We start from the raw sequence: 115,343 nt of genomic DNA on the forward strand, positions 1-115,343 counted from the left end.
AAGTGTTAAAATCAGGAAAAAAGCCCACCAAAAGCGGAAGAATAATCGCTGTAAAAAACGATACATTTATTCAAATAAGACAAAAATAGGGCGGGGTGATTGGTAACAGGCAAAAGGGGTTTTGGTGTACGGTTTTTGTCTGTCATCTCTCATCTGTTATCTTAAAGTCGCCCTAAACTACAATTCATCCTTGTTTTTCTACAATTCGGTAATTCGTATTTTAAACGGACGGAAATTGTTTGCATCTTTGCTTCATCAAAATGTAACAACCATAAAATCTGACAATTATGATACGTATTATTACCACCGCATTCCTGTTTATATGCAGCCTGCTTACCGCCCAAACCCAGTACGAAACCGGTATGAAAAAGGCCTTTACCCTTTGGGGCGAGGGCAAGTCTGCCGAGGCTTCGGCCTTGTTTGAGCGCATAGCCTCAGCCGAGAAAGACAACTGGTTGCCAGGGTATTACGTGGCTTTGGTAAACACTACAGAGGCGTTTAAAACCAAGGATAAAGACAAAATCAGCGCCCTGCTGGCCAAGGCACAAACGGCTCAGGATGCGGCTACCGCACTGTCTGCAAACAACCCTGAGTTGCTGGTTATGCAAGCCATGATTTACACCGCCTGGCTCGTGTACGACCCTATGACAAACGGCATGAAATACGGCCCTAAGATTAATGAGATTTACGCCAAGGCTATGGTCTTAGCCCCTAATAACCCGAGGGTTGTGTTCTCTAAAGCTGAGTACGACCTGGGGTCTGCCAAGTACTTTGGCAACGATACCAAACCTATTTGCGCAGAGGTAGAGCGTTCGCTGGGATTATTTGATAACTTTAAGCCCGAAACGCCGTTTCATCCTAACTGGGGTAAAGACCGCGCTGTGGCGGCACAGGCGCAGTGTGCGGCTAAAAAGTAAACGCTAAGTTTTTGTAATATAACGTGTTATGAGATTATTTGTAAAAGAGCTTATTCGGTCTACGGTACTGGGTATTATAATATTTATTGTCCTGATACTCATGAGTATGGCTCAGGGCTACCGCCTGTCTCCCGACCGTTATTTGCTTATCAGGTTCTTTTACATAATGCTCTATACGTATGCGCTACATTTCACTAATTCAGGTATTTACGTGCTTATGGACCGCTGGTTCGATGGGTCGCGCACCTCGGCAAAACGCCTTATAACCGGGTTTGTGCTTTCGTTCTCTGCCTCTATGGTGGTTTTAGTACTGCTGCGCATGTTTGAGGAGGTGCTCATAGCACGCAAGTCTGTAACGGAATATTTTGAACAAGAGCGTATTGAGAACTTTTATGTGGCCACAGTTATACTGCTTGTGGTTACGTTTTCGCTGCACGCGTTTTACTTTTACAAGCAGTACCAGGAGAACCGTGTAAAGCAACAGAAAATCATAGCGGGTACGGCCTCGGCAAAGTTTGAAACCCTTAAAAACCAGATAGATCCGCACTTTTTGTTTAACAGCCTTAACGTGCTCAGCTCGCTCATAGAGGAGAACCCCGACAGCGCGCAGCGGTTTACAACATCGCTCAGTAAAGTGTACCGTTATGTACTGGAACAGAAGGATAAAGAGCTGGTTAGCGTGGCCGAGGAACTGGCGTTTGCCAAAACCTACATGAACCTGCTTAAGATGCGTTTTGAAAACAGTTTGTTTTACGAACTGCCTGATAACCTGGTGAATGCCGATGCCATGGTGGTTCCGTTGTCGCTGCAGTTGCTGCTGGAAAATACAGTAAAGCACAACGTGGTAAGCCAGCAGAAGCCCCTGCATATCAGGATATTTGAAAGGGACGGCTACCTTGTAGTACAAAACGATTTGCAGAAAAAAGAGGTACTACAAGACCGCCGGGGCGTTGGTCTTCAGAACATTATAAGCCGCTACGCCATTATAAGCCGCCGCCAGGTGGTTATAGAACAGGACGACAAAAATTTTACCGTTAAGTTACCCATGCTTACTAAACAAGTTACTATTATGGAACCCGTATACACCGGCGATCAGTATCGCTACAATAAAGCCCTGAAACACGTAGAAAACATTAAAGGTTTTTATGGCCACCTTTTTTCTTATGTTATTATCATCAGCAGCTTAGCCGTTCTTAACCTGATTACTAGTCCGCAGTACCTTTGGTTCTTTTGGCCGGCGTTTGGCTGGGGCTTGGGGCTTGGGACACATGCGCTTACCGTGTTCAATATTATGCCTTTTATGGGCAAAGACTGGGAAGAGCGTAAAATACGTGAGCTCGTAGAACGCGAGCGTAACAATAAGTGGCAGTAGCTAAACTGAAGAGTTAAAGGAGTTCAATCATCAATCAAATCATAGGGCTTAGGTATAATGCAAGTCCTTAAAAATAAATCTGTTATGAATATATATAATGAACAGGAGGCCTACGTTAGGGCCAGGAAACAAGTTAGGGAATTAAGAGGCTTTTACATTGGCCTGGCTGCATATTGCGTGGTAATTCCTATACTCATTATTGTTAATGTTACTTTTTCGCCGGAATTCCACTGGTTTTGGTTCTCGTTGTTAGGTTGGGGTACCGCACTGGTTATAAAGGGGCTAAAGGTATTTAATCTTATTCCTTTTATGGGTAGAGACTGGGAAGAACGTAAAATGCGCGAGTACATAGCCCGGGAAGAAAAGAATACTGTAAAGTAACCCGGGGGAAGTTCAATCATCAAATCAAATCACAGGTTAAATAATGCTATGCACCTTGCTGCGTATGCGTTTCAACCTAAAAAATATTATATTATGAATGAGTATTTTAACGAACAGGATGCCTATTTCAGGGCAAAAAAGAAAGTAAAGGAAATAAGAGGCTTTTACTATAACCTAACCTGCTATTGTATAGTAATTACAGGCCTTTTTATTTTGAATCTTGCTACATCACGCGAGCATCTTTGGTTCCTGTATCCGGCACTGGGCTGGGGTATAGGGCTTGCGTTTCACGGCATGAGTGCTTTCGGGCTTACTTTTATGCTGGGCAAAGACTGGGAAGAGCGCAAAATGCGTGAGTATATGGAGACCGAACAACAATTTGATAATCAACTGAAAAATAAAATTGGCAACCATGAAAACTGAACCGATGTCTGGTACCGGAAGGGCCTATAACAGGTTACAAAGTGTTAAGAGTTTTTATACCCATCTTATCGCCTGGATTACGGTTAACGCACTTCTCTTTGTAGGCAGCCGTAACTGGCACTATGTGCACCCTGATTTTTGGAACACCAGTTTTGCTGTGGTCTTTGTTTTGGGCGGGCTGGCACTTTTAGGGCACTTTGTGGGTGTATTTGGCTATCGGCTGTTTTTTACCGAGAAGAGAGAACAACAAGCATTGAAAAGGGCATACAGAAATACAGGAATAAACGTTAATAATACTAACAATACTATGCAAAATATAACATCTACAGAGCAACTCAGGGAAGAGCGTGCGCGCCGTAAAGTAAAGGCATTAAAGGGCTTTTATAAGCACCTGGCAATATATATTGTGGTAAATTCAGCACTGTTGGTTATGTCCTTTTACAAAGGCGAATACCTGCATAAGGAACAACAGGAGTTTTGGTCGTTCCAAACATTTAGCACAGCCATATTTTGGGGCATAGGGGTATTGTGCCATGCGTTTAATACTTTCGGGATGGGGGTTATTTTTGGGAATGACTGGGAAGAGCGTAAAATCAAGGAGTACCTTGATGCGCAGGACAGAAACAACGGTACTACCACGAAGTGGGAGTAGCCTTTACAGTTTAGCCAGCTTAGCCCTGGTTTTGCTCAGGAACTCTGCCGATATGCCAAGGTACGACGCTATATAGTGCTGTGCCACACGCTGGGGCAGGGTAGGGTACAGTTCTAAGAACTCCAGGTATTTATCCAGTGCTGTTTTGCTTATGGTGTTAATAAGGCGGTTTTGGGTAACGGCAAGGTGGCGCTGTACCAGTATACGGAAAGCCCGTTCAAAACGGGGAGCCAACTCAAACAGTTGTTCCTTTGTTTCGGGGTTAAACATAAGGAACTCGCAGTCTTCCAGGGTTTCGATATACAGCTTGCTGGGTTTTTGGTCAAACGCGCTGCTCGATATATCGCCCACCCACGCATCTTCTATGGCAAATTGCAGTATTACCTCAAAACCGTTGCTGTCTATATAATACTTACGCACACAGCCCTTTAGTACAAACGCTTCAAACGTACAAATGTCGCCCTCATGAAGCATTATGGTTTTCTTTGGTACTTTCTTGTATTCTAAAAGCGAATTAAAAATATCCAGTTCTTCATCAGAAAAGTTTACGTACCGGCTTATGTTCTTGTTTATCTGGGTGAAAGGATCCATGTGTGCGAAAGGTTTTACACAAAAATAAGAAGTTAGCCACGAATTTTACCACTTACATCAATACGATTTGATGATATGGGTGAAATTCATGGCTGTATTAATGGGTAAACCTACTCAGCAGCGGGTTCCCAAAGCTCTACCTTATTGCCTTCCGGGTCGTATATCCAGGCGAATTTACCATACGATTCTTCCATACGGTTTTCGTCTACACGTACGCCATCGGCTTTTAGTTGTTCAATCAGCTCATCAAGCCCTTCTACACGAAAGTTCATCATAAACTGTTGGTTATCGTTACCGAAGTACCCTGTGTCTTGCTTAAAGGGTGCAAATACTGTGGGGCCGGCTTCCTGTTGCCAAGCCATGCCGTTGATGCCTAAGTGTTTATTGTACCATTCTGCCAATGCTTTATGGTCTTTAGAACGGAAGAAAAGCCCTCCAAAGCCTGTTACTTTTCCCATATTTTGTTTTTGTTGAATTACTGTCTTTCGGCTAAAAATGCCGCACGTTCATCCGTTTCGGGATTTGGTTTTTTCTTTAAGATTAGGGCAGCCAAAAGCGACACGATAATACCTACCGGTAATATCTCAGTGTAGGTAACTGCCGCGTTTATAAGCGGATTTTTGTACATCTCGGCGAACTTTTTCATCTCAGCTGCCTGTTTTTGTATTTCCACTGGGCTTTTACCTTCCTTAGCCATTGCAGACAATGTGGCCTGGGCGTATTTCTCTATAAAATCAGGACTAAAATACGTAAAGTAAATAAGCCATGCCACCACATATACGGTAGAGGTAACCAAGGCTATAAGCAGGCCGTTTTTAAACGCGGTGCCAAAACTGATTACACCTCCGTTTTGCTTATCCCGATAGTTTTTAATGGCAACAAATATAAGTGAGAACGCGGCCAGCATAGACGCGTAGCCCACCATCATGCTTATATCGTTATGTGAGTTGCCGTTGTACAATTCCATAAAGAAGAAGCCCAGTATACTTATACATCCGCCTATAAGCCCGTGAATAATGATACTTTTTTTCATGATAAAATGTGTTTTGTTTTTTAGGATTAAAGGGCAAAATTGCAGACTTTTTACAATGTTTTCCTCATACTAAAGTATGATTTTTAGTACTAGTACCAAAGTATGACTAATGTTTAGTTTATGATAGCCAGCTGTTTGGCTTTTTCTACCGCTTGCGTTCGCCGCTTTACATCGAGCTTTTCATAAATTTTAGACGAATGCGTTTTTACCGTGTTTAGCGACACAAAAAGCCGTTCGGCAATCTCAGCATTGCTATGCCCGGCAGCCATAAGTTGCAACACTTCCAGTTCGCGTTTGCTAAGGTCGTGGTTGTCTGATAAGGTTTGTGGAGCAGCTGAGTGCAACTCTCTTTCTATTATTATGGTTTCTTTTTTAGGTTTGGCAAGTTTTAGCGTTACCCAAATGCCCAGCCCCATAAATAGCAGTGCAATAAACCCTGTGTACAGATCCTGCGTATTGCTTATAATTACAAAACGGTATTCTGCCCAGCGCATAGCCAGTAACAGCAGCGCGAGTGCTGTGCCGTACAGTAATGTAGCTTTATGTTTTTGCAATAGTTTTAGCATGCCGTTGCTTTTAAACAAAGGTAGAATTATTTTACGAAGAGGATTGCCGTTGTAAAAAACAGCCCATAAAAAAAGCCACTCCGTAGAGTGGCTGTGTATAGTATTTATAATTCTTTTAGTCCCAGTTCTCTGCGGATAACCTGTTCAAAGGTTTTATCGCTTGGGCGGGGCATATCGGCATTTACTATTTTACCTTCTTTATCTATTAAAATAAAACGGGGTATGCCTTGTATATCATAGTCGTTGCTAAATGTTTTATCGTCTGCAGCATGGAGCTGTAAAACGCTTGAAGACTTTAATTTGGCTTCAAAATACCATTTGTCTATTTGATGGTCGGTACTAATGCCCACAAACTGTATATTTTCGCCCTTGTACTTAATGGCAAGTTTTTCAAAATAAGGCGACTCCTGCCTGCATGGCCCGCACCAGGTAGCCCATACATCTATTGCCACGTATTTGCCCCTAAGCTGTGCCAGTGTTGCGGGTTTACCCTGTAAGTTAGTAAGTGCTATCTCCGGGGCAGGCTTGCCTTTTTCAATATTGTTAAGCTTAGCAGACAGCTCCATAATATTCTGCGTAAAACGTGGGTTTGCAAAACGTGTACCATACGACTGTTCAAGGGCAACGCGCTCCTGGGTATTGCTGGCTTCGCGCAGGCTGTTTCGCAGCTGCCATAAAAGCATTTTATCTTTAAACTCACCCGGTTTAAGTTGGGCTATGGCGGTAAGCGCCTTGGTATTATCGTCGGTTTCGGTACGGTCTTTCAGTACCATAAGGCTACGCACATACGTAAAGTAATTTTCGAAAGATAACAGGCCCACATCGTTTAGCGGTACCATATTTTTAATTTCCTTAATCCCTGCATTTTCGGGAGTAGGTTTGCCAGGATAGGCTACTTTGCGCATGCTTACAAATTTCTGCCAGTCGTTTAAGAACTCAAGGGTTTGCAGTTGCTTTTGTTGTTTTACAAAATCATCGCCTGGTACGTAGTTATCTGCCGTGCGAAACTTTGTAGTCTCAGCCATGGCGTCTTTCCAGTCATCGTATAGCTGGTTAGCAAAAACTTCGGTATCTTCAACCTCGCTGTTTTCAATATATATGCTACTCATCCTGAACTCAGGCGTGTTTTGTTCGTTAAATGAGTTTTCGGCAAGGCGGGTACCGGTAACTTTTGCCTCTATTACTTTTCCACTTTGTTTTACATCGGTATATATGCTGTCTTTAGGCCCCATGAACTCCGTCCACCCAAGTCCGTTCATAGAGAAGTTGTATACCCCAAGTGCTATATTCTGCTTAATTTCATGGTGAAATGTATTGTTTTTTACCGGGATTACCGCTACGGTGTCGTTTACAAAAGGGTCTGTAACTATTATGGTGGTAAACTGCTGTTTGCTTTCTATTTTACCGGCTAATATGGTTTTGTGGTAGCGTTCTGATTGTTTTGGGCTAAACATAAAGTAAGTTAACGCCACGGTTACTGCAAGCACGCCTGCCGTATAAGCCATACGCTTACCGCTGGTAATAAAAGCGGATTTAAAGCCTTTGTAGCGGTACCAGGTAAATCCTATGTACATAGCCAGCACTGCCAGTACCAGCGATGCCGTTTCTGTTACGGTTATAGGGTAGCCCAGTTCGCTGCCCTTAACATACGTGCCTACATGGCCCAATATTTCCAGTGGATACCACCCGGGTATTACCTTAAATACATTTAAAAACAGGTAACCCAGCAGCATAAAGAACCCTATAAGTATACTCCACACAAAGCTGGTAATAAGTACCGAAATCATATATTGAAGGCAGGTAAAAAACAAGCTTGCTACAAACAGCCTCAGTACTATTTCTAAAATGGGTACAAACTCAAACGAAAAAGAAGCCACCTTAGGCGTTTCTATAAACAGCAGCGCAAAACTACCTGCTGCAAAGCTGATAATAATCAAAGACAGTATGGAGATAAGGTTAGCCGTTAGTACCATGCTGAGTTTAGCACTGTAAATATCCCAACGTTTTATGGGCATAGTTTCCATAAGTTGCCAGCCACCGTTTTTATGGTCGGTTTGTGTAAGGCGGCTCACCGCTATAATAATAAACAGCGGGAAAAAGAACTGAGAATATCCGCCCAGCATTTCCCCTATGTATTCTGTAAAATAGTTGTACGGAATGCGGTCTGCATTCTGCGTACCCATTTTAAACTTTACAATAGTAACTACGGCATACAGCAAAGGCATAAACGCCCCCATAGCAAAGGCGAGCCAATACAGCCCGGTGCCCCTCTTTTTTATATATTCTCCCTTAAGGGCAGTAATAAACGTATTCATAATCAGTGTTGGTTTTATTTTTGGTTGATTAAAGACATAAACCATTCCTCAAGGCCGTTAAGCACCTTAAGTTCATAAATCTCTGCGCCTGCGGTTACAAGCTTCCGTGCAAAGGCCGGAATATCTTCCCGGTCTGCCAGTTCCAGCACCAGTTGGTTTTCGGCTTCATGGATTACACCCGGATGTTCGGTAAGTAATTTTGTATGCCATTCGGCCGCATTTTTCAGGGTTAGCTGTACGCGACACGCCCCGGACGCCGCAGCAAGTTCAGAAATCGTGCCTTCAAACCGCAGTTTACCGTGGCTTATTATACCCACGTGGGTACACATACGCTCTACTTCTGCCAGCAGGTGGCTCGATACAAATATGGTAATGCCCTTTTCTTTGTTTAGCTTTACCAGTAACTGACGAATGTCGCGCATACCGTTAGGGTCAAGGCCGTTTACAGGCTCGTCTAACAATAGTAATTCCGGCTCACCTAACAGCGCCATAGCTATGGCAAGGCGTTGTTTCATGCCCAGCGAATACTGTTTGGCTTTGCGGTTAGCATCGCGCTGTAGGTTAACCAGCTCTAAAACCTCCGGTATTTTTGCCTCGGGTATATTACGCAGTTGCGCTATGTAGCGCAGGTTGTCGTAACCGCTAAGGTGCAGGTACAGGGCGGGGCTTTCTACCAGCGAGCCAATACGGTTGAAAACGTGTGGTAACTGCTCTTCAAGCGGTTTACCAAAAAGTTTAATAGACGCTTGCTGTTCGGGTAAAATCCCGGTGAGTAGCCTCATGGTGGTACTTTTACCGGCACCGTTTGGCCCTAGGAAACCATAAATAGCGCCTTTCGGGATGTTTAACGATACGTTATCGAGCGCTTTTCTGTCTTTAGAGTAGAAAAACGTAAGGCCGTTTGTTTCAATAATGTTTTCTGGCATAGGTTTGTGTGATTGGTATAATGCTAACTGATAAAATCAGGCGCGTTTTTATTTGATATGACGAAGGCTTAGCGATTTTGTTACATTCATAATATTGTTAAAATTCAAATGTAAGATGTATTAGGGAAGGCTGTTTCAATACTAAATTTTTATAATGACTAAAATGACAAAAGCCCCACTAATGGGGCTTTTGCCGTTCGGGTCGCCTTGGTTTTCACCGCGACAACATCTTTATACTTAAAAGTAGTAAGTCGTTATTTAAAAAAGCTAAGGTAGTATTTTTTAATTATGATTAAAAATGAATTTTATCGAAAATTAGCATTCATATTTCACAAAACATATATAGGTATAACAAAATCCTATGCTGCAATATTGCACCGCTGAGTTTTACAAAGTATTTTTGGTAAAAATACATTCCCTATGAAAATGGTGATTTCTCCGGCTAAGTCCCTGGATTTTGAAACAAAACTTCCTGTAAAGAAACATACCGAACCCGCTTTTTTGGCTCAGGCCAAAGAAGTGCATGCTGCAATTAAAGATAAAACGCCATCTGAGTTAAGTAGCCTGATGGATATTAGCGATAACCTGGCACATCTCAACTGGCAGCGCAACCAGGAATGGCAGCCACCCTTTACCACTAAAAACGCGCGCCCTGCCGTGTATGCTTTTAGTGGTGATGTATATGTGGGGCTCGATGCTTACTCGCTACCGGCAACCAAGGTAAACAAGCTGCAAGACAGCCTTCGCATACTTTCGGGATTGTATGGGTTACTGAAACCGCTGGATCTTATACAACCCTACCGCCTGGAAATGGGTACGCACCTGCCCGTAGGCGAAAACAAAAACCTGTATGAGTTTTGGAAACAAACCGTAACCGAAGCCCTGAATGCAGAACTTGCTGATGGCGAGTTGTTTGTAAACCTTGCCAGCCAGGAATACTTTGGCTCGGTAGATGTAAAAGCGCTTAAAGTACCCGTAATTACCCCGGAGTTTAAAGACTATAAAGATGGTAAGCTACGCATGGTAAGTTTCTTTGCCAAGAAGGCTAGGGGTATGATGGTACGCTACATTGTAGAAAACAACGTAAAAACCCTAAAAGGGCTTAAGGGTTTCAATTATGAGGGCTATGCGTACGACGATAAGCTGAGTAAGGGTAATACGCTAGTGTTTACAAGGTAATGGAATTATTGTTTAAACAGGAGGAATTCCCTGTGCGCCATGATCCGCTTAAAGGGGTGCCAAATCGTAATTCACGTAGGTATAAATCAATTAGAGACAGCATAGAACCCCAATATGTATACACCTGGAGTCTTGAACGTTATTTAGGAGAGGAGCTGTATAGCAGCTTTGATTTTCAACCGGATCTCAGGACTTTTCCTGCTGTGGGAATCATTACCAGTGAAGATTTTATAAGAAATCTTAATGACTGGAAGTGCTTTGGTAACCTGGATTACCTTCCTGCCGAAGGTGATTTTGTAACCATTAAGTATTGCTTTGTGGATTTTTCTACCAACCATCATCCGGATAGGTCTAATTTGGACACAGAATCTTGGATGCAAGCCATTTTTAACAATGATAAATGGATTAGAGACCGATATTATGGCTGTAACAGTAAGTTGATTGCTGAAGGTGTAGTTTATATAGAGTAAAAAGCAAAAACTAGCAACTTGAATTAATTATGGATGTTGACCTTAAGTTTGTTATTGACGAGTATGACCCGTGGATTTCCCATGAAAAAAAGCGTGTTAATATCAATAGGAGAAACAGGGACGAATTAATGAAAGGGTATACCGATACGGTATATAGCTGGAATATATCCAGATATGTATCCGAATATATCCCCGAGATCGACATGTTTGAGTATATCCCCGGCCCTCACCAAATTACAGGTGAACTCGATGCCGAAGGTGTAATACGTAAACTGAATACCGATTATTGTTTTGATTTTGACTATGAACCGAATGAAAAAGACATTCTGTCTATACGGTTTCATTATCGTAATCCTGAAATAACAAGAAGAGCCCGCCCAGACTTTTATTCCGGGGAGATCCTTTTGTACTACAATGGTAAGGAATGGGAAAAGGGGTGGCGATTTAAAGAATCTTACGAAGAAATATATCGGGGAATCCTACAGGTAAGTCCCAAATAAAAAAAGCCCGTAAAAATGAATGTTTTCATTTTTACGGGCTTTTCTTTAAACTGCAGCTGTAAATTAATTACTGCTTTTAAGTTTTTTCATAAAGTCTTTAAAGGCAGGCATAAACTCATCAAACAATGCATTGTCTTTATTTTTTAGCATTACTTCGCCCATCATTTTAAGGCCAATGGCAAATTCTGTACTTTGCCCCATATCTCCAAACATATCCTTTTGCTGCATCAGGTCAATAATGCTAAAAAGGTTGTCGTGGTTATCAAAAACCACCTCTATACGGCGGTGCAGGTCTTCGTTGGCAGGGCTGTAAACGTGTTCAAGGGTTACCTTGTAGTGATTGTATTTTTTGTTCATTTTAAGATGTGATGATGATGTATAAAAAGTGGTGTGTGTGCGGGTTTAAAAAAAACCTGCCGGCATGGAAGTGTCACGGCAGGTTTTTCAGGATATATATAGATAGTTAAGATTAAAAGTTACAAGAAGTCCAGAATCAGGTTCCCGAAAAAATCTGAATTCTGAAATCTACAATCTGAAATGGTTAGTGCATGGCATCAGCCATATCTACTTTACCTTTTCCTTGTTTAATGAGCAGAATGAATGGTATACATATTAAAAACAATATACCCAGGTAAAGGAAAATATCCATGTATGCCAGCACTGTAGCCTGTTTTATAACAGAAAACTCCATGGCCTTGTGCGCCTTATCTATAGCTTCATTCATAGGTATGCCTTTTGAGGCAAATCCACGCGCCATGATTTGTACGCGCTGCTGGGTTTCAAAATCTGTAACACTTTCTTTAGCCACTAAGTCTACACGGTGCGATTGTGTAAAACGGGTAATAAACGTACTGATAATGGCAATACCAAATGAACCTCCCAGCTGTCGGAGCATACCGGTAAAAGCTGCTCCTTCGCCAATGCTTTTCCCTTTTAACGTACTAAGCGACATTGTGGTAATGGGTACAAATAGCAGCCCAAGGCCTACACCACGTAATATTAGTGGCCAAAAGAAGGCATCTTTACCGGTATCGGGTGTCATAATATTATACATCCAAAGCGTAAAGAGGAAGAAAACCATAAACCCAAGTGCTACCATGTAAGGTTGTTTTACACCTTTTTGTATCAGCTGTCCTATAATAGGCATCATAAATGCCGTGGCAAGTGAACTTGGTATTAGCAGTAATCCGGCATCGAGCGCTGTCCAGCCCAGTATAGACTGAGTGTAAATAGGGATTACAAAGGTAGACCCGAATAACCCAAAGCCAAGGATAAATGACATTATGGTACCTATGCGTAGGTTACTATCTTTAAGTACCTTTAGGTTAACAATAGGGTACTCATATACTGATTCACGCCATATAAAGGCTATAAACCCAAAGAAGCTGATAACCGACATGATTACAATAAGCGGTTCTTCAAACCAGTCGTCCTGTTGTCCGTGCTCTAGTACAAATTGAAGCGATCCTATAAAGGCAGCAAGAAATAAAATACCCCACCAATCTACTTTGTCTGCACTCATTTTTTCCCCGTACTTAGGGCTTCGTACGTATATAAGCGTAAGTATGGTGGCTATTATGCCCAAAGGAACGTTAATGTTAAAAATCCACCCCCAGTGGTAGTTATCCACAATCCATCCGCCAAGTGGTGGCCCCAGGGTAGGGCCTACAATAACACCCATACCATATATAGCCTGTGCCATACCTCGTTTTTCTACCGGATAACTTTCGGTAATAATGGTTTGTGCTGTTACCAGCAGGGCACCGCCACCCATACCTTGTATAAAACGAAAGGCTACCAGTTCCCAAATGTTTGTGGCATTACCACACAAAAAAGAGGCTATGGTAAAAATTACAATTGAGGCTGCAAAATAGTTTCGGCGGCCAAACTGCTGGCTGAGCCAGCTGGTCATAGGGATTATTATTACGTTTGCAATGGCGTAGGCGGTAATTACCCAGGCTACGTCGGTAAGCGTGGCGCCAAGGCTACCGCGCATTTCGTTTAACGCAACGTTTACTATGGTAGTATCTACAATTTCGAGCAGGGCACACAGTACCGCAGTTATCGTAATGATAACCCGCCTGAAACCGTATTCTACCAGGTCGTTGCTTACAGTTGCTGCTCCGGCCATATTATTATTTTAAGTGTACGTCTACTTCTACGTTCATACCCGGGCGAAGTAGTTTTACTTTCTCCTTGTCGTTATTTTCTGTAAGGGTAATTTTTACAGGAAGCCTTTGTACTGTTTTTACAAAGTTACCGGTAGCGTTATCTGGCGGTAGTAGCGAAAAACGTGCACCGGTAGCCGGGCTGAATGAGCTTACTGTACCTTCAAATTCTAAATCGGGATAGGCATCTGCTTTAATGGTTACCTTTTGTCCGGGTGTCATTTTGTTTAGCTGAGTTTCTTTAAAGTTAGCCACAACCCATGCCGCTTCGTTGTTTATAATGTAAAACAATGCTTGTCCCGGTTGTACAAGCTGCCCCGGCTGAATGTCTACAGTACCTAGTTGACCGTCTACCGCAGCCGTAACTACGGTATAGCTTAGATTAAGTTCGGCTGCTTTTAAAGCTGCTTTTGCACGTTCTATATTGGCTTTGGCTACATCAGTCTGCTTGCTGCTTACTGCGCTGCGACTTACACTGGCATTACGCTGGCTTTTGCTTGCAGCTTCAGCTTGCTGAAGTACCTTAAGCTGTGCTTCGGCTTCCTTTTTAGCAGCTTCAGCTTGTTCAAATTGCTGTTTTGTTATGCTCCTGTTTTTGTATAGGTTTTGGAAACGCTCAAAATCGTTAGTAGCCCTCCATAGGCGCACCTTAGCGGCCTCAATATTGCCACGGTTAGACTGTACGTTTGCCTCGCTTGCCGAAATGTTAGCCTGAGCACCCCCTATATCAGCCTTAGCTGCCTGGAAACTGCTTTCTGCTGCGGCAAGGGCAGCTTTAGCGTCTTCAACTTTTACAACATAGTCTTTATCGTCTATTATAAAAAGTGTATCGCCTTTTTTAACCACGTCGTTATCTTTAACAAGTACCTTGGTAACATATCCGGTAACGCGTGGTATAATAGGGTTCATGTTTTTTTCAATCTGCGCGTCGTCTGTAGTTTCGTGCGATTGTGATTGTATGTATTTGTACACCCCGAAACCACCGCCCAGTATGGCGAACGTTAAAAATATGCCGAGGAATTTTTTATTGGTTTTCTTTTTTTCTTCCATGACTAAGATGAATTATTTGTTCTGTGTAAGATTAAATGATGAGGTAAGTTTTCCTGAAGCGTTAAGCAGTTCGTAATAACGCCAGGTTATATCGGCACGGCTAAAGGTTTCGTTAAGCCTTGCCTGAAGCTGTTGCACATCGGCTTCCAGCAGGTCGTTTGTATCCGAAAGTCCGTTGTCGTATTTGTCTTTTACAATACGGTAGTTTTCACCGGCCTGGGTTACCGCTTCGGTATATACCCTGTTTTGCTTTACTGCCAGGTTGTAATTTTCAAGCGACTGCTGTACCTGTACTTTTACATTCTCGGTAAGCAAATCCAGTTGCTGGCGGGTTTCTTGCCTGCGGCTTTCGGCAGCCTTTACCTTTTTATTGTTTTTAAATATGCCTGCTATATCATAAGATACGCCTATACCCACGTTTGCCGCATTGTACAGCTCTACAAAATGAGGCACGTTTAGGTACACATACCCGGCACTAAGCCCTATGGTAGGGTAGTAGTCTGCCTTGGCTATTTTAATATTGCTTTCGGCAGCTTTTTCGGCAAACCGAAGTGCCTGCAGGTCGTTGCGTTGTGCTATGGCTTCGTTTTCGGTTACGGCAGGGCTAAGATTGCCGCTGTTTTTAAAGTAGCTGTCATTTACGCCCACTTTAGTACCTTCCGGCAAATGTAGCAGGGTAACAAGCTGGTAGTTTAACACCGCTACAGTCTTTTTGGCGTCTTCTAACGATAGTTCTACGTTGCTAGACTGTAGTTGTGCCTTTAGCAGGTCGTTTCGGGCTATAAGGCCGTTTTGTTCCATTGCGGTAAAATCTTTTACACGCTGGCGGGCACTCTTAAGGTTCTCTTCAATGAGTGTAACCGATTGCTGTGCCTTGTACAGGTTTGTATACAGCATTATGGTTTGCAATGCTATTTGTTCTTTAGTACCGGCAGCCGAATAGGTTTCTGCCTTATAGGCGTTTTCGCTTGCTGCAATACTGTTTTTAAGTTTAAAGCCCGAAAACAGCGGCATGCTTGCATTGGCAAAGCCGTACATAGCACTGTTTATGGTAGGGCTTGCCGTAGCAGTACCGCTACCTGAATCAGTACCCGAACTACTGCCCAGGGGCACTTTAAGGTTTAGGGTAGGGTCAGACACCCTTAAATACGATCCGGATACTTTTAAAGAGGGGTATACGTTGTTCTTAACGTTGTCCACTTCCAGTTTAGAGGTGGCTACCTTGGTATCGGCCAGGGTTGCTTCGGTGCTCTTGGTTACTGCAAGGTTTATGGCCTCGTCCAGCGAAAGTTTTGTTTCCTGGGCGCGCAGTGCCGCGGCGCTTAGCAACAGCAGGCTTAACGGCAGCAGTTGTTTAATGTTCATATGCCAATAGCGCTTTAATAGTTTGTTTAATGTGATGTGTAACGTGTGTTTCTATGTACTGCTCAAAATCCTCATCGGTTTGTAAACCCATGGTTTTTTCAAAGTAAAGTTTGTTGCTACGGAAGTGTACCAGCGTACCCATTACGGTAGCCGGAATAAGGTCTACATTTATGTCTTTTCTAAACACTCCCTGTACCTGTCCTTCGGCAATAATTTTCTTAAAAATTTCGGCATTTTCCCTCTTCGTTTCCATAAAGCTTTCCATCTCTATGATCCGCTTTTTTGTGCTTAATTCAAAGTGCATAATCTGGTACATACACTTGTTTTTATTAATGCGGTTTATGTAGAGGTCTACCAGTAAATCTATCTTCTCAAGAGGCGATACATTTTCGTTAGAAATGTTTTGGAGTTGCACTTTCATATCGCTGGTGCGGTAGGTGATGAGTGCCTCCAGCAGCTTTTCTTTTGAACCGAAATAATACGAGATCATGGCAATGTTTACATGCGCCTCACGCGCTATGGCGCGTATAGAGGTGCCGTCAAATCCTTCCTCTGCAAAGAGCCTTTCGGCAACCTGCAAAATCTCGATTTGCTTATCATTAAATTCAGCCATAACAATAGGTTTAAATTTCGATACAAAATTAAACAATCGTTTAAATTAAACGTTTGTTTAAATAGCGTATTAACATTTTTTTAACAGAAAACGGTTGCGAAAAGCATCATAAATAATTTCTATAGTAAGTATTTATAAATTTGATAACCAGTATTTTTAATTTGTTTATTTAATCCTTAACTTTACATTATTAAACAACGGGCATCAATTTTTTTTGTAGGTTGAAATTACGCTGATTTGCGCTCATATTAGTGTGGTTTGACACAAATTTAACAGCGTTATTACTCTACTTACGTAGTAGGGTAATTAAAATTATTCCTACTTTTGTAAGAACAGCATTAAGTAAAAACGCCTGCCCTATCCATAACTTTTATAAAAATGAAACACCCTATTTACATTGCAAATTACCTTAAGAGCGGTGTGCTGCCAGACATGCGCCATGTAGGTAAATGGATGGAAGATTTGTTCCAGTGGCTGTTTTGTATAGGGCCCCAGTTTGCCGACTATGATTACTTTGTGCAGCGTGAAAAAGAGCTTGAAACCACGTTTAGGGAGCTACTGATTTTATCTGGCGTGGCCGATGAAAAAGCGGAAAAAATTGTGGTTACACTGCACCAAAAAGCAGCCGAAATCCATGCCGGTTTAGAGGACGATTTAAAAGCGATTTTCAGGTATGACCCGGCGGCAAAATCCCGCTCGGAAGTACTGGTTTCTTACCCCGGTTTTTTTGCCATTTCTGTGTACCGCCTTGCGCATGAATTATGGGTTTTGCAGGTGCCTGTTTTGCCACGTATGTTAAGTGAATATGTACATGGAAAAACCGGTATAGATATACACCCGGGTGCTGTAATTGGCAAGCGTTTTTTTATAGATCACGGTACGGGAATAGTTGTTGGGGAAACCTCTGTTATAGGTAACGATGTAAAAATGTACCAGGGGGTAACGCTGGGTGCACTGAGTGTGCAGAAGCAGGATGCCGACACTAAAAGACACCCTTCTATAGGTAATGGTGTTACCATTTATGCTAACGCCACCATACTGGGTGGTGCCACGTTTATAGGGCACGGCAGTGTAATAGGGGGTAACGTTTGGCTTACGCATTCGGTGCCCGATGACTCGCTGGTGTACCACAAAAGCGAAATAACCATAAAAACCAAAGAGGTGTTTCCGGAACCTTTAAATTTTGTAATTTAATATTTATACTAAGATAGATTGATATATGAAAGCAAACAGCATTCTTGAAACCATAGGCAACACGCCGCACGTAAAGTTAAATAAACTGTTTCCCGGCCGTAATGTATGGACAAAACTGGAGCGTACTAACCCCGGCAGCAGCATTAAAGACCGCATAGCCCTGGCTATGATAGAAGATGCCGAGGCAAAAGGCATACTTACGCCAGACAGTGTTATAATAGAGCCTACATCGGGTAATACAGGTATTGGCCTGGCATTAGTGGCAGCTGTTAAAGGATATAAACTGATACTGGTAATGCCCGAAAGCATGAGTGTGGAACGCCGTAGGCTAATGTCTATTTACGGGGCGGAGTTTGAGCTTACCCCGCGCGAAAAAGGTATGAAGGGCGCCATAGAAAAGGCTGCCGAACTTACGGCAAGTACGCCTAACGCGTGGTCTCCAAGCCAGTTTGATAACCCTGCCAATACCGATGTGCACCGCCGTACTACGGCTCAGGAAATCATAGCTGATTTTCCTGACGGTATAGACTATATAATTACCGGTGTGGGTACAGGAGGCCACATAACAGGGGTAGCCGAGGTTTTAAAGAAGAAATGGCCAAACCTTAAGGTGTTTGCCGTAGAGCCAGAATTATCGCCTGTGTTAAGCGGAGGTGCTCCCGGGCCACACCCCATACAAGGTATAGGTGCAGGATTTGTGCCGGGTATTTATAACAGTAGTGTTATAGACGGTGTTATTCAGGTTAGTAAAGACGAAGCGTTTGATTTTGCACGCCGTGCAGCCCGTGAGGAGGGTACGCTTATAGGTATCTCAAGCGGGGCATCATTGGCGGCCGTTAGTAAAAAACTTGCTGAAGTTCCTGAAGATGCTACCGTGCTTACGTTTGCATACGACACAGGGGAGAGGTACCTGTCTGTAGAGGGGCTTTTTTAAGTCTAAAGTCTAAAGTCATAAAGTAAGAGATTCACTAAGAGTAGACTCTGGTTTTATCCATTACGTCAGTGCGAGGAACGAAGCAATCTAAAATATTGCTTTATATGGTTAATTAGATTGCCGCGGTCGTACCTCTCTCGCAATGACAGACACCACATACAACACAAAAGGCTGCCAATGGGCAGCCTTTTGTGTTGTATATAATTTTCAAATTGGTAGATTTTCAAATTGAAAAATTATTTTATCCTTATCTCAAACATTTTGTCCCACAGTTTACCGGTAACAAAAAACGTTTTGGTTTTAGGGTTATAGGCTATACCGTTCAGTACATCGGTTTCCGGGGTACGGGTTATTTTTTCGCTTAACGCTGTTAGGTCAAGCAGGCCTTCCACGCTACCTGTAACAGGGTCAAGTAGCACTATGGTATTGGTTTGATATATGTTGGCATATATTTTACCATCTACCCATTCCAGCTCGTTTAGCTCTTTTACCTTTTTGTCTTCGGCATATATGTTAACCGAGCTCACCTCTTTAAGCGTTTCAGGATCTAGTTTATATATTTTCTCAGACCCGTCACTTTGGTACAGGTTTTTATCATCGTGGGTAAGTCCCCATCCCTGTATGTCTTTAAAGTACTGAAACTCCTTTATTTTGTTCAGGTTGCCCGCATTGTATATAAATCCGGTGTTTTCCCTCCAAGTAAGCTGGTAAATCTTGTTGTTAAATACGGTAATTCCTTCGCCAAAGTACTTCCCATCCAGGCTTATCTGTTTGTAAGCTTTTCCGGTTTTGTAATCATTTTTGCGCAGTACAGATTGCTGGTACTGGCCTGTACCTTCTATAAGGGTGTCTTTATAAAACTCAAGCCCCTGTGTATAAGAGCCCGTATCGTGCGGGTAGGTATTTACAAGTTCAAATGAAAGCATCTTTGCCTTTACCGGGCTTATAACTTCTATTTGTCCGGTAGCTTCGGCGTTTTGCCCTTCATAATAAACCAGTGCCTTTATGTTTTGGTAGCCCAGGCGGCCTTCCTTCAGTATGGCATCAAGCTTTGCATCACCTTTTACGGTACCCACCTTTTCATTGTTTAGGTAGTATACTATAGAGTCTATTTGCTTTTTTTCGGGATTTTGCAGGGTTAACGGAAGCGTTTCACCGGGCTTATACTGGCCTTTTATGTTAGAAAAATCGATGCTGAATAAATTATTTTCAGTTTTTTCATTGCCTTTACAGCTAATTGCAAGGCTGCTTACAGCCAGTGCAGCCACGCCTAATGTAGTGGCAAATAATAATTTAGAAGCTTTCATTGATGTGTTTAAATATTGTAGCAATATACGATGCTGTTTATTATTGGGCAACAACACTTGCAAAAATATAAAATGGTTGTATATTTGCACCGGCAAGTCCTACACGACCAGCTCCTGCAGACTCCTCCAGGGTGGGAACGCAGCAAAGGTAAGCGGTTGTAGCGGTGCGATGTAGGTAGCTTGCCATTTTTTTCTTTTTTTGAGAACTACTGCACTATCTCCGTAAGGGGATTTTTTTGTTTATACACCTTTCGTATCTTCACACAAAACACAGCGGCATGAAGTATCTTGTATATCTTGTTTACGGCGGCGTACAATACAACCAGGAGGCTTTGTACGCGCTGATGTCGTTTTATAAGTACCATGCCGGTAACAATATTACGGTGGTATTGTATACCGATGATGAAGCATTTTTCAACAGCCGATTACCACAGGGAGTGGTGTATGTAGGGCTTTCGCCCGAAACCATAACCGAGTGGAAAGGCGCATCGGGTTTTAACCACAGGTTAAAGATAAAAGCCCTGCAAGATGCCTGTACGCGGTTTGAAGGAAGCATACTATACTGCGATACCGATACCCACTTTACCCAAAATGCCGAATATTTATTTACTACTATAGCACAGGGTGGCATTGTATTCCACAAGGCAGAAGGCGCACTTGCTACCGGCAAGGGCAATGTAGCCCGTAAGATGCGGGCGTTTTTTGTGGAAAATCAGGAGTTCACCATCCCTTCAGAATCGCAGTCTTTGCACATTACCAGTGCCCTACAGGTTTGGAATGCAGGGGTTATAGGTTTTTCTACCCAATACGCTCACGTGTTACAAAAAGTGCTGGAACTTACCGATGCTTTTTGCCAGAAGTCAGATATTTTCGTGTTGGAACAGGTAGCCTTCAACTATTACTTTCAGCAGTTGGCGGTACCTGTATCGGCGGAAAAAGAGGTAGAACATTATTGGTATTTTAAGGAGTTCAGGCAGGTGCTTGCGCATTTTTTTCAATATCACAGCAGTACGCCATTGAATGTATTAGTTGCAGAAACCGATAAAATACTGCCTTATAATCTTTCGGAGGAAAAACGCGCTTACAAACGTATGGGCTTTTGGCAAAAACAATGGACAAAACTTAGCAAAGGGGCTAAATGGCGCATAACGCCTTACAGGCTGTAACGGAATGCCAAACTTTTGGTATTTTAGCTCCGCAAAAACAAAAACATCAAATTTCTAAACAACGTAAATGAGTAAAGTAGTATTTATAACCGGTGCTTCGTCGGGTATAGGGAAGTCTATAGGAGAGTTCCTGCACCAAAAAGGCTATAAGGTGTACGGCACCAGCCGCAATCCTAAAACCGTAATAGGCTCGTTGTTTCCGCTCGTAGCGCTTGATGTGCGCAATGCCGAAAGCATAAAATCAGCAGTGAATCAGGTTATTGCAGAAGCCGGAGCTATAGATGTACTGGTAAACAATGCAGGGGTAGGCATAACCGGCCCCATTGAAGAAATCCCCGCAGATGAAATACGCAACAACTTTGAAGTGAACTTTATAGGCCCCATAGAGGTAATGAAAGCCGTTTTGCCCCAAATGCGCGCCCAAAAAAGTGGCCTTATTATTAATATAACCAGTATTGCGGGCTATATGGGCCTACCGTACCGGGGTGTTTATTCGGCATCAAAAGGTGCTTTAGAACTGGTTTCAGAGGCCATACGCATGGAGGTTAAGGGTTTTGGCATCAACGTTACCACAGTAGCTCCGGGCGATTTTGCCACAAATATTGCTGCAGGCCGATACCACGCGCCTCTTGTTACAGGCTCTGCTTACGAAGTACCTTACGGTAACACCTTAAAAACCATGAACGAGCACGTAGACACCGGCAGCGACCCGGCTGAAATGGCAGAAGCCGTTTATGCCATTATGCAGGCAGGGAAACCAAAAGTGCATTACAGGGTAGGGGCGTTTATGCAAAAGTTTTCTATTGTATTAAAGAAAATCCTGCCCGATAAAGTGTACGAAAAAATGCTTATGAACCATTATAAATTGTAGTTTTGTACCTGTTTTTAAACATAAAATAACACAACATGAAATTTTTTATTGATACTGCAAACCTTGCACAGATAAAAGAAGCCCAGGAACTTGGTGTTCTTGATGGGGTAACTACTAACCCGTCGCTTATGGCTAAAGAGGGTATTACCGGAAAAAATAATATCCTGAAGCACTATGTAGACATCTGCAACATTTCAGATGGCGATGTTAGTGCAGAGGTTATTGCTATAGACTACGACGGCATGATTCGCGAGGGCGAGGAGCTTGCTGATCTGCATGAGCGTATTGTGGTAAAGCTTCCGCTTACTAAAGAGGGTATTAAGGCATGTAAATATTTTTCAGATAAAGGTATTAAAACCAACGTTACGCTTGTGTTTTCTGCAGGGCAGGCGCTTCTTGCTGCCAAGGCAGGTGCTACTTACGTATCGCCATTCATAGGCCGCCTGGACGATATTTCTACAGATGGTCTTAACCTGATTGAAGAAATCCGTGAAATCTATGACAACTACGGTTTTGAAACAGAAATCCTTGCAGCTTCTGTACGCCACACTATGCATATTGTAAACTGTGCCAAGATAGGTGCAGATGTTATTACAGGGCCGCTTAGTGCCATTACAGGCTTACTAAAACACCCGCTAACCGACTTAGGATTAGCGCAGTTCCTTGCTGATTACGCTAAGGGTAACCAATAAGATATTGGCTGTTATAAAAATATTTGTTAAAAGCTAAGGTTCTTAAAAAGTTTTCTTTATACCTTTGCCTGAGTCAAAACAGACAAAAAAATATGATATTTAATCAACTGCATCATCATCATTTCAGCACTGGCTCAAACGCGAGGAGGAAATGATATGGCAGTAATCTAAAATATTCCACAAACCCGTTTGAGTAATCAGGCGGGTTTTTTGTTTGGCTTTATTTTCCTTCCCATACGCCCCGCTCCGTTACTCAGGCACATTGCACACTAAAAATGAGTATATTAAAAATCGCGGTCCAGAAAAGTGGCCGCCTGAGCGAAAAATCACTACAACTGCTTGCCGATTGCGGCATTAAAATTTCTAACGGAGAGCGCAGGCTTAAGGCTGTTTCGCCGAATTTCCCCATAGAGGTTCTGTTCCTGCGCGATGACGACATTCCGCAATACGTAGAAGAGGGCGTAGCCGATGCAGGCATGCTGGGCGAAAATGAAGTTTGGGAAAAAGACAAAAATGTAACGGTTATAAAAAAGCTGGGTTTTGCTTCATGCCGCCTTTCATTAGCCGTACCTAAAGATGCCAACTATGCAGGCCCTCAGTATTTTAGTGGAAAAAAAGTAGCTACCAGCTACCCGGTAATCCTTCAGAAATTCTTTGACCAAAACAACTTGGATACTGCGATAGAAACCATAAGCGGTAGCGTAGAAATAGCACCTGCAATAGGCCTTGCCGATGGTATTTTCGATATAGTAAGCACTGGAAGTACCCTGCAAATCAACGGTCTTAAAGAGGTTGAGGTAGTTACAAAAAGCGAAGCGGTACTTATAAGTAATCCTAATCTTTCTGCCGAAAAACAACAAATATTAGATAAGTTATTGTTTCGTATACAGTCGGTTAAAAACGCTGCCGAAAACAAATACATTCTCCTTAACGCTCCTGATAAAGCAATCCCCGAAATTATAAAAATACTGCCCGGCATGAAAAGCCCTACAGTACTTCCCTTAGCCGAAGCGGGGTGGAGCAGCATACACTCGGTTATCCGCGAGGATGCTTTTTGGGATATTATTGACCAATTGAAAGCCCTTGGTGCTGAGGGAATTTTGGTTACTAATGTGGAGAAAATGATTTTGTAGTTCCATCTGTCGTTGCGAGGAGGTACCACGAAGCAATCTAATAAGTACAGCAAACTTTATGACTTTACAAACGTTCAACTTTACGACTTAACAATGAAAAAAATACTCAACCCCGATAAAACCCAATGGCAAAACCTTTTTGCCCGCCCTTCACTCGATGTGCAGGACTTAAATACTTTGGTACAACAAGTTTTTACCGAAATAAAACAAAATGGCGACACAGCGGTAGCCAAGTATACCCAACTTTTTGATGGCGTAACTCTTAATTCTCTGGAAGTTACTGCCGATGAAATTCAGGAGGCAGCGGCTGTTGTTCCCGATGAACTTAAACTTGCTATTCAATTAGCTAAAGGAAACATAGAAAAATTTCACGCTGCCCAAAACCAAGAAAGGCAGATAATAGAAACTATGCAGGGCGTTACCTGCTGGCGCGAAAGCCGTGCTATAGAAAAAGTGGGTATTTACATTCCGGGCGGTTCTGCGCCGTTGTTTTCTACCGTGCTTATGCTGGCGGTTCCGGCTGCTATAGCGGGCTGTGCCGAAATTGTACTGTGCACACCCCCCGACAAGAAAGGTAAAATCAATCCGGCTATACTATACACGGCACAGCTTGCCGGAGTGAGCAAAATTTACAAAGTAGGTGGCATACAGGCGATTGGCGCAATGGCGTTCGGTACGCAGAGCATTCCTAAGGTAGATAAGATTTTTGGGCCAGGTAACCAGTACGTAACCGCTGCCAAGCAAGCTGCTTTTGCCGCCGGGGTAGCGATTGACCTGCCTGCGGGACCAAGCGAACTGCTGGTTATAGCTGATACTACCGCTAATGCTGCGTTTGTGGCGGCCGACCTGCTAAGTCAGGCCGAACACGGAGCCGACAGTCAGGTGGTACTTGTAACGACCAGTGAGGGTTTTGGAAACAGTGTACTTGCCGAAATAAATGCACAAGTGGCGGCACTGCCCCGCGAGGCTGTTGCCCAAAAGGCACTGGACAACAGCAGGATTATTGTATTGCCCGATACTGCAAGCTGCATAGAGTTTAGTAACGGGTATGCCCCAGAACACCTTATTATTGCTACCGCCGATGCCGATGCTCTGGCAGAAAAGGTAACCAATGCTGGTTCGGTTTTCATCGGGAACTACAGTTGCGAAAGCGCCGGTGATTATGCCAGTGGCACCAACCACACCCTGCCTACAAACGGCTATGCCCGCAACTATAGCGGGGTATCTTTAGACAGTTTTGTAAAGAAAATAACCTTCCAGAAAATCACGGCGCAGGGTCTTCAGAACATAGGCCCCGCTATAGAAGCCATGGCAGCCGCCGAGCAGCTACAGGCACACAAAAATGCAGTAACCATCCGTTTAAAATCATTGCAGAATGTTTAGTTTAGAAAAAATAGCACGCCCAAATATATTGGCTTTAAAGCCCTACAGTTCTGCCCGCGATGAGTTTAAAGGAACTGCTACCGCTTACCTGGATGCTAACGAAAACCCGTTTGGCACGCTAAACCGTTACCCGGATCCGCTACAAAAGCAGTTGAAAGATAAGTTGGCAGAAATTAAAAGTGTTTCGGCAGAAAACATTTTTGTAGGCAACGGTAGTGACGAGGCCATAGACCTGTGTTTCCGTATTTTCTGCGAACCAGGCAAGGATAAGGCGCTTACCTTTACGCCCACGTATGGTATGTATAAGGTATCGGCAGATATTAATAATGTGTCGCTTATAGAAGTACCGCTTACCGATGATTTCCAGATTGATATTGATACTGCTTTACCATTATTAAAAGACGGGCAATTAAAACTGGTTTTCCTGTGTTCGCCAAACAACCCAACAGGGAACTTCCTGAACGATGTTGAAACCATACTGCAAAACTTCAGCGGTATTGTGGTGGTAGATGAGGCGTATATTGATTTTGCCAATGCCGCTTCACTTTCGCAAAAGTTGGCACTATATCCTAACCTGGTCGTGTTGCAAACCCTTAGCAAAGCCTGGGGTTTGGCGGCTGCACGGGTTGGGCTGGCTTTTGCTAATGCACCCGTTATAAACTTGTTTAATAAAGTAAAACCACCATACAACATCAGCCGCATTAACTATGAGGCAGCACTTGCCGCCCTTGAAAATGCTGATACTGTGGAAAAACAAAAACAGGTGTTGTTATCCGAAAGAGAGAACCTTGTTAACGCTTTGGCACAACTTCCCATCACCAAAAAAATATATCCTACCGATGCTAATTTTGTATTGGTTGAGGTAACCGATGCCGATGGTATTTACAGCGCCTTGGTACAAAAAGGCATCATCTTGCGCAACCGTAATACCGTAGTGCCGGGTTGCCTGCGCGTCACCATCGGTACACCGGAAGAAAACACCTTACTCATCAATACCCTAAAGTCCCTGTAATTATGAAAAAAGTACTCTTTATAGACCGCGACGGTACCCTTGTTATAGAACCACCTGTTGATTATCAGCTGGATTCCTTGGAAAAGTTGGAGTTTTATCCCAGTGTGTTTTCAGGATTGGGGAAAATAGCAAAAGAACTCGATTATGAGTTGGTTATGGTTACCAATCAGGACGGACTTGGTACGGCTTCGTTCCCGGAAGCTACGTTTTGGCCTGCCCAAAACAAAATAATACAGGCGTTTGAAAACGAAGGCATCCGCTTTAGCGAAGTACTTATAGACCGTAGTTTCCCTGAGGACAACCTGCCTACCCGCAAGCCTGGTACGGGTATGCTGACGCACTATATAAAAGGCAATTATGATTTGGCCAACAGTTTTGTAATAGGCGATCGGCTTACCGATGTGCAGCTTGCAGAAAATCTCGGGTGCCAGTCGATTTTTATTGGTACAGACTGCGCTAGTGCGACGCTGTGCGAAACGCGTTGGGATGCGATTTACCGCTACCTTAAGCAAAAGCCCAGGACAGGTAGCGTGGTACGTAAGACCAATGAAACCAATATAAGCGTTACCGTAAACCTTGATGATAACAGTAAAACGGAGATAAATACCGGGTTGGCATTTTTCGACCACATGCTCGATCAGGTATCGCGTCACGGAGAAGTAGGGCTTATTATTGATGTAAAAGGCGATCTTGAGGTAGACGAACACCACACTATTGAAGATACTGCACTGGCGCTAGGCGATGCATTTTTACAGGCATTGGGCAGTAAAAAGGGGATAGAACGCTATGGCTTTTTATTACCTATGGACGATTGTTTGGCACAAGTAGGCATTGATTTTGGAGGAAGGCCCTGGCTGGTTTGGGATGCCGATTTCAAACGCGAAAAAATAGGGGAAATGCCCACCGAAATGTTCCTGCACTTTTTTAAATCGTTTACCGATACTGCAAAGTGCAACCTGAACATTAAAGCAGAAGGTACCAACGAGCACCACAAAATAGAAGCCATATTTAAGGCGTTTGCGAAAGCCATACGCATGGCGGTGTCTAAGACCAATAATTATAACATACCCAGTACAAAAGGAACACTATGATAGCCATTGTAAAATATAATGCGGGGAATACGCTCTCGGTAGAAAATGCTGTAAAACGCCTTGGTTATAGATGCGAGGTAACCGATGATCCTGTAAAACTGAACGCTGCGGATAAAGTAATTTTTCCGGGGGTGGGGCATGCGGCTCCGGCTATGGCTTACCTTAAGGAGCGCGGACTGGATGAGGTAATTAAAAATCTTACCCAACCCGTGCTGGGCATTTGCCTGGGCATGCAGTTAATGTGCTGTTTTTCGGAAGAAGGTGAAACCGAAGGGCTGGGAATTTTTGATACTGATGTGCTAAAGTTTCTGCCGGAAGACAAAGTACCTCACATGGGCTGGAATACGGTTCAGCATCTTGATAGTACATTGTTTAAAGGTATAGTACCAGATGCCGATTTTTATTTTGTACACAGTTATTACGCCGGGTTAAGCGATAATTCGTCAGGCGTATGCCGGTATATACAGCCGTTTAGCGCGGCATTGCAAAAAGATAATTATTATGCCGTACAGTTTCACCCCGAAAAATCAGGGCCTGTTGGAGCGCAGCTACTAAAAAACTTTTTAGAATTATGAAAATTATTCCGGCTATAGATATAATAAATGGTAAGTGCGTGCGCCTTACCCAGGGCGATTATGCACAACAGAAAACCTATAACGAGAACCCGCTTGAGGTGGCTAAAATGTACGAAGATGCCGGTATACAGTACCTGCACCTGGTAGACCTTGATGGAGCCAAACAGGGGCAAATTGTTAACTATAAGGTACTGGAAAGTATTGCCAGTCAAACAAAACTTGCTGTTGACTTTGGCGGAGGCCTTAAAACCGATACCGATATAGAAACCGCTTTTAGTAGTGGGGCAGCTCAGGTTACTGCGGGCAGTATTGCCGTAAAGCAACCGGAAACCGTGTACGCCTGGCTTGAAAAATACGGTACCAATAAAATTATTCTGGGGGCCGATTGCCGTAACCGGAAAATAGCGGTTAGTGGCTGGCTGGAAGAAAGCACCCTTGATGTAGTTGATTTTATTAAAGACTGTTCCGGGAAGGGAATACAGTCGGTTATTTGTACCGACATTAGTAAAGACGGTATGCTGCAAGGCCCTTCGTTTGAACTTTATGGGGAGATTTTGGAACAGGCCAATGTGGGGCTGATTGCCAGCGGAGGCGTTACTACTATGGATGATCTGTACAAGCTAAAGGAAATGGGTTGTGCCGGTGCTATCATTGGCAAAGCGATTTATGAAGGAAACATTACACTAACCCAACTGAGAGCGCTATGCTAAAGAAAAGGATAATTCCCTGCCTGGATATTAAGGACAACAGGGTAGTAAAGGGAGTGAATTTTGTGGGACTCACCGATGCCGGTAACCCTGTGGAGCTGGCGGCGCGCTATGCACAGGAAGGTGCCGATGAGTTGGTATTCCTGGACATAACCGCTACGGTAGAAAAGCGCAAAACCCTTGCGGGACTGGTTACCGAAGTGGCTTCGCAAATTAACATACCGTTTACCGTGGGCGGAGGTATAAACACCGCCGCTGATGCCGAATATCTTATTCGGAGCGGTGCAGACAAAGTGAGCCTAAATTCATCGGCGGTAAAAAATCCTCAACTGATTAAGGAGATAGCCGATAACCTGGGCTGCCAGGCGGTGGTGGTTGCCATAGATGCAAAACGTACCAACGGTTTTTGGGAGGTATACGTTAGTGGCGGGCGTACTGCTACAGGGCTTTCAGTAACCGAATGGGCACAACAGGCAGAACAACTGGGCGCGGGCGAAATACTGCTTACCTCTATGGATAAGGACGGTACCAAAAGCGGCTTTGCAATAGAGCTACTCAACGAGGTGTGTGCCGTAACAAATATTCCGGTAATTGCATCGGGAGGGGCAGGAAGTAAGGCGCATTTCGCGGAGGTTTTTACACAAACCGATGTTACCGCAGCACTGGCAGCGAGCCTGTTCCACTATGATGAGCTTGCCATTCCTGATTTGAAAAACTACTTAAAGCAACAAAATATATCTGTACGATGATAAAACCCGATTTTGATAAAACAGGAGGATTGATTCCCGCTATTATACAGGATGCTGCCACCGCTCAGGTGCTTATGCTGGGCTATATGAATGCAGAAGCCCTTGCCCAAACACAGGCGGAAGGGCGCGTAACGTTTTTTAGCCGTAGCAAGAACAGGCTTTGGACAAAAGGAGAAACTTCGGGCAACTATCTTACGGTGAAGGATATAAAAATAGACTGCGATAACGATACCCTGCTGATTCAGGTGCAACCGCAAGGCCCGGTATGCCATACGGGTACGCAAACCTGTTTTGGTGAGGGGAGCACCAAAGGTTTTTTGTACCAGCTTGAGCAAACCATTGCAAGCCGTGCCGAGAGCGGCGATGAAAACTCGTATACTAATTCGTTATTAAAGCGGGGTATTAATAAAATAGCCCAAAAAGTAGGCGAGGAGGCTGTTGAGGTAGTTATTGAAGCCAAGGACAACAACGACGAACTCTTTAAAAACGAGTCGGCTGATTTGTTATTCCATTTTTTGGTTTTGCTACGTGCAAAAGGTTTTACCCTTGAAGATATAGAGCAGATACTTAAATCCCGCTCAAGATAAAAAATCCGTGTAACGTACTCGTTACACGGATTTCTTGTATTTACTGGCTTAGTAACGCTTGTGCCTGGCCCAGACCACCTGCGTTTACTACGTTTTGTATGCCACTGCTTTCCAGTATAGATTTTGCCTGGGCGCTACGCATACCGCTGCGGCAAAACACTACTACCTGCTCTTTACTTTTAAACCGGGCGAGCTGGCTGCGAAGGTTATCTAACGGTATATTTACCGCGCCCTTTACACTGCCGGAAGCAAATTCGCCGGGTGAGCGTACATCTACTATAAAAGCGTTGGGTTGTATTTCTGTGGGTTTATTATTCCCAAACAGGTTTTTTAATAATCCGAACATAACTGTATTTTTTTTTGTAAATGTAATGTAATGCAGGGTTCTGCTTGGTTACATTTGTTACACAGGTATGTATAATTGTTTTAAACTCCTCTATAACCTAAAAATTTTTTTTTGAGCTATGGTTGCATATTGTTTAGCAACCCGGTATCCCTGCTACTGCGTATAAAACAGTGCCCGAACTGTACACGCTAAAAACTTTTTCTGCAATACCGGGGTAAATAAGTTCCCACGTTTTGCCTTCGTCTGCAGATCGTAGTACGCCGTCAGGATGCCCGCATATTAAATAGTTTCCTATCTGTATAATAGATTTAATGTGCGGAGAAGGGTTAAGGCCTTTGTCTATTAGTTGCCAAGTTTCGCCATAGTCTTTAGAAATCCTGATCCTTCTGCTATTTGCTGCAGTATCATAAGAAATGGCTAAAAATCCTCCGGTATACGGCGCTACATCTATTCCGGCGCCGCCATCATTTATTATCAGGTTCCAGCTCTTACCATTATCTGTAGAGCGTATAATGCCATCACTACCGGTTGCAATAAGCACTCCGCCTGATTCGGCAATGTTTATTACCCTGCCTTTTTCTACTTGTTGCCAGCTTTTACCCTTGTCAGTAGACCTGTAAAGCCCGTTATCATAACTAAGGAAAACCACCCCGCCTGAAGTTTCAAAAACATTGCGGAGTGCGTTTCGTTTAAAATTGGCGTATAAGGGTCGCCAATTGTTAGTTCCGTTTTGTTTGGTGTACATACTACCATCATAATTAAAGGCTACAGTACCCGAATTATTAAAGGCAATCATGGTTGGGGGGATAGGTTGTTGGTTTACAAAACCCGGTATGTTTTCTTTTGTCCATGCCATTTTTTGGCTATAATCATTGGTAGAGTATAGCGCATTTTTTGCCTGCACGTAAAATCCTGTTGCTCCCGCATAGTATAATGCAGATTGGTCCATCACAGGTGCGGTGTTACTAATGTCCTGCCAGGTTGTTCCGCCGTCTGTAGATTTTAAAATCAGGTTTTTATGCGCCTTGGTGTTTTTATTTGCATTGCTTAATGCAAACTGAGGTGCAGTTTTCACAAACGATTTGTGGTTTGCACCTTTTTGGTCTGTTTTGTTTATTTTGGCAAAAGAACTTTGCAGGAACAGCAGCAATAAAACGCTAGCACTTAATAAAAGGAGTTGCGTAAATTTTCTATTTTTCATGTTTTTTAAAATTGATTCCACGAAGCTACTCTGTTATTTTACTGCCTGAGGTGTTTAGATTGTAAATTAAAATGTAAACTTTGTAAATAAAACACGAACAGCATGTTTACTAACCAAAATATACCCTATAAAAAACGTAAAACACTGCTTACTCTGTTAGTAATAGTATGCATCTCTGGGGTTTGTGTAGCGTACAATTTGGGTGATGACGATGATTTTATAACAGCGAAACGAGAAGTGTTACTACGACGGTTGGGGCATGAACTTCTGTTGCAATCAGGAGACAGCACATCAAGAGTACTACCTGTAGAAAAGATTTCTGAAAACGAATACGAGATAAAATTTGAGAATAATTTTAGTTTTCAGCCTGAATTATTAGTAGCCACCACCAGGCGCTTATTGGTTAAAGAAGCATTTGCGCAGGATTATATCGTTAGTGTTTATAACTGTAATAATTCGCGCATGGTGTATGGGTATAGTATATCTGAAAGCATAAAGGATAACATTGTACCTTGTAAGGGGCGAAAACAGCCCAAAGCATGTTACTACATTAATATCAAATTTAAGCCAGCCGTTATTGCTTCTAAAAATATATACTGGATAGCCTGTTTGCCATTTTTAGCCGTTTTTGGGTTTATGGCTTTTACGTCTTTTAAACCAAAAAAATCTAGTACATCTGACGATGATACCGGATTGATATCGCTAGGCGCTGTACTGTTTGATGCCAAAAATAAGAAGCTGACAATACATGAGACAGATACAGACCTTACCGCGACGGAAACGCGTTTGCTGCTTATATTTGCGGTATCGCCTAACGAAACCATAGCCCGCAGCAGGCTGCAAAAGGAAATCTGGGAAGATGAAGGGGTTATTGTGGGCCGAAGCCTGGATATGTTTATCTCTAAACTCAGGAAAAAACTGGAACTAGATCCTAACATTAGTATTGTAGCGGTGCGTGGTAAGGGTTACAAATTGGAAATAAATACGCAACAATAGCGTAAAGCCCAGGTTTTGTTTACACCAATACATTTATAAAACAGAAAACCCCGGATATACATCCGGGGCCTTCCTAAAGTAAGTAATAAGTGGTGTGTGTGCTATTTCCATCCGCCACCCAGCGCGCGGTATACATTAACCATTGCATTCATTTGCTGCATCTTGGTTTCTATAAGGTCAAACTTAGACTCCAGTGCGTCGCGCTGTGTCATTAAAACCTCCATGTAGTCGGCACGAGCCGATTTAAACAAGTCGTTAGAAATGTTTATCGACTGGGTTAGGGCGTCTACTTCCTGCGATTTAAGTTTGTAGCTGTTGTCCAGGTTGCTTATTTTGCTTAGCTGGTTTGCTACCTCTATGTAGGCATTAAGTATTTTTTGTTCGTAGTTATAAGCTGCCTGTACCTGTTTGGCATTAGCTGTTATGTACGCAGCCTTAATGGCGTTACGGTTAACAAGCGGTGCGGCAAGGTCTCCGGCAAGGGTGTATATAAGCGACTCCGGCTTTACCAAATAGCTGGCGTTAAACGCCTGGTAACCTAAACCGGCAGAGATCCCAAGCTGAGGATAAAATCGTGCCTTAGCCACTTTAATATCAAGTTTCGCTGCTTCCAGTTCGTACTCAGCCTGTTTAATGTCAGGGCGGTTAGCAAGTAGTTGAGACGGTATGCCTGATTTAACCATATTAGGGTTAAGTGATGCAAAAGTGCCCGAACTTCTTTTTACAGTTTGAGGAAAACGGCCCACAAGGAAATTAATGCGGTTTTCGGTTTCTACAATTTTCTGTTTTATTTCGTACTGAAGGCTCTGTGTATTAAGTACCTGAGCCTGGAAACGTTTTACAGCAAGTTCTGTTACACGTGCGGCTTCCTTCTGTACTTTTACAATTTCCAGCGCATTTGTCTGAATCTGGATGTTTTGATTTACCAGTTCCAGTTGGTTGTCAAGGGCAAGCAGCTCGTAGTACGAGTTGGCAATTTCAGCAACCAGGTTAGTAACCATAAAGTTTTTACCTTCAACAGAAGCCAGGTAGCGGTTTACAGCCGATTTTTTGGCATTGCGCAGTTTTTTCCAAACGTCTATCTCCCAGTTGGCACGCAGGCCGGCCATATAGTTTGGCAGTGGTTCAGGGTTTTCCTTACCCGGTACGATTTCCAGATTATGTTCCAGCGTTCCCTGTGTAGTATTGCGCGATGCCTTTGTAACATCGGCACTTGCACCAAGGCTTACAAACGGAAGATATTCCCCCTTACGTGCACGGATTTCGCTCTTGGCTACTTCTATTTCCTGTAGGGTAATGTTCAGCTCCTGATTGTTGGTCAGGGCAGTGTTAATCAGCTCCTGCAGGTTAGCATCTGCAAAATATTCCTTCCATTTAGTAGCAGCAGTGCTGGTAGTGTCTGTTACAGCACCGGCAGCGTACTGTGCAGGTGTATTTTTATTTTCTGCGCGCTGTACCACCCCAGGGAGGCTACAGGCGGTAAAGGTTGCCGCAACTACTGTTGCGGCAAGGCTTTTATATATGATTTTCTTTTGCATGGTTATTCGGTTTCATCTACTTGTTTAAAATCATCAATGGCATGTGCAAGGTGCTCTGAAAGCGGATTTTCGTCTTCGTACTTAATCAGTTTCCTGCCATCGGCAAGCTTACCAAATATAAAGTACAAGCCCGGTACTATAAGTACCCCGAATACCGTACCGAAGAACATACCACCAAGTGCAGCCGAACCCAGTGTGTGGTTACCTATGGCACCTGCACCGCTGGCTACGATAAGTGGGATAAGACCTGCAATGAAGGCAAACGAGGTCATAAGGATAGGGCGGAAACGTACCTTGGCACCTTCAATAGCGGCGTCAAAAATACTCAGGCCTTCCTGTCGTTTCTGTACGGCAAATTCCACGATAAGTACCGCGTTTTTACCAAGCAGACCCACAAGCATGATGAGTCCAATCTGTGCATAAATGTTGTTCTCCAGCCCCATCATTTTTAGCATAAAGAACGAACCGAATATACCTACAGGAAGTGAGAATACTACAGCAAGCGGAATGATAAAGCTCTCGTACTGAGCTGCAAGTACAAAGTATACAAACGCAAGTACAATACCGAAGATGTAAAGTGACTCATTACCACGGTTAGACTCGTCATAAGAAAGGCCTTCCCATGCAATGTCGTACCCTTTAGGAAGTTTCTTAGCTACTTCGCGTACGGCAGCAATAGCATCGGCTGTAGTGTAACCGCTGGCAGGTAAGCCCTGTATAGCGGCAGAATTGTACATGTTGTAACGTGTAATCTCGTTAGGGCCCTGTCCTTTTTTAAGTGTCATAAACGCTGAGTACGGTACCATTTCGCCTTTTTCGTTTTTCACAAAAAGGTTAAGGATGTCTGTAGGCAGTCTCCTGAATTTAGGGTCTGACTGCACGTACACTTTAAAGAAACGGTTAAACTTGATAAAGCCCTGCTCGTAGGTACTACCAATTAATATGTTTAGGTTTTCCATGGCTTTACCTACAGAAACGCCTTTTTGCATAGCAAGGTTGTTATCTATTACAAGTTCGTACTGAGGGTAGTTAGCAGCAAAGAAGGTAAACAAACCGGTTAGCTCCTTACGTTTGCCCAGTTCTTCCATAAAACTTTTATTAATCTTATCAAAGTCCTGATAGTCTGTAGTGGTATTTTTATCGAGTAGACGCATAGAGAAACCACCTGATGAACCGAAACCTGGTATGGCCGGTGGTTCAAAGAACTCAATCTTAGCCCCAAGGCCTTTTGATTTTTCTTCCAGTTCTTCCATGATCTCTGTTACCTTATGTTTCCTTTCGCTCCATGGTTTAAGGTTGATAAGACAGGTACCCGCGTTACTACCACGACCTTCGGTCATAATCTCGTAACCTGCAAGCGATGATACTGATTCTACACCGTCTATGTCTTCACAAATTTTTTGCAGCCTTTGCGATACCTGGTTTGTAGTTTCCAGCGTAGATCCCGGAGGTGTTTGTATAATGGCGTATATGGTACCCTGGTCTTCACTCGGTATAAACCCGGCAGGAAGTACTTTGTTTATAAAGTAAGTACCGGCACAAAATGCAATAAGTACTATAAATGTAAACGTCCTAAGGCTTACAATGCGCTTAAGTACGGCTACATAACTGCCTGTCAGCTTGTCGAACCCACGGTTAAAGCTATCCAGCGCACGGGTAAACAGGTTGCTTTTCTTTTCGTGTCCGTGGTGGTTTTTAAGCAGCATGGCACACAGTACCGGAGTCAGCGTAAGTGCAATAATAGCCGAAATTACAATAGAACTGGCCATGGTTATAGAGAACTGCCTGTAGAAGGTACCCACAGGGCCACTCATAAACGAGATAGGGATAAATACCGATACCATTACCGCTGTAATAGCTATAATCGCGCCGCTGATTTCGCCAAGTACCATACGTACGGCGTTATATGGCGATATGTGCGGGTACTCCTCAAACTTGGCGTGCACGGCCTCTACCACTACAATGGCGTCGTCTACCACAATACCAATAGCAAGTACCAGTGCAAACAGTGTTACAAGGTTTATTGATATACCAAAGAACTGGATTACAAAGAATGCACCTACAAGCGATACCGGTACCGCAAGAATAGGGATAAGCGTAGACCTCCAGTCGCCCAGGAATACAAATACTACAAGCGCCACAAGGATAAACGCATCTCTTAGGGTATCTATTACCTGCTCTATAGAGGCATCAAGGAACTTAGATACGTCATAGCTAATTTTATAATCAAGCCCAGGAGGGAATGATTCCTTCATTTCGGCAAGTTTGTCTTTAACGCGTTCTATAACCTCGTTAGCGTTACTACCGTAGTTTTGTTTAAGTACTATAGATGCAGAAGCGTGTCCGTCGAGGTTTGAGTAGATATCGAAGAACTCACTACCCAGCTCTGCACGGCCTATGTCTTTAAGGCGAATAGCCTCACCATCGGCATTGGCACGTATAATTACGTTTTCATATTGTTTTGGGTCATTGTACTGCCCTTTGTAGGTAAGTACATATTCCAGCGATTGTGCCTGTATACCCGAACTCTGGCCAATACGTCCCGGGCGGCCTATAATACTCTGCTCACCCATAGCCTGCATAACTTCGTCTACAGATACGTTGTACGCACGCATACGCTCCGGGTTTAGCCAAATACGCATAGCATAGGTACGAGAACCCAAGATCTGGCTACGGCCCACACCTTTAATCCTGTTAATTTCCGGAAGCATCTTTACGCTCGCGTAGTTATACAGGAATTTTTCGTCCATGCTTTTGTCTTTGGCGTAAAGGTTTACGTACATAAGCATACTCGGCTGAATAGGGGTAATTACAACCCCTTCGCGCTGTACCAGTTCGGGTAGTAGTGGCATTACCTGGTCTACCCTTGTTTTTACCCTGATTACCGCCTGGTTAGGGTCGGTTCCCGGTTCAAAAATAATCCTTAGTGTAGCTTCACCGGCACTTGTAGCATCGGTAGCCATATACCTCATGTCCTGAACACCGTTTATAGAGTTTTCAAGCGTAATAAGGGTAGATTTTACAAGTACATCGGCACTTGCACCCGGGTAGGCAATGAATATATTTACCGTAGTAGGTGCGATTTCGGGGAACTGTGCTGTGGGCAACTGAATAATTGCCAGCACTCCCATAAACACAATCATAATAGAAATTACGATTGCAAATACAGGACGTTGTATAAATTTAGTAAACATTCCTTTTTGTTTTTTAGTTGTACTGATTATTCGGCATACAGTTCAAGGTGAGATAGTACATGCTCAGGATTCTCTGTTTTGTACTCTATCTTCTCATTTTCTTTTACAAGACGAAGGCCTTCAAGAAGTATCTTATCGCCTGTAGAAAGTCCTTTGCTTATAATAAATATGTGCGGAAGCTCAGCAGCAATGGCGATTTCCCTTGATTTAACTTCGTTATTTTTATCAATAACGTACACATATTTTTTCTCAAGCACCTCAAATGTAGCCTTCTGAGGAATGATCATAGCGTTTTTATACGGCTGTGTTACGGTAACGTTGCCGGTTTCACCATGCCTAAGCAGCCCTTCAGGGTTAGGGTAGGTGGCCCTAAAGGCAATGTTACCCGTTTCGTTATTAAAGTCGGCTTCTACTGTTTCTACCACACCCATGTGGCTGAAATTTTTGCCGTTAGCCATTTTAAGGCCTACTTTAATTTTATTTTTATCGTTATACAGGCTGGTTTTATAATCCAGGTATTCTGCTTCAGGTACGTTAAAGTACACCCACATCTGGCTATTGTCAGACAGTTCTGTCAGCAGGTCACCTTCTTCTACAAGGCTGCCCAGCCTTACGTGGAAGCGGTCTATAATACCATCAAAAGGAGCCCTGATTTCTGTAAACTGCAGGTGCACTTTAGTAAGGGCAAGTTCCGCTTTAGCCTTGTCCCATTTGGCTTTTGCCATTGCCAGCTCATTAGGAGCTACAACGTTAGTTTCGGCAAGCCTTTTAGTGTTTTTGTATTCTATTTCAGCATAGTTAGCTTCTGCTTCTGCTTTTTGCATTTCTGCTCTGTAAAGGTTTGGCATAATCTGGAAAAGCAGCTGGCCCTGTTTTACGTGCTGGCCTTCATCTATAAATATTTTCTCTACGTAACCGTGTTCCTGTGCGCGCAGTTCTATATGGCGTATAGAACGTACCTGGCCCACATAGTCTTTTGTAATGGTAGTGTCTTTAAGCACAGGGTTTGTAGCAAGGAACTTTGTTTCCTCTTTTTTCTCTTCTTCTTTCTTTTGGCAGCTGGTGCTAAGCAGCAGGGCACACACGCCTGCCAGCAATACGAATTTCCTCATAATTACTTACTTGTTTAATAAAAAAGTACAACTTTCTTAAAATGATATATTAAAATGGTGTTGTGTAAATTCAAAAGGTGATTTCGGTAATAAGGGGTAAGTCTGTATAAACTTTGGTTACCGACAAAATACACATACTAAAAGGATGATGATAACTGTTTTGATAAACAGTTATTTAAGATGGATTTAAATCAAATCCTGAAGACACGGAAAAGAACGTAGCGTTTTCCGGCAGGTATATACACCAAAAGCTTACAGTAGTGTAAGCTTTGGTTTTTTAACAGTGTACTGAAACTGTACTGTGGTACAAGTATATTGTGTGCAGGAATATAGTAGCCGCTTATTCCGGCAAGTTTCTTAAACGATAGCGATTTGTAAGATCCTGTTTCGTCTTCTTCGTCTTCAGTATCTGTAGGGTCTATTTTATCAATAGATTTTTCTGAAGGTTTAAAAGCCGTTTTAAAACTTGATTCAAAAACAGGTAGGCTGTAGTTTTGGTTATTTGCAGAAAAGTTTGTTTGCGTAAAAGTTTTGGTATGCATACCACTCTCACTAGCGTTCAGTTTACCTGTAGCGCCTGTAAAAACTATAAACAGCCAAATACATATTTTAACAAACAATTTTTTCATCTACGGTACAAATGTATAGAACAGGGTTTGTACTAAATAACTAAACGGTTAAAAACTTAAAAGGCTGCCTTGGTAAAGTTGTTGTTAATTGCCAGCCAATTTTATTTTCATTTTCAATTTTCAAAGATAGTACCAATGCATAATTGCATTTCTTAAGAATTGCTAAAGATTGTAATACATCCTAAAATCAAGGAGTTTACATAAGGTATAATGTTTTCTATGCAGTTCTTCAACGATTTCTTCCACATCGTCTTCGTCTTCAAACAGGCTAAAAAATACCCTGTCCAGTCCGCTACTGCTATTCGCTATAGAAGCTTCTCCATAACCCGATATTGCTTTGGCACGTGTTACATCTAAAAAGTACTGCGCTTCTTCGGGTGTAAGGTCCAGTGCCTTGGCATTAGAAAAATGTACAATTTTGCCTTTCATTTTACCATCCAGCAGTTCAGCTATTTCTTCCATACTATAATAATAGTTGTTTATACAAATACTGTTTTCCTGGCCGGGCATTACAAGGTAAATAATTTCGTAACTTTTAAAGTTATGGTCGTCATACAACAGGGCATTCATACTGTCTTCAAAACCTTCAATAGTGTCGCAGGTCTGGTAAATACTGTCTATCCCCTGGCTGGCAGCCAGTTGCTGTAAATTATTAAAAACCTCTGTTATGGTTTCTTTTGTAATGTCTTTAACTGCCTCAAGGCAAAATATAAACTTTTCGTTCTCCATAAATCAATCCGTGTGTTGTGCTACAAAGGTAAGGGTTTACAATCAAAAAATATTGTTAGAGGTAATCAGCTACATGCCATAAAATCCACTATGCATAAGCCGCCTTTTAATTAACACTTTAGCACTATATGGCGGTGTAAGAAGATTGTTTAGGGTATAATTAAGTTGTACTTTTGCAAAAAAAATACTTGCTTTGGATACGCTTGTTAACAGCCGTATAAACTACTTTTCCTCTGCCGACTTAGAGCACCATACACTGCCTGAGCGATTTACCTTTCCGTTTTTTTACGAACCGCATCCGCTTGCTGTAAAGGCAGCAAGTGCCTTGCAGGAATACATCACATCATCTGTAGAAGGGCATAATTTCGGTCTTACCCATGATATGGAAGGAGGCCAGCCTATAGGGAAAATGTTTGGCGTTCTTGTTGTCAAAGACACCTTAGGAAGGGTAGGCCACTTGTGGGCTTTTTCAGGTAAATTGGCCAACTCAAACGACCACGACCGCTTTGTACCTCCGGTGTTTGATATGTTAGAAGAAAATAGTTTTTTCCTGAAGGAACAATACATTTTAAACAGTATAAACGACAAGGTAAAGCAAATTGAGACGGACGATGCCTACCTTGCATTAAAGCAGGAGCTGCTGCAACTGGAAACTGATGCTGCTGCTGAAATAGAGGTATTTAAACAATATGTGAAGCAAAACAAAAGTGAACGGAAACAGCAGCGCACCGCCCAAAAAGCGGTTCTTAGCCCGGCTGACTATGCTGAATTTGAAGCACTGATGATAAAACACAGCCTGCACGATAAGCACCGGTTTAATGTGTTAATCCAAACCTGGGATGCCCGTATTGCGCTGCTAAAAGAAAAGCTTGATTTATATTCAAATGAAATAGAACGGCTTAAAAAAGAGCGTAAAGAGAAATCAGCAGCTTTGCAGCAACAGCTTTTTGAACAATACGCGTTTTTAAACCAATACGGATTAAACAAAAGCCTGCATGATATTTTTAGCAATACTGTTTTTGGTAAGCCGCCTGCCGCTGCCGGGGAGTGTGCTACACCCAAACTTTTACAATACGCGTTTCAGCACGGTTTTACCCCGCTTGCTATGGCGGAATTTTGGTGGGGAGCCCCTCCAAAATCTGAAGTGCGCAAACACGGACAATATTACCCAGCATGTACAGGTAAATGCAAGCCCATTTTAGAGCACATGCTGGAAGGGATAACCACCGATGAGAATCCGTTTTTACTAAATCCGGGAGAAGGTAAACAACTGGATGTGGTGTACGAAGATGATCATTTTATTGTGGTAAACAAACCGCATGAATTACTATCGGTCCCGGGTATTGCTGTATCTGATTCTGTTTACACACGCCTTAAATATGCTTTTAAAACTATAGAGCCACTGATTATTCACCGGCTGGATATGGCTACCTCGGGGCTGCTTGTGGTGGCAAAAACAAAGGCAGCGCATAAAGACATACAAAAGCAGTTTTTAAAACGTACGGTAACCAAGCGTTATGCCGCATTATTACAGGGTAATGTGCCTGAAGACGAGGGGGATATTAACCTGCCGCTTCGCGGCGATATCGATAACAGGCCGTACCAACTGGTGTGTTTTGAGTTTGGCAAACGCGCCCACACCACCTATAAAGTTATCGCCCGTAATGCAGATGGCACTGTAAAAGTCCATTTTTGGCCGCATACAGGGCGTACCCATCAGCTACGGATGCATGCTGCCCATAAGCTTGGGTTAAATGCGCCTATAAAGGGCGATGATTTGTACGGGTCTGCTTCAGACCGCTTGTACCTACATGCTGCGTACCTGAAATTTATACATCCGGAAACAGGTAAAGAAGTAGTTTTTGAAGCGGCAGAACCGTTTTAAAAATAGTGCTACCCGGATTCCTTTTATTTTTTAAGCCCCGCTATTATATTTACGGTAAGTGCTACTATAACCGTATTAAAAATAAACGATATAAGGCTGTGTAGCAAGGCGTATCGGCGAACGGTTTTAGACGAAATGGTTACATCTGAAACCTGGAACGTCATGCCTATTACAAATGAAAAGTAAGCAAAGTCTACGTAATCGGGTATTTCGTTATTGGGGAAATCAATACCGTTATCGCTGTCTTTGTGTTTTTCAATACTGTCGTCATAAAATAGGTGCGCATACCGTACTGTAAATATGGTATGCAGTAAGCCCCATGACGATGCTATGGCTAAAATGGTGGCAATGGTTCGGCATATCTCGTCCGTGTTATGGCTTGCCGGACTAAACGCCAGCAGCAACGCCCCGGAAAAGCTTACACACACCGAAGTAAGTACCACCGCAAATATGGTACTAATGTCTTCGTCCTGTTTCTGTACAATTTCCTTAAGTTCTGTAGCACTTGCTGTAAAAAACAGCGTCCACATCATGCCTATCATCGACAGCGAAAAAGCATCCCAGCCCATTAAAATGCCGGTAATAACACTAAGCGGTGTAAATTGTGTTATACCAAAAACCAATACCGCTACAGCAAGTGCAATTAATAATTTCTGATAGCCGGAAGTGGAGGTTATAAAACGTACTGCGCTGGTTTTTTTTGTCATAGATAAGAAGATACGAACGCTGCAAGGTACTAAAATATACTATTAAAAGTTGTTAACCGTATCTATTGGCGCAGTGCTTTATCGTAACTTCTTAATCATCTCTGTGGTGGCAGTATCGGCATAGGTGCCAAAAGCGCTGGTAAGCACACCTCTAATCCCGTGTATTTCAGAAGTTATTCCGTATACGATTTCCTCATCTCCGGGATCAGTATCGCCTTCAAAACGGAACATATAGGTTACTGTAAACATTTCCGGGGTAAGCGTCTGTTTGCCATTGTCAAAACTCAGGCAGTCGGCCTCCAGGTTTAAATCATGGGTAAAGCCCTGTGTGTTTAGCCATTGCAGCGCTTCGGTTACGGTATCAAAAGAAGGTTGAGCAGTATTCATAGTAGTATAATTTTTAATAAAGCCGGCCCTGTTGCAGAGCCGGCTAAAGGTTGTTTTAAAATAACGGTTATTTTTTAAAAAGAGCCACTTTAAGGGTCGATGCCGCTTGCTGTACAGCGGTTTGCACAGCAGGTATGTGTGCTAACGGGTTTAGCATTCCGTAGTCGTGTATAAACCCTTTGTACTCTGTAATGGTAGTAGGTACACCGGCTTCGTCCAGTTTACGGGCATACGCCACACCTTCGTCATGCAATATGTCGTTTTCTGCCACCTGAACAAGGGCAGGGGGTAAGCCCTTAAGCTCTTCTAAAGACGCTTGCAGTGGCGATGCATATTTTTCCCTGCGCTGTTTCGGGTCGGTAGTATAGTTATCCCACATCCATTTCATTAAAGGCGTGGTAAGGAAACGCTCCTGTGCAAAGGTGGTGTACGATGTACGTGTAAAATCAGCATCGGTTACCGGCCAAAGTAATAACTGAAAGCGTAGCTTAGGGCCTTTCCTGTCTTTAGCCAGTAATGCTACCACTGCAGCCATATTTCCGCCCACACTGTTACCTGCTACTGCAAGCCTTGTGCCATCTACGCCAATTTCTTTACCATGGCCTGCTACCCATTTGGTAGCGGCATAGGCCTGATTTATTGCCACCGGGTAGCGTGCCTCAGGCGATGGGGTGTAATCAGGGAATACAGCTACAGCACCACTGCTCACTACCAGGTCGCGCACCAGCCTTTTGTGGGTAGGGTAGTCGCCCAGGATCCAGCCGCCACCGTGAAAAAACATAAAAACAGGCAGGCCGGGCTTAGCGCCTTTCGGTTTTACAATGTGCAATTTTACAGTGTACCCATCCTGTTGTATGGTTTTTTCATATTCCTCAATATCAGCATAGTCATAGCTTACCGACTTTTGTGCATTTACCAGCACAAGGCGTGCTTCTTGTGGTGTCATCTGCTCAAGCGGCTTACCGCCACCACTGTTTAACGCATTCAGGAATATTTTTGTTTCCCTGTTAATATTAGGATCTTGCGCAGCAGGTACTGCGGTTTGCGCTGAGGCTAATGTGCCGGCAAAAAGTGTTGCGACACCGATGATTAAAGTTTTGAGGGTAATTTCTTTAGTAATCATTGTTATTTGATTTAGGGATTATAATTGTATATAACCTTTTCCTAAATAAATACCCTTTAATTAAATACTTGTATTTCAGTAATTTATGCTTTGTTAAGAAAGCGTATGCTTACGAAATGTCGTAAAATATTATGTATGCTAAAAAATAAAAGCTCCCTGAAGGAGCTTTTTAACTGGTCTTATCTTTACCTGATGTGTGTGTTTTAGAAATCCCGAGTTTCTGCATACGAGAAATAAGCGTGGTATGTGGCAGCCCTAAACGTATGGCAGCCCCATTTGGCCCCGAGATGCGGCCATTACATATTTTTATGGCCCTGAGTATATAGGCGCGTTCTATTTCGTGCAAAGGCTTTATTTCTAAAGTTTCGTCATCGGTGTTTGGCGCTTTTATTTCAGGAAAATCAATTGCTGTAATTGTGCCTGTTTCGCACAGTAATATACTGCGTTCTATGCAGTGTTTTAGTTCACGCACATTTCCCGGCCACGGATATAACTGCATCGTTTCCAGTGTTTTTGAAGCTATGGTAAGTGCCTTTCGTTTGTTTCTGGTACAGTATTCTTTTATAAAATAATTTACCAGGGCGGGTATGTCTTCCCTATGATCCCGCAATGCCGGAAGATTAATAGGGAAGACGTTTAGCCGGTAAAATAAATCGGCACGGAAACGCCCTTCGGCAACTTCCTTTAACAGATTGCGGTTTGTTGCAGCTATAACCCTCACATTTACCTTTATTGTGGTATTGCTGCCTATGGGTTCAAATTCGCTTTCCTGTAATACACGTAGCAACTTGGTTTGTAGCACAAGGGGTAATTCCCCGATTTCGTCTAAAAAAAGCGTGCTTTGGTCGGCCAACTTAAATTTGCCGATTTTACGCTGTACTGCTCCTGTAAAACTTCCTTTTTCGTGCCCAAAAAGTTCACTTTCAATCAGGTTTTCGGGTATAGCGGCACAGTTTACTTTTATCATTTTTTTGCCACGCCTGCCCGAAGCTTCATGTATAGCAGCGGCAATTACCTCTTTTCCGGTGCCGCTTTCGCCAAGGAGCAGCACACCGGTAGTGGTGGGGGCTACGGTTTTTATAAGTTGCTTTACGGCATTTATGGCTGGGCTGTTTCCTATGATTAAACCATTTGTAATACCAAGAGCGCTTTCTGTTTCAATTTGGTCAGTAGCAGTACCCAAAGAGTTTACGTCTTGGTTAAGGTTTCGTATGATACCCGAAACGGTTAGCGATAGCTGCAGGCTAAGGCTTCTGAGAAGCCGTTGCGCAGGACGTGAAAACATTCCGGGGCGTGAAAAGAACAGGTAGGCTACGGCCGGGTTATTTTCCTGATGATGTAGTGGGAAAACAACCACCTCACGCATGCCATTGCTCATGGCTTTTTGAATAAAACCGGGCAACGGTTGTTTTTTAGCGTTGAGGTTGAATAACGGCAGTGTTAGCGGATCGGCAGAAGACATAGCATCTGCAAAAAAGCCTTCTGCAACCGGGATTTTACTGGTTGTTAATGCAGTATTAGCCGTATCGGTAGTGTGGATTAAAGGCGTGTACTCTTTTTCAGCGCGGTCTGTTACACAAATAACCATTTGGCTATAGCCAATGTGCTCTTGCAGGTTTGCAGATGCAAACCGCAAAAAATCGGGGCGGCTGTTTACAGAAAGTAACCCCTGGGAAAGGGATTGCACCAGTTGCAATTCCTTTTCTCGTTCTTGCATGGCTGCCATACGGGCCTCTGCTGCCGATGGTTTTTGTGGTTGCATGAGTGCAGGTTTTTAATCAGTGTTAAATTATAAAACCAAAAGAGAACCGAAAAGTTCTCTTTTGTAAATGTAAACCAAATAACGTTTTGTTTAAAACATCAATTGATTTGTAGTGTCTATTTCGTCCTGGCTTATTGTGTGCGGCATACCGTCATAAATTTTCAGCGTAACGTTTGCCCCCATTTTTTCCATAACCTTTACTGTTTCTTCCACCCGCGTTACCGGTACATGAAAATCAGGGTTACTGGTGCCTATAAATACAGGAGTACCTGCAAAGTCCCCTTTGTAGTTAGCCGTGTTTACTACATCGCCTATAAGTCCACCGGTATACATAACAATGCCGCCGTAGCGTTTGGCATTACGTGTGGTATATTCGCTGGTAAGGCAGGCTCCCTGCGAAAACCCCAGGAAATAAATGTTAGCCACAGTAACCCCGGCAGACAACACGTGTTTAACAGTTTCATCCAGGGTTTGTAATGCCGCAGAAAGATGAGGCTCATTATTTTTTGTGGGTGCTAAAAACGATAACGGATACCATGTGTGCCCTTCAGCCTGTGGTGCTATTAGCGTAAAACCCTCTACATTCAAATAGTTTGCTACAGATAAAATATCCTGTGCCGAAGCCCCACGCCCGTGTACCATAATCAGTACTTTGCTGTCTTGGTTAAGTGGTGAGCCTGTTATTATTGTATTATTCATTGTCGTCTGTTTTTAGCCAAATATCATTGTATTCTTCAGGATGCCTTTTAAACTGCGCATGCACATAAGGGCACAGTGGGCGCACCTTAAAACCATTGGCACGTGCGTAGGTTGTCATTTCGTTTAGTAACTCCTTGGCGTATCCCTTACCAGATGCGGCTTCAGCCACCTCAGTGTGGTACACGGTTAGTATATTGTTTTTTACAGATACTACCATTTCGCCTGTTTTACTTTCGTCTTCGTACAGGTTAAATGCCCCATGCAGGCGGTCATCAAGTTCCAGTTTTATTTCGGCCATGTTAGTCTATTTTAGGCAGGGTTTGCTCCAGGCGCTCCCTTAAGTATTCGTGTTGTTTAGGCAGTTTAAGATGTGTACCCAGTTCACTAAGCGGCTCATCTACAGTAAAGCCCGGATTATCTGTAGCTATTTCAAACAATACCCCGCCCGGTTCCCTAAAATACAACGAATAAAAGTAATCACGGTCTATTTTTGGAGTTATACCAAGGTTTTTTTCCACAATACGTTCCCTTAGTGCCATTTGGCTTTCTTCATCTGTAACCCTGAACGCCACATGGTGGTTAGTGCCGCCGGCATTGTAACCGCGTTTCCCACCGGGTATTTCAAGAAGGTCTATATAATTAGCGGTTTCTACCTCGTCGGTTACATAGCGGTATCGGTTCCCTTCCTGCGAAAGTAACCTGTATCCAAAAATATCGGTTAATATAGCAGCGGTGGGCGCGATTTTATCCAGGCTAAGTGTGGTGCTATGAAAACCAACGGCAGCCACGTTTGCACCAATTTCTTCAGTAGTGTAAGGAACGCGGTTGTCTGGTGTGGCGGGTGTTACAAAGCTCAGTTGTAAGCCATCAGGGTCTGTAAACGGAAGATACGTTTCGCCAAAGCGCTCCTCGCGTGCTCCAAAGCTAACATTATGTTCCTTAAAACGTTGTTCCCAAAAATCTAGGCTACCGGCAGGTACGCTGTAGCTAATATCTGTAGCCATACCGTTACCGGCCGAACCTTTACCGATGCCTTCCCAAGGGAAAAACGTAAGCAGCGTGCCGGGCGTACCCTGTTCGTTGCCGTAGTAGAAGTGATAGGTTCCGGGATCGTCAAAGTTTACGGTTTTTTTAACCAACCTTTGACCAAGTACTTTAGTGTAAAAATCGTGGTTTTGTTTAGCGTTGCCTGCTATGGCTGTAATGTGGTGCAGCCCTTGGATTTTATTTTTCATGATGAATTGTTTTAGTTAACCGGCTTTTATGCCGGAGTTAATGTTCCGCATTTTTTGGAACCAATAGATTTTCTGTTAAAAGTATTCCTGCTTTATACCCAGTTTTTTCATTTTGGCATATAAAGTAGCCGGAGCTATTTTAAGCATTTCGGCAGCACCGCCTGCGCCAAACACTTTTCCGCCACACATTTTTAGTGCTGCCATTATGTGTTCGCGTTCCATGTCTTCAAGTGAAAGCAAAGCGCCACTTGGCGTTTCTTTTTCGCTAACGGCGACAGGAGCCGTTGGTATGTTAAGGTTAAATTGTTCTATCTCTGTACCGGGGCAAAGCAGTACACTGCGCTCTATAAGGTGTTCCAGCTCGCGTATATTTCCCGGCCATGAATAGTCGGTTAACTGTTTTAGCGCGAGCGGTGTAACGCCTGTTACATTTTTTCGTGCCAGTGAGGCGTACTTGTGTATAAAATGCAATGCCAGCACCTCCACGTCTTCTTTGCGTTCCCTAAGAGGGGGCAGCTGTACAGGAAACACATTCAGCCTGTAATAAAGATCGAGCCTGAAACGTCCTTCGGCCACTTCGTGCTCCAAAATACGGTTAGTGGCAGCTACAATACGCACATCTACTTTTACCGATTCTTCTCCGCCTATGCGTTCTATTTCCTTTTCCTGTAGTACACGCAGCAGCTTTACCTGGGCATCAAGTGGCAGTTCGCCTATTTCGTCTAAAAACAGTGTACCACCATTTGCCTGCTCAAATTTACCGATACGCTTGCTGTTAGCTCCTGTAAAAGCTCCTTTTTCGTACCCAAACAGCTCTGATTCTACAAGCGAAAGCGGTAGCGCGGCGCAGTTTACCACAACCAGCGGTTTGTTTTTTCGGGGTGAGTTTTCGTGCACGCTCTGCGCAATACGTTCCTTACCGGTACCGCTTTCTCCTAACACCAGTACCGACGTATCAGTAGGGGCTACAAGACCTATTTTTTGCAGCACATCGGTAAGCGCCTTGCTTTTACCCACAATGCCGTTAAAAGCGGTGTTTTGACAGTCTACGCCCGTTTGCGGTGTATTGTTTTTTTGCTGAAGCGCAAACTTATACTTGGCTATATCCAGCATTACAAGCAAATCCTTTTCCCTAAACGGCTTTACCATAAAACCATACGGTTCGGTTTCTTTTACAGCTTCCAGTGTAGCCTGGTTTGTATTGGCAGAAATAAAAAGAAAAGGCAGCCCCTGCTTTTTTATGTCGTGTGCCAGGTCTATGCCTGTTTCTGTGCCTTTAAGCATAATATCCAGCAGTGCCCAGTCGGGTTTTTTCGTTGCTACAAGCTGTCTTGCCTGTTCGGCAGAGGCAGCAATGCCCACCACGTCATATCCGGCCTTTTTAAGGATCATCTTTAAATCGTTTGCTACAATAAACTCATCTTCAACGATCAGTATTTTTTCTTTGTATTCCATTTTGCTATGGTTGCTGTATCAGTCTGTATTTTTTATAAACTCTATGGTTATGCGCACTCCGCTTGCCGAAGTTATATGAAATTTTCCATCCATTTGTTCAGCAAGTCCTTTCATAAGGCTAAAACCAAGTTTTTCATAATGCTCAGGTGTTTCATGGAGTGGTAATCCTAGCCCGTTATCCTGTATGCGCAGCAGGTAGTTTTTTCCGTCGCGTTGTTCCAGCGCTACATTAACCTGGCCCGGTTTGCCATTAGGAAAAGCATGCAGTAAAGTATTGCTCAGTGCCTCATTTAGTATAAGCCCCAGCGGAACAGCCTGCGACACATCAAGCTGTACCGGCGCCGTATTTACGGTAAAGTTTATCCGGTTACCGGTATCATAGGTTTTGCGTAGATACGAAATTATTTCGCAAATGTACCAAGACATATCTACACAGGACAGGGTTTGGGTTTCAAAGAGCTTTTGGTGTATTAACGACATGGCGTGGAGCCTGTTTTGGCTGTTTTGTATGGCTGCAATGGCATCGTTACTAATTAAGTAAGCCAACTGGCTGTTTAGCAAACTCATAACAATTTGCAGGTTGTTTTTTACCCTATGATGTATTTCCTGCTCCAGCCACTCCTTTTCATGCTCAAGTGTACCTATCCGCTGGCTTAATCCCTCTTTTTCTGCGGCAAAAAGTGCCGCCTGACTTGTGTAATGCATTGCCGCTTTTCGGCTTTTCTGCCAAAGCATAGTTAACATCAGTAGGAGCAGCACTATAACAGCCCCTAGAATAAGCGGTAAAGAGAGTGCCGGGAAAAAGTGTAGTGTTTTCATGTTAAAGGTACGCGTTTGTACGTAAATCAGCAAATGCCTATGAGGCCTGCTCTAAAGGGCGGGTTATGTAACAGTAAATAAGCAGTAGCCCGGGTAGTATAATTACCGGTAGCCCCCACAGTTTGCCCGCAATAGCACCTAAAAAGCAGCCTGCCAAAAAGCCCAATATTGCATACAGTTGTTTTTTAAGGCTAAGGGCCGCTTCAGGGTGGTTAAAACCTGTTTTAAACAATGTTCCCAGATCCAGCGATGCCTGGGTTACGTTTCCTGTCATCATGGTTGTAGGGCCGTGGGTTTCTTTAGCATACAGTTTTCCAAATGCATTTTGTAATCCCATAGCGCATACTACCACCATAGCGACTACATATACTAACCAGTTATTGTTTTGCTGTGTGCTAAGTATAGCTATTACAGCGGCTAGGAGCAGGATTAAACCCTCAAAAAGCAACAGCCTGTAGCGGTTTTTAGGTGCTGCACCTATGCGCCCGCCCGCAATTACCGATAGTATAAATACCGGAAATGTAAGCAGCTTAATCCATGCCTGCCATTCTGATCCTTTTACCAGCTGGTACGCAAATACAATAAAGTTACCGGTAACGTGTGCCGAAAATATGGCATCGGCAGCTACAAAGGTTACCGTATCACAATAGCCTGCAATGAGCGCCAGCAGCAGGGTAATTGTACCTGTTTTTTTTAAGGTGTCCATAGCTTATTATTTAAGGTGCGCCCTAAGCATCCATGCTATTTTTTCGTGGGTTTCCATAAGCCCGGTAATAAAGTCGCTGGTGCCATAGTCTTTAAATCCCGTTGCAAACAAATTAATGTTCTCGCGCAGTCTGATAATTATAGTTTCATGGTCTATAAGCAGTTCTTTAATAAAGCCCAGGCTGTCGTTATTTTCGCTTTTAGCCTCAGTAAGGTGCGTTAGTTCTAAGTATTGCTTTAATGTTGCCGGTGCATAATGGCCCAGTGTACGTATGCGTTCGGCAACGCTGTCTATGATTTCTGAAAGCTGGTTATACTGCTGCTCAAAAAACAAGTGCTTGCTGTAAAAGTCGTAACCCTCTACATTCCAATGGGCGTTTCGGGTTTTGGTGTACAGTACAGTTTCGTCTGCCAGTAGTGTACAAAGCGATTTAGCTACCTCGGCCATGCCCGATGGCGTAATGCCAATTTTTGTTTCCATAATATCAGGGGGTTAAAAGGTTAAGTATATAGTTGTCTAAAGAGTAAGTTCCTGCCCCCAGTGCCAGTAATAGCAGTAATGCAATGGTGTACATAAAGGGCACATCGCGCACTTCGGCCGAATCATTACGGTGTACTACCAGGTAGCCTATAGCGGTAACGCCTATGGTAGGTAATACGGCCAGGCGGGTAGCAAATCCTGCTATGATAAGTATAGGGACTACAGTATCTGCAAAGGTGGCTACAAGGCCATTTAGTTTTTCGGGCAGGTGAAGCGGGTTAGGTACCACTTCGCGCTCTCCGTTTTGCAGCCTGAATTTTTTCATGCCGTGTACCCTAAACAGCTGCTGGGCAACCAGCACCCTGAAAACCAGGAGTGCTGCGTTGTTAAACGGGCTGCCAGCATCAGAAAAAAAGATGAAATTAAAGATTTCCATACCGTGTGTTTTTTAAAAAGCAAAACATGAACAGCCAAAGGCTCCCCAGAAAGCAGTGTAGTTGTTTACGGGGATGTTGCTCATACGTGCCTTGTTATGATCGTGCGCGTGTACGTTACAGGCTCCTGCACAGTTATGTACGGTACTGGCTACGTGATTGTGGTTGTGGGGCGTAGCGGTTACATTATTGCTGCTAAGTTTTTTACCGTGTACATCGGCACTGTAGTAACCGTTATAGCTGTTTGTGGGCGACCAGTCTGGCAGTATAGGTATAACAGGGGGAGTGTATGATGAAAAATCGCCTTTAGCATACACTATTTTGCCGTCTACTACTGTTAGTTCTGCTTCTATTTTTTTTACGTCTTCTTCAGATACAGTAAAGTAGTCGCGGTCCAGTACGGCAAGGTCTGCCAGCATACCGGTTTTAATATCGCCCTTTTTTGCCTGTTCCTGGCTGAACCATGCGCTGCCCCTGGTGTACAGTTCTAAAGCAGTTTGCCTGTCTAGCCTGGTGTCATGATACAGCTGCAATCCGCCTACCGTTTTACCTGCGGTAAGCCAGTACATGCCTACCCATGGATTGTAGCTGCTCACCCTTGTAGCGTCAGACCCTGCACCTACCGGTACTTCCATTTCCAGCATTTTTTTAATCGGAGGGGTGCTTTCGGCGGCTACAGCACCGTAGCGGTCTGTAAAATATTCGCCCTGATAAGCCATGCGGCTTTGTATGGCTATGCCGCCGCCCAGTTTTTTTACACGTTCTATATTGTGCTCGTCTATGGTTTCGGCATGGTCAAAAATCCACGGCAATCCGTTAAAAGGAATTTCTTGGTTTATTTTTTCAAATACATTTAAGAAACGCGTTATGCTCTCATTATATGTGGCATGCAAACGGAAAGGCCAGCGGTTTTCTACCAAAAGGCGTACAACTTTTTCGAGTTCGGCCTCCATGTTTTCGGATAAATCAGGCATCGGCTGCAGAAAGTCTTCAAAATCAGCAGCTGAAAATACCAGCATTTCGCCGGCACCATTATGGCGGTACATATCGTCGCCCTGGTACAGTTTAACGTTGTCTATCCAGTCGCTAAAATCTTCAAACTCCTGTTTAGGGCGTTGCGTAAACAGGTTGTATGCTATACGTACGGTAAGCTGTTTCTTTTCATTCAGTTCGTTAACTACTTTGTAATCGTCCGGAAAGTTTTGGAAACCACCGCCGGCATCTATTACACTGGTAATACCAAACCGGTTAAGCTCCTTCATATAATGCCGCGTAGAATTTATTTGGTGCTCGTACGACAATTTAGGGCCTTTTGCAAGGGTTGAATAAAGTATAAGGGCATTTGGTGTAGCTATAAGCATGCCTGTAGGATTGCCTTTACTGTCGCGTTCTATATGGCTTCCCGGAGGAGCTGGCGTATCTTTAGTGTAGCCCACAGCCCTTAGTGCGGCAGCATTTAGCAAAGCCCTGTCATACAGGTGTAATATAAAAACCGGTGTATCGGGTGCTATTTCATTTATTTCCTGAAGGGTGGGCATACGGCGTTCGGCAAACTGAAATTCGCTCCATCCGCCCACCACGCGTACCCATTGTGGCGATGGGGTTATATCTACCTGCTCCTTAAGCATACGCATAGCATCAGACAGAGAGGGTACACCGTCCCATCTTAGTTCCAGGTTATAGTTAAGCCCTCCTCGTATCAGGTGAATATGCGAGTCATTAATACCCGGCACCACACGTTTTTGTTTCAGGTCTATGATTTGGGTAGATGCCGTGCTAAAAGTCATAATATCGCTATCAGTACCTACAGCTATAAATTTGCCGTCTTTAATGGCAACAGCTGTAGCACCCTTGTTTTCCGGTACATGGCTGTATATTTTTCCGTTGTAAAGAATAAGGTCAGCTTTCATGGTGCTATTTTTTCAGGTTATTTATGGCTTCGTTAATTCCCTGTCCGGCCACTTCAAAGAAGGCGGGACCCGCCAGCAGGGTAACTTTTTTAAGTGGTTTAAAGTGAGCAAGGTCTTGTGCTCTTAGCCATAGTTCGCTGCGATATGCTTCAAAAATTCCTTCTGTAACATATTCTGCCACTTTAGCGGTTGGCGAATCTATTCCTGCGTCTTTAAGGTCGCTGGCAAAGGCAAAATGCGTTACCCCAAGGCGTAGTGCCTCTCTCGTGGCTACGCTGCCCACCTGTTTCATTAGTTCAGCATTAAATTTATTACGGTCGCCCAGGCCAATAAGCAGCAGTTTTGGCGCGCCAAGCAATCCTTTTGCAGGGGTTAACAAAACTGTTTCCAACGCGTGTCCGTTAAATTTTCCTGCTTTACGCAATTCGGTAAGCTGATGATTTAAAGCATCGTCCAGGTGAACCAACCCGTTTAGCTGGGCAGGAAGGGCAGGAGGGGAGTTAAAAATATCGCCTTCGGTGTATTCAAAAACACAGGCTACCTGAAGTTCTGATTTTGCTGCCGATGGTCCTTGTACTAAGCCTTCTACAGCCACACTTTCTACGGTACCCCATATTTTTGAGGTACCTATGGCAGTCATTTTATCCTGGGCGAAGGATGTGGCAAATACAAGCAACAATGCTATTATTGTTGCAAAATTTTTAAAGCGTTTAATTGTTTTCATAATGTAGATGGAATTTAGAATTTGATGGTTACACGGGCATTAATAAATAGCCCGTCTTTTGCATTTGGTATAATATCTTCTATAAACGCGCCGGTTTTAAAGTACTGTACTCCGCCGGTAAAACCCACAAAGGGATTTAATGTATAGGTTAACCCGGCAAGGTAAGCTGTACCTATGTAACGCTTAGTGGAGGTTGCTCCGGGTCGGTTAAAAATTCCGCTGGGGCGGTATACGCCATCTTGCAGTGAATAGCGCCAGTTATATACTATATCCAGCTGTAGGCGAAGGGATTTTAAAACATCTAATGTGGCGTAAGGGTGAATGTCTATGAGGTTTACAGGGCCTATCTGCGGGCTGAACCCAAAGTATCCTCCCTTTGGGTAAATAGGGTTAAAGGTTTGCAGGTTACCATCTCCGGCACGTTTGTCGCCCGAAATGTAGTCATGCCTTAAGTTAATGGTAGGCCTTAACAATGTATTTTCAAACATATACCCTAAGTCAGCGGAAGCGGTCCAGGCGTTTATATTGCCCTTACCAAAGCTGCCAAACTGATACGCGCCTTCCACATTGTAAATAAATCCACCGCCGTAGCGCCAAAATCTTCCGCCTATGGTATGGCGCAGTTCTTTGGCTGTACATTCTTCATAAGGCGAGTAATCACGGCGTATGCCTATATAATATACATCCAGGTTGCCCGCTGCCGGGAAAATGATTTTTCCATAACCTCCCCATAGGTTGATTTGTTTGGTAGGTTTATTGTCAAAAACACCTGGGTATGTGGTGTCTGCCATCATTACAAAAGCATCAACCGATATACGTGCTGAGGTATACATAGCCTTAGCTCCGGTAAAATATAGCCTTGCGTTAGGCCCCTCACGGACTGAAATTAATCGCCCCGAACCATAATCCATTTCCTGCCTTCCTAACCTGAACAATATTTTTTTCTGTTGTTTTTGCCAAGCTGTAATGTCTGCAAAAAGATTCTGTACGTTAAGGCGATCTTCGTCTATGCCGCGAGGCCCGTTTTTGCGTCCGTCCTGTAATGCACTCCGCAACTGGGCAAATATCCTTACCCTGCTGCCCAGGTGTACGTCGGAGTGCAGGTTGTACCGTTGTAGTAAAAAGGAATTGTGACCTATATTTAGCCTTCCCCAGTCTTCGTTGTTAAAATCTACATACTCTGCCCGGGCTTCCCCTCCAAATGACATAAAAAAGTTGTTTTCGCTTTTCATCGGAAAATATTTAAACCGTTGATATGCAGAACGCGCTGAATCCTTCAGGTAGCTGTAATCTTCGTCGTAACGTAACAGCTTAAACGGCTGTGCGCTAAGCACAACACTGCATAAGAGATAAAGAATTATTGCGTAAAGGGCTTTCATAATCATTTGGAGTAAGGGGAGGGGCTGAGACAGGTGCTGTTTTATATTAGTGCTTTAGCATATTGTGCGCGTAGTGTATACCAAGCCCATAGCTTCCGCCATATTTTTTCATAAGGTTTGTAACCGCTTCATAGGTTTCCTGGCGTGCCCAGTCGCGTTGCAGTTCCAGTAGGTATTGAATAGACGTTATGGGTTTTACACCTTCCTGAATCATGCGTTGTATGGCGCGTTCATGCGCTTCGGTGCTTACATCTCCGCAAGCATCGGTAATTACGTACACTTCGTAATCTTCGTGAAGCGCAGAAAGTGCCGGTCCTACAATACAAACGCCTGTCCACAAGCCCGCAAGTACAAGTTTTGCTTTACCTGTGCCGGTAATTGCCTTATAAGCATTTTCATCTTCCCATGTGTTCATGGTGGTACGGTCTATATAACCAGACGTAGCCTGTGGGTAAAATTCTTCTACTTCAGGAAATACTGGGCCAGAGAAGCTTTCTTCGGCAACCGTGGTAACAATGGTTGGCACATTAAAGATTTTAGACGCCCCTGCAATAATGGCTGTGTTAGTCCGTAAAGTAGCCATTTCTATGCTTTTTGTAGCAAAAGCCATTTGACCTTCAAAGTCGATAAGTACTAATGCGTGGTTATCTGGCGATAACAAGTTTTTTGATGGTTTCATAATAACAAGGTTTTTATTTTATTTGTAAGGTAGTCTGCCATTATTTCTCCAATGCGTTAAGTCTTTGTAAATTAGTGTTTTGTGATTTTGGTTTCGAATTTATTTTACGTTATTTCGTAAAATTTAATTTTTATTTTATCGCCCTTGCTGCTGTTGACTTAAGTTTGGCAGGCCATTAAATAAAATGGTATTTTTGCACGAAGAAAATATGCATTATGGTTGTAGAGGGTTTTGTAACGGCTTTAAAAAATCACATTTCGGATAATAGCTTTGTAAAGATTACTTTAGGAAATTATAAAGGAGAAGAACCGGCTTTAAAACAGGTTATTGCCCGTCCGGTACTGATTAAACAACGCTACATGCTGTCTTTTACGTACAGGTACAAGACAAAAGACATCACTAAAAATTTTGAAATTGAAGAAGGTGTTAGGCTTATCGGAAAATGGCTGGAAAATCCTGATAACGGTTTTGGAGTTGCAAATCTTTTCTCAGTAGCCAATACTACGCGCATACAGTTTACAGGTAAAAAATGGCGTGAGGATAATGTTGTAAATGATCCGCCTTTAGCTGTTCCCCAGTTACTACACGACCGTAATAAGAAACGGGCATTACAGGAAGGACGAAAGCATTACCTGGAAGCACTTGGGGTTACCGATGCTAACGGTAAAGTGTATAAACATGCTCAGGACAAGTACAGGCAAATAAACCACTACATAGAGCTTTTAGCTCCTGTACTGAAGCAAATTGAGCCGAATCCAGATAAACCGTTTTCGGTCGCTGATATGGGATCTGGTAAAGGCTACCTTACTTTTGCGTTGACTGATTATCTTACTAATACATTAAAATTGCCGGCACAGGTTACGGGAGTTGAATTTAGAGAAGATATGGTAATGCTTTGTAACAGGATTGCAGGCGACAGTGGGATGGACAATCTTATTTTTGTAGAGAATACTATAGATGGTTATAATCCTGAAGTTTTACCTGATGCAATTATTGCACTACATGCGTGTGATACGGCAACCGATGACGCCATCGCAAAGGGTATAAACAGTAACGCTGCACTTATTGTAGTGGCTCCTTGTTGTCATAAACAGATAAGACGTGCTATAGAAAAAAATAGGGTAAAAAATGAAGTAAGTTTTTTAACACGGCATGGCATTTTTATGGAAAGGCAGGCCGAGATGATTACCGATGGTATCCGAAGCCTGATTTTGGAGTATTTTGGTTATAAAGTAAAAGTGTTTTCTTTTATTGATGATGTAAATACACCTAAAAATGTAATGATTACAGCCTTAAAGCAAAGTGTGCCAATATTACGTAAGCAAGAAATACTTGCAGAGTTACAAACCATAAAGAAAACCTTTGGTATTGATTACCATTATCTAGAGCATTTAGTGTCAATTTGATGTGTTTGTAAAAAGACGTTTTGGTATCAGTTCTATATAGACTTTTTAGTCAAAAATCTTTTTTAATTAAAATTTGTACGATAATAAAAAAAATGTATTTTTGCAATGATAATAATTTAAACCCCAAAATTATGAAAACGAATATTTTAAAATGGTGTTTTTCAGTTGTTTTCCTGTTAGTCGGATTTATTTGCTTTGCACAAGGTTCAACTGCTGAGGATGAATCGGGTAATCCTCTTGAAAATCCGGATACTCCTGTTAATGGAAAGATTATTTATCTAGCTATTGCAGCGGTGTTATTTAGCGTTTTTTATTTTAGAAAAAACAAGCTCGTTAAGTCATAAAAAAAGGTTCTTTAAAGAACCTTTTTTTATGACTTAACGACTGATTTAAACCACTCACAACTGTCGGCAAGTATACACTCGTTATGTTTAGGATTTGTTGGCCTACAAATTTCCCTTCCCAAAAATGAGAGGCTCAAACCTGTATCTTCCCATAAATTTTTAGGTACATGTTTCATAAGATCCTTTTCTATGGTGTCTGCAACTGTAGCTTTTGTTATTCCTAAGCGAGGTGCTACTCTCAATACGTGTAAGTCTACTAGCACGCCCTCCGATGGCCTACCCATTTCACGCAATAAAACATTAGCCGATTTTCTGCCTATGCCAGGAAGTGTGGTTAACTCCTTCATGTTCTCAGGAATATAACCTTTACTTTTTATGATTTTCGCCGTTTGTAATATCCATTCTATTTTATTGTTGTGATATCTTACCCCTTGCAATAGCTGAGTTAGGTCATTTTGATTTGCCTCTGTTAAGGTGTCAATAGTGGGGTATCTGTCAAAAATAGCGGGAGCTAAACTGTTTATGTGATCGTCTCTATCCTGCGCACTTAAAATAACCATTACTAGTAGCTGATAAATATTGCCATAATGTAATGGGTGTCTATGATTCCTGTATTTTTCAATAAGCGGCTTTAATATTTCACCCCAATCCTTATCGTCAAAAAGATCCATATCAACTAGTCGGGTCTTCTTTAAAGTCAATCGAAAGCGAATTTACACAATAGCGCTGGCCTGTTTCTGTAGGTCCGTCATCAAAAACATGGCCTAAGTGACTGCCGCAATTCGCACAAAGTATTTCGGTTCGCTGCATTCCGAAACTGTTATCTTTTTTATATTCCACTTTACCGGGAATGGACTCGTCAAATGATGGCCAGCCGCATCCTGAATGAAATTTTGAATTGCTTTCAAATAACGGCTCACCACAGGCACCGCAACAATATGTACCATTTTCAAAATGCAGATTATAGCTACCAGAGTGTGGAAATTCTGTACCAGCCTGCCTAAGTATTTTATATCGCTCTAAACCAAGCTGCTGCTTCCATTCTTCTTCTGTCTTTTTAATATTATAGTCGCTCATTATGTCTAGTTTTGTTTTCTTGCTAATTTACATGCTTTAAAGCAAAATCCACAGGTTTTTAAACTTTGCTTAACCACTACTATTTTTCTGCAGGGATAAACTTTATTGATACTGAATTGGTACAGTAACGCTGGCCCGTTGTTTTTGCAGGCCCATCATCAAAAACGTGACCAAGGTGTCCACCGCATTTTGCGCACATTACCTCTGTACGTTCCATGCCATAACTTTTATCATGTTCATAGATGACCGAACCCTTTATGGCTTGGTCAAATGAAGGCCACCCACAGTGAGAATTATATTTGTTGTCACTTTTAAAGAGGGGATTTCCACAGGCTGCGCAAACATACATTCCTTTTTCAAAAAACTCATCGTACTCGCCTGTAAAAGGGCGTTCTGTAGCTTTGTTTCTAAGAACATCGTACTGCTCCGGACTTAGCTGTGTACGCCATTCATCATCTGTCTTTGTTATGGCAAATTTCTCAGTCTTTGCAGAAGATTTTTCTGTAGTTTTTTTATCCGCTTTTTTTTGTTGTCCCTGGCAGGAAGTAAGCGTTACAACGCAAACCAATATTAAAATCAAGTTTTTCATAGTCCAAAAAATTTTTGAATTTCTTTAATTACAATTTTGTCGCCTAATATTTTTCGATGCCCTAAGCCTTGCGTTATCATAAGTTGGCTTTCGGTTAAATGTTCCGCTATATGGTACGCAGCGCTTACCGGCACATCCTTATCATCCTGGTCGTGAATAACAAGAACTGGTATTACTACCTCTGTTGCTGCTACGTACGCAGAATAACTGTTAATGGATTTCCCGAACTTTTTTTCTAGCATTTTTATTACCAGGTTACCTGTAGCAACTTCCATGCCCAGTTTGTTCCAAAAACTATCCATGATATCCTTTATTATGTCTCCGCTTCCTATTATCGCTGCCTTATCTGTCTTCATGCCAAGGCGAATGGCATTCAGTAAGGCCATAGCACCAAGTGAATGTCCTACGGCATATTCAAATGGTCCAAATTTTCTTTCAAGCTCTAAAATCGCCGCTATAAATTCGGTCATGTCGCTTGTTTTTCCCGGCGATTTACCGTGTGCAGGCGCATCAAAACTTATGGTGGTGTACCCTTTTTTTACAAAACAATCTGCTATACTGCACAGTTGTGTTCCCCTTCCGCTCCAGCCATGAATTAGTAATATTTTTTTTTCTCCTGTACCGTAACTATATACGTGTATTTCTTTACCTATTTCAGGCACACTAACCCGTTCCTGCATACTATTTCTGTCCATCTCTTGTTCTCTTTTTGGTAACGCATGTTTTACCGGAGTCGTAAAGAGTTTTGTGGCAAATTTTGCTGCAAGTTTAGGCGATGTAGCTTCTAGCACTTTTACGGTTGCAAGTAGTATTTTAGGAACTTTCACGGTGCCGTTGTATTTATTTTCAGTAGGTTTCATAGTAGCAGATTGAGATACTAAAATTACTTATTTTAGTGTTTCAATTTACAATGCATGCATATAATTTGGCAATCTGTTTATTTGCAATACTTTAACTTAGTAGGAATTTTTTTCTAAAAATTTTATCATTCTATTGTTTAATTTTGCGTTAGTACATAAAACAGATCACCATGAAAACAATAAATATCGCCTTTGCAGGTGCATTCATGCTAACAGTAGCGGCATGTAGCACAAATCCGTTTACAGGTAAAAAACAAGTTAATCTTGTACCTAACAGTCAGCTGTTTCCTACAGCATTTACGCAGTACGACCAGTTTTTAAAAGAGAATAAAGTAGTTACAGGTACTAAAGAAGCTGCATTAGTAACCTCGGTGGGGCAAAAAATTAAAGCGGCTGCCGAAAAATACCTTGCTTCGGTGGGTCAGTCGGAATACTTAAATGGGTATGAGTGGGAATATAAGCTTGTGCAGAGTGATGAACTCAATGCATGGTGTATGCCGGGCGGAAAAATTGTTGTGTACACAGGGATATTGCCTACAACAAAAGATGAAGCAGGATTAGCAACCGTTATGGGGCACGAGGTTGCTCACGCACTGCTTAACCACGGGGGGCAACGTATGACAGCAGATATGGCACAGCAATTGGGCGCAGCAGCTCTTGCTGCGGGTACTCAGGGTAAAAGTTCAACAACGCAGCAAATTTTGCAAACCGCTTATGGTGTAGGTAGCCAGTATGGCGCATTACTTCCGTTTAGCAGGAGTCATGAAAGCGAGGCTGACAAAGTGGGGCTTACCCTTATGGCTATTGCAGGGTATAATCCAGACAAAGCACTTGATTTTTGGCAAAGAATGTCTGCTAAGGCAGGTGGAGCATCGGTTCCTGAGCTATTAAGTACTCACCCAAGTGATGCTACACGTATCGCTAACATAAAGAGAGAGATTCCTGCGGCGAAAGCAACTGCGGCAAAACTTGGCGCGAAGTTTTAATATGCAAAACTTTTATTAAACGAAACATAACTGCATTTTCAATTTGAAAGAATATTTAAAGCCACCCGCTAAGGGTGGCTTTAGTTTTTTGTGATTTAATCTTGTGCTTATATCCAAGTCGAAAAAAAAGTTTAGTTTTGGATTACATAAAAACCATGACCATATATGGCGCAACTTGAAAAAGGCAGTAAGAAACTGCTAAACGCCTGGGCTTTTTACGACTGGGCTAACTCTGTGTACAGTTTGGTAATCGCCTCGGCTGTATTTCCTATTTTTTATGATATAACATTTCCCAAAGGTACGCCGGTACTTATATTTGGTACTGAAATGAAGAGTACTGCGGTTATGAGTTTTACCACTGCTTTGGCATTTCTTATTGTGGCGTTCATTTCACCATTTCTTTCGGGTGTGGCAGATTATTCCGGCAACAAGAAAAATTTCCTTAAAGCCTTCTGTTACATCGGCTCACTGTCGTGCGTGGGGCTGTACTGGTTTAGCAAAGACAATCTTTATTTTAGCCTGTTTACCTACCTTATGGGCCTCATAGGATTTTGGGGCAGCCTTGTTTTTTATAACTCGTATTTACCAGACGTGGCGTACCCAGATCAACAGGATGGGGTTAGTGCAAAAGGATACTCTATGGGCTACATCGGTAGTGTGGTATTGCTGGTTGCTGTCCTTGCCGTATTGTTAAGTTCGCCAGAGGATCAGCAAATGCAGGTAATGCGATGGTCTTTTGTATCAGTGGGTGTTTGGTGGATTGTATTTAGCCAGTACACCTATTACTTTTTGCCAAAAGGCAATAAGGCTGAGAACAAAGTTACATCTAAGGTATTGCTTAATGGGTTTAGGGAACTAAAAAAGGTATGGGGACAAATGGAACATAACCGTACGTTAAAGCGTTATTTGGGTGCGTTCTTTGTGTACAGTATGGCAGTACAAACTGTAATGCTTGCCGCTACCTATTTTGGTGCGGAAGAAATTGCCTGGGCAGATAATAGTGCCAAGAGCATGGGACTTATAATCAGTATTTTGCTTATACAACTCGTAGCTGTTGCAGGTGCGGTGCTTACTTCTAAGCTTTCCGCTAAAATAGGTAACATAAAAGCACTTATTTTTATTAACGTGGTTTGGGCAATAATTTGTATTTCTGCCTATTTTGTTACACTACCGGTTCACTTTTATATCACTGCGGGTTTTGTGGGACTTGTAATGGGCGGCATTCAAAGCCTTTCGCGCAGTACATACAGTAAATTTTTACCTGAAACCACAGACACTGCCAGTTACTTTAGTTTCTATGACGTTACTGAAAAAATAGGTATTGTTATAGGGATGGGATTATATGGCGCAGTGGACCAAATGTTTGGGAGCATGCGCTATTCGGTGGTTTTTTTAACGGTATTTTTTGTTGTGGGCATTTTACTGTTAATAAGAGTGCCTCGTGACAAGAAAATGGATAATAGAAGTTAAAAAAAAGTATATATTTGCGCTATAAATCAAAGACTAAGTAATAATGAAAAAAACCAACCTGTTTAAAATTTTTGCGGCCTGTACCGTATTGGTAATGGCTTCTTGTACCACAGAACCTATTGATTCTTCTTCTACAGCTACAGATAATGGTGGCGGTGGTAACAACGGTGGAGGCAACAATAATGGTGGCGGAAACAATGGAGGAGGAAATAACAACGGAGGAGGCGGAACCTCTTCGGGAGATTATTTTCCATTAGCTATTAATAATGTTTGGAATTACGAAAGTAATGATGCAGATAATAACGGACCGGTGAAAATTGCTGCTACAACCACTATTAACGGTAAACTTTATTATAAGGTAGAAAAAACATACACCGCGTCAAACGGAATTGAAGATATAGGAGTGTCTACTGTATATTACCGTAAAGAAAATGGTTCTTATTACCAACGTGTAGAAACTGATTATACTGCTCAGGAAGGTGTAAACATGACAGTTACCCCTATGGAAGTAGAAATTTTAAGAGATAACCTTCCTGTAAACGGAACCTGGAGTGGTACTACGGTTCAAAACTACACATACGATGTAGGTGGAAACTTTATGTCTATGACCTACAATGATACGTTTACTATTATGGAAAAAGGAGTTTCTGTAACAGTGGGGAACACTACATATAACGATGTGATAAAAGTTAAGCATGTGCAAAACACACGTATGCAAATTGCTGGCTTCCCTATCAATCAGACTGCACAATATACCATTTACAACTGGTATGCTAAAGACGTGGGTATGATTAAAACCGAAGGAGCAAGTAGCCAAACTGGTGGAGATACATATTTGCACCTTACCTCGTACACTCTTAATTAAAATTCTATAAAGTTAATATATAAAGAGTCGCCTGGGCGACTCTTTTTTTTGGAAATTTATTTTAGACAACTCTATCTAAATCTTCTGTCGCAGGGGTTTACATTGTTTTTTTTTAGTGATACCTGCCTTACTTAGTAATTTAAAATCTATATTTGAGGTTTAAAATTTATATTATGAAAAGAATAAACGTACTGTCTTTTATGTGGTTAGTGCTGGTGGCCATAGGTTTTACCGCTTGTAACACCGAGCCTGTAGACCCTGCACTGGCAAATAATGGAGGTAATAATAATACCACGGCTGCATTTCAGGTAAATATAGGTGCAGATCTTTACCAGGCTTCGGCTACATCGGGTATTGTGGCTAATAACCAGCTTACATTAACTGCTACAGATGCCACCGGTAAAATGTTTACCATAACGGTTCCTGCAGCGGTAGGGGAGTATTCTAATCCTGCCATTAAATATGTTGCCAATTCTTCGGCAATAGGCTATTATAGTACTACTAATCCGGCAGATAACACAGTAAATGGCGTGGTTAAAATTTTAGCATACAACGCTACTACGCGCAAAGTAAGCGGAACATTTTCCTTTACAGGGTATTACAGCGTAGCGTCAGGCAGTAATCCTCCCATAAGCTTTACCTCCGGTGTATTTACCAATATAGAGTTTACAACTTCTGCTACCAGTACCGGGTTATTTAAGGTAGATGTTGCTAATACTACTTATACGGCTACTTCTATAACTGCCACGCTTGGCATAGGTATGATAAAAATATATACTTCAGACGCCAGTGGAAAACAAGTTGCTATACAGGTTTACGGATACCAGGTAGGCGATTATACTGGATCAAAAGCCTTTGCATCCTACTATGCCAGTGCTACAGACGAAGTAGGGTACAGCAGTAACGATGTTGATATTACAGTTAAAGTAACGGAAATTAATACGGCAAACCGCACAATATCGGGTACCTTTACTTTTGTGGGAGAGGGTGTAGATGAAACAGATACAAAGCAGTTTACTAACGGTGTATTTACAAACGTTCCTTATACAACAGAAAACGCAGATGGAGATGTTATGACGGCAACCATAAACGGTACAGCTTACGATTATAAAAACAGTATAGCTTATGTTACAACTATTGACGTAGGTTCTGGGGAAACAGTAAACTTTCCTGCTATAGGTCCGGATCATGCCATAACACCTACGCTGTCTACAACACTAATACCAGGCAGTTATGCATTATCTTCAGATACCGCTAACCCGGTTCATTTTACATTTACAGATGCTGAAGGTATAGAGCACGAAGTTACCGAAGGTACAGTAGGAATAACCCGTAATTCAAATAACCGCATTGCAGGCACCTATCAGTTTACGGTGAAAAATGATGCCGGAGAAGTAATATATAATATTACAGGTGGTACATTTGACGTTGATTACGGTATGTAGTAAAAACCGAAGATATCATATTAAAAAGGGCTTTTTCATCAGAAAAAGCCCTTTTTGTTTTTGTCTTACTTTTTAGATTCTTCTACAGAAACTTTCCTGAAGTCTTTCATAAGTTTGCTTAGCTCAAGAGCTGATTTACGTGCACGTGTACCGGCTGCTTTGTTGCCACCTTCTATTTGTGCAGTTGCATCTTTTTGAAACGCTTCAAATTCGGCAGTAATTTTTTCGAATAGGTCTTTCATCTTAATTTATTTTATGGGTTGCAAATCTATGATTTTTTGTAAGCTTTTTACTCTAAATGCCCTTTCTTTTAGAGTATTTTAGCACTTTTAAAGATAAGTTGCTTATAATCAGTAAATATTGAAACACTGATTTTCTCCGTTTTTTGCCTTGTATATTGGTTAAAGTTGTGGCTGATACTTACTTAAACAAAAAAAGCAGCGAAAATAGTAATTCCGCTGCTCCTTCAGTATTGTGTATTTGGTGCTTTTTATTTTACGCTTATAGCAAAGCCACCGCCCGGCGCTACAAACTGTTTTAGTTTGGTTTTAGCGTTAACAGTGATTTCTTTTACAGTGTAACTTTGTTGTTTACTATTATTCCACGTGGCATCTGTAGCATCGGCGTAAATGGTAGCTTTAAAGGTTTTTCCTTTTGGCAAAAAGCTAAAGTCTACCACTGCGGTACGGCTGTTTTCATCGGCTACGCTACCTATGTACCATTCGTTTTTGCCTTTTGCTTTACGGGCTATGGTAACATAGTCTCCAGGCTCTGCCTCCAGTACATACGTATTATCCCAGTCTATAGCAACATCTTTTATAAACTGGAACGCATCAGGAAAACGCTCGTAGTTAGATGGCAGGTCGGCTGCCATTTGTAGCGGGCTATACATGGTTACATAGTATGCAAGCTGCTTGGCAAGTGTAGTATTTACGTGCTGCTTGCTTCCGGTGCCGTAGTATCCCAAGTCCAATTGGAAAATGCCCGGGGTAAAGTCCATAGGGCCACCCATAAGGCGTGTAAACGGTAGTATGGTAGTATGTTCAGGGTTAAGGCCACCCATGGCTTCAAACTCAGTACCACGGGCGCTTTCCTGTGCTATCCAGTTCGGGTAAGTACGGTTAAGCCCGGTTGGCCTCACCGCCTCGTGGCTGTTTACCATAATGCCATAATCCGCAGCACGTTCTGCTACGTGTATGTAGTGGTTTACCATCCACTGGCTGTCGTGGTGTTCGCCGCGCGGGATTATTTGCCCTACATAACCGCTTTTTACTGCGGTGTACCCATTGTCTTTCATAAACTGGAAAGCCCTGTCCAGCCTACGCTCATAGTTCGTTGCAGCACCAGAGGTTTCGTGGTGCATTATAATTTTTACTCCTTTGTTAGCAGCATACTGTTTTAGTTCGGCTACATTAAAATCAGGGTAAGGCGTTACAAAGTCAAATACTTCCTCTTTCCAGTTGCCTATCCAGTCTTCCCATCCTATGTTCCATCCTTCTACAAGTACGGCATCAAAACCATGTTTTGCGGCAAAGTCTATATATTCTTTTACCCTCTGTGTAGTAGCACCGTGTTTTCCGTTTGGCGTAAGTTTACTAAAATCGTCGCCCAGCTTTACATTGTTTTCTTTACCGTATGCCCACGTGCTGCGGCCGGCTACAAAGTATTCCCACCATACGCCTATGTATTTTACAGGCTTAATAAAGCTTACATCTTTGTATTTTGTAGGCTCGTTAAGGTTAAGGATAAGCTTAGAAGCCAGGATATCTGTAGCTTTATCGCTTACTATAACGGTACGCCACGGTGTAGTAGCTTCGGTTTGCATATAGCCTTTATTCCCTACAGCATCTGGCGTTAGATGTACGCTCATCTTTTGTGTGGCAGCATCTACGTTAAGGCTCATGGCCGGATAGTTTATAAGCGCCGCCTCATGAATATTTATATAAAGCCCGTCTGCTGATTTCATCATGCTTGGGGTTTGCACCGATGGGGTAGGTATAGGCTGCTGCGCGTTAATTTCTATGGTAGCCTTTTTTTGAAGGGCCGGAATTTCCGAAATTTTCGACGTAGTATAGGCATACTCATTGGTGTCATAATCGCCCGGTATCCAAAATATTTTATGGTCGCCGGCCAACTGAAATTCGGTAAGTTCTTCCTTAATAATAAAGTAGCTAAGACCGTCTTGTTTAGGGAATTCATACCTGAAGCCAAGCCCGTCGTTAAACACCCTGAAACGCAATTTAATAGAGCGGTTATTATTTTGAGACTGTTTTAGGGTAACCAGCAGTTCGTTATAGTTGTTCCTTATGTCTTTTTGTTCGCCCATTATCGGCTGCCAGGTTTCGTCTACCGTTACCTGTTTTGTATCTGCAATGGTAAAACCACCGGTAAACGATGGCACATTTTTAGCCTCGATACCAAGTTTACTGGTTTTAATAACAGCTTTACCTTTGTATGAAAGGCTGTAATACGGCACACCGCTGTTAAGGCTGAATGTTACCGAAAGGTTTTTGTCAGGTGAATTAACGGTTTGTGCCAGGGCAAAGTTACATGCAAGCACAAACACCACTAATGCAGTGATTTTGTTTACGTTTAAAAAACTCATTATGTTCTTAAATTAATTTGGGTGTTATAGTAGTTGCATTAACAGCGCTGAAAAACAATTTTGTGGGTATTTTTCGGGTTTAAAACAACTTTTGCAAAGCTATAAAAATAAGGCTAGCCCGGCCGATTTATATAGTAAAACAATTTTATGTTTTGTGCTAACTTATTACTTTTACTGCTTTATCTTATTTGTATAGATAAATTAAAGGCAGAATGAGCATTGGCACAATGATTGCCTTATTTAAGCGCCGCGTTGCACTGCTGTTCATTTAACCACATTGTGCTAAATTTTAGTTTGATTTTCAGGTGGTTGAGCAGTTGGTTTTGTAAACGAGGTATGACAAAATGACCTACATAAAGATATGCCAAAACAAAAGATAATAAATATTGACAGTTTGTCACTTCACGAACTTGATAGCGATGCAGACCTTATTCCGTTAATGACGCCGGAAGACGAGGAAGAAATGAATAATGAGCAGTTGCCTGCATCGTTACCTATTTTACCTTTAAGGAACATGGTGTTGTTTCCTGGGGTGGTTATTCCCATTACAGCGGGGAGAGACAAATCTATAAGGCTTATAAACGATGCCAATGCCGAAGGTAAGGTAATAGGCGTTGTGGCTCAGAAAGACGAACGTGTAGAAGAACCCGGTGCTGCCGATATACACACTGTGGGTACTGTAGCACGTATATTACGGGTACTTAAAATGCCCGATGGTAATACTACCGTTATCATACAGGGTAAAAAGCGTTTTGAGATCGATGAAGTAACCGAGGAACAGCCTTACCTAAAGGCAACGATACGCGAATTTGCTGAGGAAAGGCCACAGGAAGGTGATGGTGAGTTTTCTACCATCATAGAGTCTATTAAAGATCTTGCTATACAGATTATTAAAGAAAGCCCTAATATTCCTACTGAGGCTACATTTGCCATTAAAAATATTGAAAGCGACTCGTTCCTGGTAAATTTTGTATCGAGCAACATGAACCTTACGGTTATAGAAAAACAGGATTTGCTTACCATAAGCAGCCTTAAAAACCGTGCTCTTGAAACCCTGCGCTACATGAATCTTGAGTTGCAAAAACTTGAGATAAAAAATGACATACAGAGCAAAGTAAGGTCAGACCTGGATCAGCAGCAGCGCGAGTACTTCCTGCATCAGCAAATGAAAACCATTCAGGAAGAACTTGGAGGTGTAAGCCATGATCAGGAAATTGAAGAAATGCGTGCCAAGGGTAAAACCAAAAAGTGGAACGAGAAAACGGCAACGCAGTTTGAAAAAGAACTGGGTAAACTTCAGCGTATGAATCCGCAGGTGGCAGAGTATGCCATTCAGCGGAATTATATAGAGTTGCTGCTTGATTTACCTTGGAACGAATACAGCACGGATAATTTTGACCTAAAACGTGCCGATAAAATACTTAACCGTGATCACTACGGGCTTGAAGATGTTAAAAAACGCATTATAGAGTACCTTGCCGTACTTAAACTGCGAAAAGATATGAAATCGCCTATATTGTGTCTTTACGGCCCTCCGGGTGTAGGTAAAACAAGTATAGGTAAGTCAGTGGCAGAGGCACTGGGCAGGGAATATATCCGTATATCGCTGGGCGGACTAAGGGATGAAGCTGAAATCCGTGGACACCGTAAAACGTATATAGGTGCCATGCCCGGACGTATAATACAAAGCCTTAAAAAAGCGGGTACGGCTAACCCTGTTTTTGTACTGGATGAAATTGATAAACTGAGCAGCAGCCATAACGGAGATCCTTCTTCGGCGTTGCTTGAAGTGCTGGACCCGGAGCAAAACAAGGATTTTTATGACAACTTCCTTGAAATGGGCTTCGATCTTAGCAAGGTAATGTTTATTGCTACCTCAAACAACATGAGCACCATACAGCCTGCATTGCGCGATCGTATGGAGGTAATAAACATGACTGGCTATACTATTGAAGAAAAAGTAGAAATAGCCAGAAAACACTTGCTGCCGAAACAAATTGAAGAACATGGTATAAGTGCCAAGGACATTAACCTGGGCAAAAAACAAATTGAAAAAATTGTTACCGGTTATACCCGCGAAAGTGGTGTACGTGGACTGGAAAAACAAATTGCCCGCGTGGTGCGAAATGTTGCCAAGTCTATTGCCATGGAGGAGGAGTACAACGTTAAAGTAACTGAGGAAGATGTTGTAACGATACTGGGAGCACCAAAAATGGAGCGCGACAAGTATGAAAACAACGAAGTTGCTGGGGTGGTTACAGGGCTTGCCTGGACCAGCGTAGGCGGCGATATCCTTTTCATAGAATCTATTCTTAGTAAAGGTAAAGGCGCGCTTACCATGACCGGTAACCTCGGTACCGTAATGAAAGAATCGGTTACCATAGCGCTTGAATATATCAAGGCGAATGCAGAGCAGTTTAGTATAAGTCCTGAAGTTATTGGTAATTATAACGTGCACATACACGTTCCTGAAGGTGCCACACCAAAAGACGGACCAAGTGCGGGTATTGCTATGCTTACCTCTTTAGTTTCCAGCTTTACGCAAAAGCGTGTAAAGAAACACCTTGCCATGACAGGTGAAATTACACTTCGTGGGCGCGTACTGCCGGTAGGTGGTATTAAAGAAAAAATACTGGCCGCTAAGCGTGCAGGCATTAAAGAAATTATTCTTTGTGAAGAAAACCGCAGGGATATAGACGAAATTAAACAGGACTACTTAGAAGGTCTTACCTTCCACTATGTTAAATACATGGATGAAGTAATAAAATATGCGATTACCGATCAGAAGGTAAAAAATGCAAAAACGCTGTAACCAGCAATTAAAATGAAATAAAAACGGCTAAAATTCTTAGCCGTTTTTTTATTTAAAAAATAATATCTTCGCAACTGCGTTATACTTTGCAATACCACGCCGTAATCACAATGTTTAAAAACCGATATCTATACATTTTTCTCTTCGTTTGCACGGCATCTTTCGTCCAGATTGGAGGTAAGTATACCTATCAGTTTCTTAATCTGATTACATCGCCAAGGCAGGCGGCACTGGGTGGAAAAATTGTAACCTTGTACGATTACGATGTTAACCAGGGTACGTTTAACCCTGCTACCATTAACCCGGAGATGGACAACCATCTTTCCGTAAACTATGGCAACTATTACGGTGATATTACATACGGTACCGCTGCGTATGCCTATACGTACGATCGCCATGTGCAAACCTTCCACGTAGGGGTAAACTATGTAAATTATGGCAGTTTTGCCGGCTATGATGACACCGGTAACAGTACCGGGTCGTTTACCGGAAGCGAGGTAGCACTTTCCTTCGGTTATTCTTATAATATTCCTTATACTGACATTCATATTGGGGCTAACGCCAAATTAATTTCCTCTGCGCTTGACACCTATAATTCGTGGGGTGGCGCAGTAGATATTGGCGGTATTTACATAGATGAAGATAACGATATAAACATAGGCCTAGCCGTAAGGAATATCGGTACACAGTTTACCACCTATGCAGGGTTGTATGAGCCGTTACCGTTAGAGGTTATAGCCGGGATAAGCCAAGAGGTAGAAAATGTGCCGGTACGCTGGCATTTAACCCTTGAAAATCTCCAGCAATGGAACATCGCCTTCAGTAACCCTAACCGTGCAACGGAAGACCTTGACGGTACGGTTACAAAAGAAAAGGTTTCGTTTTTTAACAATGCCATGCGCCACGTAATTGTAGGTGCCGAGTTATTTCCGGGTAAGAGTTTTAATATACGCGGTGGGTACAACTTTAGGCGTGCCCAGGAACTGGGACTGGCTGATAAGCGCACCTTTGCAGGGATTTCTGCCGGATTCTCTGTGCGCTTTAATACACTTCGTTTTGATTATTCTTATTCCCGTTACACCATTGCGGCTGCTACCAGTTTATTTGGTTTAACAATAAATCTTCAATAATATTCCGCTTTCTACTCTAACGTTATAAATTTAACGGCGCGGTTGTTTTGTAGAACAAAAAATATTGATAGTTTTACCGTCCGTTAATAAAACGTTAAGACACAAAATATATTTATGAGCATAAAATTCCGCCTGATACTTATGAGCTTCCTGCAATTTTTTGTTTGGGGGGCATGGCTTATAACAATTGCTAATTATTGGTTTGGAACAAAACATTGGGAGGGAACACAGTTCGGTCTTGTTTTTGGTACTATGGGTATCGCATCTATTGTAATGCCTACACTTACCGGAATCATAGCGGATAAGTGGGTTAATGCCGAAAAGTTATACGGCGTACTTCATATTTTGTATGCCGCGGTATTGTTTTACATACCCCAGGTATCGTCACCGTCTGTATTTGTAGGCGTTATGTTAGTAGCTATGTGCTTTTATATGCCTACTATTGCTTTAAGTAATTCCATATCTTACACACTGCTTAAAAATAATGGGGGTGATGTTGTAAAAGATTTCCCACCTATACGTGTTTGGGGTACCATCGGCTTTATTGCTGCCATGTGGACCACTAACCTTACAGGAAGTAAAGCTTCTGAATTTCAATTCTATATTGCCGGTATTTCGGCTGTGATACTTGGCGTTTACGCGCTTACATTACCGGCATGTAAACCGCAGAATACAAAAAGCAATGCTAACTTAATGGAAACGCTGGGCTTAGATGCCTTTGGTCTTTTTTCGCAGTACAAAATGGCATTGTTTTTCATTTTTGCAATGTTTTTAGGAGGCGCGCTACAACTTACTAATGCGTATGGCGATTTGTTTTTAAGCGAGTTTGAAAACTATCCTAAATATGCCGATTCGTTTGTTGTAAAATACTCAACCATTATAATGTCTATATCTCAGATATCAGAAACATTATTTATCCTGGCTATTCCATTCTTTCTTAAGCGTTTTGGTATTAAACAGGTTATGCTTATAAGCATGCTTGCCTGGGTACTGCGCTTTGGTTTGTTTGGCTTTGGCGATCCTGTTAACGGGCTGTGGATGATTATATTGTCTTGTATCGTTTACGGTATGGCGTTTGACTTTTTTAATATTTCCGGTTCTTTATTTATTGAAACTACAACCAGTGCTAAAATACGTTCGTCTGCACAAGGAATATTTATGATGATGACTAACGGTTTTGGCGCGGTAATAGGTAGCTTTACTGCTGGCTGGTTAATAGATAAATACTTTACCTTGTCTTATAACAACGCTTCAGGGCTGGCGTCGTTTTTAGGTACCACCCCTGATAACGCCAAAATGCTTGAAGTAGTAAAAAACAGCGGTGTACAGGTTACTGCCGATGGTGCCTTTAGTGCACCGGTAATGATGAAGGACTGGCATAACATTTGGCTGGCGTTTGCAGCCTATGCCTTAGTAATTGCCATTGCCTTTGCTATAATGTTTAAGCACAAGCATGATCCTAAAGCCGTAGAAAATATAAGCCACTAATTAGTGGCATTTTTTATAAAGATATGAAGAGATTAAGGTCTAAATAAGGATGTCGCTTTCCAGGTCTGATTTTTCTATGGGGAAATCAAATCCCAGCTGATTCATAAGTTCTATTACCAGGCGTTTGTACCAGTTTTCTGACTTAGGGTGAATATATATACGTTCTATAAGCTGATTGATGTCTACATTGATTTTAAGCCCTTCGTGTACGTTTATATCGTATTTGCTGGTATTGGTAACTATGCGCACCTCACGCTCGTACTGAAAGCTCTTACGCTTAAATAAAAACGGGAAAAATTCGTTGTCAAATGGGATCAGTTCCTTTTTGTAGTCAATGTATTTTACATCGCCTATATGTTGCTCGTAGTCCAGTTCAGGGCGCAGGGCTTCTTTAAGCCTTCCTACCGTACTTTGTATAGCAAGCCCCTCACTGTTTTTGGTAAAAATTTGCCACATGGCGTAGCTCTCGTATTCGTTAATGTGCCAACTGCTGACCACTATATTTTTACGCAGATTTTTGTATCGGTCTAAAAATTCTGGATCATTTTCAGAAAGCCGTTTCATCTCCTCAAATGTAGGTTCGCTAAACGTGCCTTCGTACTGGTCTTCAAACTTGTCTGACCGAGCCATAAAGAGCTGCCTGCACATTAGTAAATCAAGGAATTTAGAAAGATCCAGATACTTCCATACTATAGTGTCATGATCGGGCAGGGTAATGTTAGGGCTCTCTACGTACATTTTTATAACTAGAAGATAGGTTTATTTAAAGATACGGCAAAAAACCTAAATGCAGCGCCTGCGTAAATTATAATTATATTAAATTAGAAATTATATCAGCTAAAGCGGAGTAGTGTTTTATCTTAAAATCTGCTGCATCAGCAGGAAATAAATCCGAAGGGTCGTATATAACAGTAGGTATTTGCAGTGCCTTCGCGGCTGCGATTTCGCTTTCAGGGTCATCACCTACAACAAGTACTTCATTTGGCTGGTAGCCATAGCGTTTTAGAATATCGTTAAATACATCTTTCTTTGTGGTTATAACCGGGTTTACCACATGCACCTCCTTAAAATCTTTACGTATACCCAGGCAGTCTATTTTGCTGTTTTGCATTTTGTCGAATCCTGTAGTGACAAGAAAACGTTCTCCGGGCAGGGAGCGGGTTAGGGGATAATCTTCAAACGTAGCTATAGGCTCATCATAAAAAAGCGTTTCCTGAAGCGCAATGCCAGCCTGGGTAAGCGAATGGCTAAAGTTATTTCGCTGCGCTACAATCCTAAACGGGGTACGCATAATTGCGTAGCGTATCGCGTCCATATTTTCGGTGTGTTTGCCTGTGCTTTCAATCAGGTTAAACAGAGGTCCGAATAATTTATCTCCTATGGCAGGTACAGGGAATATGGTGTTATCTAAATCGTATATTATGGCTTTTATCATTCTTTAATGATTATGATTTGTAATTTTTTAGTTCAAAAAATATAGCCGCATTATTGCGGCTATATATTATTTTAAGGGTTTTTCGAATAACTGAATAATCGCATACACTGATGATTTTATTCAAAAGACTGAAGCATTACCAACTTTTTATAGGTGCCATCGAGGGCCAAAAGTTGGTCGTGAGTACCTTGTTCCACAATTTTACCGTGCTTCATAACTACAATAACATCAGCTTTTTGTATGGTGCTCAGCCTGTGCGCTATAACAACAGAGGTACGGTTTTGCATCATATTGTCCAGTGCTACCTGTACCAGCCTTTCGCTCTCGGTATCCAGTGCAGATGTGGCTTCATCCAGAATCATGATAGGAGGGTTTTTAAGCACGGCACGCGCTATGCTAAGGCGTTGTCGTTGCCCCCCTGATAATTTGCTGCCAGAATCGCCTATGTTTGTTTCTATACCTTCCGGAAGGCGTTCTACAAACTCAAGTGCATTGGCTATTTTAAGCGCGGTATAAATTTCTTCTTCAGTGGCGTTGTGTTTACCTATGCGTAGGTTATCGGCTATACTGCCGTTAAACATTATGCTGTCTTGGGTAACAAGGCCAAATTGTTCGCGTAGCGATTGTAAGGTTACATCTTTTATTTCGTGGCCGTCTATGCTTATACTTCCTTCTTCAATATCGTAAAAGCGTAACAGCAGGTTTGCTATGGTGCTCTTGCCTGATCCTGACTGCCCTACAAGTGCCACGGTTTTGCCTTTAGGTATTTCCAGTGAAAAATTAGTCAACACAGGGTGCTCATTGTAGGCAAACGTTACGTTTTTAACCGAAATGCCTTTTTCAAACGTATTGATGTCTTCGGCACCCTTACGGTCTGCGATTACGTTAGGGGTTTCTAAAACTTCAAAAACGCGTTCTGCAGCAGCAATACCGTTCTTTACCTGATACATGGCCTTAGAAATGGCTTTGGCGGGTGTAAGTATGTTGTACGCAAGGCCTATATAGGCTATAAACAACGATCCTTTAAGTGAGTGGTCTACCAACACAAGGTTACCACCATAAAATAAGAGTACAGATATTACTACTATCCCCATAAACTCGGAAAGGGGAGAGGCAAGGTTGTTTTTCTTTCCAATTTTGTTGGTAAGAATATACAGCCTGTCTGTAGAACCGGTAAATATATTTTTAAAATACCCCTCAGAATTAAAAGCTTTTACCACTTTAAGTCCGCTTAGGGTTTCTTCCACTATAGAAATAAGGAAACCGTTTTCCTGCTGTGCACGAATAGACTGGCCCTTCAACGATTTTCCTATTTTAGAAATCAATAATCCCGAAATGGGAATGAAGATAAATACAAACAACGTAAGCTTCCAGCTTATGCTAAACATGGCTACCAATGAAAATACAATGGTAAGCGGTTCTTTTACAATAAGTTCCAGTATGGCAAAAAATGAATTTTGTACCTCGTTTACGTCACCCAGCATACGGGCCATTACATCGCCTTTACGCTTTTCGGAGTAGTAGGATACAGGCAGCTCCACAATTTTACTATACATTTTGTCGCGCAGGTCGCGCAGTACGCCTGTTTTTAACTTCATAAGGTTTTGCAGCCCCAGAAAGTTAAAAAGGTTTTTTAGTAAAAAGGTTATAATTACTAACGATATTGTAAGCAGTAGCGCATCTGAAGGATCTAGCTGGGTTACGTAATAAAACAGTGTTTTTTTAGCGTAGTCTGTAATTTCCAGCAGACCTGTATATTTAGGTAACTGGGTTACCTTTTCCCCATTACCAAAAAGTACGTCTAAAACAGGGAAAACCAACACCATCCCTAAGGTTCCGAATAACGCGTATAATACGTTAAACGTAACATTTAAAACAATGTTGGTTTTGTACTTTTTAGTATATGGAATTAATTTCTTAAAATTATCATCCATTAGTTAAGTGCCATACCGGCTATAATATTCTGTATTTTTTGGTCAAGAGAAGCCTCAACCGCTTTAAAGTTCTTCACGTCGTCAAGCTTTTCGTTAACGCTGAAGTAAAACTTAATTTTTGGCTCGGTACCGCTAGGGCGTGCGCAGATTTTACTACCGTCTTCAAGGTAATAAATAAGTACATCGCTCTTAGGTAACGTAAGTTCTTCTTTAGTGCCGTCAAGCAGGTTAAGTGCAGTAGATGCCTGATAGTCTTCTACCATAATAACGCGTTGCCCGTTGATTTCTTTCAGCGGGTTTTCGCGCAGGTCTATCATCATTTGTTTTATTTCAGCAGCCCCTTCTTTGCCTTTTTTGGTAATAGAAATCAGGTGCTCTTTGTAGTATCCGTATTTAACCGAAAGTTTTAGGAGCTCCTGGTACAGTGAGCTGGCATTAGCTTTTGCCTGTGCGGCAATTTCGCAAAGCAGTAGGGTAGAGGTTACAGCATCTTTATCGCGCACCTTATCGCCTACCATATAACCAAAGCTTTCTTCGCCACCGCCTATAAACTCCTGTTCAGGGAAGTCTACAATCATTTTGGCAATCCATTTAAAGCCCGTAAGGCCTACTTTACACTCTACATTGTATGCCGAAGCCAGGTCGTGCATCATAGGTGTAGATACAATGGTAGATGCTATAAACTGCTTGCCGTTTAGCTTGTCTTTTTTCTTCCATTCGCTAAGCAAAAACTCGGTCATTAGTACCATAGTCTGGTTACCGTTCAGCAGGGTCATTATACCATTACCGTTACGTACGGCTACGCCAAGCCTGTCGCTATCAGGGTCAGTACCTATAACCACGTCTGCATCCAACTGATCTGCAAGTGCTACTGCCATGCTTAGCGCTTCCGGCTCTTCAGGGTTTGGTGATTTTACCGTAGGGAAGTTGCCGTTTGGTACTGCCTGCTCTGCAACTATGTGTACATTGCTGTAACCGGCCTGCTCTAACAGTTCCGGTATAAGTTTTACCGATGTTCCGTGTAGCGGGGTGTATACTATTTTAAGGTTTTTTCTTGCTTCAGCAGCGGTATTAAACGATGCCGCAACCAATGCCATTTTTACAAATTCCTTGTCTATTTCATCTCCTATAAGTTCTATCAGGTCTTCTTTAGCATCCCAGTTAATAGCGCTGTACTCTAAAGCCTCTATAACCTGTATAAGCTCTTTATCTTGTGGTGGTACTAGCTGTCCGCCGTCTGCCCAGTATACTTTATAACCGTTATATTCCGGTGGGTTGTGCGATGCTGTAAGTACTATACCTGCCTGGCACCCCAGGTGGCGTACAGCAAAAGAAAGCTCAGGAGTAGGACGCAACTCAGAGAAAAGGAATACTTTAATTCCGTTTGCCGAAAATACATCGGCTACCACTTTAGCTAGGGTGTCGCTATTATTACGGCAGTCGTATGCTATAGCTACTTTTAATTCCTGACCAGGAAAAGAAGTTTTAAGGTAGTTAGAAAGTCCCTGGGTGGCTTTTCCAAGCGTATATTTATTTATACGGTTAGTACCCACGCCCATAACACCTCTCATACCACCGGTTCCGAACTCCAGGTTACGGTAAAATGCATCTTCAAGTTCCTTAGGCGATGTTTCCATTAAACCCTTAATGGCCGCCTGCGTTTCGCTGTCAAAGGCAGGTGTTAGCCACACATTTACCTTATCCAGTAAAGCTTTTTCGATTTCCATAATTCTTTAGTTTTTTTATAACGCGTTGATCAAGTCTTAAAATTATAAAGTTTCGCTGATTTTATAACGCTCTTCGTTGTTTTTTGTGCGAAGAATTATTTCGCCAAGGAAACCAGCCAGAAAAAGTTGGGTACCTATAACCATTGTAGTAAGGGCTATATAAAACCAAGGGTTATCGGTTACAAGTATGGTTTTTTCATGGTGGTACAGCTTGTACAGTTTCAGGAAACCTATATAGGCTGCCGAAAACATGCCTATTAAAAACATAACTACGCCCATAGCCCCAAAAAGGTGCATAGGCCTTTTCCCAAATTTAGACAGGAACCAAATGGTAATTAAATCGAGGAAGCCGTTTACAAAGCGGTTCATGCCAAATTTAGACGTACCATATTTACGTGCCTGGTGTATTACCACTTTTTCGCCAATTTTAGCAAACCCTGCATTTTTAGCGAGTACAGGTATATAACGGTGCATTTCGCCGGATACCTCTACGTTCTTTACTACGGCATTTTTGTAGGCTTTTAGCCCACAGTTAAAATCATGCAGGTGTACGCCAGAGGTGCGCCTTGCGGCCCAGTTAAAAAGCTTGCTGGGCAGATTTTTTGCAACTACAGAGTCGTAGCGCTTTTTCTTCCAGCCACTTACAAGGTCATAACCGCCTGAGGTAACCATGTTATATAGTTCCGGTATTTCGTCGGGGCTGTCTTGCAGGTCAGCGTCCATGGTAATAATAACATCGCCCTGTGCACGTGCAAAGCCTGCATGCAGCGCCTGGCTTTTGCCGTAATTGCGTAAAAAGCGCATACCCTTAACGTTAGGGTCTTTAGTAGACAGGTTTTTAACCACATCCCAAGACGAGTCGGTACTGCCGTCGTCTATAAAAAGTATCTCATAGCTGTAATTTTGTTCTTGCATAACACGCACAATCCAGCTGTGAAGTTCAGTAAGCGATTCGTCTTCGTTTAGAAGGGGAATTATTATAGATATGTTCATTTACAGTTATTCTGCCCCAATGTTGTTTACGTCTTGGGGGGTTACATCGCCAAAAGGATTTTCCTTTTTAACGATAGCGCCTATTATTAGTGAATAAATTAATCCTAAGAATGCGAAAAATAAAATGGTGAATGGAAAAGCTATGTAAGGCTTCATAAAGGTTTCTGCCATGCTCATAGCCATTTTTAATTGTGCGGACGTCATTTGTGGGTTAGCCTTGATTTGAGCCGCTTTCATTTTTTCAATCATTTCGGCCTGTGCCTCTGGTACAGCAAGATTAAAGCCTATGTTAAACAAGGCAAAGATTGCTGCAGCTATAACAGCCACGGTAACACCGGTTTTAATTACTTCGCCAAATTTTATATAACCGCCGTGTGCCTTTTTATAGTAATTAGCAGCAAGTGATATAAATACTACGGGCAATATAAGGTTGTTTAGTAGTCCGTTAACAATACCTACCCACGCATTTTCGGTGGCGTCTATGTCTGCTACGTAAGCGATTACAAATTCTGCAATCATTATAATTGCGAAAATTACTCCGTAGCTTGAAGCCGCTTTTGTAGTAGTAACAGGTGTTTTGGTTGTAAATTCACTCATGGCTAAGTTGTTTTTGATTTTTGAACTGACAAATATACTAATTCTCGTTATATAGGTAGCAAGTTGCGGCGTTATGTTACATTTAATAAAAAATATATTGCAGGGTTTGATATTAAAAAAATAAGTGTAATTTTGCTGCCTGAATTTAATGTAAAATAACAACAAAAGCTGTGTTTGTGGTTTACACCTTCCGGAAGTAACAAATTGGAAGCCGCGAAACAGGATGCAGCATTAATAAAATCGAAAAGAAATGAAAAAAGGTATCCACCCGGAATCTTACAGGCTTGTAGCTTTTAAAGACATGTCTAACGACGAAGTTTTCATCACTAAGTCTACTGCTGACACTAAAGAAACAATTATCCACGAAGGTGTTGAATACCCTGTAGTGAAAATGGAGATCTCTCGTGCTTCACACCCTTTCTACACTGGTAAATCTAAACTTATTGACACTGCCGGTCGTATCGATAAATTCAAAAACAAATACGCTAAATTCCAAAAGTAATTTTAGCTTATCAATACAAAAGCCTTCCGTTTTCGGGAGGCTTTTTTGTTTTTGGACATCTGGTGTGATGGCTTTATCAGGTTAGTAATGTTTTTAGTTAAGTAAATAAACAAGCTAAAAAACTCAGTGGCTTTTTTTCCTACCTTTGAAATCTAAACCTGCAATTTTCTTATTCAGATGAACTATATATTGTTTGACGGCCCGGTAAGGAATGCTTTACTGCCGTTTACCTTTACCCGCCCGGTTGCCGATATTCGCATTGGTATTCTTACCATACGCGAAAAATGGGAGCGCTACCTGGGTTACACTACTACTACAGTAACCGAAGAATATTTGGGAGAAAAATATCCCATGGTAGAAATGGAGCAAAACGTGCTTATTAACAGTGCTTATTTGCCAAATGCCATACTTGCGGAGATGGTGCGCGAGCTACAACCTAACCAGGCTATATTTTCTGAAGACGAAGTTGTGGCCTTCTATACAAACGATACGCAGGAAGATGTTGATTTTGATGAGTATGAAGTTTTAGAGCTCGATGGCGAGGTTATAAAGATAGAGCACGTTTGGGATATTTTTAAAAAGAACGATGCAGCACTCCGTGAGGATTTTGAACTACTTACTGCCGACAGGGAGTCACAGGATATCCCTGCAAGTGTAAACACCATTGCGCCACACAATATATTTATTGAAGAAGGCGCAAAACTTGAATACGTAACGCTTAATGCTTCCACAGGGCCTATTTATATAGGTAAGAATACCGAAATTATGGAAGGCTCTATAATCCGCGGGCCTTTTGCGCTTTGTGAAGGCGCTGTGGTAAAGATGGGAGCCAAGATATACGGGGCAACTACCGTGGGCCCAGAGTGCAGGATAGGAGGCGAAGTAAGTAATTCCGTACTGTTTGGTTACAGCAATAAGGGCCACGACGGATTTTTAGGCAATTCAGTTCTTGGTGAATGGTGTAACCTTGGCGCTGATACTAATAATTCTAACCTTAAAAACAATTATGATATTGTAAAGCTGTGGAGTTACGAAAAAAATAGTTTTATAAAAACCGGACTTCAGTTTTGTGGTCTTTTTATGGGCGATCATAGTAAGAGTGGTATAAACACCATGTTTAATACAGGTACTGTAGTGGGGGTGTGCGCCAATATTTTTGGAGGTGGCTATCCTCGTAACTTTATACCGAGTTATTCGTGGGGCGGCCCTCAGGGAATGACTACCTATGAGCCCGAAAAAGCATTTGAAACAGCACGTGAAGTAATGGCAAGGCGCAATGTTACTTTTACAGAGCAAGACGAAGCCATACTGCGTGAGGTGTATGCCCAAACTGATATGCTACGTAAACTATAACGTATGGCAAGGCAGAACAAAAAGGGCGGTATTGCTTTAGTTACCATTGGTTTGGCTATTGTTTTGCTGGTGTTTAACCTGGGCAGGCTAACCCAGCGAAATGAAGAACGCCGTACAAACCCTGCGCCTGTTGAGGCTCCGGAACAGCATAAAAGCCATAGCACTAAGAAGCCTAAGGTACTGCGTGAGCTTGATACATTTACAGGTAAAGTTATCGGTATAAAGGATGGCGATACGTTTGAGGTGTTGTACGATAGCGTGCCGGAGCGTGTACGCCTTGCTGAAATAGACTGCCCGGAGAAGAAGCAGGCTTTTGGTATGAAGGCAAAGCAGTACGCTTCTGACCTTTGTTTTGGTAAAACTGTTACTGTGATAAATACAGGTAGAGATCGATATGGGCGTATAGTAGGGAAAATTACTACCCAGGAAGGTACTAATGTAAACGAACAAATGATAAAGGCCGGGTTTGCGTGGCACTACAAGCAATATAGTGATAACGCAAAGCTGGATGATTATGAAGCCCAGGCACGGGAAAAACATCTTGGCCTTTGGGCAGATAACAACCCTACACCACCATGGGATTATCGTAAGGAAAGACGTAGAAAGTAGAAATAAAACAGCCTGGGCTACCTATGTAACCCGGGCTGTTTTATTGTAAGGGAAACTGTCTTATTTGATTTCTATGTCAGCAAGTACTGCAAGGTGGTCGCTAAAATACCTTAAGTTTTTATTATCGCTTAACGTGGCATATTTTTTTACCGATACGTTTTTGTCTTTTGGTATAAAAATATAATCAATCCTTTCAGTAACAGGTTTTGAGAAGTCAAAAGCGTTCCATGTACCTTCGGGGCCGTGATTAAGTTTGGCTACCTTTTTTGCATCATACAGCGTTTCGGTAATTTTTTTTATACTTTCATTATCTTCCTTAAGGTTAAAGTCGCCGGTAAGTACAAACGGATAATTAGCATTGTTTAGCTCTTTTATCTTAGCCAAAATTAGTTTTGCGCTTTCCATACGTGCTACGGTGCCTATATGGTCAAAATGTGTATTAAAAATCCAGAATTTCTTCTTTGTTTTCAGGTTCTCAAACAGTCCGTACGTACATACACGGTTACAGGCGGCATCCCACCCAAGCCCTGGTTTATCAGGATGCTGAGACAGCCAAAAAGTGCTTTGCTGCAGTACTTTAAATTTACTTTTGTTGTAAAAAATTGCCGAAAACTCGCCTTTTTCCTTGCCATCGTCCCTGCCTACGCCTATAAAATCATAGGCGGTCATGGTGCTGTCCAGATAGTGCATTTGTTGTGGTAATGCTTCCTGAACCCCTAAAAAGTCGGGTTCGTAAAACTCTATTTGTTTTGCCAGAAGGTTTTTGCGGTTGTCCCACTTGTTTTCGCCGTCGCTGCTTACGTCCAGCCGAAGGTTGTAGGTCATGGCCCTTACAACAGTTTGTGCGGACACTGTATGTGCCGCGATAAGACCCAGTGCAATAAATAATTGTTTCATTTATCTTGTTGTTTTTGAAAGGTATCTGTTTTTTACGCTACTTTTATTTTGGACTAAGGGATGTTAATAATTGTACGCGTATTTCGTTATAAGTAGATATGGTTTACTCAACAAAAAATGCAGCACAGGGCTGCATTTAATTCCTTTCAGACGCCAAAAGGCCAATAAACTTAAACTTACCGTTTATTTTTACAAAGCGGAACGAGTGCCCTGTGCCTTTGTGCCCTTTGGCTAACTGGTTTGGCAGATAGGTATCTACCCAAACGTCGTACACCTTGGTGTCTTTAGCTATATTGCCTGTAGCAGGCGCTTTATATTTTTTAATTGTTGCAGATGTAAACGTATACCCGCGTGTGCTCAGTGCTTTGTAAATAGGTGATTTAGTAAAAAACTCCGATGTTATGAAAAAGAATACATCGGCAGGCAGGTATGCACCGTCTTTCGTAAAACCATCTACTTCCGGGCAGTCCGGGCAGTCTACGCTATTTAGGGAAAGCTGTAAAAATGCCTGCTTGTCTTCTTTTATTAGTGACTGAATAACTTTTAAAAAAGTTTGGTCCAGCGTGTCCCATTCAGTAGATTTTTTCTGCGGCGTTTGCGCAACAGCAACTAATGATGTGAATAATAAAAACAGGTATGTTATTTTTTTCATTTCAGGTGATATGTTTCCACGGCAAATTTACACATATAAACAGAAAAGCGTTGGTTTTAGTACCAACGCTTTTTATTTTTTTTAGACCCTTCAGATTTTCTTGAACTGCTGTTGCCTGGTTTAGGTTTACTGCCTTTTGCACCGGCGTTTTTGTTCTTGTTTCTTAAATCAGGTTTTGGCGGGTTCGCTTTACTTTCAGGTGTTTCCTCTTTGTGCGGGAAGGGGTGCCCTTCAATCACCTTTAGTTTTAAGCGAATCAGTTTTTCAATATCTTTAAGGTAAGGTATTTCGTCTTTACCACAAAACGAAATAGCCAGCCCGCTGTTACCCGCTCTTCCGGTACGGCCTATACGGTGAACGTAGGTTTCGGGTATATTTGGGAGGTCAAAGTTTATTACATAAGGCAGGCTCTCTATATCTATGCCACGTGCGGCAATGTCTGTAGCTACCAGTACAGGGATTTCTTTGTTTTTAAAAGCGTCAAGTACCCTTTGGCGTGCACTTTGCGATTTATCTCCATGTATGGCACCGCCTTCTACACCGTGTTTTTTAAGTGATTTTACCACATTATCGGCACCGTGTTTTGTTCGGGTAAATACCAGCACATTACTCAGGTTTTCGTTACGGATAAGATGGTACAGTAGCCTGTGCTTGTCTGACTTTTCTACATAATACAGTTGCTGCTTTACCTTTTCGGCAGTTGAAGATATAGGCGCTACCGAAACATATTCCGGTTTGGTAAGAAACGTATCGGCAAGTTCCCTGATGGGTAATGGCATAGTAGCCGAAAAAAGTAGGGTTTGCCTGTTGTCAGGGGTAAGTTTTATAATCTTTTTTACATCATTTATAAAACCCATGTCCAGCATTTGGTCGGCTTCGTCCAGTACAAGGGTGTGCAGGTGATCCAGGTTAATAAAACCTTGTTTGTATAAATCCAGTAGTCGGCCGGGAGTTGCCACCAGTACATCTACACCTTTCTTTAACTGCTCTACCTGTGGGTTTTGGTTTACCCCGCCAAAAATGGTAATGGTTCTTATGTTAGTGTACCTGCCGTAGGCGTTAAAACTTTCTGCAATTTGTAGTGCCAGTTCGCGCGTAGGGGTAACCACAAGGGCGCGAATGTACTTCACTTTCTTGGCAGAACCCACAATGCGATGGATGTTGTTAATTATAGGAATAGCAAAAGCTGCTGTTTTACCGGTACCGGTCTGTGCGCAGCCTACAAGGTCTGTGCCCTCTATAATATGTGGTATAGCCTGCTGCTGTATGGGTGTAGGCGCTTCATAGCCTTCATCGGCTAGCGCTTGTTGCAGTTGGCTTATAAGGTTAAGATCTTCAAATTTCATTCAGTAAAATGCCGCATTTCGCAGCTTTAAATTAGCCTGTAAAGTTAGGCTTTTTATTTAAAATCTGTTAGCAGAGTTTATGTTTTGTAAATCAGGGGTTTATTGTGGTTTGCTAAAGCGTGCTGTCAGCTCATTAACTACTTCCTCCGTACGCCTGTTCTGTGCTTTTTTTTGCAGTCGGGTAGGGGCAGCGGCCCTAACGCTGCAGTCTTCTATGGCGCATCCCTCGCAGGTTACCCCAACCAGCATACGGGTAATAGGGTCTTTCTTAAGAAAAGGAACCTTGTTAACCAAATCCTTATTATGCAGTATGCCCAAGGCTATGCTACGGTATTTTCCTGCCCTAAACGGGTCTTCCATAGAAGATGAAAGCACAAGGTATTCATTATCGGTATTTACGTACTGCGAAATCTGTGCCCCAAAAGCCGCCTTGGTTTTAGAGGCTGCTATTTGCTTTAGCGTGCGTAAGCCAACCCAACGCCTGCAATAGTGTTCGTTATTTTCGTTGGCATGAGGTTCCTGCAGGTTAGTAAGATGCAGTTCTTTTTCTAAACGGAAATCATCCGTTGCCGGGTTATGTGAAAACCTTAGGAAAAAGATGTTCCGCATATTAAAATCCTTCGGTAATATATTGGTAAGGCGCTGGTAAAACGTTTCGGGAGATCCGGTAAATGACGCCATCATTTCCTGTAACAGTTCGGGTTGCCAGTCCTCCTGAGATAAAAATGTTTTAAGCTGAGCCACCAGTCTTTTCCTCGGTATAATAAGTGCCCCGGCAAAATAAGAGGCAAAGAAATTGTTCAGCACCTGGTCGAAGCTGTCAAATTTTATCCATGAAAACGTATAAAGCCTGTCTTGTATGCCCAGGTAGTTGTAGGCTATCTCTTTGGCATAAATAAAAGTTTTCTGCGATTCATCTACGCTTTGGCTAAGTAGTAGGGTTTTGGTTTCAGGCACAAAAACAGAGCGAAGGTTGGTAAGTTCTGTGTACTGGCTAAGGGCATCGTTATTAAAGCTGTAGCCATATTCTTCGCGCAGTATGTCTTCCAGTTCTTTTGGGTTTATTTTTTCATCGAGGTTTATATTATAGGCTTTCGCAAAAAGCTCTACTTTCTTTTCCAGATCGTCAAAATAGTTGTTTTGTGCTTCTTGGTAGGAGCGCAGCGCCGCCAGGAAAAAACTCTCCCTGCTAAGATTGTAGTGCTTGGCTATTTCTATAAGTGTACTTATAAAGGCATTAACCTTTACAGGGGCTTCGGCTATAATGTCTATAAGGTCGCTTTCGCGGATTCCAAAAAGATCCAGGGGTATTTCTTTTAATAAGCGCGATTGCAGTATTTCGCCTATCGGAGCCAGGTTTTTATCCAGCTTTAACGATACCAGGTGGTCATAACTTGTTTCAAGTGCATCGGCAATTTGTAAAATTTTATCTCGTTTGGGGTACTTTTTACCCTTCTCAATTTCATTAAGATACGATTTAGACAACCCTGTCTTTTTAGACAAGCCAAAAAGCGACAAGTCTTTCTCTGTGCGTATCTGTTTCATTTTTAGCCCAAAAATCAGGCGTATGTATTCTTCTTCAACCATAAATGCAAAGATTACATTTTTTAGCGGAAATACAAGTAATAATTTATTTTTTAAATTTAGCGAACGTTCGCTTGTTTTGTAAAAAATAAATTTTTAATATTGCCATGTACTTTAACCCAAACCTCATTTCAGTATGGAAACTAACGTAAAGAAAAGCGAAGTAACGGTAGCCGGAACTGCTTACAGTGAAATACTTACCCCAAGGGCATTACAGTTCCTCGCGGCGCTCCATGAAAATTTTAATAATAAAAGGCTGGGATTGCTTACAGACCGCGAAGCACGCCAGCGCGAGTTTGATAGAGGGGCTTACCCTGCGTTTCCGCCGGAAACTGATTATGTGCGTAACGGCAACTGGACTGCGGCTAAATTACCTGAGGATCTGCTGGACAGAAGGGTTGAAATTACCGGGCCTATAGATCGTAAAATGGTTATTAATGCCCTCAATAGCGGCGCCAGCGTTTTTATGGCCGATTTCGAAGACAGTTGCTCGCCTACTTGGGCTAATCTTATGGAAGGCCAGCAAAACCTGCGCGATGCTGTAAACAAAACCATAAGCCTGGAACAAAATGGTAAACAGTATAAATTAAATGATAAGACCGCCGTATTGTTGGTACGTCCGCGCGGTTTACACCTTGAAGAAAAACACCTAAAGGTAAACGGGCAAAATATGAGCGGTTCGCTTGTAGATTTTGGTCTTTACCTGTATCATAATGCACAGAATTTACTCCATAACGGCTCAGGCCCATACTTTTATTTGCCTAAGCTGGAACATTATAAAGAGGCACGGTGGTGGAACGAGGTTTTTGTATTTGCTCAGCAATACCTCAATATTTCGCGTGGTACAGTAAAAGCCACCGTGCTTATTGAAACTATAACGGCGAGTTTTCAGCTCGACGAAATCATATACGAACTTCGGGATCATATTGCCGGGCTTAACTGCGGAAGGTGGGACTACATTTTTTCATACATCAAAAAACTGAAAAAACATCCCGGCTTTATGGTTCCCGACAGGGATCAGGTAACCATGGTGTCCCCATTTATGGCGGCCTATTCGTTAAGGGTAATACAGCGCTGCCACAAACGCAACATCCATGCTATAGGCGGCATGGCAGCGCAAATTCCCGTTAAAAACAACGAAGAGGCTAATGCAGCGGCATTTGCAAAAGTGCAGGCAGACAAAGAACGCGAGGCTAAAAACGGACACGACGGTACTTGGGTAGCGCATCCTGCTCTTGTACCGGTGGCTATGAAGGTATTTAATGAAAACATGCATACCAAAAACCATATCCATATTAAACGAAACGACGTATCGGTTACAGAACGCCAGCTTTTAGAAATGCCTAAAGGTACCATTACCGAAACGGGTGTACGTAAGAATATTAACGTAGGTATACTGTATGTAGAAAGCTGGATTACCGGTACGGGTGCGGCGGCACTGTATAACCTTATGGAAGATGCTGCCACTGCCGAAATATCGCGTATGCAGCTGTGGCAGTGGATAAAGGCAGGCATTACCGTAGACAACGGCACCCACCTGAGCCCTGAGCTATATGAACTTTGGGTAGCCGAGGAACTGGATAATATTAAAGAATATGTAGGTGCAGAACGCTTTGAAAAAGGCAGGTTTGATGAAGCGGTTGCCATTTTTAACAAGTTGGTACTGGCCGAAGAACCCGCGGAGTTCTTAACCCTGGAAGCGTATAATTATATCGACTAATCACGTACAAAGTTAACCCAAATAAAAAAGCCTGCCGTATGCGGCAACATACAGGCAGGCGTGTTTAAATAACTAGCAATAATCATTTAAAGCAAAGCAAAATTATGAAAACGGAAGAAAGAATTCAAGCCTTAATTGCAGACTGGGCTACAAATCCTCGCTGGAATGGTATAGAAAGGCCGTACACTGCAGAGAAAGTAGTGGAACTTCAGGGTTCGTACCAACTTGAATATTCTATAGCACGCCGAGGTGCTACCATCCTTTGGAACAAATTAAACAGCCAGCCTTTTGTTGCAGGTCTTGGTGCACTTACCGGCAATCAGGCCATACAAGAGGTTGAGGCAGGGCTGGAAGCTATTTACCTTAGTGGCTGGCAGGTAGCTGCCGATGCTAACCTTTCGGGCGAAATGTACCCGGACCAGTCGCTTTACCCGGCTAATAGCGTACCTGCTGTGGTAAAACGTATAAACAGTGCGCTGCTACGCGCAGACCAGATACAAAGTGTAAATAAAATTACTCCTAAGAAAGATTATCTTGTGCCTATTGTAGCCGATGCTGAGGCGGGATTTGGCGGTAACCTTAATGCCTTCGAACTTATGAAAGGCATGATTGAGGCCGGTGCCGCAGGTGTACACTTTGAAGACCAACTTTCATCGGCTAAAAAATGTGGCCACCTTGGAGGTAAAGTTTTAGTACCTACCCAAGAGGCGATAAATAAGCTTATTGCAGCTCGCCTTGCAGCAGACGTTATGGGAGTACCTACACTTATTGTAGCCCGTACTGATGCCGATGCTGCTAACTTGCTTACCAGTGATATAGATGAGCGCGACCATAAGTTTATTACCGGCGAGCGCACCTCTGAAGGGTTTTATTACGTAAACTGCGGCGTAGAGCAGGGTATAGACCGTGGCTTGTCTTACGCGCCGTATGCCGACTTAATATGGATGGAAACTTCTACGCCGGATCTTGACCAGGCACGCAGGTTTGCCGAAGGAATACATGCTAAATTCCCGGGTAAAATGCTGGCATATAACTGCTCGCCATCGTTTAACTGGGCGGCTAAACTTTCTGTACAGGAAATGGAAACCTTCCGCGAAGAGCTTGCTGCCATGGGCTATAAATTCCAGTTTATAACCCTTGCCGGATTCCATGCGCTAAACACCAGTATGTTTGAGCTTTCTAAAGCTTATAAAGAGCGTGGTATGGCCGGGTACAGCGAACTGCAGGAGCGTGAGTTTGCACTACAGCAACATGGATTTAAAGCCATTAAACACCAAAACTTTGTGGGTACCAGTTACTTTGATGCCGTGCAGAATACAGTAACTGCTGGTACGGCTTCTACAGTAGCCATGAAAGACAGTACCGAAACGGCTCAGTTCTAAATATAAATTCTGGTATGTAAACGCTGATTTACTTTATTTTAGTTAATTTGAAAAAAGTCCTGCCCCCTAAAGGCAGGACTTTACATTTTCCTGTAACTTTACGCTATGAAACTTTCCATTAAAAATATGGTTTGCCCGCGCTGCATTACGGCAGTAGAAAATGTACTGGATGAAGTGCAGCTACAACCCGAAAGTGTGCAGCTAGGAGAAGCCATTATTCTTACGGAACCTAGTGAAACACAATTGGCTGAATTAAGGCAGAAATTACAGATACAGGGTTTCGAGCTTTTAGAGGATAGTAAGGCTCAGGTTATAGACCGAATTAAATCGGTAATTATTAATCATATCCATCATTCCGGCGATAACAGTATAGTTTTTTCAGAGCTTTTGGCATCAGAGCTACATAAAGATTATTCGGGCCTCAGTAAACTGTTTTCTGCTAATGAGGGCATTACCATAGAGCAGTACATTATCCTTCAAAAAATAGAAAAAGTAAAAGAACTGCTGCAATACAATCAGCTAACGCTATCTCAAATTGCCGATACTTTAGGATATAGTAGTGTAGCACACCTTTCTGCCCAGTTCAGGAAAATTACTGGAATAACACCTACTGCTTTCCGTACACAAACCTCTCCACAGCGACTGCCACTCGATGCGGTTACCAAAAAGGTGTAAAACCTTTCCCGAAAATTATAACACTTCCGCCGGCATAAGAGGTAATTTTGTAGTATAAATTACAACGATTAATGCCATCTACAATAAAGAAAATATATCCGGTGCTTAATATGAGCTGTGCTTCCTGTGCTGCCAGCAGCCAGGATGTTTTAGTCATGCAACCCGGCGTAGCCAGTGCCTCGGTAAACTTTGCCACAGGCAAGGGAACCATTGAATTTGATCCCAGTATAACCAGCCCGCAATCTTTAAAAACAGCATTACAGTCTGTAGGTTTTGATTTGCTTATAGGAGAAGGCGCAGATACCGCAGATACCCTTGCGGAATTAGAGCAGCGGCATTATACCGAATTAAAAAACAAAACTATAGGCGCGTTGATTTTTTCGGCTCCGCTTGTTATCATTGGTATGGTTCCGGCTTTAATGCACCTTGCGTGGGCGCCATACGTTATGTGGTTACTAGCTACCCCTGTGGTTGCATATTATGGGCAGCAGTTTTTTAAAGGTGCTTATAACCAGGCAAAAAACCGTATGGCCAATATGGATACTCTTGTAGCGTTAAGTACCGGGGTATCTTATATGTTTAGCGTATTTAATACGTTGTTTCCTGATTTTTGGCACAGGCGGGGTTTACACGCGCACGTTTATTTTGAAGCGTCTGCCGTGGTGATAGCGTTTGTGCTATTAGGCAAACTGTTAGAAAACAGGGCTAAAGCCAGGACATCATCGGCTATAAAAGGACTCATGGCGCTTCAGCCAAAAACCGTTACGGTATTCCGGTTGGGTACAGCAGAGGAAATAGAGTTGGGGCAGGTACACATGGGCGACCTTATACTGGTGAAACCGGGAGATAAAATCCCGGTAGACGGTACTGTGGAAGAGGGAAGCAGTTATGTAGACGAAAGCATGATAACCGGAGAACCCGTTGCTGTTGCTAAGCAGCAAGGCGATAAGGTTTTGGCAGGTACACTTAACCAAAAAGGCAGCTTCCGCTTTAAGGTAGATAAAGTTGGGGGCGATACGTTACTGGCGCAGATCATAAAAATGGTAGAGGAGGCACAGGGCAGTAAAGCCCCGGTGCAGCACCTTGTAGATAAAACAGCAGGAATTTTTGTTCCGGTAGTATTGGCAATTTCGTTAATTACCCTTGCATTATGGACTATCCTTGGTGGAGATAACGGCTTTACCCAAGGGGTTATGGCTATGGTAACGGTACTGGTTATTGCCTGCCCTTGCGCGTTAGGGCTCGCTACTCCTACTGCTTTAATGGTAGGAATGGGGCGTGGGGCACAGCTTGGTATATTGATTAAAGATGCCGAAAGCTTGGAACGGGCCGGTAAGGTTACTGCGGTAGTTTTAGACAAAACAGGCACACTAACGCAGGGCAAGCCCATGGTTATACAATCAAAATGGTTTACGTCTTCAAAAGAAGGAGCTGATATATTATACAGCATAGAGAAACTATCAGCTCACCCTTTAGCGGAAGCACTTGTGCAGCATTTACAAGGAGCTAAAATGGTAGAGGGAATTAAAATAGAAAATATTGTAGGTAAGGGTGTTGTGGCAATTTATGGTGGCAAAACCTATTTGGTGGGTAATGAAGCCTTGTTATCAGACCATAGGGTTTTCTTAGATGAGACCGTAAAAAATTACTTGGACAATTTTAAGGAAAACCCTGTATCTGTTGTTTTTTTTGCCGATGAAAGTGGTGTGTTAGCTATTTTTGGCGTGGCGGATTTATTAAAAGATACCTCTGAAAAGGCAGTAAAACGGCTTACTGAAGATAACATAGTAGTATATATGCTTACCGGAGATAACGAGTTTGCTGCAAAAAGCATAGCAGCTGCAGCCGGTATACAGTACTATAAATCCGGCGTATTGCCCAAGGAAAAGTTGCATTTTGTTAACGAATTACAGGCTAAAGGTAACATCGTGGCCATGGTGGGCGATGGTATTAACGACAGTGCGGCTCTTGCTCAGGCCGATGTAAGCATAGCCATGGGGCGCGGTAGCGATGTGGCGCTTGAGACGGCAAAAATGACCATTATTTCTGGGGATTTATTAAGGCTTCCTGCCGCCATACACTTATCCAGAGCTACAATGACTACCGTAAAGCAAAACCTTTTCTGGGCTTTTGTTTACAATGTAATAGGTATACCTGTAGCGGCGGGACTGTTGTATCCTTTTACCGGATTCTTACTTAATCCTATGCTTGCCGGGGCGGCTATGGCGTTAAGTAGTGTAAGTGTGGTGAGTAATAGTTTATTATTAAAATTTAAAAAGATATAAGTAATATGGAAAAGCAACTGAAATTTAAAACCTCTATAAACTGTGGCGGATGTGTAGCAAAAGTAACGCCGTTACTAAATGCCGTAGAAGGTATAGAAAACTGGAATGTAGATACTAATAATCCTGATAAAGTACTTACGGTTACAACCGCACTGCCACAGGATAGCATAGTAGAAACCGTAAAAAAAGCCGGCTTTAAAATAGAGGCATTGTAAATAAAAAAAGCCGCCGCAAAGCATTTACTTTACGGCGGCTGTTTACTATTTATGCAGTGTTATTTTAAGCTAATGGTATAGGTATAGCTGTATTTTTGGGCAGATAGCCTGTAGGGTTCATGCGGTAACGCGCCCCAGCTGTCATCTCCTCCCACACCACGCTGGGCAAGGTCTATGTGAAGGTACACTTTGTCTTCAACCCTAATGTCGTTGGTGTGCTTTTGGTTTTTAGTAAGCCCCGGATCCAGATTTTCTGTACTTACGTTAAGCGCACTAAAGCTCAGCGGTTGTTTACCGGTTATGTAAATCCCGTTGCCTTTTTCATTGGTAAGTGTAATCCAGCGGGTGTCTGTTTTGTATCCGTTTTCCTGAGGCCTTATGTAGCTCCACGTAAACTGGTTGGCTACATCGTCTGTATACGTACCCAGGAAAGCCGCCGTATTACGGTCGCTGTAATTTTCTAAAGGCCCTCTGCCGTAGTAGTTTAGGTTTTTGTACTCTCCTGCCAACTCCGTACGCATCCCGAAGCGCGGCAGCTCAGGCAGGTTTTTACCTGTGCAGTCTATACTGGCTGTTACCTCTATGCTACCGTTGTTTTTAATTAAATAGGTAACCGTATACGGTACATTGGCATCTTGAAGCAGATAGTTTACAGTAACGGTTTGCCCCGTTTTATCCTGCTTGCCTACGGTAACGCTCTTTAGTACAGGGTTTTTATGAGCAAAGCGCCAAACAGCAAGTTTCTTTTGTGACTGGCTACCAAAGTCATTATCTGTAGGAGCCCTCCAAAAATATGGAATAGGGAAAGCTGTTATGGCTCCTGCATTATCTTTTTTGCTATAGCTTATAAACTCGCCTGTTTTGGTATTAAAACTGCCGGTAACATCGCCAGATGTAAAGCTAAGGACCTCATTTTTAGTTTTTACTGAAAGTTTTCCTTTATCTGCCACTTGTATATCTTTAAAGTAATCACCACTGATTTTAAACTGCTCCCTTGCTTGTTCATGGCCTGCGGGTACCAGCGTAGTAGGTGTATTTGTATAAGCGTATACCGAAAGGTAGTATTCACCTTTTGTATCTGTAGTAAAATTAAGTGGCTGCTGGGATTGCTGCCCGGCTTCGGTTTTAAGGTTAAATGTTCCTTCATTAACCTTTACGCCGTCTTTTAAAAGCTCCCACTTAAAATTGAATCCTGAAAGATTTATAAACTTGTACAGGTTCTTTACGGTTAACGTTTTATTGTTTAACGAGAACGAAATGTCCTGATATACTTTTTTTACTTCAGATAGCCCGGGATGCGGAATGCGGTTAGCGTTTACCAATCCGTTTGCACAGAAGTTTTCATCGTTATGAAGGTCTTTGCTGCCCAGGTCTCCACCGTAGGCAAGATAAGTAACACCCTTGTCGTCTTTTGTTGTAATTCCTTGGTCTACCCAGTCCCAAATGCAGCCTCCCTGCATTTTAGGGCTGCTACTAATAATATCATAGTATTCCTGGAAGTTACCGTTACTGTTACCCATTGCATGGCTGTATTCGCACATTATAAATGGTCGTGTTTTATTACTGGCAGCATACTCCTTCATGTATTGTATAGAAGGGTACATAGGGGCTACAATATCAGTATCCTCGTTTTCCATAGCCTGTTCAAACATTATAGGGCGGGAATTATCGCGCTTTTTCAGCCACTTGTAGGCATCGTAAAAGTTTTGACCGTTACCACACTCATTACCCATACTCCATACAATAATACTAGGGTGGTTTTTATCAATTTCTACCATCCTCTCTATACGGTCGTGGTGCGCTTTGCCCCATTCAGGTAAATAGGCAGGATGTTTTTCACGATTTTCTATATAGGGTTCACTACCCATATCGTGGGTTTCTATATTGGCTTCGTCAATAACGTAAAACCCGTATTGGTCGCAAAGGTCATAAAAATACGGATCGTGCGGATAGTGGCACATACGTATGGTATTTATGTTGTTTTGCTTCATTAGTGCCAGGTCTTTCATCATAAGCTCCCGGTTTGGTACGTGTCCGTTTACAGGATCATGCTCGTGGATGTTTACCCCGTTTACCATAACAGGTTTACCATTTACCATAAGTTGGGCATCTTTTATCTCTACCTTACGGAATCCTGTACGGCCGGTAATCACATCGGTTTCAGAGTTTGTACCATTCCAGCTGATGGTATAGTTATACAAGTAAGGGGTTTCATCACTCCACTTGTTCACCCCAATTATTTTGGTATCAAAACTTATGGTTCCATCTTTCGTGGTTACTTTCTTTACCTGTTTAAACACCTCTTTTCCATCAGCATCTTTAAGCGTAAACGTAACGTTTTGCTGCCCTGAAGTCTTGCTAAAGTTTTTAACCTTAACCGTAGCAGATAATGTGCCGTTTTTATACGTATCATCCAGCCCGGCATTTACCTGATAATCCCAAACGGTTGTGGCCGGCAAGGCTGTAAGGTAAACATCGCGCTCTATACCACTAAGCCTCCAGAAATCCTGATCCTCCATGTAACTTCCGTCGTGCCAGCGAAAAACCTGAACCGCCATTACATTATTGCCCTTTTTTAGTAAAGGGGTGATATTAAATTCTGCGGCGGTTTTACTGGCTTTAGTCATCCCGGCTTCTTTTCCGTTTATAAAAATACGGGCATACCCGGTTATGGAACCGAAATGCAGGACAATGTTTCGGCCGTTCCATTTTTCCGGAACAGAAAAATGAGTACGATACGTGCCCACCGGATTGTACTTGTCATCTATGTAAGGCGGATTTTTAGGAAAAGGGTATTGTATATTCGTATAGATAGGAATATCATATCCTTGCAATTCCCAGTTTCCGGGTACTTTTATGTTGCTCCAGTTGGTATCGTTAAAATTTGGATTATAAAAATCAAGCGGCCGTTGCGCAGGCGATTTCACGATATTAAATTTCCAGGTGCCGTTAAGGCTTTTATACCATGGCGAAAGTTCGGCATTACCTTGTGATGCATCTTTTTCGTTTCCGTAAATAATAAACTGCGGATGAGGCTCCAGCTTGTTCCGGTCTGTAAGCTGTGGGTTTTCCCATTCGTTTTGCTGTGCGGTGAGCATTTGCGCTGCTGCCATAAGCACAACAGGTAGTACTTTTTTCATATTAATCCGTTTGGTTCTATAACTTAAACGCGGCTTTAAAAAAGCTATGCGTTTTTACAAATGTATAGTATACACCCATAATGCCAACGGTGGTAAATTGGAAAAATAGAGGAGGGGTTTTTACGCAACTGCTTTGCTAATTCATTTCGTTTTTGTGTCAATGTACTAACATAGAGTATGTTATCTTCTGTTGATTTGATAGTTGTTTTGTAAAACGATTTCGTTGCGTAACCTGTAATAATAATATTGTAAAAATTAATCAAGTGTAATTTTAGTCATGTTTTTTTGTGTTTTTATTAAATAAGTGTTAATTTGGCACATAACTACCTCACATGTTTACCTCACTTGTGGTAAATTTTTTTAAATTGTATGAAAACACTTAGGTTATTCCGGGTTTTATTCTGCCTGCTTATCTTACCCACACTAAAAGCACAGGAATACCCGGTACGATTTTTTGATATTGCCCACGGGCTTTCTAATAACTCCGTACTTACCCTGTACCAGGATACTAATGGATTTATGTGGATAGGTACGTACGATGGGTTAAACCGATATGATGGTTACGAGTTTAAGGTTTTTAGAAACCGCCTGGACGATACTACTTCGCTTATAAGTAATAACGTATACAGCCTTTGCGGCGATGCTGATAATAATATATGGATAGGAACTGCCAAGGGTGGTTGCGTACTTAATCAGGTAACGGGGGTATTTACACCTTTAAAATTCAGGGATAAAAAAGTAACTAAAACAGTAAATGGGGACATACATCAAATAAAGAGTTTTGGCAGGCTTGGTATGCTTGTGGGTACACAGCAAAACGGGCTTCTATTCTTTAACGGCACGGGTTTAACGGGTAACAAAGCGGTACTTAAGACCGGAAAGTCAACCCGTACAGATTTTGACGTCCTTGCATTACAGCCTTTGCCGGAACAGCACTTTGCCTGGGTATTTGTTCGGAATATAGGCTTATGCCGTTTTGATGTTTCTACTAATCAGCTTACGATAGTTGAGCCAATGAATGTAAAGGCAAACTGTATGCAGCCGGGTAGAAACGGTACGCTTTGGATAGGTGCTGATGAAGGGCTATTCTGCTACAATCCACTTACTAAAACGCTGTCATCTAATTACGTGAAAGCTGCAGTAACTAATCTTTTATTAAACGAACGCTGCCTTATGGTGGCTACAGATGGTAATGGGCTGTATGCTGTAAAGGAAGGCACGCAAACCGCTGTGCCTTATAAGGATATTTACCCACAGGTGGTAATAAAAAGTAATGCGGTGTATGGCCTTTGTAAAGACAAAGCAGGTAACAAATGGATAGGTACCCTGAGGGGCGGTATTAGTATAATTAGTGCTACACCATCTTTTTTTGCCACACATAAATACAAAGGTGCCGATCCCAATAATCTTACAGAGAACTTTATCCTGTCTTTTTGCGAAGACCAGCATAAAAATGTTTGGATAGGTACAGACGGCGCAGGTTTGCGCTACTGGGACAGAAAAACAGATACCTATACTGATTATACAAAATCAGCAAACAGCAAATACAAGCTAACCAGCAACTTTATTACGGGACTTGTACGCGATGCTAAAAACAGGATTTGGGTATCGGCGTGGTCCGGGGGGGTGGTTCGGTTAGATCCTGCTAAGGGAACAACAGACTATTTTGAATGTTACAATCCTGTAACAAAGCAAATGGAACGAAACGTTTGGTTTGTTTTTAAAGACTCAAAAAACGGAATCTGGGCCAGCGCTACAAACGAGGGCAGCCTCTATCGTTTTAATGAAAGCAAAAATGCGTTTGAAATTTTTAACCCGCATATAAAAAATCTGCAGTGTATTACCGAAACAGCCGATGGTAAAATCTGGGCGGGTAATTACACCAATCTCTTCTGTATAGATTCCGGAAGCAGGAAATACCAAACCTTTAATATTGGCTATCCCGTACGCAGCGTACTGCAGGATAGTAAAGGACGTTTTTGGGTGGGTACCCAAGAGGGAGGCTTACTTTTGTTTAACACCAAAACAGGTGCTTATAAACGTTATTCTACCACAAACGGGCTTCCGGGGAACACCATTCTCAGGCTTCTTGAAGACAAGCAGGGAGAATTATGGATGAGCACGTATAATGGACTTAGCCGTTTTGACCCCGATGCTAAATTGTTTATGAACTTTTCGGTAAACGACGGACTGCAAAGCAACCAGTTTAGTTTTAATGCTGCAACAGTGTTATCTGATGGTTTATTTTTATTTGGCGGCATACGTGGATTTAATAGTTTTTACCCCGAAAAAGTTACTGCCAAAAAACCCGATTCTAATATTCTGTTAGCCGCTATAGCAGTTAACAACCAGTCGGTTGAAAAAAACTTAGATTACGTTGCTGCTGCAAAAAACGGTGCTATAAAGGCTGTACGGCTGCCTTATGACCAAACCACCATTTCACTTGATTTTGTAGAGCCTGACTTTACTAACAGCGACAAGGTAAGCTATGCCTATTATCTTGATGGCTGGGATGAACACTGGAATTATACGGATAAGGCACACCGGGCAAATTATACCCGCTTACCCGAAGGGACTTATGTTTTTAAAGTAAAAACAAAGAATGTAAATGGGGCATGGAACATGCCAGCATCATTGCTTACAGTACATGTTTTACCGCCTTGGTACAGAAGCTGGTGGGCGTATACTTTATATTTTGGCATGTTTGTAGGTGCCATATACGCCTATTTGCGTTACAGTAAAAACAAAGAACAAATGCGCTACAAAATAAAGCTGGCGCAGATGGAACGTAAAAAGGAAAAAGAACTGGCCGAGAAACAAATGGAAATGTTTACATACATTTCACATGAATTCCGTACACCTTTGTCGCTTATAATCAATCCGTTGAAGCGTGCAGTTAAAAAGCCTGTAGACGAGAACCCTGATCTCCCGGCTGATTTAGCTGTGGCTCACAGAAATGCGCGTAGGCTGCTGAGCCTGGTAGATCAACTACTACTTTTCAGGAAGGCAGAAAGTGATGCCGATGGTTTAAAGGTTTCTTCTATAAACCTCAATCATTTGTGCAATGAGGTATACCAATGCTTTGTAAATCAGGCACGCGAACAACAGATAGAGTTTTTACTCTCATTACCCAGAAAAAAAACGGTACTATTTGGCGATTATGAAAAGATAGAGATTGCACTGTTTAATCTTATGTCTAACGCGTTTAAACATACCGGTGCAGGCGGCAGCATTACCTTAGCCCTTAAAGTAAGTGAAGATAACGTTGAAGTTAGCGTTACCGATACAGGCTGTGGTATAGCGCCCGATGATTTACCTTATATTTTTGAAAAGTTCAGGAGGGTTAACAACAGGCCGGTTTCAGGCAGCGGATTCGGTATAGGGTTGTTTGTGGTAAAATATTTTGCAGAGAAACACCATGGAACGGTTTCATGTACAAGCACGCAGGGGGAAGGCAGTACTTTTAGCCTTACGTTCCGCAAAGGGTATGAGCATTTTGCCGATATTCCTATTAATGTTATCAGCCCAAAAATGTCTGAACTCGTAGAGGAACTTTTAGGCGATGCCACTCCTGAGCAGCAGGGAACTACAGATCTTACAATTAAAGATGTAAAAGATATTGTTACAGACAAGAAAACGGTTCTGGTTATAGACGACAACGCTGAGATACGCGCGTACCTTAGTAGCCTGTTTACAGCTTCATATATTGTTTACACGGCAGAAAACGGAATTTCCGGCTATGACACAGCCCTAAAAAAAGTACCCGATATTATTATATCTGATATTTCTATGGACGGTATGGATGGGCTGGAGCTTTGTAAGAAAATAAAGGAAACACCGGAGTTAAATCATTTGCCCGTTATATTGCTAACAGCTACATCGAGCCCTGAAATTCATTTAAGGGGGATATCTGAGGGGGCAGACGATTATATTACCAAGCCATTTGACAGTGATATTCTTCTGGCCAAGGTAGATAACCTGCTTAAAAACCGCAGTAGCCTTAAAAGCTATTTTCTTGATAGTGTTACGGGTACAGATAACAGTACAAAAGTACCTGCGGAGTACCGTGACTTTATAAAGAAATGTGTAGATATTATAGAGGCAAACCTGGATAACGAAGACTTTACAATAAAGTCATTTGCGTTACAAATGGGTATGAGCCACAGGAGCCTGTACGATAAAATAAAGCTTATTTCCGGGCAAACCCTTAATGCCTTTATACGTTCGGTACGCATACGAAGGGCAGCAGTACTTATGCTTACAGAGGATTTAAATATTGCACAGGCAGCTGCCCAGGTAGGATTTGAAGACCAGCAGTATTTCAGGCAGCAGTTTGTAAAGCTATTTGGCATTACACCATCAGAATATATTAAAAAATATAAAGGCTCTTTTAATAAAGATCTTAATCTTATTAAATAGAAAGCAGTTTTTAATCACCAAACGTTTTTGTAATGTTAGTTTACCTGTAGGTAAAATATATTACGAAAACGTTTTTTTATTTTTTTAACGTTTTTTTTAGGGGGTAAATTGGTTATAAACCACTGCTTTATTTTAAGTATTTAAAAATCAATGTATTGTAGTTTTTTCATTGCGAATTTACCCCCTATGTTTTTCTAATTTACCAATGTGTTTTACGTTTTTACCCCCGTTACTTTGCTAATGTTGACACAAACTACAACGTTTAAGTATGCTTTTGTAAAAAGTTATAGAGCAAAAACGATTGCAGTTTCAAGCAAGAGACAAATGAAATGAGTTTAAATAAAGTTTGGAGTTAATATTTGGTTTTTTACACCTGCCCGTGGTGTTTTGTGAGTTAATCGCGGGCAGGTTATTTTAAAGAAACATCTCCTCCATAACCATAACAGTATTAAAGTTAGTTAACCAATAGCGAACATAAATTTTCAATCCATTACCTAAAAACATCAGGAAACTTTTTTAAAAATGATTAACCTCTAAAACTAAACCTTAGCTCCCTAACAAAAGCGGGGACTACCTAAAACACTTTAAGTATTTATGAAAAAAACTACGCTTTTAAAATCAACAAACAGTGTACGGGGGCAAATGTTACTGCTCATGTGCATGAGTTTAAGTACAGGTGTTGCAAGTGCTGCCTCGCCACTTTCTTCTGCGTATAACAAAACCTACTACCAAAATCCGGTAAAAGGTAAAGTAACCTCTGCAGACGGTATGCCTGTACCGGGCGCTAACGTAGTGGTAAAAGGTACTACAATGGCGGTTAGTACAGACCTGGATGGCAACTATGAGTTACCTTCATTACCGGCTAACGCGGTACTTGTAATAAGTAGTATAGGATTTCAAACACAGGAAATAGCCGTTAAAGGCGAAACTGTTGTAAACGTAACCCTTAAAGATGATAACAAAGAACTGGAAGAAGTTGTTGTTGTAGGTTACGGTACTAAAAAGAAAGCTACACTTACAGGATCTATATCTGAGATAGACGGTAAGGCTATGGCTAAGTCGCCGGCAGTAAACGTATCTAACTCTTTTGCAGGTAGAGTATCGGGTGTTGTAACCAGTAACCGCGCCGGAGAACCGGGTTACGACGATTCCAGCATTGCTATACGTGGTATTAATACCATGAATGATAACAGCGTGCTTATTGTTGTAGATGGTGTACCTGCACAAATAGGGGGTATTAACAGGCTTAATCCACAGGAAATAGAGAGTGTAACTGTACTTAAAGATGCGTCTGCTGCAATTTACGGAGCGCGCGCTGCAAACGGTGTTATCCTTGTAACGACCAAAAAAGGTAAGTTAGGCTCTAAAATGAAGGTGAGTTATAACTTTGACCAGGGCTTTTCGTCTCCAACCCGTTTACCGGATATGGCCGATGCAGCAACCTATGCACAGATTGTAAACGAAATTGCTTACTATAATAGCCATTCTGCTGGATTAAACTCTGTTTATTCTGATGCAGATATTCAAAAGTTCCGCGATGGTTCAGATCCGGTAGGCCATCCTAACACAGACTGGGCTAAGGTAACGCTTAAAAATTATTCGCTACAAAGCCAGCATAACCTTAATGTGCAGGGTGGTAGCGAAAACACTACATACTTCTTCTCTCTTGGTAAACTGTCTCAGGATGGGTTGTACAAAAACGGAGCTACAAGCTATGACCAGTACAACGTACGTACTAATATAGATGCTAAAGTAAGCGACAGGTTTAAAGTAGGCGTATCGTTATCGGGCAGGAAAGAAGACAGGGTGTACCCAATTACCGGCGCGGGAGATATTTTCCGTTCTATATATAGGGCATATCCTACTGTAGCTGCTTTCAACCCTAACGGGTCGCCTACAAGGGGTATAGAGCTTAACAACCCTGCAATGATGGTAACTAATGCTGGTGGTACTAACGAAAACCCTACCTATGTATTTAACGGCATACTTAGGGCGAGCTATGATTTTGGTTTTGTAAAAGGACTTTCGGTAGATGGTTTTATGTCGTCAGATGTTAGCCAAAGCTACTCTAAAGCGTTTTCAAAACCTTATAATTTATACAGCTACGATCAAACCGCCAATACTTATACGTCATATATAGTAGGTGGTGTAGAGCAACAGGCTGCACTTACCGAAGAACAAACTAACCAAAGCATGGAAGTGTATAACATTAAGCTAAACTATAAGCGTCAGCTTGGTAGCCATAATGTTGATGCTTTTGTGGGATATGAACAAAGCGAAAATAACTGGCACAGATTTGGAGCATACCGCAGGCATTTCCCAACCATAGAAACTCCTGAATTGAGCCAGGGAGGTGCTGCACCTACAGACCAAAATAACTGGGGTAGTAGTACACGTTATACAAGGCAAAGTTACATAAGCCGAATTGCTTATGACTATTCAGAAAAATATCTCGCAGATATTCAAATGAGGGTAGACGGATCTAGTTTCTTCCCATCAAATAGTCGTTATGGTTTCTTTCCTTCTGTATCAATGGGATATAGGATTTCTAAAGAAAACTGGTTTGCAGATAATGTAAAGGGTATTAACGATCTTAAATTCCGTGCTTCATGGGGGCAACTGGGTAACGATAGCACCGAACCTTTTCAGTACTATGACAACTATGGCTTTAACAACAGGTATGTAGTAGGAGGAGTACTTACTTCGGGCGTAGATCTTAAAAAACTAGCTAACCCTGGTATTACATGGGAAAGAGCTACCAAGATAGACTTTGGTATCAACACCCGTTTTCTTAAAAACTTTACGGCTGAGGTCAACTACTTTACACAAGACAGGTCTAAAATACTTTGGGCAAGGAACGGTTCAATTCCTGGATCTACAGGTATTGTAAACCCTTACGGAGAAAATCCGCTTGTACCAAAAGAAAACATAGGAGGTATTAAAATTCAAGGTATTGAGGCTACCCTTGGTTACAATCACACAGGTGAGTTTACATGGGGACTATCAGGTAACTTTACCTTCACCAAGAATAAAATTACCAATATAGACGAGGCACCAGGTACCCTTGATTATCAAAAGCAAACCGGTAAGCCATGGAATACATACCTGCTTTACGAAGCTGTAGGTATTTACCAAACACAAGAGCAGGTAGATAACTCACCACACGTAACAGGTGCACAACCAGGCGACCTTATTTACAAAGATGTAAATGGCGACGGTAAAATTACAGAAGATGATAAAACACGTACCAAATACGGTAATATACCAAGAATGACCTTTGGTTTAGTAGCCGATGCTAACTATAAAAACTTTGATCTTTCTATAGTATTTGCAGGTCAGGCGCAGGTAAGTCAGTATGTATTGGCAGAAAGCGGTAGCGTAGGTAACTTCTACAGCGACTGGGCTAACAACAGGTGGAGCCCTACAAACACAGGTGGTACCTATCCACGTGTAAGCGACCGTGCTTCATCGGCAGTTAGTGGTGGTTTATACCGTAACAACTTCTGGTTAAACGATGCTTCTTTCGTAAGGCTTAAAACGGTTCAGCTTGGTTACACTATCCCTTCAGATATGCTAAGTTCTTACGGAATTTCAAGCTTTAGGGTTTACACGAGCGCGTTTAACCTGTTTACGCTTTCTAAGGTGAAAAACTACGATCCGGAAGGAAGCAGCGAAAGTGCACAGTTTTACCCGCAACAGAAAATTATAAACTTAGGTTTTAATGTTCAATTCTAAAAAAATCACTATGAAAAAAGTAAATATGATTAAGTCTTTAGCGGGTATCATGGCATTATCTGCCGTGCTGGTAAGCTGCGAAAAAGACTTCCTGGATACAAAGCCTACCAGTGTTTTGTCTGACGCTGCTGTTTTCTCAGACTCTACGCTTTTTGAAAATTATGTTATAAACCGTTATATGGGCGTACGCCTTGGAAACAAGGAAGGCGACTCTAACCAGCCTGGTTTTGGCCGCGGGTTTGAGTACGGTATGTGGAGCTCTATTACAGACGAATCTATATATAATAACGACGATAATACGTGGGTAATACAACAAGGTGGTTTATCTCCTGAAAACCTGGGTATTGCCGGTACTATATGGGCAAGGAGCTACCGCAGCATCCGCGAAGTGAACTACGCTCTTGCAAGGATAAATGAGGTGGGTATGAGTACAAAACGTACAAACCGCCTTATTGCAGAGCTTAAATTTATCCGTGCATTCCGTTACCTTGATCTTATAAGAAACTACGGGGAAGTAGTGCTAATAGGCGATAAAGTATCTCAATTGAATGACGATTTTACAGATGAATCATTGTTTGACCGTCGCCCTGTGGCTGAAGGTATTGCTTACGCCGTATCTCAACTGGATGAAGCTGCTGCCGGCCTTCCGGTAAGCACGGGAAGCCAGTATGGCGAAGGCCGTGCTACAAAAGGTGCCGCGCTAGCGCTTAAATCAAGGTTGCTACTATACGCAGCAAGTCCTTTATACACAGGCGGTGCCGGTAGTACACAAAAGTGGGCCGAAGCAGCTGCTGCTGCAAAAGCAGTTATGGACATGGGCAACTATAGCCTGTACCAAGGTGGTTACGATAAGCTGTTCACTACAGAGGGCAGTAACTCAGAATATATTTTTGCAAGGTTCTACAACCTAAGTGCGCTGCACTTGGCACTGGAAATTGCTAATGGTCCTAACGGTTATGGCGGCTGGGGAGGTAACCTTCCGCTGCAAAACCTTGTAGACGATTACGAAATGGCCGACGGTAGTACATTCAGTTGGGATAACCCGGCCCATGCTGCCGACCCGTATTCTAACAGGGATCCACGTTTCTACCAAACAGTATTGTTTAACGGGGCGTCGTACAAAGACAGAAGTATTGAAACCTTCCGCCCGGGCGGACGCGACAGCGCCGACGGACCGGATAACTGGAACACGAGTAAAACAGGTTACTACCTAAGGAAATTTATGCGTGAAGACCTGCCTATTATTAACCCTTGGGGTATAGCAGGTGTTCAAAACTGGATTTACATCCGCTACGGAGAAATACTGCTTAACTATGCAGAAGCGCAAAACGAGGCAGTAGGACCAGATGCCAGCGTATACTCTGCAATAAATGCCATAAGGCAGCGTGCAGGAATGCCTGATTTGCCAGCCGGACTTTCTCAGAGCGATATGCGTGAGCGTATTCACCATGAAAGAAGGATAGAGCTTGCATTTGAAGAGCATCGCTTCTACGACGTAAGGCGTTGGATGACAGCAGATGTAATAGAAAACACACCGGCTTACGGTATTAATGTAACTAAACTTTCTAACGGTACATTTACCTATGAGCGTAAAGTGGCATTACAAGGTAAGAGTTTTAGTACTAAGCACTATTGGCTTCCTATACCTAGGACAGAGATTCAGGCTTCAAACGGAAAACTGAAACAAAATCCTAACTATTAATGAATTTGGGTTAAAGAGCCGGGGCGCATTAGTGCCCCCGGCTTTTGTACCATATAACAGCTTGCATCAAAAAGAATGAAATACAACATTTTAGGTAATTGTTTAGCACTTTCGCTATGTGCGGTTTTGGCTGCATCATGCAGTAGCGGAGAAAGTGCTAAGTCTTCTACAGGATCAGAAACCACACAAGAAATTACACTAACCATAGACGATGCGGTTACGTATCAGGCCATAGACCATTTTGGTGCTTCAGATGCCTGGTCGTGCCAGTTTGTGGGGAGTTGGCCGGAGACTAAGAAAAACGCAATAGCTTCTTTATTATTTAGTAAAGACAAAGACGCATCGGGTAACCCGATGGGTATAGGGCTTTCGCTATGGAGGTTTAACATTGGTGCGGGCAGCGCAGAACAGGGTAGCGCCAGTGGCATTGGAGATGAATGGCGAAGGGCCGAATCGTTTCTTAATGCCGATGGCAGTTACAACTGGGATAAGCAGCAGTCACAGGTATGGTTTGCCCAGCAGGCAAAAAGCTTTGGTGTAGAAAAGCTGTTGGTTTTTCCTAACAGCCCACCGGTTTCACTAACCCGAAACGGTAAAGCCTACGGCAGCTCGGGCAGTATAGCCTCTAACCTTGCATTTGATAAGTTTGAACCCTATGCGGATTATCTGGCAAATGTGGTACAGGGGCTGCAAACCAAAGGGCTTGCTGTAAATTATATAAGCCCTATGAATGAACCTCAATGGGACTGGAACGATGGCGGGCAGGAAGGCACACCATTTTATAACAACGAAATTGCGCAAATAGCCACACTTCTTAACCAAAAACTAGAAGATAAAGGACTCGCCACAACCATTAGCCTTGCAGAAGCCGCTCAAATCAACTATTTGTATGAAACGGGTAATAAACCAAACAGGGCAAACCAGTTACAGGATTTGTTTACCTCAGGGTCATCAAACTATGTAGGTGGTTTATCTAAGCTGGAAAAAGCCGTTGCAGGTCACAGCTATTTTACCACCTCACCATTTAATACACTTGTAAGCCAAAGGCAGCAACTGGCATCCGCAGTAGGGCAGGTAAACGGATTGCGTTACTGGATGTCTGAGTATTGCATACTTGGTGATAATGCCGGTGAAATTAACGGCAACGGCAGGGATTTAGGTATAGATGCGGCATTATATCTGGCAAAAGTTATACACACAGACCTGGCAGTTGGTAATGCAAGTGCATGGCACTGGTGGCTGGCCATTTCTCCATACGATTACAAGGACGGGCTAATCTACATTGACAAGCAAAAACAAGACGGAAACTATTACAAAAGTAAAATGTTATGGGCGCTGGGTAACTACAGCCGCTTTATAAGGCCGGGATATAAGAGGGTGAAAATAAACAACAGTAAAGGCGATGCGCTAAACCAAAACTTCTTGTATTCGGCGTACAAAGATCCGCAAACGGGTAACCTGGTAACTGTTGTGGTAAATGCTTCTACCCAGCCAGTATCGTTTAATCTTAAAAAGACCACCGCTAACCTTACAGGTCTTAAAGCGTACATAACCGCAGCAGATAAGGAGTTACAGTTGGCACCCGTTGCAGACGGGCAGTTAATACAAGTGCCGGCGCGTAGCATAGTTACAATTACTACAGGAGGACTGTAACATAGAATTATTGAAGAAAGAGGAATTAACATTATCACAATCAAAAGCCAAGAATAGTGAATACGAGGACTAAAATATTACTTGCTGCTTTAAATGCTACATGGATGGCCGCTATGGGTCAGGTTTCGTTTGGGCAGCCACAAAAAATAAATGATCACTGGAAGTTTGCACTGGAAGACAAACAGGAAGCCAAGGAATCTGCTTTTAATGATGTTGACTGGCAGGATGTAAACGTACCGCATGACTGGAGCGTAAAGGGCCAGCTTAGCCCATCGCTGGCGAGTTGTACCGGGTATTTGCCGGGAGGTATAGGATGGTACAGGAAAAACCTGAATGTACCCGCTGCAAAGAAAGGTGAGAAAGTGTACCTGTACTTTGAGGGAGTATATAACCGTAGCGAAGTTTTTATCAACGGGCACTCGCTGGGTAAAAGACCAAACGGTTACGTATCGTTTAGCTATGATGCCACCCCATATATTAATTTTGGTGGTAATAACACCATTGCTGTGCGTGTAGACCATAGCCAAAGTGCTGATTCACGCTGGTATACCGGATCTGGTATTTACCGCGATGTATATGTGGTATACGCTAATCCGGTACACATAAACCAGTGGGGGGTGTATACCTACCCTGAGGTTAAAGGTACTACCGGTACGCTGAACGTAGAAGTAGAAATAGAAAACGGCCTGTCTAAAAAAGCCGGTGTTACCGTACTTAATGAGTTGGTTGATAAAAACGGCAAGGTAGTAGCTAAAAGTTCGCAAAAGTTAACTGTTGCGGCTAATGCCAAAGACAAGGTAGCTACGAAGTTAAATGTAAGCAGCCCACAACTGTGGAGCATTGACACACCAAACCTATACACTCTTAAAACCACGGTTTTACAGGATGGCAAAAAGATAGATGCCACCACTACAGAAACCGGTTTCCGTACGTTTACATTTGACCCTGATAAAGGTTTTGCCCTTAACGGCAAATGGATGAAGATGAAAGGTGTATGCCTTCACCATGATGCCGGGGTACTGGGTTCTGCAGTGCCAGAGGAGGTTTGGAAAACAAGGCTTCAAACCCTTAAAACTATTGGCGTTAATGCTATTCGTACCAGCCATAACCCGCAATCGCCGGTGTTTTACGAACTTTGCGATGAGTTGGGTATCCTGGTACTTAACGAGGCTTATGATGAGTGGGAATACCCTAAGCGTAAATGGATAACCGGCTGGAACAAAGGTACTCCGGGTTTCCAGGGGTCTTATGATATTTTTGCCGACTGGGCTGAAAAAGACCTCGAAGACATGGTACGGAGGGACAGGAACCATCTTTCTGTTTGGGGATGGAGTATAGGTAACGAGGTGGATTATCCTAACGACCCTTACTCTCACCCTGTGCTTGATGGTGGTAAAGACGGTTTTGGCCAGCCTGCCTACGGAGGCTATAAAAAAGATGCGCCAGATGCCATGCGATTAGGCGGCATTGCCAAAAGACTAGTTAATGTAGTTAAGAAGTTTGATAAATCACGCCCTACAACGGCAGGGCTTGCCGGAGTAGCTATGAGTAACGAAACGGAGTATCCGTTCCTTATAGACGTTACCGGGTATAACTACACCGAGAGCAAATATGTTTCAGACCATAAAAAATTTCCTAAGCGTGTTATATACGGTAGCGAAACCGTGCACGACCTGGAGCCATGGCTGGCAGTAAAAAATAATGAACATATATTCGGGCAGTTTATCTGGACGGGTATTGATTACCTTGGGGAGTCGGGAGCGTGGCCTTCACGCGGGTTCTATTCCGGCCTTGTAGATTTTGCCGGGCAAATAAAGCCTCGCGGCTATTTCCGACAGTCGCTTTGGTCAGATAAGCCTATGGCATACATCGGTACATACCCTACGCCACAAAACGAGAAACAACCGTCTAAGGATGCTTGGGACATCTGGAACTACCAAGATGGAGAAAGCATTCGTGTGGTTGCCTATACCAATGCGGCTAAAGCGCGCCTGGAACTTAACGGTAAGCAGGTAGGCGAGATAAAACCGTATGATGAAAAAACGGGAATTATCGTTTGGGATGTGCCGTACAAAGCAGGTAAGCTAGAGGTTATTGGCCTTGATGCTAGCGGTAAAGAAGTTAGCCGCTATGCCATAACATCATCTAAACAGCCTTCTGCCATGGTTATTAAGCAAAAAGGTATTCTAATTAATAAAGACAAAGGTGTAGCACAGGTATTGCTGCAGGTGGTAGATGAAAACGGCGTTCCGGTAATGCTGTCTGATAATGAAGTAACCTGTACAGTTAGTGGTCCGGGTACGTTGTTAGGGCTTGAAGCGGGCAATAACAGCGATATGACTGACTATACGGATAATGTACAGCGTGTTTTACACGGCCATATTTTGGCTTATATCCAGGCAACTGGGCAAGCCGGGACGGTTACAGTTAAATTTACCAGCCCGTGGTTAAAGCCTGTAGAAACTACCATTACAGTAAAATAATTTATGAAGAAAATCATCTTTTCTATACTTTCACTAATTGCCTTATCTAAGCCTGCTGTTGCGCAAACCGACAGCAGGCCTAAAGATGAGGTAGCTTACCTTTTTGCGTACTTTACCGGTAATAATGTAGAGGAGGAGGCCGTTAGGTTTGGTGTAAGCCTGGACGGTTATCATTATTACGCTTTAAATGGTAATAACCCGGTTATAGACTCTAAAAAAATCAGCTCAACCGGTGGTGTACGCGATCCTCATATTATGCGTGGACCTGATGGTGTATTCCGTATGGTGGTTACCGATATGACTTCCTCTAAAGGATGGGACAGTAACCGCGCTATGGTGTTGCTTAAATCGCCTGATTTAGTAAACTGGACATCATCTGTGGTAAACATTCAAAACCTATATCCCGGTAATGAAGACCTAAAGCGTGTATGGGCACCGCAAACCGTTTATGATAAAGCCGCGAATAAGTACATGGTGTATTTTTCTATGCAGCATGGCAATGGGCCTGATATTATTTATTATGCGTATGCCAATGCATCTTTTACAGGTTTAGAAAGCGCTCCTAAAGTGCTGTTTAAACCAAAGTCGGGACGCGCGTGCATTGATGGCGATATTGTAGAAAAAGATGGTATATATCATTTGTTCTACAAAACCGAAGGCGGTACAAACGGTATTAAAGTTGCCACAACGAAAAGTCTTACTTCCGGCAACTGGACAGAGAAAGATGAGTACCTGCAACAAACTACAGAGAGTGTAGAAGGGGCGGGGGGATTTAAGTTAAACAGTTCGGAAACGTTTATACTGATGTATGATGTGTACATGAAAGGCAAATACCAGTTTACAAAGAGCACTGACCTCGAGCATTTTTCGCTAATTGATAGTGAAATAAGTATGGACTTTAACCCGAGGCATGGTACCGTAATGCCCATTACCCGTACAGAGCTAAAGAGGTTATTGACAAAGTGGGGAACTCCGGCCAATCTGCCTCAGGTTAATAACAATCCGGTACTGGAGGGGTATTATGCCGATCCTGAAATTTTATACTCTAATAAGACCAAAAAATATTACTTGTATCCTACCAGCGATGGTTTTGATGGGTGGTCGGGTACATATTTTAAGGTATTCTCATCGTCAAACCTTACAGACTGGAAAGATGAAGGGAAGATTATAACACTCGGTAAAGAGGTAAGCTGGGCAAACCGTAATGCGTGGGCACCTTGCATTATTGAAAAAGAGGTTAAAAAAGGAAAGTATAAATACTACTACTATTTTACAGCAGCGCAAAAAATAGGCGTTGCCGTTTCAGATAGCCCTACAGGACCGTTTAAAGATAGTGGTAAGCCTATAGTAGCTACAAGGCCTGCCGGTCAGCAGGGAGGCCAGGAAATAGACCCCGATGTGTTTAGGGATCCGGTTAGCGGAAAATTCTATTTGTACTGGGGTAACGGTTACTGTGCCGTGGCAGAGCTTAATGCTGATATGGTTACCATAAAGCCTGAAACGGTTAAAGTAATTACACCGACCAAGAACTACAACGAGGGTACGTATGTGTTTTACCGCAAGGGTACTTATTATCTTACATGGTCTGAAAATGATACCCGAAGCCCTGATTACCAAGTACATTATGCTACTTCTAGGTCACCATTAGGGCCATGGGCTCTACCTGCAGATAATCTTGTAATAAGTAAAGATGCCAACGCTGGCATTTACGGTACAGGGCACCATTCGGTGCTGCAAATACCCGGCAAAGACGAGTGGTACATAGTGTATCACAGGTTTCCTTATCCTAAAGGGATTACCATGGGCGATGCCGCCGGTTTCCACAGGGAAGTGTGCATAGACAAACTGGAGTTTAATGCCGATGGAAGTATTAAGCCCACAGTACCAACACATAAGGGAATAGCACCCTTGAAATAGAGTTTTGTTTTAATTACCCAATAGATTTAGTGTATCCCGTTCTGCGAAAGTGGAACGGGATTTTTTGTTTGAATTTTTTATATGGAGTATTGATTACGTTTCCGGTTGCCGTTTCGCTACTTTTTCGGCAATCACCTGTGCTATAGGTTTATTATAAATATTACTTTCAAGCCACGAAATAAGGTCAAGGTAAAGGAATGCCCTGCGCTCAAACGGGTCTTTTTCAAAGGTTTTAAGCTTTTCCAATAGCTCAATGAACCGTCGCTTTATAAGCAGTGGTGATACGTTGGATAACCCCTTCAGGAATTCAATTACAGCGCGTTGTACACCGTGTAAGTCGTTCATCTTTATCAGGAAGTTATAAGTAGACTTTATGAGTGCTTCCAGCCTGTAATCAAGCCCTGCTTGGTAATGAGCAGCAAGGTTAAGCATGTGCGCAAAGCACATAAGGTCTTCCCTGATTTGTGTGGTTTTACTGTTTATTATTTTTTTTAAAAATAAGATGCATTTTGCATATTCTTGCGTACCAAAATGATAACACGCTATTTTGTAGTAAAGTATCATAACGTGGTGGTCATCTATCTTATCTTTATACCTCTCAAGCTTTTTATGGATGGTTTCCAAAAGTGCTTCGCCACCACTAAACTGCGCCCTCATAAAACGAAGGTTCAGCTTATTAGCATACACATATAGAAACGACAGTACAATAATGTTATCGTCTTCCGGTATGGGTTCACTACCAAGTATCTGTTCAAATTTGTCCAGCGCTTTTTCAAACTGTTCTACCCTGTTCAGATAATACAGTGATTCCAGTACGTAGTGGTTGCCCTTAATATAAAAAACAGGGTGTACGGTAATAAGGTGCGGGTTTTTTTCAAACAAACCTACCCAGCGGGTAGCATATCTGTAACACGCTATAAAGTCCTGGGTTATAAAACTATACCAAAGATACGACTGGTATAGCCACAGTTTCTCCCTAAACCCAAGTTTATCAGTAGCATAATCAGGTAAGTGCTTAAAAAAGTGAGCAGATACCTGTTGCGCTTCCTCATCGGTTCTGGCATAGCCGTGTTTTAGGAATATGTTATACATATCCAGCGCCAGGCTGCTCAGCTGGCTTGCTATGTTGTTAAGGTAGCTAAGTTCGGCGGTCTGCTCTATAAGTATATCGGCACGATTACTGCGGCTACGGGTTATGTACTGAGATTCAATTATTTTTTCTAAATCCAGAATTTCGTAGCCCAGGTTCTTTTCCTCGTACATAATCGCCTGAGATTTTAACTTATCCAGTAGCTTAAGGCACTGCTGGTACAAACCCTTTCGGTAGAGTATCATGGCAAAATCAAATTGCTCACGCAGTTGCAGCGGTATATTACGTTTGCTGGGGTTTAGCCGCAGGCTGGTAAGTATCTGGTTGTATAGGTGCGCTTTTACGTTACTCAGTTGTTCCTTGGTTATCTTGGTGGCCTTAAGTAATGCTTGCTCGTCATATTCCTTTTGAGCCGACAATACTTTGAACAGATGCAGAAATTTACTGTCGGTATTGGCCTGAAGCCGGTTTACAAACAAAGAAAACTGCCGCTTTTCTGAAGCGGAAAGTGATTTTATAAGTATAAACAGATTATCTGTAAGTTGTGTTTTATTCTTCATTCCGCATAAATTCGGTTCATCAAATATAGCTAAAAATCATTTCTACACTTATATTATTATGAGTGCATAATAAATTTAGATTTCGTAAAATTATTTATGTTAACTGTTTGATATTAAATACTTTGTGTTTTTATTTGTGTTTTTAGGTGTCGTAAATGGTATTTTATATAAAAATACTCTGGAAATGAGTTGTTTATTTTCGCTTACAGATTAAAACCACGAGAAACTATGAGTACAGAGCATATTGATATTTTCGACACTACGCTTCGCGATGGAGAGCAGGTCCCGGGATGTAAACTAAATACAGCCCAAAAGCTGAAAATTGCCGATGCGCTAGATAATCTGGGCGTTGATATTATTGAGGCCGGGTTTCCTATTTCCAGTCCGGGTGATTTTCATTCGGTAGAGGAAATTGCAAAACTTGTAAAAAATGCTACCGTTTGCGGATTAAGCCGTGCGGTACAAAAAGATATCGAAGTAGCGGCCGAAGCTCTTAAATATGCAAAAAGGCCACGTATACATACGGGTATTGGCACATCTGATTCTCATATAAAACACAAGTTTAATTCAACCCGCGAAAAAATCATAGAACAGGCTGTGCAGGCGGTAAAATTGGCACGAAATTTTGCACCGGATGTAGAGTTTTATGCAGAAGATGCGGGTCGTACCGATAACGCTTTTCTTGCAGAAGTTTGTACTGCTGTGGTAAAAGCAGGAGCTACTGTGCTTAACATTCCGGATACTACAGGCTACTGCCTTCCGGACGAATACGGTGCCAAAATAAAATACCTTACAGATCATGTGGTAGGCATAGAAAAAGTAAAACTTTCCTGTCATTGCCATAACGACCTTGGTTTGGCTACAGCCAATGCGATAGCAGGGGTAATAAACGGCGCGCGCCAAATAGAGTGTACCATTAACGGAATTGGTGAACGTGCCGGTAACACAGCACTTGAAGAGATAGTTATGATACTGCGCCAGCACCCTGCGCTGCACCTTTCTACCAATATAAAAACGCAGCAGCTTACTGGCTTAAGCCGCATGGTGTCTCAGGAAATGGGCATGACGGTACAGGCTAATAAAGCTATAGTAGGTGAAAATGCTTTTGCGCACAGTTCAGGTATTCATCAGGATGGGGTCATTAAGAACCGTGAAACCTACGAAATTATAGACCCGGCCGATGTAGGCGTTACCGAATCGTCTATAGTGCTTACGGCGCGTAGTGGGCGTTCTGCACTAGCATATACCGCTAAAAAAATAGGCTACGAACTTACCAAGAACGACCTGGATATTATTTACCTTGAGTTCCTTAAGTTTGCCGATAACTGTAAACAGGTACAGGATAACGACCTGCACCATATCATTGCGCTTTCTAAAAACAGGCTGCAAATAAACTACTAAGCAATGAAAAAGACGCTATTTGACAAAGTTTGGGATGCCCATGTGGTAGAAACCATACCAAACGGTCCACAGATACTGTATATAGACAAACATTTAATACACGAGGTAACCAGTCCTCAGGCGTTCTCAGAGCTCGAAAGCCGGGGGATTGGGCTTTTTCGCCCAGAGCAAATTGTGGCTACGGCAGACCACAACACGCCTACTAAAGA

General features: G+C 42.4%; 101 protein-coding genes and 1 other RNA gene (1 of these 102 only partly in view). 49 read left to right on the top strand and 53 right to left on the bottom strand.

The window, feature by feature from the left end:
• The first annotated feature begins 287 nt into the window (after positions 1 to 287).
• The 5 genes from ACLI08_RS12600 to ACLI08_RS12620 all read left to right on the top strand — a co-directional run bounded on the left by ACLI08_RS12600 (position 288) and on the right by ACLI08_RS12620 (position 3,745).
• On the top strand, positions 288 to 917 hold the full coding sequence (locus ACLI08_RS12600; RefSeq protein WP_411428849.1) for a hypothetical protein: 630 nt from the start codon (positions 288 to 290) through the stop codon (positions 915 to 917).
• 28 nt (positions 918 to 945) lie between these two features.
• A complete protein-coding gene (locus ACLI08_RS12605) occupies positions 946 to 2,289 on the top strand; it encodes a 2TM domain-containing protein (RefSeq protein ID WP_411428850.1) in 1,344 nt (447 codons plus the stop codon).
• Positions 2,290 to 2,373: 84 nt separating this feature from the next.
• Positions 2,374 to 2,670: a 2TM domain-containing protein gene (locus ACLI08_RS12610; protein ID WP_411428851.1), complete on the top strand. Its 297-nt coding sequence runs from the start codon at positions 2,374 to 2,376 to the stop codon at positions 2,668 to 2,670.
• Between the two features lie 93 nt (positions 2,671 to 2,763).
• The gene (locus ACLI08_RS12615) at positions 2,764 to 3,093 is read left to right on the top strand and encodes a 2TM domain-containing protein (RefSeq protein WP_411428852.1); all 330 of its coding nucleotides are present in this window, start codon (positions 2,764 to 2,766) and stop codon (positions 3,091 to 3,093) included.
• Complete coding sequence (locus ACLI08_RS12620) at positions 3,083 to 3,745, top strand: 2TM domain-containing protein (RefSeq protein WP_411428853.1); 663 nt, start codon at positions 3,083 to 3,085, stop codon at positions 3,743 to 3,745. Before ACLI08_RS12615 ends, ACLI08_RS12620 begins: the two co-directional genes overlap by 11 nt.
• A gap of 3 nt (positions 3,746 to 3,748) precedes the next feature.
• Here ACLI08_RS12620 and ACLI08_RS12625 read toward each other — a convergent pair whose 3' ends face one another.
• The 6 genes from ACLI08_RS12625 to ACLI08_RS12650 all read right to left on the bottom strand — a co-directional run bounded on the left by ACLI08_RS12625 (position 3,749) and on the right by ACLI08_RS12650 (position 9,176).
• The gene (locus ACLI08_RS12625; protein WP_411428854.1) at positions 3,749 to 4,336 is read right to left on the bottom strand and encodes a Crp/Fnr family transcriptional regulator; all 588 of its coding nucleotides are present in this window, start codon (positions 4,334 to 4,336) and stop codon (positions 3,749 to 3,751) included.
• Between the two features lie 110 nt (positions 4,337 to 4,446).
• Entirely contained in the window at positions 4,447 to 4,794 is a 348-nt protein-coding gene (locus ACLI08_RS12630) for a VOC family protein (RefSeq protein ID WP_411428855.1), read from the bottom strand.
• Between the two features lie 17 nt (positions 4,795 to 4,811).
• Positions 4,812 to 5,369 carry a DUF4199 domain-containing protein gene (locus ACLI08_RS12635; RefSeq protein WP_411428856.1) on the bottom strand — a complete coding sequence of 186 codons (558 nt, stop codon included), beginning with the start codon at positions 5,367 to 5,369 and terminating at the stop codon, positions 4,812 to 4,814.
• A 113-nt stretch (positions 5,370 to 5,482) separates the two neighbouring features.
• Positions 5,483 to 5,935 (bottom strand): response regulator transcription factor, encoded by a 453-nt coding sequence (locus ACLI08_RS12640; RefSeq protein WP_411428857.1) that lies wholly within the window; start codon positions 5,933 to 5,935, stop codon positions 5,483 to 5,485.
• A 104-nt stretch (positions 5,936 to 6,039) separates the two neighbouring features.
• On the bottom strand, positions 6,040 to 8,250 hold the full coding sequence (locus ACLI08_RS12645) for a redoxin family protein (protein ID WP_411428858.1): 2,211 nt from the start codon (positions 8,248 to 8,250) through the stop codon (positions 6,040 to 6,042).
• A 14-nt stretch (positions 8,251 to 8,264) separates the two neighbouring features.
• Entirely contained in the window at positions 8,265 to 9,176 is a 912-nt protein-coding gene (locus ACLI08_RS12650) for an ABC transporter ATP-binding protein (protein ID WP_411428859.1), read from the bottom strand.
• 420 nt (positions 9,177 to 9,596) lie between these two features.
• On the opposite strand from ACLI08_RS12650, the gene yaaA reads away from it, so the two are divergent.
• Genes yaaA through ACLI08_RS12665 form a run of 3 tightly spaced genes read left to right on the top strand, consistent with a single transcriptional unit; the run spans position 9,597 to position 11,325 of the window.
• A complete protein-coding gene (gene yaaA / locus ACLI08_RS12655; protein ID WP_411428860.1) occupies positions 9,597 to 10,355 on the top strand; it encodes a peroxide stress protein YaaA in 759 nt (252 codons plus the stop codon).
• Complete coding sequence (locus ACLI08_RS12660) at positions 10,355 to 10,825, top strand: hypothetical protein (protein ID WP_411428861.1); 471 nt, start codon at positions 10,355 to 10,357, stop codon at positions 10,823 to 10,825. Before yaaA ends, ACLI08_RS12660 begins: the two co-directional genes overlap by 1 nt.
• 29 nt (positions 10,826 to 10,854) lie before the next feature.
• Positions 10,855 to 11,325 (top strand): hypothetical protein, encoded by a 471-nt coding sequence (locus ACLI08_RS12665; RefSeq protein WP_411428862.1) that lies wholly within the window; start codon positions 10,855 to 10,857, stop codon positions 11,323 to 11,325.
• 63 nt (positions 11,326 to 11,388) lie between these two features.
• Here ACLI08_RS12665 and ACLI08_RS12670 read toward each other — a convergent pair whose 3' ends face one another.
• The 5 genes from ACLI08_RS12670 to ACLI08_RS12690 all read right to left on the bottom strand — a co-directional run bounded on the left by ACLI08_RS12670 (position 11,389) and on the right by ACLI08_RS12690 (position 16,521).
• Complete coding sequence (locus tag ACLI08_RS12670) at positions 11,389 to 11,682, bottom strand: DUF3861 domain-containing protein (protein ID WP_411428863.1); 294 nt, start codon at positions 11,680 to 11,682, stop codon at positions 11,389 to 11,391.
• 184 nt (positions 11,683 to 11,866) lie between these two features.
• Positions 11,867 to 13,456, bottom strand: coding sequence for a DHA2 family efflux MFS transporter permease subunit (locus ACLI08_RS12675; protein WP_411428864.1), 1,590 nt, complete (start codon positions 13,454 to 13,456; stop codon positions 11,867 to 11,869).
• A 4-nt stretch (positions 13,457 to 13,460) separates the two neighbouring features.
• Positions 13,461 to 14,543 carry an HlyD family secretion protein gene (locus tag ACLI08_RS12680; protein WP_411428865.1) on the bottom strand — a complete coding sequence of 361 codons (1,083 nt, stop codon included), beginning with the start codon at positions 14,541 to 14,543 and terminating at the stop codon, positions 13,461 to 13,463.
• A gap of 12 nt (positions 14,544 to 14,555) precedes the next feature.
• On the bottom strand, positions 14,556 to 15,908 hold the full coding sequence (locus ACLI08_RS12685) for a TolC family protein (RefSeq protein WP_411428866.1): 1,353 nt from the start codon (positions 15,906 to 15,908) through the stop codon (positions 14,556 to 14,558).
• Positions 15,898 to 16,521: a TetR/AcrR family transcriptional regulator gene (locus ACLI08_RS12690; RefSeq protein WP_411428867.1), complete on the bottom strand. Its 624-nt coding sequence runs from the start codon at positions 16,519 to 16,521 to the stop codon at positions 15,898 to 15,900. The genes ACLI08_RS12685 and ACLI08_RS12690 overlap by 11 nt, the downstream gene beginning before the upstream one ends.
• A 378-nt stretch (positions 16,522 to 16,899) precedes the next feature.
• On the opposite strand from ACLI08_RS12690, the gene epsC reads away from it, so the two are divergent.
• Together epsC and cysK are read left to right on the top strand one after the other, a co-directional pair.
• Complete coding sequence (gene epsC / locus ACLI08_RS12695) at positions 16,900 to 17,715, top strand: serine O-acetyltransferase EpsC (RefSeq protein WP_411428868.1); 816 nt, start codon at positions 16,900 to 16,902, stop codon at positions 17,713 to 17,715.
• Between the two features lie 25 nt (positions 17,716 to 17,740).
• On the top strand, positions 17,741 to 18,649 hold the full coding sequence (cysK, locus tag ACLI08_RS12700; RefSeq protein WP_411428869.1) for a cysteine synthase A: 909 nt from the start codon (positions 17,741 to 17,743) through the stop codon (positions 18,647 to 18,649).
• A 236-nt stretch (positions 18,650 to 18,885) separates the two neighbouring features.
• On the opposite strand, the gene ACLI08_RS12705 is transcribed toward cysK, so the two are convergent.
• A complete protein-coding gene (locus ACLI08_RS12705) occupies positions 18,886 to 19,956 on the bottom strand; it encodes a glutaminyl-peptide cyclotransferase (protein ID WP_411428870.1) in 1,071 nt (356 codons plus the stop codon).
• Between the two features lie 90 nt (positions 19,957 to 20,046).
• Between ACLI08_RS12705 and ffs the strand changes: the two genes are divergently transcribed.
• The 12 genes from ffs to hisIE all read left to right on the top strand — a co-directional run bounded on the left by ffs (position 20,047) and on the right by hisIE (position 29,922).
• Positions 20,047 to 20,145: signal recognition particle sRNA small type (gene ffs / locus ACLI08_RS12710), an RNA gene on the top strand.
• Positions 20,146 to 20,234: 89 nt separating this feature from the next.
• A complete protein-coding gene (locus ACLI08_RS12715; RefSeq protein WP_411428871.1) occupies positions 20,235 to 21,122 on the top strand; it encodes a hypothetical protein in 888 nt (295 codons plus the stop codon).
• 67 nt (positions 21,123 to 21,189) lie between these two features.
• Entirely contained in the window at positions 21,190 to 21,993 is an 804-nt protein-coding gene (locus tag ACLI08_RS12720; RefSeq protein ID WP_411428872.1) for an SDR family oxidoreductase, read from the top strand.
• 35 nt (positions 21,994 to 22,028) lie between these two features.
• Positions 22,029 to 22,685 carry a fructose-6-phosphate aldolase gene (gene fsa / locus ACLI08_RS12725; RefSeq protein ID WP_411428873.1) on the top strand — a complete coding sequence of 219 codons (657 nt, stop codon included), beginning with the start codon at positions 22,029 to 22,031 and terminating at the stop codon, positions 22,683 to 22,685.
• 275 nt (positions 22,686 to 22,960) lie between these two features.
• The gene (hisG, locus tag ACLI08_RS12730) at positions 22,961 to 23,818 is read left to right on the top strand and encodes an ATP phosphoribosyltransferase (protein WP_411428874.1); all 858 of its coding nucleotides are present in this window, start codon (positions 22,961 to 22,963) and stop codon (positions 23,816 to 23,818) included.
• Positions 23,819 to 23,911: 93 nt separating this feature from the next.
• Positions 23,912 to 25,201, top strand: coding sequence for a histidinol dehydrogenase (gene hisD, locus ACLI08_RS12735; RefSeq protein WP_411428875.1), 1,290 nt, complete (start codon positions 23,912 to 23,914; stop codon positions 25,199 to 25,201).
• A complete protein-coding gene (gene hisC, locus ACLI08_RS12740) occupies positions 25,194 to 26,213 on the top strand; it encodes a histidinol-phosphate transaminase (protein WP_411428876.1) in 1,020 nt (339 codons plus the stop codon). The genes hisD and hisC overlap by 8 nt, the downstream gene beginning before the upstream one ends.
• A 2-nt stretch (positions 26,214 to 26,215) precedes the next feature.
• Positions 26,216 to 27,304, top strand: coding sequence for a bifunctional histidinol-phosphatase/imidazoleglycerol-phosphate dehydratase HisB (gene hisB, locus ACLI08_RS12745; protein WP_411428877.1), 1,089 nt, complete (start codon positions 26,216 to 26,218; stop codon positions 27,302 to 27,304).
• Entirely contained in the window at positions 27,301 to 27,879 is a 579-nt protein-coding gene (hisH, locus tag ACLI08_RS12750) for an imidazole glycerol phosphate synthase subunit HisH (protein WP_411428878.1), read from the top strand. The genes hisB and hisH overlap by 4 nt, the downstream gene beginning before the upstream one ends.
• Entirely contained in the window at positions 27,876 to 28,589 is a 714-nt protein-coding gene (hisA, locus tag ACLI08_RS12755) for a 1-(5-phosphoribosyl)-5-[(5-phosphoribosylamino)methylideneamino]imidazole-4-carboxamide isomerase (protein WP_411428879.1), read from the top strand. The genes hisH and hisA overlap by 4 nt, the downstream gene beginning before the upstream one ends.
• Positions 28,583 to 29,335: an imidazole glycerol phosphate synthase subunit HisF gene (gene hisF / locus ACLI08_RS12760; RefSeq protein WP_411428880.1), complete on the top strand. Its 753-nt coding sequence runs from the start codon at positions 28,583 to 28,585 to the stop codon at positions 29,333 to 29,335. Before hisA ends, hisF begins: the two co-directional genes overlap by 7 nt.
• Positions 29,332 to 29,922: a bifunctional phosphoribosyl-AMP cyclohydrolase/phosphoribosyl-ATP diphosphatase HisIE gene (hisIE, locus tag ACLI08_RS12765; protein ID WP_411428881.1), complete on the top strand. Its 591-nt coding sequence runs from the start codon at positions 29,332 to 29,334 to the stop codon at positions 29,920 to 29,922. The genes hisF and hisIE overlap by 4 nt, the downstream gene beginning before the upstream one ends.
• Before the next feature lie 40 nt (positions 29,923 to 29,962).
• Here hisIE and ACLI08_RS12770 read toward each other — a convergent pair whose 3' ends face one another.
• Both ACLI08_RS12770 and ACLI08_RS12775 read right to left on the bottom strand, forming a co-directional pair.
• Entirely contained in the window at positions 29,963 to 30,268 is a 306-nt protein-coding gene (locus tag ACLI08_RS12770; protein WP_411428882.1) for a rhodanese-like domain-containing protein, read from the bottom strand.
• A 133-nt stretch (positions 30,269 to 30,401) separates the two neighbouring features.
• The gene (locus tag ACLI08_RS12775) at positions 30,402 to 31,469 is read right to left on the bottom strand and encodes a WD40/YVTN/BNR-like repeat-containing protein (RefSeq protein WP_411428883.1); all 1,068 of its coding nucleotides are present in this window, start codon (positions 31,467 to 31,469) and stop codon (positions 30,402 to 30,404) included.
• A gap of 102 nt (positions 31,470 to 31,571) precedes the next feature.
• Here ACLI08_RS12775 and ACLI08_RS12780 point away from each other — a divergent pair, with 102 nt between their 5' ends.
• Positions 31,572 to 32,465, top strand: a complete 894-nt coding sequence (locus ACLI08_RS12780; protein ID WP_411428884.1) for a winged helix-turn-helix domain-containing protein — start codon at positions 31,572 to 31,574, stop codon at positions 32,463 to 32,465.
• 101 nt (positions 32,466 to 32,566) lie between these two features.
• On the opposite strand, the gene ACLI08_RS12785 is transcribed toward ACLI08_RS12780, so the two are convergent.
• The 5 genes from ACLI08_RS12785 to ACLI08_RS12805 form a co-directional block, all read right to left on the bottom strand.
• Complete coding sequence (locus ACLI08_RS12785) at positions 32,567 to 34,003, bottom strand: TolC family protein (RefSeq protein WP_411428885.1); 1,437 nt, start codon at positions 34,001 to 34,003, stop codon at positions 32,567 to 32,569.
• Between the two features lie 2 nt (positions 34,004 to 34,005).
• Positions 34,006 to 37,197, bottom strand: coding sequence for an efflux RND transporter permease subunit (locus ACLI08_RS12790; protein WP_411428886.1), 3,192 nt, complete (start codon positions 37,195 to 37,197; stop codon positions 34,006 to 34,008).
• 26 nt (positions 37,198 to 37,223) lie between these two features.
• Entirely contained in the window at positions 37,224 to 38,309 is a 1,086-nt protein-coding gene (locus tag ACLI08_RS12795) for an efflux RND transporter periplasmic adaptor subunit (RefSeq protein WP_411428887.1), read from the bottom strand.
• Positions 38,310 to 38,500: 191 nt separating this feature from the next.
• A complete protein-coding gene (locus ACLI08_RS12800) occupies positions 38,501 to 38,938 on the bottom strand; it encodes a hypothetical protein (RefSeq protein ID WP_411428888.1) in 438 nt (145 codons plus the stop codon).
• Between the two features lie 162 nt (positions 38,939 to 39,100).
• Entirely contained in the window at positions 39,101 to 39,667 is a 567-nt protein-coding gene (locus ACLI08_RS12805; RefSeq protein WP_411428889.1) for a DUF6642 family protein, read from the bottom strand.
• A gap of 193 nt (positions 39,668 to 39,860) precedes the next feature.
• Here ACLI08_RS12805 and ACLI08_RS12810 point away from each other — a divergent pair, with 193 nt between their 5' ends.
• Positions 39,861 to 41,552, top strand: a complete 1,692-nt coding sequence (locus ACLI08_RS12810; protein ID WP_411428890.1) for a pseudouridine synthase — start codon at positions 39,861 to 39,863, stop codon at positions 41,550 to 41,552.
• 23 nt (positions 41,553 to 41,575) lie between these two features.
• Here the strand turns inward: ACLI08_RS12810 and ACLI08_RS12815 are convergent, their stop codons facing one another.
• From ACLI08_RS12815 to ACLI08_RS12890, 16 genes are all read right to left on the bottom strand, one after another.
• Positions 41,576 to 42,259, bottom strand: coding sequence for a DUF1345 domain-containing protein (locus ACLI08_RS12815; RefSeq protein ID WP_411428891.1), 684 nt, complete (start codon positions 42,257 to 42,259; stop codon positions 41,576 to 41,578).
• Between the two features lie 78 nt (positions 42,260 to 42,337).
• Positions 42,338 to 42,646 carry a phosphoribosylpyrophosphate synthetase gene (locus tag ACLI08_RS12820; RefSeq protein WP_411428892.1) on the bottom strand — a complete coding sequence of 103 codons (309 nt, stop codon included), beginning with the start codon at positions 42,644 to 42,646 and terminating at the stop codon, positions 42,338 to 42,340.
• Positions 42,647 to 42,713: 67 nt separating this feature from the next.
• Entirely contained in the window at positions 42,714 to 43,769 is a 1,056-nt protein-coding gene (locus ACLI08_RS12825; RefSeq protein ID WP_411428893.1) for an alpha/beta hydrolase, read from the bottom strand.
• 169 nt (positions 43,770 to 43,938) lie between these two features.
• Complete coding sequence (locus tag ACLI08_RS12830; RefSeq protein ID WP_411428894.1) at positions 43,939 to 45,531, bottom strand: sigma-54 interaction domain-containing protein; 1,593 nt, start codon at positions 45,529 to 45,531, stop codon at positions 43,939 to 43,941.
• A gap of 90 nt (positions 45,532 to 45,621) precedes the next feature.
• Complete coding sequence (locus tag ACLI08_RS12835; protein WP_411428895.1) at positions 45,622 to 46,230, bottom strand: alpha/beta hydrolase; 609 nt, start codon at positions 46,228 to 46,230, stop codon at positions 45,622 to 45,624.
• Positions 46,223 to 46,528, bottom strand: coding sequence for a GNAT family N-acetyltransferase (locus ACLI08_RS12840; RefSeq protein WP_411428896.1), 306 nt, complete (start codon positions 46,526 to 46,528; stop codon positions 46,223 to 46,225). Before ACLI08_RS12840 ends, ACLI08_RS12835 begins: the two co-directional genes overlap by 8 nt.
• Position 46,529: 1 nt before the next feature.
• A complete protein-coding gene (locus ACLI08_RS12845) occupies positions 46,530 to 47,465 on the bottom strand; it encodes a ring-cleaving dioxygenase (protein ID WP_411428897.1) in 936 nt (311 codons plus the stop codon).
• A 75-nt stretch (positions 47,466 to 47,540) separates the two neighbouring features.
• The gene (locus tag ACLI08_RS12850) at positions 47,541 to 48,920 is read right to left on the bottom strand and encodes a sigma-54-dependent transcriptional regulator (protein ID WP_411428898.1); all 1,380 of its coding nucleotides are present in this window, start codon (positions 48,918 to 48,920) and stop codon (positions 47,541 to 47,543) included.
• A gap of 18 nt (positions 48,921 to 48,938) precedes the next feature.
• The gene (locus ACLI08_RS12855; RefSeq protein WP_411428899.1) at positions 48,939 to 49,739 is read right to left on the bottom strand and encodes a sensor histidine kinase; all 801 of its coding nucleotides are present in this window, start codon (positions 49,737 to 49,739) and stop codon (positions 48,939 to 48,941) included.
• Between the two features lie 37 nt (positions 49,740 to 49,776).
• Positions 49,777 to 50,445, bottom strand: coding sequence for a YoaK family protein (locus ACLI08_RS12860; RefSeq protein WP_411428900.1), 669 nt, complete (start codon positions 50,443 to 50,445; stop codon positions 49,777 to 49,779).
• 6 nt (positions 50,446 to 50,451) lie between these two features.
• On the bottom strand, positions 50,452 to 50,925 hold the full coding sequence (locus tag ACLI08_RS12865) for a Dps family protein (protein ID WP_411428901.1): 474 nt from the start codon (positions 50,923 to 50,925) through the stop codon (positions 50,452 to 50,454).
• A gap of 4 nt (positions 50,926 to 50,929) precedes the next feature.
• Positions 50,930 to 51,361 carry a DoxX family protein gene (locus tag ACLI08_RS12870; protein WP_411428902.1) on the bottom strand — a complete coding sequence of 144 codons (432 nt, stop codon included), beginning with the start codon at positions 51,359 to 51,361 and terminating at the stop codon, positions 50,930 to 50,932.
• A 12-nt stretch (positions 51,362 to 51,373) separates the two neighbouring features.
• Positions 51,374 to 53,269 (bottom strand): amidohydrolase, encoded by a 1,896-nt coding sequence (locus ACLI08_RS12875; RefSeq protein ID WP_411428903.1) that lies wholly within the window; start codon positions 53,267 to 53,269, stop codon positions 51,374 to 51,376.
• A 4-nt stretch (positions 53,270 to 53,273) separates the two neighbouring features.
• Complete coding sequence (locus ACLI08_RS12880; protein WP_411428904.1) at positions 53,274 to 53,993, bottom strand: M17 family peptidase N-terminal domain-containing protein; 720 nt, start codon at positions 53,991 to 53,993, stop codon at positions 53,274 to 53,276.
• A gap of 14 nt (positions 53,994 to 54,007) precedes the next feature.
• A complete protein-coding gene (locus ACLI08_RS12885) occupies positions 54,008 to 55,372 on the bottom strand; it encodes an alginate export family protein (RefSeq protein ID WP_411428905.1) in 1,365 nt (454 codons plus the stop codon).
• A 46-nt stretch (positions 55,373 to 55,418) separates the two neighbouring features.
• Complete coding sequence (locus ACLI08_RS12890; RefSeq protein ID WP_411428906.1) at positions 55,419 to 56,051, bottom strand: hydrolase; 633 nt, start codon at positions 56,049 to 56,051, stop codon at positions 55,419 to 55,421.
• Between the two features lie 215 nt (positions 56,052 to 56,266).
• On the opposite strand from ACLI08_RS12890, the gene ACLI08_RS12895 reads away from it, so the two are divergent.
• Both ACLI08_RS12895 and ACLI08_RS12900 read left to right on the top strand, forming a co-directional pair.
• A complete protein-coding gene (locus ACLI08_RS12895; protein WP_411428907.1) occupies positions 56,267 to 57,457 on the top strand; it encodes a class I SAM-dependent methyltransferase in 1,191 nt (396 codons plus the stop codon).
• 131 nt (positions 57,458 to 57,588) lie between these two features.
• Positions 57,589 to 57,801: a hypothetical protein gene (locus tag ACLI08_RS12900; protein WP_411428908.1), complete on the top strand. Its 213-nt coding sequence runs from the start codon at positions 57,589 to 57,591 to the stop codon at positions 57,799 to 57,801.
• Between the two features lie 26 nt (positions 57,802 to 57,827).
• On the opposite strand, the gene ACLI08_RS12905 is transcribed toward ACLI08_RS12900, so the two are convergent.
• From ACLI08_RS12905 to ACLI08_RS12920, 4 genes are all read right to left on the bottom strand, one after another.
• On the bottom strand, positions 57,828 to 58,472 hold the full coding sequence (locus tag ACLI08_RS12905; RefSeq protein ID WP_411428909.1) for an endonuclease III domain-containing protein: 645 nt from the start codon (positions 58,470 to 58,472) through the stop codon (positions 57,828 to 57,830).
• A 1-nt stretch (position 58,473) separates the two neighbouring features.
• The gene (gene msrB / locus ACLI08_RS12910) at positions 58,474 to 58,878 is read right to left on the bottom strand and encodes a peptide-methionine (R)-S-oxide reductase MsrB (RefSeq protein ID WP_411428910.1); all 405 of its coding nucleotides are present in this window, start codon (positions 58,876 to 58,878) and stop codon (positions 58,474 to 58,476) included.
• 79 nt (positions 58,879 to 58,957) lie between these two features.
• Positions 58,958 to 59,467, bottom strand: a complete 510-nt coding sequence (gene msrB, locus ACLI08_RS12915; RefSeq protein WP_411428911.1) for a peptide-methionine (R)-S-oxide reductase MsrB — start codon at positions 59,465 to 59,467, stop codon at positions 58,958 to 58,960.
• Positions 59,464 to 60,327, bottom strand: a complete 864-nt coding sequence (locus ACLI08_RS12920) for an alpha/beta fold hydrolase (protein WP_411428912.1) — start codon at positions 60,325 to 60,327, stop codon at positions 59,464 to 59,466. Before ACLI08_RS12920 ends, msrB (ACLI08_RS12915) begins: the two co-directional genes overlap by 4 nt.
• Before the next feature lie 170 nt (positions 60,328 to 60,497).
• Between ACLI08_RS12920 and ACLI08_RS12925 the strand changes: the two genes are divergently transcribed.
• The 4 genes from ACLI08_RS12925 (at position 60,498) to ACLI08_RS12940 (ending at position 65,093) form a co-directional block, all read left to right on the top strand.
• Positions 60,498 to 61,313, top strand: coding sequence for a M48 family metallopeptidase (locus tag ACLI08_RS12925; protein WP_411428913.1), 816 nt, complete (start codon positions 60,498 to 60,500; stop codon positions 61,311 to 61,313).
• A 165-nt stretch (positions 61,314 to 61,478) separates the two neighbouring features.
• Positions 61,479 to 62,783 carry an MFS transporter gene (locus tag ACLI08_RS12930; RefSeq protein WP_411428914.1) on the top strand — a complete coding sequence of 435 codons (1,305 nt, stop codon included), beginning with the start codon at positions 61,479 to 61,481 and terminating at the stop codon, positions 62,781 to 62,783.
• Positions 62,784 to 62,826: 43 nt separating this feature from the next.
• Positions 62,827 to 63,648, top strand: coding sequence for a hypothetical protein (locus tag ACLI08_RS12935; protein ID WP_411428915.1), 822 nt, complete (start codon positions 62,827 to 62,829; stop codon positions 63,646 to 63,648).
• Positions 63,649 to 63,821: 173 nt separating this feature from the next.
• A complete protein-coding gene (locus ACLI08_RS12940) occupies positions 63,822 to 65,093 on the top strand; it encodes a DUF6252 family protein (protein WP_411428916.1) in 1,272 nt (423 codons plus the stop codon).
• 65 nt (positions 65,094 to 65,158) lie between these two features.
• Here ACLI08_RS12940 and ACLI08_RS12945 read toward each other — a convergent pair whose 3' ends face one another.
• Together ACLI08_RS12945 and ACLI08_RS12950 are read right to left on the bottom strand one after the other, a co-directional pair.
• The gene (locus ACLI08_RS12945; protein ID WP_411428917.1) at positions 65,159 to 65,335 is read right to left on the bottom strand and encodes a histone H1; all 177 of its coding nucleotides are present in this window, start codon (positions 65,333 to 65,335) and stop codon (positions 65,159 to 65,161) included.
• A gap of 248 nt (positions 65,336 to 65,583) precedes the next feature.
• Complete coding sequence (locus tag ACLI08_RS12950) at positions 65,584 to 67,698, bottom strand: glycoside hydrolase family 97 protein (RefSeq protein ID WP_411428918.1); 2,115 nt, start codon at positions 67,696 to 67,698, stop codon at positions 65,584 to 65,586.
• Between the two features lie 361 nt (positions 67,699 to 68,059).
• Here ACLI08_RS12950 and lon point away from each other — a divergent pair, with 361 nt between their 5' ends.
• The 3 genes from lon (at position 68,060) to ACLI08_RS12965 (ending at position 73,128) form a co-directional block, all read left to right on the top strand.
• On the top strand, positions 68,060 to 70,510 hold the full coding sequence (gene lon / locus ACLI08_RS12955; RefSeq protein ID WP_411428919.1) for an endopeptidase La: 2,451 nt from the start codon (positions 68,060 to 68,062) through the stop codon (positions 70,508 to 70,510).
• 110 nt (positions 70,511 to 70,620) lie between these two features.
• Positions 70,621 to 71,640 (top strand): type IX secretion system protein PorQ, encoded by a 1,020-nt coding sequence (gene porQ / locus ACLI08_RS12960; protein ID WP_411428920.1) that lies wholly within the window; start codon positions 70,621 to 70,623, stop codon positions 71,638 to 71,640.
• A gap of 114 nt (positions 71,641 to 71,754) precedes the next feature.
• Positions 71,755 to 73,128, top strand: a complete 1,374-nt coding sequence (locus ACLI08_RS12965) for a nucleoside permease (protein WP_411428921.1) — start codon at positions 71,755 to 71,757, stop codon at positions 73,126 to 73,128.
• 39 nt (positions 73,129 to 73,167) lie between these two features.
• Here ACLI08_RS12965 and ACLI08_RS12970 read toward each other — a convergent pair whose 3' ends face one another.
• The 6 genes from ACLI08_RS12970 to ACLI08_RS12995 form a co-directional block, all read right to left on the bottom strand.
• Complete coding sequence (locus ACLI08_RS12970; protein ID WP_411428922.1) at positions 73,168 to 73,866, bottom strand: DUF2971 domain-containing protein; 699 nt, start codon at positions 73,864 to 73,866, stop codon at positions 73,168 to 73,170.
• A gap of 73 nt (positions 73,867 to 73,939) precedes the next feature.
• Positions 73,940 to 74,563: an HAD family hydrolase gene (locus ACLI08_RS12975; RefSeq protein WP_411428923.1), complete on the bottom strand. Its 624-nt coding sequence runs from the start codon at positions 74,561 to 74,563 to the stop codon at positions 73,940 to 73,942.
• A 116-nt stretch (positions 74,564 to 74,679) separates the two neighbouring features.
• Positions 74,680 to 76,497 carry an ABC transporter ATP-binding protein gene (locus tag ACLI08_RS12980; protein WP_411428924.1) on the bottom strand — a complete coding sequence of 606 codons (1,818 nt, stop codon included), beginning with the start codon at positions 76,495 to 76,497 and terminating at the stop codon, positions 74,680 to 74,682.
• The gene (locus tag ACLI08_RS12985; RefSeq protein WP_411428925.1) at positions 76,497 to 78,224 is read right to left on the bottom strand and encodes a phospho-sugar mutase; all 1,728 of its coding nucleotides are present in this window, start codon (positions 78,222 to 78,224) and stop codon (positions 76,497 to 76,499) included. Before ACLI08_RS12985 ends, ACLI08_RS12980 begins: the two co-directional genes overlap by 1 nt.
• Positions 78,225 to 78,266: 42 nt before the next feature.
• Positions 78,267 to 79,217: a glycosyltransferase family 2 protein gene (locus ACLI08_RS12990; protein WP_411428926.1), complete on the bottom strand. Its 951-nt coding sequence runs from the start codon at positions 79,215 to 79,217 to the stop codon at positions 78,267 to 78,269.
• A gap of 6 nt (positions 79,218 to 79,223) precedes the next feature.
• The gene (locus tag ACLI08_RS12995) at positions 79,224 to 79,814 is read right to left on the bottom strand and encodes a DUF4199 domain-containing protein (protein ID WP_411428927.1); all 591 of its coding nucleotides are present in this window, start codon (positions 79,812 to 79,814) and stop codon (positions 79,224 to 79,226) included.
• A 250-nt stretch (positions 79,815 to 80,064) separates the two neighbouring features.
• On the opposite strand from ACLI08_RS12995, the gene ACLI08_RS13000 reads away from it, so the two are divergent.
• From ACLI08_RS13000 to ACLI08_RS13010, 3 genes are all read left to right on the top strand, one after another.
• Positions 80,065 to 80,316 (top strand): type B 50S ribosomal protein L31, encoded by a 252-nt coding sequence (locus ACLI08_RS13000; RefSeq protein WP_411428928.1) that lies wholly within the window; start codon positions 80,065 to 80,067, stop codon positions 80,314 to 80,316.
• Between the two features lie 177 nt (positions 80,317 to 80,493).
• Positions 80,494 to 81,669 (top strand): GlmU family protein, encoded by a 1,176-nt coding sequence (locus tag ACLI08_RS13005; protein ID WP_411428929.1) that lies wholly within the window; start codon positions 80,494 to 80,496, stop codon positions 81,667 to 81,669.
• Positions 81,670 to 81,672: 3 nt separating this feature from the next.
• Positions 81,673 to 82,278: a thermonuclease family protein gene (locus ACLI08_RS13010; protein WP_411428930.1), complete on the top strand. Its 606-nt coding sequence runs from the start codon at positions 81,673 to 81,675 to the stop codon at positions 82,276 to 82,278.
• Positions 82,279 to 82,338: 60 nt separating this feature from the next.
• On the opposite strand, the gene ACLI08_RS13015 is transcribed toward ACLI08_RS13010, so the two are convergent.
• From ACLI08_RS13015 to ACLI08_RS13030, 4 genes are all read right to left on the bottom strand, one after another.
• Complete coding sequence (locus ACLI08_RS13015; protein WP_411428931.1) at positions 82,339 to 83,175, bottom strand: endonuclease/exonuclease/phosphatase family protein; 837 nt, start codon at positions 83,173 to 83,175, stop codon at positions 82,339 to 82,341.
• 136 nt (positions 83,176 to 83,311) lie between these two features.
• Entirely contained in the window at positions 83,312 to 83,827 is a 516-nt protein-coding gene (locus ACLI08_RS13020) for a hypothetical protein (RefSeq protein WP_411428932.1), read from the bottom strand.
• Positions 83,828 to 83,883: 56 nt separating this feature from the next.
• Entirely contained in the window at positions 83,884 to 85,173 is a 1,290-nt protein-coding gene (locus ACLI08_RS13025; RefSeq protein ID WP_411428933.1) for a DEAD/DEAH box helicase, read from the bottom strand.
• A gap of 99 nt (positions 85,174 to 85,272) precedes the next feature.
• Entirely contained in the window at positions 85,273 to 86,760 is a 1,488-nt protein-coding gene (locus tag ACLI08_RS13030; protein ID WP_411428934.1) for a helix-turn-helix domain-containing protein, read from the bottom strand.
• A gap of 133 nt (positions 86,761 to 86,893) precedes the next feature.
• Between ACLI08_RS13030 and aceB the strand changes: the two genes are divergently transcribed.
• The 5 genes from aceB (at position 86,894) to ACLI08_RS13055 (ending at position 93,034) form a co-directional block, all read left to right on the top strand.
• Positions 86,894 to 88,477: a malate synthase A gene (aceB, locus tag ACLI08_RS13035; protein WP_411428935.1), complete on the top strand. Its 1,584-nt coding sequence runs from the start codon at positions 86,894 to 86,896 to the stop codon at positions 88,475 to 88,477.
• Between the two features lie 104 nt (positions 88,478 to 88,581).
• Positions 88,582 to 89,859, top strand: coding sequence for an isocitrate lyase (gene aceA, locus ACLI08_RS13040; protein WP_411428936.1), 1,278 nt, complete (start codon positions 88,582 to 88,584; stop codon positions 89,857 to 89,859).
• A gap of 105 nt (positions 89,860 to 89,964) precedes the next feature.
• Entirely contained in the window at positions 89,965 to 90,534 is a 570-nt protein-coding gene (locus ACLI08_RS13045) for a helix-turn-helix domain-containing protein (RefSeq protein ID WP_411428937.1), read from the top strand.
• 71 nt (positions 90,535 to 90,605) lie between these two features.
• Positions 90,606 to 92,819, top strand: a complete 2,214-nt coding sequence (locus ACLI08_RS13050) for a heavy metal translocating P-type ATPase (RefSeq protein WP_411428938.1) — start codon at positions 90,606 to 90,608, stop codon at positions 92,817 to 92,819.
• Positions 92,820 to 92,824: 5 nt separating this feature from the next.
• On the top strand, positions 92,825 to 93,034 hold the full coding sequence (locus ACLI08_RS13055) for a cation transporter (RefSeq protein ID WP_411428939.1): 210 nt from the start codon (positions 92,825 to 92,827) through the stop codon (positions 93,032 to 93,034).
• Between the two features lie 59 nt (positions 93,035 to 93,093).
• Here ACLI08_RS13055 and ACLI08_RS13060 read toward each other — a convergent pair whose 3' ends face one another.
• Positions 93,094 to 96,174, bottom strand: a complete 3,081-nt coding sequence (locus ACLI08_RS13060; RefSeq protein ID WP_411428940.1) for a glycoside hydrolase family 2 TIM barrel-domain containing protein — start codon at positions 96,172 to 96,174, stop codon at positions 93,094 to 93,096.
• A gap of 369 nt (positions 96,175 to 96,543) precedes the next feature.
• Here ACLI08_RS13060 and ACLI08_RS13065 point away from each other — a divergent pair, with 369 nt between their 5' ends.
• The 6 genes from ACLI08_RS13065 to ACLI08_RS13090 all read left to right on the top strand — a co-directional run bounded on the left by ACLI08_RS13065 (position 96,544) and on the right by ACLI08_RS13090 (position 112,083).
• On the top strand, positions 96,544 to 100,593 hold the full coding sequence (locus ACLI08_RS13065; RefSeq protein ID WP_411428941.1) for a two-component regulator propeller domain-containing protein: 4,050 nt from the start codon (positions 96,544 to 96,546) through the stop codon (positions 100,591 to 100,593).
• 594 nt (positions 100,594 to 101,187) lie between these two features.
• Entirely contained in the window at positions 101,188 to 104,328 is a 3,141-nt protein-coding gene (locus ACLI08_RS13070) for a SusC/RagA family TonB-linked outer membrane protein (RefSeq protein WP_411428942.1), read from the top strand.
• Positions 104,329 to 104,338: 10 nt separating this feature from the next.
• Positions 104,339 to 106,030: a RagB/SusD family nutrient uptake outer membrane protein gene (locus tag ACLI08_RS13075; protein WP_411428943.1), complete on the top strand. Its 1,692-nt coding sequence runs from the start codon at positions 104,339 to 104,341 to the stop codon at positions 106,028 to 106,030.
• Between the two features lie 75 nt (positions 106,031 to 106,105).
• Positions 106,106 to 107,683, top strand: coding sequence for a glycoside hydrolase (locus ACLI08_RS13080; protein ID WP_411428944.1), 1,578 nt, complete (start codon positions 106,106 to 106,108; stop codon positions 107,681 to 107,683).
• A 56-nt stretch (positions 107,684 to 107,739) separates the two neighbouring features.
• Positions 107,740 to 110,166 (top strand): sugar-binding domain-containing protein, encoded by a 2,427-nt coding sequence (locus ACLI08_RS13085; RefSeq protein ID WP_411428945.1) that lies wholly within the window; start codon positions 107,740 to 107,742, stop codon positions 110,164 to 110,166.
• A 3-nt stretch (positions 110,167 to 110,169) separates the two neighbouring features.
• Positions 110,170 to 112,083, top strand: a complete 1,914-nt coding sequence (locus ACLI08_RS13090; RefSeq protein ID WP_411428946.1) for a family 43 glycosylhydrolase — start codon at positions 110,170 to 110,172, stop codon at positions 112,081 to 112,083.
• 93 nt (positions 112,084 to 112,176) lie between these two features.
• Here the strand turns inward: ACLI08_RS13090 and ACLI08_RS13095 are convergent, their stop codons facing one another.
• Complete coding sequence (locus ACLI08_RS13095; protein WP_411428947.1) at positions 112,177 to 113,733, bottom strand: hypothetical protein; 1,557 nt, start codon at positions 113,731 to 113,733, stop codon at positions 112,177 to 112,179.
• Between the two features lie 228 nt (positions 113,734 to 113,961).
• Here ACLI08_RS13095 and ACLI08_RS13100 point away from each other — a divergent pair, with 228 nt between their 5' ends.
• Positions 113,962 to 115,134, top strand: coding sequence for a 2-isopropylmalate synthase (locus tag ACLI08_RS13100; protein ID WP_411428948.1), 1,173 nt, complete (start codon positions 113,962 to 113,964; stop codon positions 115,132 to 115,134).
• A 3-nt stretch (positions 115,135 to 115,137) separates the two neighbouring features.
• Positions 115,138 to 115,343 carry the beginning of a 3-isopropylmalate dehydratase large subunit gene (leuC, locus tag ACLI08_RS13105; protein ID WP_411428949.1) on the top strand. It continues 1,177 nt past the right edge of the window, so the window shows 206 of its 1,383 coding nt (coding positions 1-206); it begins with the start codon at positions 115,138 to 115,140; the stop codon falls past the right edge of the window.

Origin of the sequence: Flavobacterium sp. RNTU_13 (genome assembly GCF_046614455.1) — a bacterium.
Classification (GTDB): domain Bacteria; phylum Bacteroidota; class Bacteroidia; order Flavobacteriales; family Flavobacteriaceae; genus Flavobacterium.

What these genes read in the sequence shown, in the direction of transcription:
- ACLI08_RS12600 (WP_411428849.1), top strand. Translation starts at nt 288, where the DNA reads ATGATACGTATTATTACCACCGCATTCCTGTTTATATGCAGCCTGCTT.
- ACLI08_RS12605 (WP_411428850.1), top strand. Translation starts at nt 946, where the DNA reads ATGAGATTATTTGTAAAAGAGCTTATTCGGTCTACGGTACTGGGTATT.
- ACLI08_RS12610 (WP_411428851.1), top strand. Translation starts at nt 2,374, where the DNA reads ATGAATATATATAATGAACAGGAGGCCTACGTTAGGGCCAGGAAACAA.
- ACLI08_RS12615 (WP_411428852.1), top strand. Translation starts at nt 2,764, where the DNA reads ATGAATGAGTATTTTAACGAACAGGATGCCTATTTCAGGGCAAAAAAG.
- ACLI08_RS12620 (WP_411428853.1), top strand. Translation starts at nt 3,083, where the DNA reads ATGAAAACTGAACCGATGTCTGGTACCGGAAGGGCCTATAACAGGTTA.
- ACLI08_RS12625 (WP_411428854.1), bottom strand. Translation starts at nt 4,336, where the DNA reads ATGGATCCTTTCACCCAGATAAACAAGAACATAAGCCGGTACGTAAAC.
- ACLI08_RS12630 (WP_411428855.1), bottom strand. Translation starts at nt 4,794, where the DNA reads ATGGGAAAAGTAACAGGCTTTGGAGGGCTTTTCTTCCGTTCTAAAGAC.
- ACLI08_RS12635 (WP_411428856.1), bottom strand. Translation starts at nt 5,369, where the DNA reads ATGAAAAAAAGTATCATTATTCACGGGCTTATAGGCGGATGTATAAGT.
- ACLI08_RS12640 (WP_411428857.1), bottom strand. Translation starts at nt 5,935, where the DNA reads ATGCTAAAACTATTGCAAAAACATAAAGCTACATTACTGTACGGCACA.
- ACLI08_RS12645 (WP_411428858.1), bottom strand. Translation starts at nt 8,250, where the DNA reads ATGAATACGTTTATTACTGCCCTTAAGGGAGAATATATAAAAAAGAGG.
- ACLI08_RS12650 (WP_411428859.1), bottom strand. Translation starts at nt 9,176, where the DNA reads ATGCCAGAAAACATTATTGAAACAAACGGCCTTACGTTTTTCTACTCT.
- yaaA (WP_411428860.1), top strand. Translation starts at nt 9,597, where the DNA reads ATGAAAATGGTGATTTCTCCGGCTAAGTCCCTGGATTTTGAAACAAAA.
- ACLI08_RS12660 (WP_411428861.1), top strand. Translation starts at nt 10,355, where the DNA reads ATGGAATTATTGTTTAAACAGGAGGAATTCCCTGTGCGCCATGATCCG.
- ACLI08_RS12665 (WP_411428862.1), top strand. Translation starts at nt 10,855, where the DNA reads ATGGATGTTGACCTTAAGTTTGTTATTGACGAGTATGACCCGTGGATT.
- ACLI08_RS12670 (WP_411428863.1), bottom strand. Translation starts at nt 11,682, where the DNA reads ATGAACAAAAAATACAATCACTACAAGGTAACCCTTGAACACGTTTAC.
- ACLI08_RS12675 (WP_411428864.1), bottom strand. Translation starts at nt 13,456, where the DNA reads ATGGCCGGAGCAGCAACTGTAAGCAACGACCTGGTAGAATACGGTTTC.
- ACLI08_RS12680 (WP_411428865.1), bottom strand. Translation starts at nt 14,543, where the DNA reads ATGGAAGAAAAAAAGAAAACCAATAAAAAATTCCTCGGCATATTTTTA.
- ACLI08_RS12685 (WP_411428866.1), bottom strand. Translation starts at nt 15,908, where the DNA reads ATGAACATTAAACAACTGCTGCCGTTAAGCCTGCTGTTGCTAAGCGCC.
- ACLI08_RS12690 (WP_411428867.1), bottom strand. Translation starts at nt 16,521, where the DNA reads ATGGCTGAATTTAATGATAAGCAAATCGAGATTTTGCAGGTTGCCGAA.
- epsC (WP_411428868.1), top strand. Translation starts at nt 16,900, where the DNA reads ATGAAACACCCTATTTACATTGCAAATTACCTTAAGAGCGGTGTGCTG.
- cysK (WP_411428869.1), top strand. Translation starts at nt 17,741, where the DNA reads ATGAAAGCAAACAGCATTCTTGAAACCATAGGCAACACGCCGCACGTA.
- ACLI08_RS12705 (WP_411428870.1), bottom strand. Translation starts at nt 19,956, where the DNA reads ATGAAAGCTTCTAAATTATTATTTGCCACTACATTAGGCGTGGCTGCA.
- ACLI08_RS12715 (WP_411428871.1), top strand. Translation starts at nt 20,235, where the DNA reads ATGAAGTATCTTGTATATCTTGTTTACGGCGGCGTACAATACAACCAG.
- ACLI08_RS12720 (WP_411428872.1), top strand. Translation starts at nt 21,190, where the DNA reads ATGAGTAAAGTAGTATTTATAACCGGTGCTTCGTCGGGTATAGGGAAG.
- fsa (WP_411428873.1), top strand. Translation starts at nt 22,029, where the DNA reads ATGAAATTTTTTATTGATACTGCAAACCTTGCACAGATAAAAGAAGCC.
- hisG (WP_411428874.1), top strand. Translation starts at nt 22,961, where the DNA reads ATGAGTATATTAAAAATCGCGGTCCAGAAAAGTGGCCGCCTGAGCGAA.
- hisD (WP_411428875.1), top strand. Translation starts at nt 23,912, where the DNA reads ATGAAAAAAATACTCAACCCCGATAAAACCCAATGGCAAAACCTTTTT.
- hisC (WP_411428876.1), top strand. Translation starts at nt 25,194, where the DNA reads ATGTTTAGTTTAGAAAAAATAGCACGCCCAAATATATTGGCTTTAAAG.
- hisB (WP_411428877.1), top strand. Translation starts at nt 26,216, where the DNA reads ATGAAAAAAGTACTCTTTATAGACCGCGACGGTACCCTTGTTATAGAA.
- hisH (WP_411428878.1), top strand. Translation starts at nt 27,301, where the DNA reads ATGATAGCCATTGTAAAATATAATGCGGGGAATACGCTCTCGGTAGAA.
- hisA (WP_411428879.1), top strand. Translation starts at nt 27,876, where the DNA reads ATGAAAATTATTCCGGCTATAGATATAATAAATGGTAAGTGCGTGCGC.
- hisF (WP_411428880.1), top strand. Translation starts at nt 28,583, where the DNA reads ATGCTAAAGAAAAGGATAATTCCCTGCCTGGATATTAAGGACAACAGG.
- hisIE (WP_411428881.1), top strand. Translation starts at nt 29,332, where the DNA reads ATGATAAAACCCGATTTTGATAAAACAGGAGGATTGATTCCCGCTATT.
- ACLI08_RS12770 (WP_411428882.1), bottom strand. Translation starts at nt 30,268, where the DNA reads ATGTTCGGATTATTAAAAAACCTGTTTGGGAATAATAAACCCACAGAA.
- ACLI08_RS12775 (WP_411428883.1), bottom strand. Translation starts at nt 31,469, where the DNA reads ATGAAAAATAGAAAATTTACGCAACTCCTTTTATTAAGTGCTAGCGTT.
- ACLI08_RS12780 (WP_411428884.1), top strand. Translation starts at nt 31,572, where the DNA reads ATGTTTACTAACCAAAATATACCCTATAAAAAACGTAAAACACTGCTT.
- ACLI08_RS12785 (WP_411428885.1), bottom strand. Translation starts at nt 34,003, where the DNA reads ATGCAAAAGAAAATCATATATAAAAGCCTTGCCGCAACAGTAGTTGCG.
- ACLI08_RS12790 (WP_411428886.1), bottom strand. Translation starts at nt 37,197, where the DNA reads ATGTTTACTAAATTTATACAACGTCCTGTATTTGCAATCGTAATTTCT.
- ACLI08_RS12795 (WP_411428887.1), bottom strand. Translation starts at nt 38,309, where the DNA reads ATGAGGAAATTCGTATTGCTGGCAGGCGTGTGTGCCCTGCTGCTTAGC.
- ACLI08_RS12800 (WP_411428888.1), bottom strand. Translation starts at nt 38,938, where the DNA reads ATGAAAAAATTGTTTGTTAAAATATGTATTTGGCTGTTTATAGTTTTT.
- ACLI08_RS12805 (WP_411428889.1), bottom strand. Translation starts at nt 39,667, where the DNA reads ATGGAGAACGAAAAGTTTATATTTTGCCTTGAGGCAGTTAAAGACATT.
- ACLI08_RS12815 (WP_411428891.1), bottom strand. Translation starts at nt 42,259, where the DNA reads ATGACAAAAAAAACCAGCGCAGTACGTTTTATAACCTCCACTTCCGGC.
- ACLI08_RS12820 (WP_411428892.1), bottom strand. Translation starts at nt 42,646, where the DNA reads ATGAATACTGCTCAACCTTCTTTTGATACCGTAACCGAAGCGCTGCAA.
- ACLI08_RS12825 (WP_411428893.1), bottom strand. Translation starts at nt 43,769, where the DNA reads ATGATTACTAAAGAAATTACCCTCAAAACTTTAATCATCGGTGTCGCA.
- ACLI08_RS12830 (WP_411428894.1), bottom strand. Translation starts at nt 45,531, where the DNA reads ATGCAACCACAAAAACCATCGGCAGCAGAGGCCCGTATGGCAGCCATG.
- ACLI08_RS12835 (WP_411428895.1), bottom strand. Translation starts at nt 46,230, where the DNA reads ATGAATAATACAATAATAACAGGCTCACCACTTAACCAAGACAGCAAA.
- ACLI08_RS12840 (WP_411428896.1), bottom strand. Translation starts at nt 46,528, where the DNA reads ATGGCCGAAATAAAACTGGAACTTGATGACCGCCTGCATGGGGCATTT.
- ACLI08_RS12845 (WP_411428897.1), bottom strand. Translation starts at nt 47,465, where the DNA reads ATGAAAAATAAAATCCAAGGGCTGCACCACATTACAGCCATAGCAGGC.
- ACLI08_RS12850 (WP_411428898.1), bottom strand. Translation starts at nt 48,920, where the DNA reads ATGGAATACAAAGAAAAAATACTGATCGTTGAAGATGAGTTTATTGTA.
- ACLI08_RS12855 (WP_411428899.1), bottom strand. Translation starts at nt 49,739, where the DNA reads ATGAAAACACTACACTTTTTCCCGGCACTCTCTTTACCGCTTATTCTA.
- ACLI08_RS12860 (WP_411428900.1), bottom strand. Translation starts at nt 50,445, where the DNA reads ATGGACACCTTAAAAAAAACAGGTACAATTACCCTGCTGCTGGCGCTC.
- ACLI08_RS12865 (WP_411428901.1), bottom strand. Translation starts at nt 50,925, where the DNA reads ATGGAAACAAAAATTGGCATTACGCCATCGGGCATGGCCGAGGTAGCT.
- ACLI08_RS12870 (WP_411428902.1), bottom strand. Translation starts at nt 51,361, where the DNA reads ATGGAAATCTTTAATTTCATCTTTTTTTCTGATGCTGGCAGCCCGTTT.
- ACLI08_RS12875 (WP_411428903.1), bottom strand. Translation starts at nt 53,269, where the DNA reads ATGAAAGCTGACCTTATTCTTTACAACGGAAAAATATACAGCCATGTA.
- ACLI08_RS12880 (WP_411428904.1), bottom strand. Translation starts at nt 53,993, where the DNA reads ATGAAAACAATTAAACGCTTTAAAAATTTTGCAACAATAATAGCATTG.
- ACLI08_RS12885 (WP_411428905.1), bottom strand. Translation starts at nt 55,372, where the DNA reads ATGAAAGCCCTTTACGCAATAATTCTTTATCTCTTATGCAGTGTTGTG.
- ACLI08_RS12890 (WP_411428906.1), bottom strand. Translation starts at nt 56,051, where the DNA reads ATGAAACCATCAAAAAACTTGTTATCGCCAGATAACCACGCATTAGTA.
- ACLI08_RS12895 (WP_411428907.1), top strand. Translation starts at nt 56,267, where the DNA reads ATGGTTGTAGAGGGTTTTGTAACGGCTTTAAAAAATCACATTTCGGAT.
- ACLI08_RS12900 (WP_411428908.1), top strand. Translation starts at nt 57,589, where the DNA reads ATGAAAACGAATATTTTAAAATGGTGTTTTTCAGTTGTTTTCCTGTTA.
- ACLI08_RS12905 (WP_411428909.1), bottom strand. Translation starts at nt 58,472, where the DNA reads ATGGATCTTTTTGACGATAAGGATTGGGGTGAAATATTAAAGCCGCTT.
- msrB (WP_411428910.1), bottom strand. Translation starts at nt 58,878, where the DNA reads ATGAGCGACTATAATATTAAAAAGACAGAAGAAGAATGGAAGCAGCAG.
- msrB (WP_411428911.1), bottom strand. Translation starts at nt 59,467, where the DNA reads ATGAAAAACTTGATTTTAATATTGGTTTGCGTTGTAACGCTTACTTCC.
- ACLI08_RS12920 (WP_411428912.1), bottom strand. Translation starts at nt 60,327, where the DNA reads ATGAAACCTACTGAAAATAAATACAACGGCACCGTGAAAGTTCCTAAA.
- ACLI08_RS12925 (WP_411428913.1), top strand. Translation starts at nt 60,498, where the DNA reads ATGAAAACAATAAATATCGCCTTTGCAGGTGCATTCATGCTAACAGTA.
- ACLI08_RS12930 (WP_411428914.1), top strand. Translation starts at nt 61,479, where the DNA reads ATGGCGCAACTTGAAAAAGGCAGTAAGAAACTGCTAAACGCCTGGGCT.
- ACLI08_RS12935 (WP_411428915.1), top strand. Translation starts at nt 62,827, where the DNA reads ATGAAAAAAACCAACCTGTTTAAAATTTTTGCGGCCTGTACCGTATTG.
- ACLI08_RS12940 (WP_411428916.1), top strand. Translation starts at nt 63,822, where the DNA reads ATGAAAAGAATAAACGTACTGTCTTTTATGTGGTTAGTGCTGGTGGCC.
- ACLI08_RS12945 (WP_411428917.1), bottom strand. Translation starts at nt 65,335, where the DNA reads ATGAAAGACCTATTCGAAAAAATTACTGCCGAATTTGAAGCGTTTCAA.
- ACLI08_RS12950 (WP_411428918.1), bottom strand. Translation starts at nt 67,698, where the DNA reads ATGAGTTTTTTAAACGTAAACAAAATCACTGCATTAGTGGTGTTTGTG.
- lon (WP_411428919.1), top strand. Translation starts at nt 68,060, where the DNA reads ATGCCAAAACAAAAGATAATAAATATTGACAGTTTGTCACTTCACGAA.
- porQ (WP_411428920.1), top strand. Translation starts at nt 70,621, where the DNA reads ATGTTTAAAAACCGATATCTATACATTTTTCTCTTCGTTTGCACGGCA.
- ACLI08_RS12965 (WP_411428921.1), top strand. Translation starts at nt 71,755, where the DNA reads ATGAGCATAAAATTCCGCCTGATACTTATGAGCTTCCTGCAATTTTTT.
- ACLI08_RS12970 (WP_411428922.1), bottom strand. Translation starts at nt 73,866, where the DNA reads ATGTACGTAGAGAGCCCTAACATTACCCTGCCCGATCATGACACTATA.
- ACLI08_RS12975 (WP_411428923.1), bottom strand. Translation starts at nt 74,563, where the DNA reads ATGATAAAAGCCATAATATACGATTTAGATAACACCATATTCCCTGTA.
- ACLI08_RS12980 (WP_411428924.1), bottom strand. Translation starts at nt 76,497, where the DNA reads ATGGATGATAATTTTAAGAAATTAATTCCATATACTAAAAAGTACAAA.
- ACLI08_RS12985 (WP_411428925.1), bottom strand. Translation starts at nt 78,224, where the DNA reads ATGGAAATCGAAAAAGCTTTACTGGATAAGGTAAATGTGTGGCTAACA.
- ACLI08_RS12990 (WP_411428926.1), bottom strand. Translation starts at nt 79,217, where the DNA reads ATGAACATATCTATAATAATTCCCCTTCTAAACGAAGACGAATCGCTT.
- ACLI08_RS12995 (WP_411428927.1), bottom strand. Translation starts at nt 79,814, where the DNA reads ATGAGTGAATTTACAACCAAAACACCTGTTACTACTACAAAAGCGGCT.
- ACLI08_RS13000 (WP_411428928.1), top strand. Translation starts at nt 80,065, where the DNA reads ATGAAAAAAGGTATCCACCCGGAATCTTACAGGCTTGTAGCTTTTAAA.
- ACLI08_RS13005 (WP_411428929.1), top strand. Translation starts at nt 80,494, where the DNA reads ATGAACTATATATTGTTTGACGGCCCGGTAAGGAATGCTTTACTGCCG.
- ACLI08_RS13010 (WP_411428930.1), top strand. Translation starts at nt 81,673, where the DNA reads ATGGCAAGGCAGAACAAAAAGGGCGGTATTGCTTTAGTTACCATTGGT.
- ACLI08_RS13015 (WP_411428931.1), bottom strand. Translation starts at nt 83,175, where the DNA reads ATGAAACAATTATTTATTGCACTGGGTCTTATCGCGGCACATACAGTG.
- ACLI08_RS13020 (WP_411428932.1), bottom strand. Translation starts at nt 83,827, where the DNA reads ATGAAAAAAATAACATACCTGTTTTTATTATTCACATCATTAGTTGCT.
- ACLI08_RS13025 (WP_411428933.1), bottom strand. Translation starts at nt 85,173, where the DNA reads ATGAAATTTGAAGATCTTAACCTTATAAGCCAACTGCAACAAGCGCTA.
- ACLI08_RS13030 (WP_411428934.1), bottom strand. Translation starts at nt 86,760, where the DNA reads ATGGTTGAAGAAGAATACATACGCCTGATTTTTGGGCTAAAAATGAAA.
- aceB (WP_411428935.1), top strand. Translation starts at nt 86,894, where the DNA reads ATGGAAACTAACGTAAAGAAAAGCGAAGTAACGGTAGCCGGAACTGCT.
- aceA (WP_411428936.1), top strand. Translation starts at nt 88,582, where the DNA reads ATGAAAACGGAAGAAAGAATTCAAGCCTTAATTGCAGACTGGGCTACA.
- ACLI08_RS13045 (WP_411428937.1), top strand. Translation starts at nt 89,965, where the DNA reads ATGAAACTTTCCATTAAAAATATGGTTTGCCCGCGCTGCATTACGGCA.
- ACLI08_RS13050 (WP_411428938.1), top strand. Translation starts at nt 90,606, where the DNA reads ATGCCATCTACAATAAAGAAAATATATCCGGTGCTTAATATGAGCTGT.
- ACLI08_RS13055 (WP_411428939.1), top strand. Translation starts at nt 92,825, where the DNA reads ATGGAAAAGCAACTGAAATTTAAAACCTCTATAAACTGTGGCGGATGT.
- ACLI08_RS13060 (WP_411428940.1), bottom strand. Translation starts at nt 96,174, where the DNA reads ATGAAAAAAGTACTACCTGTTGTGCTTATGGCAGCAGCGCAAATGCTC.
- ACLI08_RS13065 (WP_411428941.1), top strand. Translation starts at nt 96,544, where the DNA reads ATGAAAACACTTAGGTTATTCCGGGTTTTATTCTGCCTGCTTATCTTA.
- ACLI08_RS13070 (WP_411428942.1), top strand. Translation starts at nt 101,188, where the DNA reads ATGAAAAAAACTACGCTTTTAAAATCAACAAACAGTGTACGGGGGCAA.
- ACLI08_RS13075 (WP_411428943.1), top strand. Translation starts at nt 104,339, where the DNA reads ATGAAAAAAGTAAATATGATTAAGTCTTTAGCGGGTATCATGGCATTA.
- ACLI08_RS13080 (WP_411428944.1), top strand. Translation starts at nt 106,106, where the DNA reads ATGAAATACAACATTTTAGGTAATTGTTTAGCACTTTCGCTATGTGCG.
- ACLI08_RS13090 (WP_411428946.1), top strand. Translation starts at nt 110,170, where the DNA reads ATGAAGAAAATCATCTTTTCTATACTTTCACTAATTGCCTTATCTAAG.
- ACLI08_RS13095 (WP_411428947.1), bottom strand. Translation starts at nt 113,733, where the DNA reads ATGAAGAATAAAACACAACTTACAGATAATCTGTTTATACTTATAAAA.
- ACLI08_RS13100 (WP_411428948.1), top strand. Translation starts at nt 113,962, where the DNA reads ATGAGTACAGAGCATATTGATATTTTCGACACTACGCTTCGCGATGGA.